The sequence below is a fragment of the Streptomyces sp. NPDC096339 genome (assembly GCF_044762985.1).
In the GTDB taxonomy this organism is placed as follows: domain Bacteria; phylum Actinomycetota; class Actinomycetes; order Streptomycetales; family Streptomycetaceae; genus Streptomyces.
This window is the reverse complement of record NZ_JBIWFI010000001.1, coordinates 338,277-450,598: the sequence shown is the minus strand read 5'-3', so window position 1 is coordinate 450,598 and position 112,322 is coordinate 338,277. Positions and strand designations below refer to the sequence as shown.

At 71.4% G+C, this 112,322-nt stretch carries 103 protein-coding genes and 3 pseudogenes (2 of these 106 cut by a window edge); 55 read left to right on the top strand and 51 right to left on the bottom strand.

Annotated features, from left to right (window positions below; translation table 11 throughout):
- From ACIQ5Y_RS02140 to ACIQ5Y_RS02125, 4 genes are all read left to right on the top strand, one after another.
- Positions 1-1,228 carry the 3' portion of an AAA family ATPase gene (locus ACIQ5Y_RS02140; protein ID WP_403874026.1) on the top strand. 782 nt of this gene lie to the left of the window's left edge, so the window shows 1,228 of its 2,010 coding nt (coding positions 783-2,010); the start codon falls outside the window, past its left edge; it ends in the stop codon at positions 1,226-1,228.
- 116 nt (positions 1,229-1,344) lie between these two features.
- Positions 1,345-2,877: an MFS transporter gene (locus ACIQ5Y_RS02135; protein ID WP_403874024.1), complete on the top strand. Its 1,533-nt coding sequence runs from the start codon at positions 1,345-1,347 to the stop codon at positions 2,875-2,877.
- 60 nt (positions 2,878-2,937) lie between these two features.
- The gene (locus tag ACIQ5Y_RS02130) at positions 2,938-3,378 is read left to right on the top strand and encodes an SRPBCC family protein (RefSeq protein ID WP_403874022.1); all 441 of its coding nucleotides are present in this window, start codon (positions 2,938-2,940) and stop codon (positions 3,376-3,378) included.
- 33 nt (positions 3,379-3,411) lie between these two features.
- Positions 3,412-4,776, top strand: a complete 1,365-nt coding sequence (locus ACIQ5Y_RS02125; protein ID WP_403874020.1) for a carotenoid oxygenase family protein — start codon at positions 3,412-3,414, stop codon at positions 4,774-4,776.
- Positions 4,777-4,879: 103 nt separating this feature from the next.
- Here the strand turns inward: ACIQ5Y_RS02125 and ACIQ5Y_RS02120 are convergent, their stop codons facing one another.
- Complete coding sequence (locus ACIQ5Y_RS02120) at positions 4,880-5,158, bottom strand: DUF6296 family protein (protein WP_403874019.1); 279 nt, start codon at positions 5,156-5,158, stop codon at positions 4,880-4,882.
- 339 nt (positions 5,159-5,497) lie between these two features.
- On the opposite strand from ACIQ5Y_RS02120, the gene ACIQ5Y_RS02115 reads away from it, so the two are divergent.
- Entirely contained in the window at positions 5,498-5,650 is a 153-nt protein-coding gene (locus ACIQ5Y_RS02115; RefSeq protein ID WP_403874017.1) for a hypothetical protein, read from the top strand.
- Positions 5,651-5,780: 130 nt separating this feature from the next.
- On the opposite strand, the gene ACIQ5Y_RS02110 is transcribed toward ACIQ5Y_RS02115, so the two are convergent.
- Positions 5,781-6,383, bottom strand: a complete 603-nt coding sequence (locus ACIQ5Y_RS02110) for a DUF6529 family protein (protein ID WP_403874015.1) — start codon at positions 6,381-6,383, stop codon at positions 5,781-5,783.
- A 328-nt stretch (positions 6,384-6,711) separates the two neighbouring features.
- Here ACIQ5Y_RS02110 and ACIQ5Y_RS02105 point away from each other — a divergent pair, with 328 nt between their 5' ends.
- On the top strand, positions 6,712-7,698 hold the full coding sequence (locus ACIQ5Y_RS02105; protein ID WP_403874013.1) for a DPP IV N-terminal domain-containing protein: 987 nt from the start codon (positions 6,712-6,714) through the stop codon (positions 7,696-7,698).
- Between the two features lie 20 nt (positions 7,699-7,718).
- On the opposite strand, the gene ACIQ5Y_RS02100 is transcribed toward ACIQ5Y_RS02105, so the two are convergent.
- Positions 7,719-8,366 (bottom strand): LysE family translocator, encoded by a 648-nt coding sequence (locus ACIQ5Y_RS02100; RefSeq protein WP_403874011.1) that lies wholly within the window; start codon positions 8,364-8,366, stop codon positions 7,719-7,721.
- A gap of 121 nt (positions 8,367-8,487) precedes the next feature.
- Between ACIQ5Y_RS02100 and ACIQ5Y_RS02095 the strand changes: the two genes are divergently transcribed.
- From ACIQ5Y_RS02095 to ACIQ5Y_RS02080, 4 genes are all read left to right on the top strand, one after another.
- A complete protein-coding gene (locus ACIQ5Y_RS02095) occupies positions 8,488-9,969 on the top strand; it encodes a PLP-dependent aminotransferase family protein (RefSeq protein WP_403874009.1) in 1,482 nt (493 codons plus the stop codon).
- Between the two features lie 37 nt (positions 9,970-10,006).
- The gene (locus ACIQ5Y_RS02090) at positions 10,007-10,498 is read left to right on the top strand and encodes a DUF2975 domain-containing protein (protein ID WP_403874007.1); all 492 of its coding nucleotides are present in this window, start codon (positions 10,007-10,009) and stop codon (positions 10,496-10,498) included.
- On the top strand, positions 10,498-10,770 hold the full coding sequence (locus tag ACIQ5Y_RS02085; protein ID WP_403874005.1) for a helix-turn-helix domain-containing protein: 273 nt from the start codon (positions 10,498-10,500) through the stop codon (positions 10,768-10,770). Before ACIQ5Y_RS02090 ends, ACIQ5Y_RS02085 begins: the two co-directional genes overlap by 1 nt.
- A 94-nt stretch (positions 10,771-10,864) precedes the next feature.
- Complete coding sequence (locus ACIQ5Y_RS02080) at positions 10,865-11,140, top strand: isoamylase early set domain-containing protein (protein WP_403874003.1); 276 nt, start codon at positions 10,865-10,867, stop codon at positions 11,138-11,140.
- 25 nt (positions 11,141-11,165) lie between these two features.
- Here the strand turns inward: ACIQ5Y_RS02080 and ACIQ5Y_RS02075 are convergent, their stop codons facing one another.
- On the bottom strand, positions 11,166-12,158 hold the full coding sequence (locus tag ACIQ5Y_RS02075; protein ID WP_403874001.1) for a sigma-70 family RNA polymerase sigma factor: 993 nt from the start codon (positions 12,156-12,158) through the stop codon (positions 11,166-11,168).
- Positions 12,159-12,228: 70 nt separating this feature from the next.
- Positions 12,229-12,489: a hypothetical protein gene (locus ACIQ5Y_RS02070; protein WP_403874000.1), complete on the bottom strand. Its 261-nt coding sequence runs from the start codon at positions 12,487-12,489 to the stop codon at positions 12,229-12,231.
- 153 nt (positions 12,490-12,642) lie between these two features.
- Between ACIQ5Y_RS02070 and ACIQ5Y_RS02065 the strand changes: the two genes are divergently transcribed.
- The 3 genes from ACIQ5Y_RS02065 (at position 12,643) to ACIQ5Y_RS02055 (ending at position 17,439) form a co-directional block, all read left to right on the top strand.
- Positions 12,643-14,694 (top strand): HEAT repeat domain-containing protein, encoded by a 2,052-nt coding sequence (locus ACIQ5Y_RS02065; protein ID WP_403873998.1) that lies wholly within the window; start codon positions 12,643-12,645, stop codon positions 14,692-14,694.
- 145 nt (positions 14,695-14,839) lie between these two features.
- Entirely contained in the window at positions 14,840-16,174 is a 1,335-nt protein-coding gene (locus tag ACIQ5Y_RS02060) for an MFS transporter (protein WP_403874480.1), read from the top strand.
- Positions 16,171-17,439, top strand: coding sequence for an anhydro-N-acetylmuramic acid kinase (locus ACIQ5Y_RS02055; protein ID WP_403873996.1), 1,269 nt, complete (start codon positions 16,171-16,173; stop codon positions 17,437-17,439). Before ACIQ5Y_RS02060 ends, ACIQ5Y_RS02055 begins: the two co-directional genes overlap by 4 nt.
- On the opposite strand, the gene ACIQ5Y_RS02050 is transcribed toward ACIQ5Y_RS02055, so the two are convergent.
- A complete protein-coding gene (locus ACIQ5Y_RS02050; protein WP_403873994.1) occupies positions 17,426-19,903 on the bottom strand; it encodes an MDR family MFS transporter in 2,478 nt (825 codons plus the stop codon). The genes ACIQ5Y_RS02055 and ACIQ5Y_RS02050 overlap by 14 nt on opposite strands.
- Before the next feature lie 136 nt (positions 19,904-20,039).
- Between ACIQ5Y_RS02050 and ACIQ5Y_RS02045 the strand changes: the two genes are divergently transcribed.
- Together ACIQ5Y_RS02045 and ACIQ5Y_RS02040 are read left to right on the top strand one after the other, a co-directional pair.
- Positions 20,040-20,480 (top strand): hypothetical protein, encoded by a 441-nt coding sequence (locus tag ACIQ5Y_RS02045; protein WP_403873992.1) that lies wholly within the window; start codon positions 20,040-20,042, stop codon positions 20,478-20,480.
- Between the two features lie 119 nt (positions 20,481-20,599).
- Positions 20,600-21,841: an FAD-dependent oxidoreductase gene (locus ACIQ5Y_RS02040; RefSeq protein ID WP_403873990.1), complete on the top strand. Its 1,242-nt coding sequence runs from the start codon at positions 20,600-20,602 to the stop codon at positions 21,839-21,841.
- A 127-nt stretch (positions 21,842-21,968) separates the two neighbouring features.
- Here the strand turns inward: ACIQ5Y_RS02040 and ACIQ5Y_RS02035 are convergent, their stop codons facing one another.
- Positions 21,969-24,818 carry a hypothetical protein gene (locus ACIQ5Y_RS02035; protein ID WP_403873988.1) on the bottom strand — a complete coding sequence of 950 codons (2,850 nt, stop codon included), beginning with the start codon at positions 24,816-24,818 and terminating at the stop codon, positions 21,969-21,971.
- A gap of 291 nt (positions 24,819-25,109) precedes the next feature.
- Between ACIQ5Y_RS02035 and ACIQ5Y_RS02030 the strand changes: the two genes are divergently transcribed.
- Positions 25,110-25,334: a hypothetical protein gene (locus ACIQ5Y_RS02030; protein ID WP_403873986.1), complete on the top strand. Its 225-nt coding sequence runs from the start codon at positions 25,110-25,112 to the stop codon at positions 25,332-25,334.
- 12 nt (positions 25,335-25,346) lie between these two features.
- On the opposite strand, the gene ACIQ5Y_RS02025 is transcribed toward ACIQ5Y_RS02030, so the two are convergent.
- From ACIQ5Y_RS02025 to ACIQ5Y_RS02005, 5 genes are all read right to left on the bottom strand, one after another.
- Positions 25,347-25,727 (bottom strand): STAS domain-containing protein, encoded by a 381-nt coding sequence (locus tag ACIQ5Y_RS02025; protein WP_403873984.1) that lies wholly within the window; start codon positions 25,725-25,727, stop codon positions 25,347-25,349.
- Positions 25,728-25,731: 4 nt separating this feature from the next.
- On the bottom strand, positions 25,732-26,106 hold the full coding sequence (locus tag ACIQ5Y_RS02020; protein WP_403873982.1) for an anti-sigma factor antagonist: 375 nt from the start codon (positions 26,104-26,106) through the stop codon (positions 25,732-25,734).
- A 110-nt stretch (positions 26,107-26,216) separates the two neighbouring features.
- Positions 26,217-27,758: an AMP-binding protein gene (locus ACIQ5Y_RS02015; RefSeq protein ID WP_403873980.1), complete on the bottom strand. Its 1,542-nt coding sequence runs from the start codon at positions 27,756-27,758 to the stop codon at positions 26,217-26,219.
- A 17-nt stretch (positions 27,759-27,775) separates the two neighbouring features.
- Positions 27,776-29,032: a DUF5938 domain-containing protein gene (locus ACIQ5Y_RS02010; RefSeq protein WP_403873978.1), complete on the bottom strand. Its 1,257-nt coding sequence runs from the start codon at positions 29,030-29,032 to the stop codon at positions 27,776-27,778.
- Between the two features lie 8 nt (positions 29,033-29,040).
- Positions 29,041-29,868 carry an SDR family NAD(P)-dependent oxidoreductase gene (locus ACIQ5Y_RS02005; protein ID WP_403873976.1) on the bottom strand — a complete coding sequence of 276 codons (828 nt, stop codon included), beginning with the start codon at positions 29,866-29,868 and terminating at the stop codon, positions 29,041-29,043.
- A gap of 173 nt (positions 29,869-30,041) precedes the next feature.
- Between ACIQ5Y_RS02005 and ACIQ5Y_RS02000 the strand changes: the two genes are divergently transcribed.
- Positions 30,042-30,677, top strand: coding sequence for a TetR/AcrR family transcriptional regulator (locus ACIQ5Y_RS02000; RefSeq protein WP_403873974.1), 636 nt, complete (start codon positions 30,042-30,044; stop codon positions 30,675-30,677).
- 31 nt (positions 30,678-30,708) lie between these two features.
- On the opposite strand, the gene ACIQ5Y_RS01995 is transcribed toward ACIQ5Y_RS02000, so the two are convergent.
- A complete protein-coding gene (locus tag ACIQ5Y_RS01995) occupies positions 30,709-30,945 on the bottom strand; it encodes a hypothetical protein (RefSeq protein ID WP_403873972.1) in 237 nt (78 codons plus the stop codon).
- Between the two features lie 74 nt (positions 30,946-31,019).
- On the opposite strand from ACIQ5Y_RS01995, the gene ACIQ5Y_RS01990 reads away from it, so the two are divergent.
- Together ACIQ5Y_RS01990 and ACIQ5Y_RS01985 are read left to right on the top strand one after the other, a co-directional pair.
- Positions 31,020-32,213: an amidase gene (locus tag ACIQ5Y_RS01990; RefSeq protein ID WP_403873970.1), complete on the top strand. Its 1,194-nt coding sequence runs from the start codon at positions 31,020-31,022 to the stop codon at positions 32,211-32,213.
- Positions 32,214-32,225: 12 nt separating this feature from the next.
- On the top strand, positions 32,226-32,624 hold the full coding sequence (locus tag ACIQ5Y_RS01985) for an Mth938-like domain-containing protein (RefSeq protein ID WP_403873968.1): 399 nt from the start codon (positions 32,226-32,228) through the stop codon (positions 32,622-32,624).
- 18 nt (positions 32,625-32,642) lie between these two features.
- Here ACIQ5Y_RS01985 and ACIQ5Y_RS01980 read toward each other — a convergent pair whose 3' ends face one another.
- The 5 genes from ACIQ5Y_RS01980 to ACIQ5Y_RS01960 form a co-directional block, all read right to left on the bottom strand.
- Positions 32,643-33,248 (bottom strand): hypothetical protein, encoded by a 606-nt coding sequence (locus ACIQ5Y_RS01980; RefSeq protein WP_403873966.1) that lies wholly within the window; start codon positions 33,246-33,248, stop codon positions 32,643-32,645.
- A gap of 419 nt (positions 33,249-33,667) precedes the next feature.
- Entirely contained in the window at positions 33,668-35,056 is a 1,389-nt protein-coding gene (locus ACIQ5Y_RS01975; RefSeq protein WP_403873964.1) for an oxygenase MpaB family protein, read from the bottom strand.
- 140 nt (positions 35,057-35,196) lie between these two features.
- Positions 35,197-37,128: an ABC1 kinase family protein gene (locus ACIQ5Y_RS01970; protein ID WP_403873962.1), complete on the bottom strand. Its 1,932-nt coding sequence runs from the start codon at positions 37,126-37,128 to the stop codon at positions 35,197-35,199.
- A gap of 121 nt (positions 37,129-37,249) precedes the next feature.
- Positions 37,250-38,320 (bottom strand): cell division protein ZapE, encoded by a 1,071-nt coding sequence (gene zapE / locus ACIQ5Y_RS01965; RefSeq protein WP_403873961.1) that lies wholly within the window; start codon positions 38,318-38,320, stop codon positions 37,250-37,252.
- Between the two features lie 53 nt (positions 38,321-38,373).
- Complete coding sequence (locus ACIQ5Y_RS01960) at positions 38,374-40,944, bottom strand: PEP/pyruvate-binding domain-containing protein (RefSeq protein WP_403873959.1); 2,571 nt, start codon at positions 40,942-40,944, stop codon at positions 38,374-38,376.
- Between the two features lie 640 nt (positions 40,945-41,584).
- Here ACIQ5Y_RS01960 and pip point away from each other — a divergent pair.
- Entirely contained in the window at positions 41,585-42,553 is a 969-nt protein-coding gene (gene pip / locus ACIQ5Y_RS01955) for a prolyl aminopeptidase (protein WP_403873957.1), read from the top strand.
- Here pip and ACIQ5Y_RS01950 read toward each other — a convergent pair.
- On the bottom strand, positions 42,550-43,803 hold the full coding sequence (locus ACIQ5Y_RS01950; RefSeq protein ID WP_403873955.1) for a hypothetical protein: 1,254 nt from the start codon (positions 43,801-43,803) through the stop codon (positions 42,550-42,552). The genes pip and ACIQ5Y_RS01950 overlap by 4 nt on opposite strands.
- Positions 43,804-43,985: 182 nt before the next feature.
- Here ACIQ5Y_RS01950 and ACIQ5Y_RS01945 point away from each other — a divergent pair, with 182 nt between their 5' ends.
- Together ACIQ5Y_RS01945 and ACIQ5Y_RS01940 are read left to right on the top strand one after the other, a co-directional pair.
- Positions 43,986-45,518, top strand: coding sequence for a hypothetical protein (locus ACIQ5Y_RS01945; RefSeq protein ID WP_403873953.1), 1,533 nt, complete (start codon positions 43,986-43,988; stop codon positions 45,516-45,518).
- A gap of 158 nt (positions 45,519-45,676) precedes the next feature.
- On the top strand, positions 45,677-46,699 hold the full coding sequence (locus tag ACIQ5Y_RS01940; RefSeq protein ID WP_403873951.1) for a beta-propeller fold lactonase family protein: 1,023 nt from the start codon (positions 45,677-45,679) through the stop codon (positions 46,697-46,699).
- A gap of 61 nt (positions 46,700-46,760) precedes the next feature.
- Here ACIQ5Y_RS01940 and ACIQ5Y_RS01935 read toward each other — a convergent pair whose 3' ends face one another.
- Positions 46,761-47,354, bottom strand: coding sequence for a DinB family protein (locus tag ACIQ5Y_RS01935; protein ID WP_403873949.1), 594 nt, complete (start codon positions 47,352-47,354; stop codon positions 46,761-46,763).
- A 142-nt stretch (positions 47,355-47,496) separates the two neighbouring features.
- Here ACIQ5Y_RS01935 and ACIQ5Y_RS01930 point away from each other — a divergent pair, with 142 nt between their 5' ends.
- Together ACIQ5Y_RS01930 and ACIQ5Y_RS01925 are read left to right on the top strand one after the other, a co-directional pair.
- A complete protein-coding gene (locus ACIQ5Y_RS01930; protein ID WP_403873947.1) occupies positions 47,497-47,703 on the top strand; it encodes a hypothetical protein in 207 nt (68 codons plus the stop codon).
- 232 nt (positions 47,704-47,935) lie between these two features.
- On the top strand, positions 47,936-48,769 hold the full coding sequence (locus tag ACIQ5Y_RS01925; protein ID WP_403873945.1) for a PIG-L family deacetylase: 834 nt from the start codon (positions 47,936-47,938) through the stop codon (positions 48,767-48,769).
- A 127-nt stretch (positions 48,770-48,896) separates the two neighbouring features.
- Here the strand turns inward: ACIQ5Y_RS01925 and ACIQ5Y_RS01920 are convergent, their stop codons facing one another.
- The 6 genes from ACIQ5Y_RS01920 to ACIQ5Y_RS01895 all read right to left on the bottom strand — a co-directional run bounded on the left by ACIQ5Y_RS01920 (position 48,897) and on the right by ACIQ5Y_RS01895 (position 53,913).
- Complete coding sequence (locus tag ACIQ5Y_RS01920) at positions 48,897-49,352, bottom strand: RpiB/LacA/LacB family sugar-phosphate isomerase (protein WP_403873943.1); 456 nt, start codon at positions 49,350-49,352, stop codon at positions 48,897-48,899.
- A 106-nt stretch (positions 49,353-49,458) separates the two neighbouring features.
- Positions 49,459-50,823, bottom strand: coding sequence for an MFS transporter (locus ACIQ5Y_RS01915; RefSeq protein ID WP_403873941.1), 1,365 nt, complete (start codon positions 50,821-50,823; stop codon positions 49,459-49,461).
- 92 nt (positions 50,824-50,915) lie between these two features.
- Positions 50,916-51,650 (bottom strand): adenylate/guanylate cyclase domain-containing protein, encoded by a 735-nt coding sequence (locus ACIQ5Y_RS01910; RefSeq protein WP_403873939.1) that lies wholly within the window; start codon positions 51,648-51,650, stop codon positions 50,916-50,918.
- A complete protein-coding gene (locus tag ACIQ5Y_RS01905; protein ID WP_403873937.1) occupies positions 51,647-52,339 on the bottom strand; it encodes an HAD family hydrolase in 693 nt (230 codons plus the stop codon). Before ACIQ5Y_RS01905 ends, ACIQ5Y_RS01910 begins: the two co-directional genes overlap by 4 nt.
- A 13-nt stretch (positions 52,340-52,352) precedes the next feature.
- A complete protein-coding gene (locus ACIQ5Y_RS01900) occupies positions 52,353-53,099 on the bottom strand; it encodes a formylglycine-generating enzyme family protein (protein ID WP_403873935.1) in 747 nt (248 codons plus the stop codon).
- A complete protein-coding gene (locus ACIQ5Y_RS01895) occupies positions 53,089-53,913 on the bottom strand; it encodes a sulfotransferase (RefSeq protein ID WP_403873933.1) in 825 nt (274 codons plus the stop codon). The genes ACIQ5Y_RS01900 and ACIQ5Y_RS01895 overlap by 11 nt, the downstream gene beginning before the upstream one ends.
- Positions 53,914-54,425: 512 nt before the next feature.
- Between ACIQ5Y_RS01895 and ACIQ5Y_RS01890 the strand changes: the two genes are divergently transcribed.
- The 3 genes from ACIQ5Y_RS01890 (at position 54,426) to ACIQ5Y_RS01880 (ending at position 56,410) form a co-directional block, all read left to right on the top strand.
- Positions 54,426-55,214 carry an SDR family NAD(P)-dependent oxidoreductase gene (locus tag ACIQ5Y_RS01890; protein ID WP_403873931.1) on the top strand — a complete coding sequence of 263 codons (789 nt, stop codon included), beginning with the start codon at positions 54,426-54,428 and terminating at the stop codon, positions 55,212-55,214.
- Between the two features lie 218 nt (positions 55,215-55,432).
- Complete coding sequence (locus tag ACIQ5Y_RS01885; RefSeq protein WP_403873929.1) at positions 55,433-56,095, top strand: hypothetical protein; 663 nt, start codon at positions 55,433-55,435, stop codon at positions 56,093-56,095.
- A 21-nt stretch (positions 56,096-56,116) separates the two neighbouring features.
- Positions 56,117-56,410, top strand: coding sequence for a hypothetical protein (locus tag ACIQ5Y_RS01880; RefSeq protein ID WP_403873927.1), 294 nt, complete (start codon positions 56,117-56,119; stop codon positions 56,408-56,410).
- A gap of 76 nt (positions 56,411-56,486) precedes the next feature.
- Here ACIQ5Y_RS01880 and ACIQ5Y_RS01875 read toward each other — a convergent pair whose 3' ends face one another.
- On the bottom strand, positions 56,487-57,023 hold the full coding sequence (locus tag ACIQ5Y_RS01875; RefSeq protein ID WP_403873925.1) for a hypothetical protein: 537 nt from the start codon (positions 57,021-57,023) through the stop codon (positions 56,487-56,489).
- A gap of 358 nt (positions 57,024-57,381) precedes the next feature.
- Here ACIQ5Y_RS01875 and ACIQ5Y_RS01870 point away from each other — a divergent pair, with 358 nt between their 5' ends.
- Together ACIQ5Y_RS01870 and ACIQ5Y_RS01865 are read left to right on the top strand one after the other, a co-directional pair.
- The gene (locus ACIQ5Y_RS01870) at positions 57,382-58,188 is read left to right on the top strand and encodes a DUF4328 domain-containing protein (protein ID WP_403873923.1); all 807 of its coding nucleotides are present in this window, start codon (positions 57,382-57,384) and stop codon (positions 58,186-58,188) included.
- A 117-nt stretch (positions 58,189-58,305) separates the two neighbouring features.
- Positions 58,306-58,497, top strand: a pseudogene (locus ACIQ5Y_RS01865) (hypothetical protein); the annotation flags it as partial.
- A gap of 312 nt (positions 58,498-58,809) precedes the next feature.
- Here ACIQ5Y_RS01865 and ACIQ5Y_RS01860 read toward each other — a convergent pair.
- Positions 58,810-59,547 (bottom strand): SDR family oxidoreductase, encoded by a 738-nt coding sequence (locus tag ACIQ5Y_RS01860; RefSeq protein ID WP_403873921.1) that lies wholly within the window; start codon positions 59,545-59,547, stop codon positions 58,810-58,812.
- 95 nt (positions 59,548-59,642) lie between these two features.
- Here ACIQ5Y_RS01860 and ACIQ5Y_RS01855 point away from each other — a divergent pair, with 95 nt between their 5' ends.
- Together ACIQ5Y_RS01855 and ACIQ5Y_RS01850 are read left to right on the top strand one after the other, a co-directional pair.
- A complete protein-coding gene (locus ACIQ5Y_RS01855; RefSeq protein WP_403873920.1) occupies positions 59,643-60,506 on the top strand; it encodes a LysR family transcriptional regulator in 864 nt (287 codons plus the stop codon).
- A gap of 281 nt (positions 60,507-60,787) precedes the next feature.
- Entirely contained in the window at positions 60,788-61,978 is a 1,191-nt protein-coding gene (locus ACIQ5Y_RS01850) for a cytochrome P450 (protein ID WP_403873918.1), read from the top strand.
- A 14-nt stretch (positions 61,979-61,992) separates the two neighbouring features.
- Here the strand turns inward: ACIQ5Y_RS01850 and ACIQ5Y_RS01845 are convergent, their stop codons facing one another.
- Both ACIQ5Y_RS01845 and ACIQ5Y_RS01840 read right to left on the bottom strand, forming a co-directional pair.
- On the bottom strand, positions 61,993-62,634 hold the full coding sequence (locus tag ACIQ5Y_RS01845) for a hypothetical protein (RefSeq protein ID WP_403873917.1): 642 nt from the start codon (positions 62,632-62,634) through the stop codon (positions 61,993-61,995).
- Between the two features lie 123 nt (positions 62,635-62,757).
- Positions 62,758-63,252, bottom strand: coding sequence for a helix-turn-helix domain-containing protein (locus tag ACIQ5Y_RS01840; RefSeq protein WP_403873915.1), 495 nt, complete (start codon positions 63,250-63,252; stop codon positions 62,758-62,760).
- Positions 63,253-63,781: 529 nt separating this feature from the next.
- Here ACIQ5Y_RS01840 and ACIQ5Y_RS01835 point away from each other — a divergent pair.
- Positions 63,782-65,710, top strand: a complete 1,929-nt coding sequence (locus tag ACIQ5Y_RS01835; RefSeq protein WP_403873914.1) for a helix-turn-helix domain-containing protein — start codon at positions 63,782-63,784, stop codon at positions 65,708-65,710.
- Positions 65,711-66,750: 1,040 nt separating this feature from the next.
- Here ACIQ5Y_RS01835 and ACIQ5Y_RS01830 read toward each other — a convergent pair.
- A complete protein-coding gene (locus ACIQ5Y_RS01830; RefSeq protein ID WP_403873912.1) occupies positions 66,751-71,124 on the bottom strand; it encodes a hypothetical protein in 4,374 nt (1,457 codons plus the stop codon).
- Between the two features lie 221 nt (positions 71,125-71,345).
- Between ACIQ5Y_RS01830 and ACIQ5Y_RS01825 the strand changes: the two genes are divergently transcribed.
- Positions 71,346-72,632 (top strand): erythromycin esterase family protein, encoded by a 1,287-nt coding sequence (locus ACIQ5Y_RS01825; protein WP_403873910.1) that lies wholly within the window; start codon positions 71,346-71,348, stop codon positions 72,630-72,632.
- On the opposite strand, the gene ACIQ5Y_RS01820 is transcribed toward ACIQ5Y_RS01825, so the two are convergent.
- Both ACIQ5Y_RS01820 and ACIQ5Y_RS01815 read right to left on the bottom strand, forming a co-directional pair.
- Positions 72,629-73,018: a hypothetical protein gene (locus ACIQ5Y_RS01820; RefSeq protein ID WP_403873908.1), complete on the bottom strand. Its 390-nt coding sequence runs from the start codon at positions 73,016-73,018 to the stop codon at positions 72,629-72,631. The genes ACIQ5Y_RS01825 and ACIQ5Y_RS01820 overlap by 4 nt on opposite strands.
- 247 nt (positions 73,019-73,265) lie before the next feature.
- Positions 73,266-73,634: a VOC family protein gene (locus ACIQ5Y_RS01815; protein WP_403873906.1), complete on the bottom strand. Its 369-nt coding sequence runs from the start codon at positions 73,632-73,634 to the stop codon at positions 73,266-73,268.
- A gap of 122 nt (positions 73,635-73,756) precedes the next feature.
- On the opposite strand from ACIQ5Y_RS01815, the gene ACIQ5Y_RS01810 reads away from it, so the two are divergent.
- Positions 73,757-74,785: a S66 peptidase family protein gene (locus tag ACIQ5Y_RS01810; protein ID WP_403873905.1), complete on the top strand. Its 1,029-nt coding sequence runs from the start codon at positions 73,757-73,759 to the stop codon at positions 74,783-74,785.
- A gap of 197 nt (positions 74,786-74,982) precedes the next feature.
- On the opposite strand, the gene ACIQ5Y_RS01805 is transcribed toward ACIQ5Y_RS01810, so the two are convergent.
- Positions 74,983-75,459, bottom strand: coding sequence for a hypothetical protein (locus tag ACIQ5Y_RS01805; RefSeq protein ID WP_403873903.1), 477 nt, complete (start codon positions 75,457-75,459; stop codon positions 74,983-74,985).
- Between the two features lie 454 nt (positions 75,460-75,913).
- On the opposite strand from ACIQ5Y_RS01805, the gene ACIQ5Y_RS01800 reads away from it, so the two are divergent.
- The 6 genes from ACIQ5Y_RS01800 (at position 75,914) to ACIQ5Y_RS01775 (ending at position 81,311) form a co-directional block, all read left to right on the top strand.
- Positions 75,914-77,113 carry a hypothetical protein gene (locus tag ACIQ5Y_RS01800; protein ID WP_403873901.1) on the top strand — a complete coding sequence of 400 codons (1,200 nt, stop codon included), beginning with the start codon at positions 75,914-75,916 and terminating at the stop codon, positions 77,111-77,113.
- Complete coding sequence (locus tag ACIQ5Y_RS01795) at positions 77,110-77,619, top strand: hypothetical protein (protein ID WP_403873899.1); 510 nt, start codon at positions 77,110-77,112, stop codon at positions 77,617-77,619. The genes ACIQ5Y_RS01800 and ACIQ5Y_RS01795 overlap by 4 nt, the downstream gene beginning before the upstream one ends.
- A 35-nt stretch (positions 77,620-77,654) precedes the next feature.
- The gene (locus ACIQ5Y_RS01790; RefSeq protein WP_403873897.1) at positions 77,655-78,320 is read left to right on the top strand and encodes a VWA domain-containing protein; all 666 of its coding nucleotides are present in this window, start codon (positions 77,655-77,657) and stop codon (positions 78,318-78,320) included.
- A 410-nt stretch (positions 78,321-78,730) separates the two neighbouring features.
- Positions 78,731-79,570: a PP2C family serine/threonine-protein phosphatase gene (locus ACIQ5Y_RS01785; RefSeq protein WP_403873895.1), complete on the top strand. Its 840-nt coding sequence runs from the start codon at positions 78,731-78,733 to the stop codon at positions 79,568-79,570.
- Entirely contained in the window at positions 79,567-80,514 is a 948-nt protein-coding gene (locus ACIQ5Y_RS01780; RefSeq protein WP_403873893.1) for a hypothetical protein, read from the top strand. Before ACIQ5Y_RS01785 ends, ACIQ5Y_RS01780 begins: the two co-directional genes overlap by 4 nt.
- Before the next feature lie 77 nt (positions 80,515-80,591).
- A complete protein-coding gene (locus ACIQ5Y_RS01775) occupies positions 80,592-81,311 on the top strand; it encodes a leucine-rich repeat domain-containing protein (RefSeq protein WP_403873891.1) in 720 nt (239 codons plus the stop codon).
- A 48-nt stretch (positions 81,312-81,359) separates the two neighbouring features.
- On the opposite strand, the gene ACIQ5Y_RS01770 is transcribed toward ACIQ5Y_RS01775, so the two are convergent.
- The gene (locus tag ACIQ5Y_RS01770) at positions 81,360-81,650 is read right to left on the bottom strand and encodes a hypothetical protein (RefSeq protein WP_403873890.1); all 291 of its coding nucleotides are present in this window, start codon (positions 81,648-81,650) and stop codon (positions 81,360-81,362) included.
- Positions 81,651-81,845: 195 nt separating this feature from the next.
- Between ACIQ5Y_RS01770 and ACIQ5Y_RS01765 the strand changes: the two genes are divergently transcribed.
- Positions 81,846-82,535: a hypothetical protein gene (locus ACIQ5Y_RS01765; RefSeq protein WP_403873888.1), complete on the top strand. Its 690-nt coding sequence runs from the start codon at positions 81,846-81,848 to the stop codon at positions 82,533-82,535.
- 54 nt (positions 82,536-82,589) lie between these two features.
- Here the strand turns inward: ACIQ5Y_RS01765 and ACIQ5Y_RS01760 are convergent, their stop codons facing one another.
- From ACIQ5Y_RS01760 to ACIQ5Y_RS01745, 4 genes are all read right to left on the bottom strand, one after another.
- The gene (locus ACIQ5Y_RS01760) at positions 82,590-83,903 is read right to left on the bottom strand and encodes an MFS transporter (RefSeq protein WP_403874479.1); all 1,314 of its coding nucleotides are present in this window, start codon (positions 83,901-83,903) and stop codon (positions 82,590-82,592) included.
- A 38-nt stretch (positions 83,904-83,941) separates the two neighbouring features.
- Entirely contained in the window at positions 83,942-84,622 is a 681-nt protein-coding gene (locus ACIQ5Y_RS01755) for an ArsR/SmtB family transcription factor (RefSeq protein WP_403873887.1), read from the bottom strand.
- 363 nt (positions 84,623-84,985) lie between these two features.
- The gene (locus ACIQ5Y_RS01750; protein WP_403873885.1) at positions 84,986-85,399 is read right to left on the bottom strand and encodes an SgcJ/EcaC family oxidoreductase; all 414 of its coding nucleotides are present in this window, start codon (positions 85,397-85,399) and stop codon (positions 84,986-84,988) included.
- A 48-nt stretch (positions 85,400-85,447) separates the two neighbouring features.
- Entirely contained in the window at positions 85,448-86,182 is a 735-nt protein-coding gene (locus tag ACIQ5Y_RS01745; RefSeq protein WP_403873883.1) for a translation initiation factor IF-2, read from the bottom strand.
- 436 nt (positions 86,183-86,618) lie between these two features.
- On the opposite strand from ACIQ5Y_RS01745, the gene ACIQ5Y_RS01740 reads away from it, so the two are divergent.
- The 4 genes from ACIQ5Y_RS01740 to ACIQ5Y_RS01725 all read left to right on the top strand — a co-directional run bounded on the left by ACIQ5Y_RS01740 (position 86,619) and on the right by ACIQ5Y_RS01725 (position 91,687).
- The gene (locus tag ACIQ5Y_RS01740) at positions 86,619-87,230 is read left to right on the top strand and encodes a hypothetical protein (protein ID WP_403873881.1); all 612 of its coding nucleotides are present in this window, start codon (positions 86,619-86,621) and stop codon (positions 87,228-87,230) included.
- A gap of 358 nt (positions 87,231-87,588) precedes the next feature.
- On the top strand, positions 87,589-88,794 hold the full coding sequence (locus tag ACIQ5Y_RS01735) for an MAB_1171c family putative transporter (RefSeq protein WP_403873879.1): 1,206 nt from the start codon (positions 87,589-87,591) through the stop codon (positions 88,792-88,794).
- Between the two features lie 312 nt (positions 88,795-89,106).
- Positions 89,107-90,318, top strand: a complete 1,212-nt coding sequence (locus ACIQ5Y_RS01730) for an FAD-dependent oxidoreductase (RefSeq protein ID WP_403873877.1) — start codon at positions 89,107-89,109, stop codon at positions 90,316-90,318.
- Between the two features lie 106 nt (positions 90,319-90,424).
- Positions 90,425-91,687, top strand: coding sequence for an NADH:flavin oxidoreductase/NADH oxidase family protein (locus ACIQ5Y_RS01725; RefSeq protein ID WP_403873875.1), 1,263 nt, complete (start codon positions 90,425-90,427; stop codon positions 91,685-91,687).
- 114 nt (positions 91,688-91,801) lie between these two features.
- On the opposite strand, the gene ACIQ5Y_RS01720 is transcribed toward ACIQ5Y_RS01725, so the two are convergent.
- The 3 genes from ACIQ5Y_RS01720 to dapE all read right to left on the bottom strand — a co-directional run bounded on the left by ACIQ5Y_RS01720 (position 91,802) and on the right by dapE (position 95,436).
- Positions 91,802-92,938 carry a hypothetical protein gene (locus tag ACIQ5Y_RS01720; RefSeq protein ID WP_403873872.1) on the bottom strand — a complete coding sequence of 379 codons (1,137 nt, stop codon included), beginning with the start codon at positions 92,936-92,938 and terminating at the stop codon, positions 91,802-91,804.
- 180 nt (positions 92,939-93,118) lie between these two features.
- Positions 93,119-94,066, bottom strand: coding sequence for an SMP-30/gluconolactonase/LRE family protein (locus ACIQ5Y_RS01715; RefSeq protein ID WP_403873869.1), 948 nt, complete (start codon positions 94,064-94,066; stop codon positions 93,119-93,121).
- A 269-nt stretch (positions 94,067-94,335) separates the two neighbouring features.
- Positions 94,336-95,436: a succinyl-diaminopimelate desuccinylase gene (gene dapE, locus ACIQ5Y_RS01710; protein ID WP_403873867.1), complete on the bottom strand. Its 1,101-nt coding sequence runs from the start codon at positions 95,434-95,436 to the stop codon at positions 94,336-94,338.
- A 119-nt stretch (positions 95,437-95,555) separates the two neighbouring features.
- On the opposite strand from dapE, the gene ACIQ5Y_RS01705 reads away from it, so the two are divergent.
- Entirely contained in the window at positions 95,556-96,920 is a 1,365-nt protein-coding gene (locus ACIQ5Y_RS01705) for a glycosyl hydrolase family 28-related protein (RefSeq protein ID WP_403873864.1), read from the top strand.
- A gap of 121 nt (positions 96,921-97,041) precedes the next feature.
- On the opposite strand, the gene ACIQ5Y_RS01700 is transcribed toward ACIQ5Y_RS01705, so the two are convergent.
- From ACIQ5Y_RS01700 to ACIQ5Y_RS01685, 4 genes are read right to left on the bottom strand one after another with little or no spacing between them, the layout of a single operon-like run.
- Positions 97,042-98,226: an MFS transporter gene (locus ACIQ5Y_RS01700; protein WP_403873861.1), complete on the bottom strand. Its 1,185-nt coding sequence runs from the start codon at positions 98,224-98,226 to the stop codon at positions 97,042-97,044.
- 7 nt (positions 98,227-98,233) lie between these two features.
- Positions 98,234-99,433, bottom strand: coding sequence for an argininosuccinate synthase (locus tag ACIQ5Y_RS01695; RefSeq protein ID WP_403873859.1), 1,200 nt, complete (start codon positions 99,431-99,433; stop codon positions 98,234-98,236).
- Between the two features lie 28 nt (positions 99,434-99,461).
- Complete coding sequence (gene argH, locus ACIQ5Y_RS01690; RefSeq protein WP_403873856.1) at positions 99,462-100,886, bottom strand: argininosuccinate lyase; 1,425 nt, start codon at positions 100,884-100,886, stop codon at positions 99,462-99,464.
- Positions 100,883-101,386, bottom strand: a complete 504-nt coding sequence (locus ACIQ5Y_RS01685; protein WP_403873853.1) for a GNAT family N-acetyltransferase — start codon at positions 101,384-101,386, stop codon at positions 100,883-100,885. The genes argH and ACIQ5Y_RS01685 overlap by 4 nt, the downstream gene beginning before the upstream one ends.
- A 412-nt stretch (positions 101,387-101,798) precedes the next feature.
- On the opposite strand from ACIQ5Y_RS01685, the gene ACIQ5Y_RS01680 reads away from it, so the two are divergent.
- Both ACIQ5Y_RS01680 and ACIQ5Y_RS01675 read left to right on the top strand, forming a co-directional pair.
- Positions 101,799-102,359, top strand: a complete 561-nt coding sequence (locus tag ACIQ5Y_RS01680; RefSeq protein ID WP_403873850.1) for a DUF6817 domain-containing protein — start codon at positions 101,799-101,801, stop codon at positions 102,357-102,359.
- 142 nt (positions 102,360-102,501) lie between these two features.
- Positions 102,502-103,317 carry a nucleotidyltransferase domain-containing protein gene (locus ACIQ5Y_RS01675; RefSeq protein ID WP_403873847.1) on the top strand — a complete coding sequence of 272 codons (816 nt, stop codon included), beginning with the start codon at positions 102,502-102,504 and terminating at the stop codon, positions 103,315-103,317.
- Between the two features lie 144 nt (positions 103,318-103,461).
- Here ACIQ5Y_RS01675 and ACIQ5Y_RS01670 read toward each other — a convergent pair whose 3' ends face one another.
- On the bottom strand, positions 103,462-103,896 hold the full coding sequence (locus ACIQ5Y_RS01670; protein ID WP_403873844.1) for a hypothetical protein: 435 nt from the start codon (positions 103,894-103,896) through the stop codon (positions 103,462-103,464).
- Positions 103,897-104,042: 146 nt separating this feature from the next.
- On the opposite strand from ACIQ5Y_RS01670, the pseudogene ACIQ5Y_RS01665 reads away from it, so the two are divergent.
- Positions 104,043-104,222, top strand: a pseudogene (locus tag ACIQ5Y_RS01665) (sugar O-acetyltransferase); the annotation flags it as partial.
- A gap of 245 nt (positions 104,223-104,467) precedes the next feature.
- On the opposite strand, the gene ACIQ5Y_RS01660 reads toward ACIQ5Y_RS01665, so the two are convergent.
- Complete coding sequence (locus tag ACIQ5Y_RS01660) at positions 104,468-105,343, bottom strand: glycosyltransferase family 2 protein (protein ID WP_403873841.1); 876 nt, start codon at positions 105,341-105,343, stop codon at positions 104,468-104,470.
- 309 nt (positions 105,344-105,652) lie between these two features.
- Between ACIQ5Y_RS01660 and ACIQ5Y_RS01655 the strand changes: the two genes are divergently transcribed.
- The 4 genes from ACIQ5Y_RS01655 (at position 105,653) to ACIQ5Y_RS01640 (ending at position 108,759) form a co-directional block, all read left to right on the top strand.
- The gene (locus ACIQ5Y_RS01655) at positions 105,653-106,162 is read left to right on the top strand and encodes a hypothetical protein (RefSeq protein WP_403873838.1); all 510 of its coding nucleotides are present in this window, start codon (positions 105,653-105,655) and stop codon (positions 106,160-106,162) included.
- Between the two features lie 462 nt (positions 106,163-106,624).
- Complete coding sequence (locus ACIQ5Y_RS01650) at positions 106,625-107,080, top strand: ester cyclase (RefSeq protein ID WP_403873835.1); 456 nt, start codon at positions 106,625-106,627, stop codon at positions 107,078-107,080.
- Between the two features lie 89 nt (positions 107,081-107,169).
- Positions 107,170-107,736, top strand: a complete 567-nt coding sequence (locus tag ACIQ5Y_RS01645; protein ID WP_403873832.1) for a DUF4291 domain-containing protein — start codon at positions 107,170-107,172, stop codon at positions 107,734-107,736.
- Between the two features lie 168 nt (positions 107,737-107,904).
- Positions 107,905-108,759 (top strand): C40 family peptidase, encoded by an 855-nt coding sequence (locus ACIQ5Y_RS01640; RefSeq protein ID WP_403873829.1) that lies wholly within the window; start codon positions 107,905-107,907, stop codon positions 108,757-108,759.
- 174 nt (positions 108,760-108,933) lie between these two features.
- Here the strand turns inward: ACIQ5Y_RS01640 and ACIQ5Y_RS01635 are convergent.
- Positions 108,934-109,386, bottom strand: a pseudogene (locus ACIQ5Y_RS01635) (LysR family transcriptional regulator substrate-binding protein); the annotation flags it as partial.
- A 227-nt stretch (positions 109,387-109,613) separates the two neighbouring features.
- Between ACIQ5Y_RS01635 and ACIQ5Y_RS01630 the strand changes: the two are divergent.
- Entirely contained in the window at positions 109,614-110,747 is a 1,134-nt protein-coding gene (locus ACIQ5Y_RS01630; RefSeq protein ID WP_403873826.1) for an FAD-dependent oxidoreductase, read from the top strand.
- A gap of 99 nt (positions 110,748-110,846) precedes the next feature.
- Here ACIQ5Y_RS01630 and ACIQ5Y_RS01625 read toward each other — a convergent pair whose 3' ends face one another.
- Positions 110,847-111,329, bottom strand: coding sequence for an RrF2 family transcriptional regulator (locus ACIQ5Y_RS01625; protein ID WP_403873824.1), 483 nt, complete (start codon positions 111,327-111,329; stop codon positions 110,847-110,849).
- 93 nt (positions 111,330-111,422) lie between these two features.
- On the opposite strand from ACIQ5Y_RS01625, the gene ACIQ5Y_RS01620 reads away from it, so the two are divergent.
- Positions 111,423-112,163, top strand: a complete 741-nt coding sequence (locus ACIQ5Y_RS01620; RefSeq protein ID WP_403873821.1) for an SDR family oxidoreductase — start codon at positions 111,423-111,425, stop codon at positions 112,161-112,163.
- 153 nt (positions 112,164-112,316) lie between these two features.
- Here ACIQ5Y_RS01620 and ACIQ5Y_RS01615 read toward each other — a convergent pair whose 3' ends face one another.
- Positions 112,317-112,322 carry the 3' portion of a hypothetical protein gene (locus ACIQ5Y_RS01615; protein WP_403873818.1) on the bottom strand. It continues 495 nt past the right edge of the window, so 6 of the gene's 501 nt are visible here — the last part of the coding sequence; the start codon falls outside the window, past its right edge; its stop codon occupies positions 112,317-112,319.

The following is a 112,322-nucleotide window of genomic DNA, read 5'->3' as shown; positions in this document are numbered from 1 at the left end:
CTCCTGGCTGCGGGACCTGCCCTTCATGGAGTCCGCGGTCCGCGGCCTGTACCCGCACGACGCGGCGCGCGAGACGCTCGCCGCCGATCTGCGCTGGCGGGCGCCCAACGCGTTCGAGACGATGCGCCGACGGCTGGCGGACGAGTACCTGCGCCTGCTGCGCGAGTCCCCCGAGGACCGGGTGTGGACGGTCACCGACGAGCTCTTCTACCTCTTCCGGGAGGGCGAGACCCTGGCCAGGCTGCGCACCTGGTCCCGCGAGGACGAGGTGCACGACCGACCTCTGCACGCGGACGACCTCGACGTCGTCCTGCGCATGGCCGAGGAGACGGAAGGGGCCGCTTCAGCCGAACTGGTCCGCTACTGGGCGCAGCGCCAGCCGGGGGCCTTCAGCGTCTACCGCCTGGTGAGCACGGGCCGGATCGTCGCGTTCACGGCCCGGCTGGCGCTGCCCGCCCCCGCCGACCCCCGGGACCTGGCCACCGATCCGGTCGTGGCCGCCGCATGGGCGTACGCCGACGCCACCGCGCCGGTGCGGTCCGGCGAGCACATCGGCGTCAGCCGCTTCTCGGTCTATCCGGAGCGCTACCAGGTCCCGTCGCGCGTCATCGACCTGAGCAGTTCCCGGGCCCATGCCGAGGCAGCCCGGGCGCGTGGCCGTGCGTACGGGTTCGCCGTCTTCCGGGACGCCGAGACCTGGGCCGAGCGGGTGCGGGGGACCCTGGTGGACACGGGGGCGCGTCCGCGCGTCGGGGCGTACGACTACGGGCTGTTCGCCGTGGACTGGCGTCAACTTCCCGTGGAGAGCTGGCTCCTGAGGTTCACGGAGGCCGCCGACGCGATGGCCGTGCCCGTTTCGGCGGGACCCTCGCCCCTCTCGCGCGCCGCGTTCGACCAGGCCGTACGCGAGGCGCTGGCGCACTGGCGGGACGCGGGGGCCTTCGCCGCCTGCGCCCTGCTGCGCACCCGTCTCGCGGCCGATCTCGGCGAACCCGTCGACGAGCTGCGGGCGCTGCTGCGCCGGGCCGTCGACGACCTGGCCGCCGACCCGCGCGGGGTGCGCGCCCGTGAGGCCCTGACGGCGGGCTACTTCTCGGGCGCGCCCACCCAGGAGGCCGCCGCACGCCGCCTGGGGCTCCCGTACGGAACCTACCGCCGCCACCTTCGGCAGGGCCTGGACCTGCTGTGCGATGCCCTGTGGCAGCAGGAGTTGCACGACCCCCGGTAGCGGCGCCGGGGGCGTGGACCCGGCGGGTCCGGGTGGACAGGTGCGGACAGGAGTGGACAGGGCCCGGCGCCCCAGGGCCTGGAGAGTGGACGGCGTCCGGCGCGAGCCTTTGCGCCATGAACGCAGTACGAACACAGACGGGCCGGGCGGCCCCCCGGGCTCCCCGGCCGGGAGCCGCGCTCGCGGCGCTCGCCGCGGCCCAGTTCACCGTCATGCTCGCCACCTCGATCGTCAACGTGGCCCTCCCGCAGATCCGTTCGGGGGCCGGGCTCTCGGACGGCGGAACCACCTGGGTGGTCAACGCCTACGGTCTGGCCTTCGGGGCGCTGCTCCTGGCGGGCGGGCGCCTCGCCGACCTCCTCGGCCGGCGCCGGGTGCTGATCGCCGGGCTCGCGCTGTTCGCGGCCGCCTCGACGGCGGCCGGACTGGCGGCGTCCTCCGGCGTACTGATCACGGCCCGGGCCGTGCAGGGCCTGGGCGCCGCCGCCATCGCCCCCGCCTCGCTCGCCCTGGCGATGGAGCTGTTCCCGTCCGGCCCGGGGCGCGGCAGGGCACTGGGTGTGTGGGGAGCAGTATCCGGCGCGGGAGGAGCGGCCGGGGTCCTGCTGGGAGGTGCGGTCACCCAGGCATGGGGCTGGCCGTGGATCTTCCACTCGGTCGCGCTCGGGTCGGTGCCGGTCCTCGCCGCCGCCGTGCTCCTCGTACCCGTTGGGCCGGGGATATGGTCCGCGGAGCGGCCGACGGGGCGGTCCGGCGGGCAGTCCGGTGGTCGATCCGGTGGGCTGTCAGGGCGGTTCGACCTGTTGGGCACCGCCACCGTGACCCTCGCCCTGACCTGCCTGGTCTGGGGGCTGACCACCGTCAGGGGCGCCGGCTGGACCGATGCCCGGGTGGCGGGCGCCCTCGGCGCCGCCGCCGTGCTGCTCGCGGCCTTCGCCGTGATCGAGGCCCGCTCGCCGGACGCGCTGGTGCCGCCGCGGCTGTTGCGCGCCGGCCGAGTAGCCCCGGGCAACCTGCTGATGGCCTTGCTGGGGTCCGTGTGGATCGCGCTGTTCTTCTTCCTGCCGCTCTACCAACAGCAGGTCCTCGGCTCGGGCCCGTTGGCCACCGGAGCGGGGCAACTGCCCTTCGCCGCCGCCAATATGCTCGGCGCCGGCCTCGCCCCGGCGCTCTCCCGGCGCGCCGGCGCCCGGGCGGCCGTGACCGCGGCCCTGCTGACGGAGGCCGCCGGACTGCTGTGGCTGTCCCGGCTGAGCGCGGACGGGAGTTACGCCGCCGATGTGCTCGGCCCAAGCGTGCTGGTCGGTCTGGGCCTCGGCGCGGCCTTCGTCCAGATCACCGCGTTCGCCGTGGAAGGCGTCCGTCCCCAGGACGCGGGCCTGGCCGGCGGGCTCGTGAACACCACCCGCCAGGTCGGCGGTGCGATCGGCCTGGCCGCCCTGACGACGCTGGCCGGTTCGGTGACAGCCCGCGCCTCGCACTCCGTGCCCGCCGCGGAGGCCCTGACCACGGGGTACCGCACCGCGTTCGCGGTCTCGGCCGCGGTCCTGGCCGCGACGGCGGTGCTCGCGCTGCTCCTCACCCGCCGCGCCGGGGCCCCTTCCGGCACCACGACTCCGACGACCGAGCATCTCTCCCACACCGGCTGATCCACGGATCGGCCCCGCACGACCGTCCCCGCACGCATCCCTCCGAAAGGAAGAACGACCATGGTCGCCATCGACGAGACCGCTCCCGCCACAGCCCGCCTGAGCACCCGCATCCACGCCCCGCTCGCCACGGTGTGGGAGGTGCACACCGACATCGCCGCCTGGCCCACCTGGAACCCGGACATCGACATGGCCCGGCCCGACGGCCCGACGGCGCCGGGCAGTTCCTTCGCCTGGCGCACGCACGGCATGGAGATCACCTCCACCGTGTACGAGCTGACCCCCGAACGGCGGATCGCCTGGGGCGGGCCCTCCGCGGGCATCACCGGCATCCACGTCTGGACGTTCGAACAGGACGGTGACCACGTCATCGTCCGCACCGAGGAGTCCTGGAGCGGCGCCCCGGTCGAGGCCGCGGCAGAGGAGCTCGGCAGGGCCCTCCACGCCTCCCTGGAGGCCTGGCTCTCCCACCTCAAGGCCCGCGCCGAGCAGCTCGCCTGATCAGCCGTCACATCGCAGAGAAGAGGTTCCGCCATGACCGTCTCCAAGCCGTACCTGACCGGCCACTACACCCCCCTCGTCGAGGAGGTCACCGCCACCGCGCTCACCGTGGAGGGTTCCCTGCCCCCCGAGCTCACCGGCCGGCTGCTCCGCAACGGGCACAACCCGAAGCCCGGCGTCACCCCCACCCACTGGTTCAAGGGCAGCGGCATGGTCCACGGCGTCCGGCTGCGCGACGGCCGCGCCGAGTGGTACCGCAACCGCTGGGTGCACACCCCCGCCCTCGACGGCGCCCCGTACATGACCGAGCGCGGCCCCGACCTGACCGCCAGCGCCGCGGGCACGCACATCATCGAACACGGTGGGCGGCTCCTGGCCCTGTGCGAGTCGAACTTCCCCTTCGAGCTCACCCGGGACCTCGACACGGTCGGCGCGTACGACTTCTCCGGGAAGCTGACCAGCGCGATGACCGCGCACCCCAAGACCGACCCGGTGACCGGGGAGCTCCACTTCTTCGGTTCGTCGCCGTTCCCGCCGTTCCTGACGTACTACGTCGCCGACGCCGAGGGCGAGGTCGTCCACAGCGGCGAGGTCGCCGGCGCCACCGCCGCGCTCAAGCACGACTTCGCCATCACCCGCCGACACGTGGTCTTCGTCGAGGGCAACGTCACCTTCGATCCCACCGAACACTCCGGCATCCCGTACGCGTGGAGCGACCGGCAGCCCGCCCGCATCGGGATCATGCCGCGCGGCGGCGACGGGGCCCGGGAGGTCCGCTGGTTCTCCATCGAGCCGGGCAGCATGCTGCACGTCGCCAACGCCTTCGAGGACGGCCGGGGCCGCATCGTCCTGGAGGGCCCGACCGTGGACCGCGAGGGTTTCGAGCTCTCCTGGAACTGGTGGATCGGCGCACCCGGGAGGGGCAGCGAGCCCGCGGCCCGCTCGTACACGCGCCGCTGGGTCCTCGACCCGGCCGACGGCACCGTCGCCGAGCAGATCGTCGACGACCTGCCGGTGGAGTTCCCGACCCTCAACGAGGACTACACGGGAGTCGAGAACCGCTACCACTACGCCATCTCCTTCCCCGACGAGAAGGGTTTCGGTGGATACGGAGTCGTCAAGTACGACCGCACCACCGGCGCCCGCCGCATCCACCAGGTCGGCGACGCCCGCCTGCCCGGCGAGGCGGTGTTCGTCCCGGCCGCGGACGCCTCCCGCGAGGACGACGGCTACCTGCTCACCGTCGTCTCCGACCTCAAGCAGGACGCCTCCCAACTGCTGGTCCTCGATGCCTCGGGCCTGGACCGGATCGCCACCGTCCACCTGCCCCACCGGGTGCCGGCAGGGGTCCACGGTTCCTGGGTCCCCGACAGCGCCCTGGAGGACACGGCGGGCTGAGGCGCCCCGCGCGGACGCGCCCGTCCGGCCGCCGGCCGTACGGGCGCGGGCGGGACGGGCGTCGGCGGGACGGGTGTGATGTCGGGTGCGCCGGGTCCGTGTGTCAGGCGACGGCCTGGGCCCGCAGCACGCGGGCGGGCTGCTGTCCGCCCCCGGTGGCCAGCACGCGCACTTCGCCCCTGTCGCTGATCTCCGCCCGGACGATGCCGGTGGCGTCCTCGTAGACGGGGTGGCCGCCAGGTCCCGTCGCGCTGGTGCGGGTCATGCGGACCACGTCCTCCCCGACTCCGTCCACGGCAGCGAAGACCACCTCGAAGACGTCCACCGGACCGGCGTCTCCGTCCGGAGACCTGGGGCCCTCGGGTTCGTGGGGCGTGCTCATGCCTGACCCTCCTGCCGTGATTCCGTCTGCCGTGCGCATGGCGCCGGCCCCCTACCTGCCACGCTAAGCCCCTCCCGGTGGCCATGCAGGCCGCACCGCGGCACGACGACGAAACACCCCCCACCTGGCCCGGTGAGGTGAACCTGTACGCCGGATGGCGGCGGGACGGGTGGAAGCGGTGGCAGTCCGCCGGGGCGCGCCCGAGGCTCGTTGCCGGAGACCAGCACGACGGAAGGGCAGGAGCCGATGTCGCGAGCCGAGGAAGACGGCCTCACCGTGAGTCCGGTCGCTGCGGTGGATCACCGTCGGAGCAGGGCCGGGAACCTGAAGACCGCGATCATGCGTACCAATCTGCTTCCCGCGTTCCTGGTCCTCACGGTCATGATGGTGGCCCTGTGGCTCATGGGCATGCCGTTCCTCCAGGCCCTGACGATCTCCACCGCGGTGAAGATCGCGATGGTGATGCTCGAACTCCGCCGGTCGCCGGGGTAGCACCTCTGGTGGCGCTCCCGCCCGGTCCGGCCCGGGCGGCCACGGCCCGGTCCGCACCCCGGTCGGGGCTCCCGCGCCCCACCGGCTCACCGCCGACGGGGTGCATCAGCCGGGAGGCAGTGGTGCCGCACTACCCGGAGTCCCGGACGTGGTGCGCGAGCGACAGCACCGGCACGCTGTCGCCGTTGAAGTGCCACAGCGCGCTCGAATACCAGAGGACCGCCACCACGACCACCAGCGCGCCCCCGGCCAGGGGCAGGGCCCAGCCCGGCAGGCGGCGGCTGTGCACCAGCAGGACCTTGGCGGCGAACGCCCCGTAGAAGAAGCAGCCCGCGATCGAGTGCACTGCCGCACGCGAGCCGGTCAGCTGCACGCCGTACGCCCGGACGCAGTGCACCGCGATCGGGACGGTGAGGGCGAACAGCAGCACACCGACGATCCGGTGGGTGATCGGCACCGGCCCCGGCGTCCGGTGCACCCCGGGCAGCCGCCCGTACATCCACAGCGCCAGCAGCAGTTGGAGAGCGGCGAGGACCAGGACACCGGTGGCGAGCTGTGCCTTGAGGCGCAGGGCATCGGCGTCCGCCCGGCCGAACAGCGTCGCGGTGTAGTCCGGTGTGTTCGACCGGCCGAACAGGAACACGGCGACGAAGACGGCGGCGGCAGCCGCGAACGCGAGTACGAGGGCGAGCCCGCCTTCCGGGCGGCGCCGAGCGGACCGGGCGTGCGACATGGTGCTCCTCGTCTCGGAACGCCGGGGGCCGGCGGTTTGCCATCCCTTGTACCCGCCCGGTGCCGCGAATGAAGGCCGACGCGGCCGCGGAGCCGGCCTGATCGGATTCGAACCCGTCCGGCCCCATGCAACGGTGCCGGCCACCGGCTGAGCCGGCGGCGAGAGACTGCATTTCCGACGCGGTCGGCACACGATGCCCTCGCCACTCCCGGTGAGGGCATCGGTGGTTCGCGCCGACGCACTCGCTTCCCCCCGGGGCCCATCGGTGGGATGTTTGCGGGTCGAAGCGGCACGCAGCAGGCCGCAGGGAGGGATCGGGGTGGACACCGTGACACGTCATCAGCACCGCGCCACCGTCGACGGCAGAGCCGCCGGCAAGCCGCGCAGGACCGGCGTGAACCGCACCGCGCGCCGCCGCCGGGTGGCCTGGAGCGCCATGGCGGTCGCCCTGACCGTCCCACTGACGCTCGGCGCCGCCGGAGGCGCGGGGGCGGCGGGGGAACGGGCGATCGTCTTCGCCCGCTACACGACGGCAGCGCCCACGGAAGACCTCTACGCGATCTCCCCAGGCGGTGGCACGCCCGTCGCGCTCACCCACACCCCCGCCGTGAGCGACGTGATGCCCAGCTGGTCCCCGGACGGCAAGCGCGTCGCGTTCGTCCGCTACGGATCCGGTGGTGCCGTCGACGGGATCTGGACGATGAGGGCCACGGGCGGCGACCTGAAGGCCGTCCCCGGTACCAAGGGCGCCTCCGACCCGGCGTGGTCCCCGGACGGCAAGCGGATCGCCTATGCCATGCCGGTCGGCGCCCAGCGCGAGATCCATGTCGCCGACATCGACGGCACTCCCGCGACCCGCCTCACCCACACCGCGGCGGACGACCTCCATCCGACGTGGTCCCCGGACGGCAAGTACCTGGCGTTCAACCGCGCGGACACGGCCGGGAACAGCAGGGTGATGAAGATCCGGCTGTCCACCCTGGCGCAGACCGCGGTCACGGGGCCCGGCTCCCACGACTGGACACCCGACTGGTCACACGGCGACCGGATCGCCTTCAGCCGCGTGGACTCCTCCGGCTTCGCCCACCTCTACCTCATCCGCCCCGACGGCACAGGACTCCACCGCATCACCTCGGACCGCTTCAACGACAAGAACCCCTCCTGGTCCCCGGACGGACGCCGCCTGGTCTTCACCAGGGGTGGGACCGACGACGCGGACCCCGAACACCTCTACCTGGTGAGGGCCGACGGCACCGCACCGACCCAGCTCACCAAGACCGACGCGCACGACCTGGAGGCCGACTGGCGCCCGTAGGGGTTCCCGCTCGACGGGTCTCAGACGGACACCAGGACCGCCAGGCCGAGGTACACGCCGCCGACCAGCCGAGACAGCAGCAGCTCGCGGCGCGGCGTGCCGTGCAGGCGGCCGGCGAGCGCCGCACCGAGGAAGGCGTAACCGAGGTCCAGGACGAGCGCGACGGCCAGGAAGACCACGCCGAGCAGCAGCATCCGGACGCGTACCTGCCCGGGCGGCAGGCCGGGCGGCAGGAACTGCGGGAGGAAGGCCAGGAAGAACAGGATCACCTTGGGGTTGAGCAGGTTGACCAGGACCGCGTCCCGGTAGACCCGGAGCAGCCGGTGCCGGGCGGCGGGACGCACGACCTCCTCGCCGTCGACGGTGGAGGCGGCGTCGACGATGGTGCCCGGGCGGGGGAACAGTGCCCGCACACCCAGGTAGGCCAGGTATCCGGCGCCGACGTGACGCAGCACGGTGAAGGCGAGGGGATGGTCGGTGAGCAGCGTGCCCGCCCCGCCGACCGCGGCGAGGACGTGGACCAGCGTCCCGGTCTCCACGCCCAGCGCCGAGACGAGACCGGCCCGCCGCCCGTGCTGCGCGCTGCGCGTGACGATGTGGACCAGATTGGGCCCGGGCACGGCGATCAGCAGGAGCGAGGCCGTCACGAAGCCGGCGAGCGTGGTCACCCGCGCTCCAGCGCGGTCCGCCCGCACACGGCGGCCGGTCGGAGGTCGCAGACAGGTGTGATCGTCATGCCATTAGCCTCGGGTGGCGCCGGCGTGCGATCCCGTGCCAATGGAGGCGGAAGTGGACTGGAATCGGGGGACTGCCGAGCCCGCCCTACTGATCGACCTGCTGGGGGAGTGGAGCGCGGCGGGCGGGCCGCTGTACCGGCGGCTCACCGGGGCGCTGGTCCGCGCCGTACGGACCGGGGACCTGCGGACCGGCGACCGGCTGCCGTCCGAGCGGAGGCTGGCCGACGCGTTGTCGGTCAGCCGGGCGACCGTGGTCGCCGCCTACGACGAGTTGCGCGCCGCGGGCCTGGCCGAGACCCGCCGGGGGAGCGGCACCCGGGTGACCGCGGCGGCCGCCGCCCGGAGGAACCCGGTGGACGGGCGGGTGCGCGCCGGCCGGGCCACCGCGCTGATCCAACGGCTGGTGGCGCAGCCGCCGGACCTCATCTCGCTCGGCCGGGCGGCCGAGGGCGGTGGCCCGGACCTGGCGGGGGCACTGTGCGACCTCGTCCGTGAGGACCTGCCCGACCTGGTGCGGGACGCCGGCTACCACCCGGCCGGCCTGCCCGCACTGCGCACGGCGATCGCCGACCACCACAGCGCCCATGGCCTGCCGACCCTGCCCGAACAGGTCGTGGTGACCACCGGGGCCACACAGGGGGTCGCCCTGATCGCCCGGCTGCACCTCGGGCGGGGATCGACCGCGATCGTGGAGTCCCCCGGCTGGCCCGGCTGTCTGGACGTGCTGCGGGCGGCCGGAGCCCGGCCGGTCGGCGTCGAGCTCGACGCCGACGGCGTGCGGATCGACCGCCTCGCCGCCGAACTCTCCACCCACACGCCCGCGTTGCTGTACGTCACGCCGACCTTCCAGAACCCCACCGGCATCCTGATGTCCGCGGGGCGCCGCCGCCGGGTGGCCCAGCTCGCCGCCGCACACGGCGTCCTCGTCGTAGAGGACAGCGCGCACGCGGCGGCCCTGGCCCCAGGGCAGGCCCCGCCGCCGATCGCCGCGCACCCCGCCGGGGGAACCGTCCTGACGGTGGGCTCGCTGACCAAGGCGGTCTGGGGCGGGCTGCGCATCGGCTGGATCCGCGGGCCCCGCGAGGCCGTCGAACCCCTGGCCCGGCTCAAGGCGCTCGAAGACCTCGGCAGTCCACTGCTGGACCAGGCCCTGGCCGCGCGCTTGCTGCCCGGGCTCGCCGCCCTCGCACCCGAACGCGAACGCCTGCGCCGGGAACGGCTCGCGACGATGACCCGGCTCCTGGGCGAGCACCTCCCTGACTGGCGCTGGCAGCCCCCGAAGGGCGGCTCCGCACTGTGGATCAGGCTCCCCCCGGGCGCCGACGCCCACGGCTATGCCCAGCTGGCCCTGCGTCACGGCGCCGAGGTCATCCCCGGCGACACCATGGACACCACCGGGGCGCACGACGACTTCCTCCGCCTGCCCTTCTCCTTCACCCCGGAGACGGCGAGGGAATTGGTCACCCGCCTGACCGCCGCCTGGGCGGCCCTGCCGTGCGACCGATCCCTTGCCCCATCTATCGAAATTCGATAGATTCACATCGTAACTCGATGGAAGGCTGGGTCAGGTCATGGGGAAGCTGACGGTGGGCGCGCTGCGCGCCGTGCTGGCGGTGGTGCTCACCGGCACCGTGTTCGTGCAGGTGTTGATGGTCTGGACGTTGGTCAGCGGGAGCGACCCGGAGGACGGGTCCATCCCGCTGACGCCGCTGCGCGTGGTGACGATCCTGGGCATGATGTCGGCCCAGGTCGCCGGTGTCTGCGTATGGCGGCTGGTGACGATGGTGCGACGCGGGACCGTGTTCTCCCACGCGGCCTTCCGCTACGTGGACGGCGTGATCGGCGCGATCGTGGCGGCCGCGCTCCTGTGGTTCGCGGTCACGGCCATCAACGCGCCCGGCCAGCGGGAAGACCCGGGCGTCACCGTCATCATGGGCGGGGTCGGCTTGGCCATCCTGGGGGTCGCGCTCATCGTGCTCGTCCTGCGGATGCTGCTCGCCCAGGCCGTCGCGCGCGATGTCGAAGCGACGCAGATGCAGGCCGAATTGGACGAGGTGATCTGATGCCGATCGCCGTCGACATCGACGTGATGCTGGCCCGGCGGAAGATGTCCGTGGGCGAGCTCGCGGACCGCGTGGGGATCACGCCCGCCAACCTGGCGGTACTCAAGAACGGCCGCGCCAAGGCGGTGCGCTTCGCGACGCTCGCGGCGCTGTGCGAGGTGTTGGAGTGCCAGCCGGGCGATCTGCTGCGCTGGGAGCCCGAGACCGAGGGCGCTCCCGAGAACGAGCCCGAGACCGAGGAGACGGCGGGCATCCGGCGGCCAGGCGGGTGACGGCAGGGCTGTCGGCGGTGTGTACGGGGATGGAGCGGTGATGCCTGTGCGAGGGTGCGGGTTCCTCTGTCCCGCTTCACCGCCGGGAGTTTCGATGCTCGAACGCAAACCGCTCAAGGGCCGTACCCAGGTCACCTTCGTCCTCCCCGAGGACACCCCGGTCGGCCCGGTCAGCGTGGTGGGGGACTTCAACCACTGGAACCCCGCCGCGCACCCCCTCACCTCCCGGGGCGACGGCACCCGGGCCGCCACGGTCGCGCTGCCCAACCACGGCGGGCATTCGTTCCGTTACCTGGCAGCCGGGGACTACTGGTTCGACGACGAGCACGCCGACGCCCACGACGGCGCCAACAGCCGCGTCCACACCTGACAGGAGGCCCGGAGCTCGCTCGTGGTCAGCCGGGAACGTCGAGCCCGAGGTCCTCGCCCAGCCGGTCCGGCAGGCCGAACAGCGGGAAGAGCCGGTCTGTGTCGCGGAAGGCCGTGATGCCGGAGATCCGGTCGCCGGAGAACTCGACGACTTGAAGCGCCCAGGGCACGTACCCGGTGCCGCCGTCCGGGTGAGGGCGGTACTGGCCGAAGGCGGGGGAGCCGTTCGCCGTGGTCGGCACCAGGCGTGAGCCGCGGCAACCGATCGCGGGGCCGGCGAGCCAGGCCCGGATGTCGGGGATGCCGCGCATCCACTTCGCGTACGGGGGCAGGCACAGGGTGGCGTCGACGTGGAGGAGCATGTTCAACTCCTCCATGTCGTGACGGGAGAACGCCGCGGCGTACCGTTCGGCGAGCACCCGGCGGACCCCGCCGTCGGAGGTCCGGCCGGCGGCCACGTCCGTCGCCCCGCGGCGGTCGGCCAGTGTGGCGCGGGCTCGCTGCAGTGCGCTGTTCGCTGAGGCGACGGTGGAGCCGTGCAGGTCGGCGACCTCCAGGGCCGAGAACCCCAGGACGTCCCGCAGGATCACAGTGGCCCGCTGCCGCGGCGGCAGGTGCTGCAGCGCCGCGACGAACGCCAGCCGCACGGACTCGCCCGTCGTCGCGGCCGTCTCCGGATCGCCACCGGGGCAGGGCTCCACCCACAGCACGGAGTCCTCCACGGGCGCGGGCGGCGTGCCGCCCTCACTCGGACCCGACAGATCCATCGGCAGCGCCCGCCGTTTTCCGGAGGCGAGAGCATCCATACAGACGTTGGTGGCGATCCGGTACACCCACGACCGCAGCGTCGACCGCCCCTCGAATCGGTCGATGCCGCGCCACGCGCGGACCAGCGTCTCCTGTACGGCGTCCTCGGCCTCGGCGTACGACCCCAACATCCGGTAGCAGTAGCCGGTCAGCTCCCGCCGGAACCCCTCAAGCCCCTCCGCCGCAACGCCGTCCGCTCCCGTATCCCCCATGCCGCACCCCTTCGAAGAGCCGTCCCAGGCACGTGACGTTACCGGCCGCCCCACGATCGCCCTCGGTCCGCTACCGGTGGAAGGTGCGGCCGGCGGCGCCCGAGGACACCGACCACACCTCGGTGATCAGGCCGTCCACGAGGCGCAGGGTGTCGGTCCCGCTGCGGGCCACGGTCGAGCCGCCCTGCGCGGTGAAGCTCGCCAGGTACGGTCGGGCGACCGCTCCGGACGGCGATGCGGCGCCCGCGCCCGGTTCGAGGTCGACGACTGCGAATCCTTCCGCCGCGAACCGCAGCGCGGTCCGTGTCCCGTGATCGGTGGGGCCGCCCATCGGGGCGGGAGCCGGGTCCGGAAGAATGCGCCGGTGTGACCGCACGCCCTTCCGGTGAACCGGCCGCAGCCCTCGCCCGCCTGCACCGCACGGAGGCGGAGGCGGCACACGGTGGTCGCGCGCGGGCTGACGCAGGTCGAGGAGGGGCACTTGATGAGCGACGCTCTCGCAGGGCTCGACGCCATCCACTGGGCGGCTCTGGAGCACGCCTACGGGGCGGCCGGGGACGTACCCGGAATGCTGCGGAACCTGTACCGGCCGGAGAAGGCGGCTGAAGCGGCCGAGGAACTGTTCAGCCACGTCCACCACCAGGGCGGCTGCATCGAATCCTCGGCCCCGGCGGCCCTCCCGTACGTACTCGAGGCCGCGGCGGATCCGGCCGTCGATCCGGTCGTCCGTCGTGAACTGCTGGAGCTCGTCGGGGCCTTGGCCTACTCGGCGAACACCGCGGCGCCCCGCTTCGTCACCCCGACCTGGCCGGCCGCCTGGGACCAGGCGGTCACGGACCTGCTGCCGCTGCTCGACGACCCCGCGGCCGCGACCCGCGAGGCCGTCGCGGACGCCCTCGCCGAGGCCCATCACCGCGCCGACGAAGTGATCGCGGCGCTGCGGGCACGGTGGACCGTGGAGCCGGAAGGCGAGGCGAGGCCCCGACTCATCGCTGCGGTCGGCTCGTTGGTCCCGAGCGCCGAAGCACAGCGCGACGGCTCCCTCGACTGGCTGCGACAGCTCGTGCGCGATGCCGAACCCGCCACCCGTCTCGCAGCCGTCAAGGCACTGCGCCGCGCCCTACCGGGGCAGGACGACGACGGGTGTGCGCAGGCGGTGACCGAGGTGCTGTTCGGCAGCGAACCGGCCACGTGGGCCCCCAGCCGGTCAACGGGGGGCGCCGCGGTCAAAAGCACGACGATCTGGGCCATCGGACTGCTGGGAGACGACCCGGCGGACGCCGTACGGGCGGAGGCGACCAGGAGACTGCTCGCGCACACGGACCCCTCCGTGCGCGCGGGCGCGCTCCAGGCCGCCGCCGGGCTGCTCAGCCGCCGGCGTTCCGCGGTACCGCTGCTGCTACCGGCCGTGGCCCGCCTCCTGTCCCACCCGGACCGCGACCCCGACCCCGACAACCGGCTCTTCGCCGCCCGCGTCCTCGGCATGTGCGGGCACGCCGCCCGCCCCTGGGCGGACTCGCTGGCGGCCATGCTGAGCGACGACGCCGAGCCGTCCGCGCCCGCTCGCAGCCACGCCGTCTGGGCGCTGTCCCGGCTCGGCGACGCGCGGTGCGTACCCGCGCTGGTGCGGCGCCTGTCGGGGGAGCGGCTCGGATTCGCGTACAACCCGGTCCATGCCGACGGCTGGTGGACGTACGACCTCAGCCTGACCGAGACCGCCGGAGGGCTCGGCGCCCACGCCGGGCTGCTGCTGCCCCCGCTGCGAGCCCGGCTCGCCGCCGCCTCCACCCTTGACGAGCGTCGGGCGCTTTGCCAACTACTGCGATCGTGGGGCGCGGCATCCGCCCCGGCGATCCCGGAACTGACCACGCTCCTGGACACCGACAGTGCGGTGTGGGCGCTGGACGCCCTCGCCGCGATCGGGCCGGCCGCGGCGCAGGCCCTGCCCCGCCGGAGGCTGCGCGCATTGCTGGACGCCCCGCCCGAGGGCCAGTCGTTCGCACCGAGTGCCCTCGCGCTCGCGTACGGGCGGCTGACCGGCGACCGGGAGCCCGCGCTCGCGCTGCTGCTTCCGCAACTCGGCGAGCCGTACGGGCAGGACAACACCGCCACCCTGCTGGGGGAACTGGGGCCGGCGGGCGCCCCGTACGTCGAGCGGCTGCGCGCACTCCTCCCGGTGCACGAGGAAGGGTGGCTGCCGCTCCGGGTTTCCGAGGCGCTGTGGAAGATCACCGGACGGGCCGACGAGATCGTCCCCGTCCTGGTCCGGGCCATCGCCCCGTTCGCCGAGCGTGGCGGCGCCTATCGGGCGGTCACCGAAACGGTGAAGCTCCTGGCCGAGATCGGCCCGCCCGCAGCCCCCGCCGAGCCCGTCCTGACGGCGTTCCTCGACGCCGACGAGCGGCCGGTCGGCCACGGCACATGGCGCTCGGTACCGGAGGACGACGAACTGTGCGACGCCGCGCGCACGGCACTGCGCGCGATCACCGGCTCCGGCCGGCGCCAGGGCCTGTCCGGCGGGCAGGGGAACCCGTGACCGGGTCGGGCGGGGCTCGGTGCGCGTGAGCCCCGGGGTGCGGCCGATCCGCTGAAATCCGGCGGCGCCGGGCATCGCGGGTACCCCGCCCGGGCAGCCAGCCACCGTGGCCCGTCCCGCTTTCCGCCCGAAGAGCAGGCCCGCGGTGTCCGCCGCGGCGCCCGTGCCCGTCCGACCGCCGACCGTCCGGCACGCCCTCGTCGCCGGATCCGTCGGCAACTTCGTGGAGTGGTACGAGTTCGGCGTCTACGGGTCCTTCGCCACCGTCATCGCCGCCCGCTTCTTCACCCCCGACGGCGGCGACCGGGGACAGGCGCTCATCGCGGCCTACGCCGCCTTCGCCATCGCCTTCTTCTTCCGCCCCCTGGGCGCCCTGCTCTTCGGTCGGCTCGCGGACCGGGCGGGCCGGCGGCCGGCGCTCGTCCTCGCCGTCTCCCTGATGACGGGTGCGACCGCCCTGATCGGGGTATTGCCCGCGTACTCGGCCGTCGGCGCCCTCGCGCCCTGGCTGCTCACCCTGCTGCGCTGCCTGCAAGGCCTCTCCGCCGGAGGCGAGTTCGGTGGCGCCGTGAGCCTGCTGACCGAGACCGCACCGCCCGGGCGGCGTGGCCGCCACGGTGCCTGGCAGTCGTTCACCGTCGCCCTCGGCCTCCTGACGGGCGCGGGTCTCGCCGCAGGACTGGCGACCCTGCTCTCCGAGAGCGCCCTGTACGCGTGGGGCTGGCGCGTTGCCTTCCTGCCGGCCCTGCCGCTGGGCGCCGTGGCCCTGTGGCTCCGCCTGCGCCTGCCGGAAACCGCCCCACCGCCACGCACCCCGGGACACCCCGCCCCGGCCGACTGCCCGGCTCCGGCTGCGGCTGCGGCCCCTGCCCCGGCCCGGGCTCCGGCGGAGATGCCGGTCGCCGTCGTGCTCGGGGTCGGGCGGATCATGGGCTGGTCCGCGGCCGGGTACACCTTCCTCGTCGTCATGCCCTCGTACCTCCAGGACACCCTCGGTACGACCTTCCGGCAGGCCCTGGCCGCCGCCTTCGTCGCCAACCTCGGATTCGCCGCCGCGATCCTCCCCGCCGGTGCGCTCAGCGACCGCGTGGGCCGACGGGCCGTCATGCTCACCGGCAGCCTCCTCGTCGTCCTGACCGCCCTGCCGCTCACACACCTGCTGCGCGACCCCGGCACCTCCGTCGCCACGAAAGCGGCACTGCTGGCGGCATCCGGCGCGATGATCGGACTGCTGGCCGGGCCCGGCCCCGCCCTGCTCGCGGAGATGTTCCCGACCCGTGTGCGCAGCACCGGACTCGGCCTGGCCTACGCACTCTCCAATGCCGTCTTCTCCGGCTGCGCGGGCCTGATCGTCACCGCGCTCGTTCGGGCCACCGGCAACCCGGACGTCCCCGCCCTCTACGCGGCAGGCGCCTGCGCACTCGCCGTACCCGCCCTGCTCACCCTGCGCCCCGACGACCACCTGAGGCCCCTGAGATGACCCCGCATACGGACCCGCCCCCACCACGGGCGGCGCACACCACCGTCATCGGCCTGATGTCCGGCACCTCCTGCGACGCCGTCGACGCCGCGGCCGCCCGCATCACCCACGACGGCACAGCACTGCGCCTGACCCCGCTCGGCATGGTCAGCGAACCGTACGACGACGAGCTGCGCCACGCGCTCGCGACGGCGCTGCCGCCGGGCCGCACCACCCTCGCCGACGTGTGCCGCCTCGACACCCGCATCGGGCAGGCCTTCGCCCGGCTCGCCGTCCGGGCCGATCGCGAGCTCTGCGCGGGGCGGGCCGAACTGGTCGCCTCCCACGGCCAGACCGTCTTCCACTGGGCGGACGGCGGCCGCGTGCACGGCACTTTGCAACTCGGCGAACCCGCGTGGATCGCGGAGGCGACCGGACTTCCCGTCGTCTCCGGCTTCCGGACCCGGGACGTCGCCGCCGGCGGGCAGGGGGCACCCCTCGTCGGACTGATCGACCGCATGCTGCTGAGCGGACGCCCGGGCGTCCCGGCCGCGCTGAACGTCGGCGGCATCGCCAACGCCACCGTCCTCACCCCCGACGGCACCCCGGCCGCCTTCGACTCGGGGCCCGGCAACGCCCTCCTCGACGCCGCGGCCCGCCACTTCACCGCCGGACGGCTCGACCACGACACCGACGGCCGCCTCGCGGCACGCGGTACCGTCCACCGGCCGCTGCTCGACCGGTTGCTCGCCGAGCCGTACTACGTGCTGCCCGCGCCCAAGACCACCGGCCGGGAGCTGTTCCACTCCGGCTACCTGCGGACGGCCCTGGACGCGGTCGGCCCGCTCCCCGCCCCCGACGTACTGGCCACCCTCACCCGGCTCACGGCCCGTACGATCGCCGACGCGCTGCGCCCGTTCGGCGTCACGGAGGTACTGGCCTCCGGGGGCGGTACCCGCAACCCGGCCCTGATGGCCGCACTCCGGCAGGAACTCGGCGCCTCGGTACGGCTGCGCGCCTCGGACGCGCTCGGGCTGCCCAGCGCCGCCAAGGAGGCGTACGCCTTCGCGGTACTGGGCTGGCTCACCCTGCACGGCCTGGCGGGCAACCTGCCGCGGTGCACGGGGGCCGCGGGCCCGCGCGTCCTCGGCAGCATCACCCCGGGCCGCAGGCCCCTCCTTCTGCCCGACCGGCCGGCGGAGGCGCCCGCCACCCTGACGGTCGAACGGGCCGAACGGGCCGAACGGGTCGAACCGGTTGAACCGGGGCCGCTCAGACCGCGTTGACGTCGTCCGCCCTCGGCGCCCGGGCCCTGATCAGCAGGCCGGCGACGAGCGCCGCCAGCAGCAGGGCGCCCGCCCCCCACCAGAGGCTGTCGGTGTAGCCGTGCAGAATCTCCTCGGACCGGTTGTCCTCGGACGAGGCGGCCAGACGGGCGCTGATGAGGCTGACGAGCAGCGCGGAACCGAGCGCCTCGCCCAGCTCCCGGGCCGTGGCGACGATCGCCGAGGCCACACCGGAGTGCTGCGGGGCGACGCCGGCGGTGGCGGTGGAGAAGAGCGGCCCGGCGGCCAGGCCGCTGCCGAACCCGGCGAGGATCATTCCGGGCACCAGATGGGCGCCGTACGCGCTGTCGGAGTCGACGAGAGCGAGGATCAGCAGCCCGACCGAGGCGGTCACCAGGCCCGACACGATCAGCACGCGGGGCGCGGTGCGGTGCTGCAGGCGCCCCGAGACCTGCGTGGCGGCGATGACGGCCGCGGCAGCCAGCGGCAGGAGCATCACGCCGATCCGGCCCGGGGCGTACCCGAAGAAGTACTGCATGAAGAGGACGAGCGAGGGGATCACTGCCAGGAACCCGATGCCGATCAGGAGCATCGCGAGGACGCTGCCGAGATGGTTGCGGTCACCGATGGCCGTGGCCCGCCGCCGCAGGAAGGCCGCGGTGAGGAGGACGCCCGCCGCGATGAAGCCCAGGGCCGGGGGCGTGGTCCAGCCGAGCTGCCCGGCCTCGTTCAGGCCGCAGATCAGGGCGGCGAGTCCGGCGGAACCGAGGAGCACGCCGAGCCGGTCGGAGCGGGTGCGGGCGCCGGACGGGCGGCCCGGCAGCAGGGTGGCCGCCCCGGTCGCCGCGATGGCGGCGAGAGGCAGGGCGAGGTACTGCGACACGCGCCAGGACGCCAACTCGGTGAGCCAGCCGCTCGCGAGCAGCGCGAGGGCCCCGCCGCCGGCCGCGACGGCCCCGTAGATCCCGAAGGCCCGGGCGCGTTCCCTCGGGTCGGTGAACCCGGTGGACACCAGGGACAGCGCGGACGGAGTCAGCAGGGCGGCGAAGGCACCCTGCAGGGCGCGCGCCGTGTTCAGCAGGACGGGGCCGCCGGCCGCACCGCAGAGCACGGACGCCAGCGCGAAGCCGCCCAGTCCGATGAGCAGGGCCCGCTTGGCCCCGAGGAGGTCGCAGATCCGCCCGCCGAGGAGCAGCAGCCCGCCGAAGGCGAGGGTGTAGGCGGTGAGCGGGCTGAAGCCGTCGCTCGCGAAGCCGAGATCGGACTGGACGTACGGCAGGGCCGTGCTGAAGCCCATCACGTCGAGCAGCACCATCAGCTGCGTCAGGACGACCACCCCCAGGCCCCACCAGCGCCTGGGGTGCGGGGCCACGGGGTCCGGGAGGGCGGCCGGGGGCGGCCCGAAGCCCTCCGCGGGGACCAGGGGCGCCGACACCGGGGTCGTGGGCGCGTACGGGGGAGGCGTCGACACCGGCCGGTGCTGGCGCGGGACGGAGGGGACGCGGGGGTCCGGCCGCGCGGAAGGCTCCGCGGAGGCCTCCGCGGCCGGTTCCGCGGCGGGCGTCTCGGGGGCCCAGTCCAGCAACCGGGCCGCGCGACGGCCGAGTTGTGCCAGCACGGTGCCGGGCAGCCACTCCCCGGCCTGTTCCACCGCGGTCCGGTCCGCGATCTCCCCGGGGGTGGGCCGGGCGGCCGGGTCCTTCTCCAGGCAGTCGCGTACGAGATCGGTCAGCGGCTGCGGCACGCCGGTGAGGTCCGGTTCCTCCTCGGCGACCCGGAAGAGGTGGGCGTTCAGCCCGGAGTCGGTGGCGCCGAACAGCAGCCGGCCGGTGGAGGCGTACACGAGGACCGCGCCGAGGCAGAAGACGTCGCTGGCGGGGGTGAGTTCGCGGCCGCGGACCTGTTCGGGAGACATGAAGCCGGGGGAGCCGATCAGCATGCCGGTACGGGTGTGCAGGCTGTCCCCGGTGAGGCTGTCCATCGCGCGCGCGATGCCGAAGTCGATGACGCGGGGGCCGTCGACGGTGACGAGCACGTTGGACGGCTTCAGGTCACGGTGGATCAGTCCCGCCCCGTGCACGGCCTGCAGTGCGACGGCGAGCCGGTTGGCGAGGGTGTGCACCGAGTACTCGGGCAGAGGCCCGAAGTCCTCGGCGACCACGGTGCGCAGGTCCGGTCCCGGGATGTACTGCGTCGCCACCCAGGGCACGGCGGCCTCCGGGTCCGCGTCGAGCACGGCGGCCGTCCAGTCCCCGCCCACCCGCCGGGCGGCGGCCACTTCACGGGCGAAGCGCCGGCGGAACTCGGGGTGCCCGGCGTGCTCGGCCTGTACGACCTTCACGGCGACGGTGCGCCCGCCCTCGGAACGGCCCAGATAGACCAGACCCATGCCGCCCTCGCCCAGCCGGGCGATCAAACGGTACGGGCCGATCCGGGTCGGGTCTGCTGCGATCAACTGGTCCACGGGAGCGAAGTATGCCAACTGTCCGGCGGGGGTGGACCCAGGCCCCGGACACCTGTACCCGGAAGGTAATCTCTGCCCTCCGCGCACGGCCGGACCACGGATCCGGCGCGTGCGGCAGCCGAGGCCGGGAGGGGTCGTGGGGACGGTCGGAGAACTCTGGCGGGCCGGAGAGATGCCACTGCGCGACGGGCTGTACCGCCCGGACGACACCGCCGTGGACCTGCACGTCGACGGTCCGGGGGCCTACCACCCCGATGCCGGGCAGCCGATTCCCTTCCGCACGGGAGCGCCGTTCGACGTGGCCCTGGCCATCGAGGAGCACGGCGTCGAACAGGTGGACACCAATTTCGAGAGTCCGCTGCCGGACGGCTCCGGGAGGATGTCCGGCGGGGGCGGCGGCATGGGCAACATCGGCTACCTCGCCCGCCTCGACGCCGACGGCTCCATGCGGTGGATCGCCGTGATGTTCCACTCCAACCCTTTCGTCGGGGTGCGCTACGAAGGCACGAGCGCCGTGTTCACCAACGACTGGGGGAACCTGCTCGCGCTCGACCTCGCCGGCCCCGCTCTCGCCTGACCGGCCGGGTCCCCGCGCCCGGGCACGCGGCGCGGCGCCCGGGCTACCGTCCCCGCCACCGCCGGTGCGGTATACGTCCTGTGAGGCCTACCCGATGCCGGCGAGAGGGAGTGGTTGCCGTGGAGCGTACGGGCTGCTGTGTGGTGGGGGGCGGGCCCGCGGGCATGGTGCTGGCCCTGCTGCTGGCCCGCGCCGGGGTCGAGGTGACCGTACTGGAGAAACACGGCGACTTCCTGCGCGACTTCCGCGGCGACACCGTGCACCCCTCCACCCTGTCCCTGCTGGACGACATCGGCCTCGCGGAGAGGTTCGCCTCGCTGCCGCAGCGGCGGGTGACCTCGGTACAGCTGCCCATCGGCCCGGACCGCTCCCTCATCACGGTGGGGAACATCGGGGCGCTCCACGGGAAGTACAACTACATCGCGATGGTGCCGCAGTGGGACCTGCTCGACCTGCTCGCCGACGAGGCGGGCCGCGAACCTTCCTTCAGGCTGCGGATGAACACCGAGGCGACGTCCTTCCTGATCGAGCGCGGGCGGGTCACAGGCGTGCGGTACCGCACGGCCGACGGTTCGGAGGGCGAGCTCCGCGCCTCCCTGACCGTGGCCTGCGACGGACGGGGTTCGCCGGCACGGGATCTGCCGGAACTCGGGCTGGAGGGCTTCCCCTGCCCCATGGACGCCTGGTGGTTCAGGCTGCCACGCCGTGAGGAGGACCCGAGCGGCCTCGTGGGAGGCCTGGGAGACCGGTTCTTCACCGCTCTCATCGACCGCGGCGACTACTGGCAGTGCGCGGCGCTCATTCCCAAGGGAACAGACGCCCAACGTCGCGCCGAGGGCCTGGAGCGCTTCAACACCCGGTTCGCGGAAGCGGCTCCCTGGCTCGCCGACCGGGCCCACGCCCTCGCCTCCTGGGACGAGGTCAAACTGCTCGACGTACGGCTCGACCGGCTGCGCCGATGGCACCGCCCGGGGCTGTTGTGCATCGGCGACGCCGCGCACGCCATGTCGCCGGTGTTCGGCATCGGCATCAACCTCGCCGTGCAGGACGCCGTGGCCGCGGCCCGCCACCTGGTCCGCCCGCTCCGTGAGGGCACCGTCGGACTCCGGGACGTACGCCGCGTACAGCACCGCCGCCTGCCCACGACGGTGGCGACCCAGGGCCTCCAACGCCTCGCCCACACCCAGGTCATCGAACCGCTGCTGGACGGCCGAGTCGCGTTCGGCGATCCCCGGCGGGCCGAGCGGCTCACCGGGCTCATCACCGAGTCGCGGTGGCTGAACCGACTGCCGGCCTACTTCCTCGCCTACGGGGCCCTGCGCGAACGCCCTCCGAAGGAGTCGCTCCGTGCGAGGGGGTGATCGTGGTCGGGGCCGCACGGCCGATTCCCGCGGCTGCCGGGGTCGGTGCCGACGGGGGCAGCGATGACTGCCCGTTCGAAGGCGACGCGCGCCGGTGTCCGAGTCGCGGGTCGGCCGGGAAGCGCTGTCACGTCCACGGACCGCCCGTGTCGGCGTGCACGCGGGCGGAATCCTCCTCCGAGTCCCTGCGCACCGGCAGGCCGGTGTGGCGGAGGCGGGCGGTCAAGCGGCCCCCCGCCGGGCGCGGCGCCGGCGCGGTGACCAGTGCCAGCAGTCCCTCCCAGGCCTCGACGCGGCCCGCGTCCACCGCGTCGAGGTAGGTCTTCCGCGCCTCGGCCGTCCGGCCGGCCGCGGCGAGCAGCGCTCCGAGCGCCGTCAGCGCGGCCGTGTCCCCGGCCTCGGCGCCCCGCCGGTACGCGCGCTCGGCGCCTTCCGTGTCGCCGCGGTCCTCACGCACCAGGCCCAACGCCGTCCAGGAGTCGACCGCGCCGAGCCGGGCGGCGTGGTGCACGGCCCGGCGGGATCCGGTACGGTCCCCGGCCCGCTCGCGGATGCGCGACAGCGCGGCCCAGGCCAGCGGTGAGCCGTGTTCGGCGGCGCGGTCGGCGGCCGACTCCGCGGAGCCCGGATCGCCGCCCAGCTCGCGGGTACGGGCCAGCCTGGTCCACGCCTCGACGCTGCCCGCGCGCGCCGCCTCCCGGGCGGCGTGGTCGGCGCCCGCCGCGTCGCCCCGTGACTGCCGCATCTCGGCGAGGGCCGTCCACGCGTCACCGTCTCCGTCGCAGGCGGCCCTCGCGGCCCACCTCTCCGCGGCGGGGCGGTCCTCCGCCCGCGCGGCCAGCAGGGCCAGTTCGCGCCATGCGGACGACATGCCCAGGTCAGCGGCCTCCAGGTACGCGGCTTCCGCGCCCGCGAGGTCCCCGTCACCGGCCCGCAGCCGGGCGAGCACCGCCCACCCTTCCGCGTCACCCGAACCGGCACCGCGGCGCGCCGCCCGCAGCGCCGAGGAGCGGTCGTCGCCCTCCCACCGCAACCGCACCAGAAGCGGCCAGGCGGCCGACACCCCGGCCGCGGCGGCCCGTTCGGCGTGGCGGACCGCCTCCCCGTTCGCGCCGGTCCGCTCCGCGAGCCGGGCCAGGCCCAGCCCGCCCCAGGCATCCCCGACCGCCAGTGCCCGTTCGAAGGCCATGCGCGCGCCCGAGCGGTCCCCGCGCCCCTCCCGAATCCGGCCGAGCACCCGCCAGACCGGCAGGTGACCGGCCGCGCCGGCCGCCTCGGCGACCTCGCTCCCGGAGCCGTCGCGGCCCTCCGCGAGCCTCGCCAGAGCGGCCCAGGACCAGGTGTCACCCAGCTCTGCGGCCCGCTCGTACGCGGATCTCGCGGCGGCCGGCCCCTCCCGGTCCTCCCGGGCCACGCCCAGCGCCGCCCAGGCGCGGGCGTCCCCGGCGGCGACCTCCTGCGCCGCCTCCGGTCCGTCGGTGAGTTCCCGCAGCACCGCCCAGGCCGCACGGGCCCGCCCCGCGCCGAGCTCCACCGCTCGCCGGTACAGGGGGAGGGCCACCGCGTAGCGGCGCCGGTCCGCGGCGGCGGCCGCCAGCGCATGGGCGTCGTCCCCGCTCCGCGCCCAGCGGGCTGCCTCCCAGAAGCCGGCGGGCGGCACGATGTGCGCCCGGACGCGGCGGACGTGCTGTTCCAGGTAGTCGTCAGGGCGGTACCCGTCCGGGGCTCCGACACCCGGCCGGTGCCGTTCGGCCACCAGCGCGGGCGGACCGGAGCCGTGCGCCGAGACCAGCGAGTCCAGCGCCGTCGCGAACCAGTCGGGCCGGGCCGTGGCCCGGGCCGCGGGATCCATGAACGCGGCCGCCGCCTCGTTCAGGAACCGTGTCGGAACCGCGCCGGCGTGGCCCAGTCGCCGTGCCTCCAGGGCCGCCGTCAGCACGGCGTGCTCGGCGGCACCGAACCAGTGGTCCGGGCCGCTCTCCCAGCGTCGTACCAACTCGGGACCGGCCGTGAGGTGTTGCAGCATCCGACCACTGGAACCCGCGGCCCGCAGCGCCGCGGCCACGCGCGGGTCCCGGGCGGCGGCACCGGCCAGCCCCGGCAGCCGCGCCGGCAGGGTGTCCGGTACCTGGATGACCGTATGACGCCCGGTCAGCAAGGCCCGTACGTAGTGCCCCGCCGTGCTGCCGGTCTCCGAGGACCGGTCGAAGCCCTCGGTCAACTGCCGAAGGTGCTCGGGCCAGATCGTGCCGACCACCGCCAGCGGCGTGACCTCGTCCTGGAGCCGCAGCAGCGCGCGGGCCGCCTCCTCGCCGGCCGCCCCGGACAGGAAGCGCTGGATCTCGTCGAGCCACAGGACGGTCCGGCCGTCGACACCGTCCTGCGCGGCCCACTCGGCCAGTTCGACGGCATCGGCGGGAACGAGCACCGGCCAGTCGGGGAGTTCCTCCCGTACGGCCTCGTAGACCGACCTCGTCTTGCCGGTCGTCGACCGCCCCACCAGCAGGACGAACACCGCGGCTCCGGACCGCGAGGCTTGAGCGAGCCGGCCGCGCAGGGTGATGTCGTGCGGGCGTTCCAGGTACGTGGGCAGGTCGACGTCGGCACTGCCGTCGGAATCCGGCGCCGGGTGCACCCCGAGCCGCAGCGGGTCCCACCGGCCGGCCGGGCGCAGTACCGCGCCCCGCTCCTGCCCGGCCCGCACCCACAGGGCCCGTACCTCGGCGTCGACGACCGAAGGGTCTTCGCCCGCTGCCGCGGCGAGCACGGCGGCGACCGAGACGGTGTCCTCCAGGGAGACGAGCTGGGCACCCCCGAGGAGCCGGTGCACGGTGTCCTTGGACGGCGCACCGGGCAGGGCGTCGTCGGCGGCCACGCGCTCCGCGATCCCGAGCACGGAGGGAGCCCCCGCGGCCATGTAGAGGGTGTGCAGCCGCAGCTTGAGGCTGCGCAGCGGCCCCGGCCGCAGTCTCGGCACCGCCAGCGGTCGAGGCCTGCGCACGGTCGGCTTGACGGCGTTCCGAGGCCCCGCCGGCTTCCCCCTCCCGTTTCCCCGCCCGGCCGCCTCCGGGTCTCCGTGCCCCACCGTTTCCCGCCCCGTCGTCACTCGTCGCCTCTCGTCGCCATCGGTCGCGGGCCTTCCCGGGGCGGGGTGCCGCGGGGTGCTCCTGTCGCCACCGGTCGCCTCTGGTCGTACGGTTCCGGCCCGGCCCGATGGTGGTCTCACGGGCCGTCACCGACGGACCCGACCACTCATCGGGAGGTCTCCGTGCTCACCACCCTGCTGCTGTCGCTGCGTTCCGGTGCCATCGCGTCGACCCTGCGGACGGTCTGCGTCACCGCTCTGCTGCTCTCGGTTCTGCTGATGGTCACGACGGCCAGCCTCCCCGCGCTGCTCGTCCTCCTCTTCTTCCCGTCGCGGGACGAGCACATGCTGAGGCTGCTGGGCGAACTGCGGTCATGGGTGGCCACCTTGCTGCGGGCGGCGCGCTGATCGGGCGTCCTCTCAGAGGGACCGGGGGCGGCCGACGCCCCAGGCTTCCCGGGCGAGGGCCTCCAGTGCTTGCGCAACCGTGTCGTGAATCGTGAAGACCCTGGTCAGTCCGGTGAGGGTGAAGTGCTTCATCATGTGGGGGTTCGTGATCACCAGTGCCACGCCGCCGCCCCTGTCCCAGGTCCGTTTCAGCGAGGTGACCACCACGCCCAGGTTGGTGCTGTCCAGGAAGTCGACTCCGTCGAGGTCCAGTACCAGCCGGCAGTGCCCGAGTTGTATGAGATCCACCACGGTGTTGCGGAAGGGGGCCGCTGCGTACACGTCCAGCTCGCCGCTCACGACCACGAGGGTCGCCTCCTCGGAGAGGTGCTCGACGTGCAGCGAGAAGTCCACGGGCTCACTGCTCCCGCTCGGCCTCGGACGCTTGCCGCTGAAGCGTCTCGACGGCCCGTTCCACGGTGGTGTGGATCGGCATGACCTTGTGCAGGCCGACCTGGGTGAACTCCCGGACCCTGCGGGGCTCCACGATGACCAGGACCAGGCCTCCGCCGAACTCTCGCGTCCGCTTCAGGGTGGTGACCAGCACTATCTTGCCCGTGCTGTCGGTGAAGTCGAGGTCCAGCAGGTCCACCACCAACCGGTGGTAACCGAGATCGATCACCTCGTTCAGTGCCCGCTGCAGAGCGGGTGCCGTGTACACATCGATTTCGCCACCCACGTCCACCACGGCGGTGCAGTCGTCCACGGGCTCGAAGCTCACCGACAGATCCACCGCTTCACGGTAGACGACCGCTGGCCTCCCCCGCACTACCCCGGTCGCATTCCCGTCGGCGGGACGCGATGGCCGCGATGCGGCGCGGCCATCGCGGCCATCGCGGCCGTTCAGGAAAGGCGCCGCTTGACCTCGCTCCTGAGCACCTTGCCCACCTTCGAGCGCGGCAGGTCAGGCCAGATCTCCACCTGCTTCGGCGCCTTGACCGAGCCGATGCGCTCCTTGGCGAAACCGACCGCCTCGGCAGCCTCCAGCGCGGCTCCCGGCCGCAGTTGGAGGACCGCCGTCACGCGCTCGCCCCACTTGTCGTCCGGCAGGCCCACCACCGCGCAGTCGGCGATCGAGGGATGCTCCATCAGGGCCTGCTCGACCTCTGCCGAGTACACGTTGAAACCACCCGTGATGATCATGTCCTTGGCCCGGTCGACGACGTGCAGGAACCCCTCCTCGTCCACGAAGCCGATGTCACCGGTGTGGTGCCAGCCGAATCGGGACGCCTCGGCGGTGGCCTCCGGGTTCTTGTAGTACCCGGCCATCACCAGCGAGCCGCGCACCACGATCTCGCCGCGCCCACCGGTGGGAACCGTACGGCCCTCGTCGTCCATCACGGCCACGGTGACCAGCGGGCCGGGCCGGCCCGCCGCCGAGAGCCTGCGCGCCAGGACCTTGCCGTCCGCGTCCACGTGGTCGCGCGGGTGCATCGACGCGATCATCATCGGCGCCTCGGTCTGCCCGAAGAGCTGCCCCATCACGGGTCCCATCAGCTCGATGGCCTCTTCGAGCCGGGTGGGGGACATGGGCGCCGCTCCGTACCAGAAGCACTGGAGCGACGAGTAGTCCGTCGTGGCGGCCCGCTCGTGGTCGAGCATGCCGTAGACGACGGTGGGCGGCAGGAACGTGTGGGTGACCCGCTCGGTCTCGATCAGCCGCAGGAACTCTCCCACGTCGGGCGTTCCCATGACGACGATCCGCCCGCCGAGGGCGAGGACCGGGAAGCACAGCACCCCGGCGGCGTGGGTGAGCGGCGTGAGCGCGAGGTACGTCGGGCGGCCATCGAAGGGGTATCCCATCAGGGTGAGCGCGGTCATGGCCTCCAGGTTCCCCGCGGTCAGCATCACCCCCTTGGGCGCTCCGGTGGTCCCGCCCGTGCCGACGAGCATCGCCAGGCCGTCGGGCAGGGGCTGCGCGGCGTCCGCGTCCACGTCTCCGCCCGGCCCGTCGACCGCCGTCCAACGCTCCAGCGACACGTACCCCTCGACGGTGTCGTCCAGACAGACGTACGTGGTCACCTCCGGCAGGTGCGGGGCCATCTCGGCGACCTGCGCGGCGTACGCGGGGTGGAAGACCAGGGCGCGGCAGTCGAAGAGTTCGAGCAACCGCCGCGTCTCGTCGGCGGTGTTGCGCGGGTTGACGGGACACCACACCGCGCCGCGCCGGGCGATGCCGAACACCGTCGCGAACGCGGAGACGTCGTTGTGGGACAGGATCGCGACCGACTCGCCCGGCTCGATGCCGGAGCGGGCCAGCGCCCTGGCGACGGCGTGCGCGTGCGACTGGACCTCGCCGTAGGTCATGGTGCGGTCCGGTCCGCTCAGGCACACCTCGTCGGGACCCAGCGACGCCCCCTTGTCCAGGTGGTCGACCGGCGACATCGGCGGCATCGGAGCCATCACGTGTGCGCCGTCACGATCGGGTCCATCACCAGGCCGAAGTTCTTCAGTACGCCGAGCAGTTCGCGGTGCCCGAAGGCCTGGCAGGCCGAGGCGAAACCGGCGCGCCGCGGCGGCTGCTGGAGCAGCGAGTAGGCGGCGTACGCCTGGAGCAGGCCCGTCTGCTTGTAGTTGGAGTTGCCGTGCAGTACGACGTGGACGCGGCCGAGCGGACCGGAGGCGTACACGGAGTCGACGGACGTGTTGACACGGGGATTCTCGCGCGGCGGCATGTCGGCCTGCACCCCCGACGCGATCTCGGAGAGGGCCGCCTCCTGGGCCGCGGGGTCCAGGGGCCGGATCCGCTCCTCGAACATCGCGGTGGTGGCGATCACGCCGTCCATCACCGCGCGGTCCATGACGCCGCCGGTGACGGTACAGGTCGCCACCCGAGGGTCGTCCTTGAACCAGACGGGGTGCAGGGTGCCGCCCCAGGGCACGGTCAGCGCGGTGCCGTGCTGCCCGGGGACCACGCACTCGCGGGTGGCCTGGTGGTCCCAGGCGACGTACTCGTTGTCGACCAGGTGGTACCAGTCCGCCTTGAGGATCGTGAAGATGGTCTGGGTGGAGGCGTAGGTGGGGAAGCCCTTCCACAGCACCAGCATGTCGAGGGTGTCCAGGCCGGGACCGGCTTCCAGGGCGATGTTCGCGGCGATCTCACCGGTGGTGTACATCTGCGCGATGCCGGGCGACAGCAGCAGTCCGGCTTCGGCGAAGCGGCGGCCGTACTCCTTCTGCGCCAGCAGCGTCCAGTCCTGCTCGCCGGTGGTGTCCAGGAAGTGGCAGCCGGCACGCAGCGCGGCCTCGGCGGTGTCGGGGCCGTACTTGATGAACGGGCCCACCGTCGAGCACACGACCTTCGCTCCGCTGAACAACTCGGTGAGCGCGTCGACGTCGTGGGCCACCTCGACGACCTCGTAGTCGGCCGTCTCGATGCCGGGGATCTTGTCCACGACGTCCTGGACCTTCTTGGCGTCGCGGCCGGCGGCTGTGAAGGGGACGCGGTACTCGCGCAGGTACTCGCAGATCAGGCGGCCGGTGTAGCCGGAGGCGCCGTAGACGACGACGGGTTTCCTGGGGGTGGTGGAGGGCTGCCGGTTCTCGGTCATGTCGGTGCTCCCGTCGACTCGGGTGTGCGTGGACGCGCGGCTGCCGTCGCCGTCGCGGATGTCACCGGCGGCGGGAGTGCCGCCGGTCGTGCGGGTGGTTCGCGTCACCGGCGTCGTCACATGCCCATGCCGCCGTCGACCGACAGGCCGGCGCCGTTCACGAACCGGGAGGCGTCCGAGGCCAGGAAGACCACGGCGTCGGCCATGTCCGCGACCTCCCCGAGACGCCCCGAGGGGGTGAGTGCCACGACCGCCTCGACGGCGGCCTCGGGGCCGTCGAACAGGCCGAGCCGGGAGGTCTCGACGGCGAGCTTGGTGCCCATCTCGGTGGCGACCAGGCCCGGGTACACGCAGTTGACGCGTACGCCGTAGCCGAGGCGGCCGGACTCGGCGGCCGCGACGCGGGTGAGCCGGTCGACGGCGGACTTGGTGGCGGAGTACCCGGCGATGCCGGGGAAGGCGATGGTCGCGGCGACGGAGGCCACGTTGACGATCGCCCCGCCGTCCCCGCCGTCCCCGCCGTCCCCGCCGGCCGTACCGCCACGGCGCATGGCGCGCAGCCCGTGCTTGATGCCGAGCATGGTGCCGATGATGTTCACGTCGAGCATCCGGCGGATATCGTCCGGGTCGGTGTCGACGAGGAGCTGGGTCACCTCGATGCCGGCGTTGTTGACGACCACGTCCAGGCCGCCGAACTCGGCGACGGTGTGGGCGACGGCCGCCGCCCAGTCGCCGTCGCTGGTCACGTCCATCGAGGTCGACGCCACTCGCGCCCCGGTGGCCGCGGCGATGTCCACGGCGGTCTGCTCGACGGCGTCCTTCAGTACGTCGCCCAGCATCACGGACGCCCCCGCCGTCGCCAACGCCCGCGCCATCCCGGCGCCCAGCCCTCGTGCCCCTCCGGTGACGAGTACTCGCTTGTCCGTCAGGTCCAACTGCCCCATGAATCCTGTCCCTTCACGTCGGAAGTGATGCGCGGCACAACGTAGGACCGGTTTTGGACAGTCGTCAAGATATTCTTTGACAGTCGCCCAAATTTTCTTGGACGGTTGTCAAGGAGTCGGGATTCGCTAAACTGCCACGCCAGAACGCTCGTTCCGAGGGGGGAAGCGGCCCGATGACCACGGTCGATCGGCAGGGCGAGCGCATCGCGCGCCGCCAGGTCGACAAGTACGAGGAACGCCGCCGCGAGCTCGCCGGTGCCGCGCTGCAGACGCTCTCCGAGCTGGGGTACGCCCGCACGAGCCTGCGAGAGATCGCCCAGAACTCGTCGTTCTCGCACGGCGTGCTGCACTACTACTTCCGCGACAAGGTCGACCTGATCACCTACTGCGTACGGCAGTACAAGGCCGACTGCGTACGCCGCTACGACCGGATCGTCACCGACAGCGACACGGCGGGGGAGCTGCGCGAGGGGTTCGCCGAGGGCCTCGCCGAGACGCTGGTCGAGGATGCGGCCATGCACCGGCTCTGGTACGACCTGCGCTCGCAGGCGCTGTTCGAGGAGTCGTTCCGCGCGGACGTCCTGGAGATCGACGCCACGCTCCAGGACATGATCTGGCGGATCGTCACCCGGTACGCGGAGCTGTCGGGCGCGCGGATCGCCCCGTCCCCGGCCGCGACGTACGCGATGCTGGACGGCCTCTTCCAGCAGCAGCTGCTGCACCACCTGGCCGGGGACGAAAACGCCCGGACCCGGCTCACGCAGGACGCGGGGAGCCTGCTCGGCCTGGCGGTGCCGGGGGGCGGGTGAGGGCCGGTCGCAGCCGGGTGGAACCCGCCGGTCAGAACCCTTCGTATGCCTCGGCGAGCACCGCGGTCAAGGCATGTGCGATGGCGGACCGCAGGGCCTCGTGCCGCGGCCCGAAGCGGTGTTCGGGGGCCGTGCGCTCCTTCCCGTACCGCCACACCGGACCGTGGAGGAGTTCGGGCGGCTCCCACTGGTAGCGGGGATGGACGTGTCCGTGCAGATTCTCGCCCCGCTCGGCGGCTCCCAGCCGGTCATCCGTCCGGCGAGTCATGTCCCATGGATACCGGCGGCGTTGACGCGCCGCAGCACATCACGCGCCACCACCCCGAGACCAGGAGGGTCCGCATGCTCGACGAGCACCGGTACGCACTTCTCTCCGCCACCGAGATCGCCGATCTGGTCAACCACGGCGAAGCCAAGGCGAGCGAGGTCGTCGACATCGCGTTGGCCGTGAGCACCGAGCGCGACCGCGCCCTGCGCGCCTTCACCGCGCTCTGGGCCGACTCGGCCCGGGCCCTGGCCGCCGAGGTCGACACCGCGGTGGCCCGCGGGACGTCGCTGCCCCTGGCCGGCGTGCCGATCGCGGTCAAGGTGAGCGAGGGCGCCGACTCCGTACAGAACCAGCGCCTGATCGCCGCGGGCTGCGTGCCGATCGGGGCGACCTCCGTACCGCGCGCCGGCACCACCTACCAGACGTACGGCTCCACCGACCGCGGCCCCACCCTCAACCCCCTCGATCCCACCTGGTCCCCGGGCGGATCGTCGGCCGGCTCCGCAGCCGCGGTCGCCGCCGGTCTCGTACCGCTCGCCAGCGGATCCGACGGAGCCGGATCCGTACGCATCCCCGCCGCCTGGTGCGGCATCGTCGGCTTCAAGCCCACCAACGGCGTCCTGCCCGCCCGGGACCGGGCCGGGCTGAACAGCCCGGGCGTGCTCACCCGCACCCCGGCGGACGCCGCGGCCTACCTCCGCGCCGTCGCCCCCGGCAGCATCTCGTCGTCACCGGCGACCGGGACGCCCAGGGTCGCCTGGACACCCACCCTGGGGTACGCCGACACCGACCCGGCCATCGCGGACACAGCCCGCCGCGCCCTTCACCGGATCGCATCCGCCGGCATGTGCCGCCTCGTGCGGCGCCAGGTTCGGCTGCGCGACCCGGCGCCGGCATGGACCGCCCTGCGCGCCGGCACCTCCGACCGGAGTACCGAGGCCCTGATCCAGGCCAACGCGCAGGCCCTGCGCGAGGCCTTCGAAGAGGCCGACCTCATCGCCACCCCCACCACGCCGCATCCCCCGCACGGCCACGACGGCCCGGGATCACGCATGAGCGTGGCACTGACCTGGGCCTTCAACCTCTCGGGCCACCCCGCGATCACCCTGCCCGCCGGACGAACACCGAACGGCGAGCCCGCCGGCCTCCACCTGATCGCCCGCCACCACGCGGATGCCGAACTCCTTGATGTCGCCGAAGGATGGCACGGCACGGCGAGGCCCGGAGAAGACGCGCCCGCATCCGAAGAAGCGGCGGCGGGTGGGTGAGATGCTGCGTGCATGACAGATCACGGCGTCTTCGTCCCTCCGGTGCCCGCTTCACCCCGGGTCACCGCCTTGGAATGGGGTCGGATGGAGGTCGAGGGCCTCGCCCCGGCCAAGGACTTCGTGCTGTACCCGGGCGGGGGGCGGCCGTGGGACTGGTCCGAGCACGGCACCCGGCATCAGCCCGGAATCCAGCCGGGGGACGTGCGCGAGCTGCTGGAGCGTGGCGCCGAGGTGATCGTTCTCAGCCGCGGCATGGACCTACGCCTGGGCACGGCCCCTCAGACACTGCTGCTGCTCCAGGAGGCCGGGGCCGAGGTGCACATCGAGGCCACACCGGCCGCCGTGGAGCGGTACAACGAACTGGCCGGCGAAGGCCGAAGGGTCGCAGGGCTGTTCCATTCGACCTGCTGACACCTCGCCGTTGCGCGATCAGGGGCGCAGGCCGGCCTGCCTCAGGGCCACCCGGGACAGGTCGCCGATGACGTGTTCGTCCCCCCGGCGCCAGGCATCGGCGAGGCCCCCCGGTGGAACGGGGACCGAGGCGAGGCCCTTCACGGGCCCGGTCAGGGCGCGCAGGGCGAGCAGGTCGGCACCGCCGGGAGCGTCGAGGAGGCCTTGGACCAGTGCGCTGCGCCGGATCCAGCGCACCCGTGGGGGGAGCCAGAGCGCCAGTACGAACAGCACCGAGGTGACGATCAGGGCGGATGCGGTGAGGTTGGCGACGCGGCCCACCGCGTCCTGCATGGACTGCCCGGCATCGGAGAGCCCGTTGCTCGCCTCGGCGGCGGACTGGAGCGGCTTCTTGAGGATGCCCCCGACCAGGGGAACGTTCGAGGCCGCCTCGCCCGCATCGCCGAGACCGGAGGCGAGACTGCCGCCCGCGTCCTCCACCTTCCGCCCCGGCTCGGCCAGCAGCATGATCCCGTCGTGGACGGCCAGCGCGAACCTCACCGCGACCACCAACACGACCACGGCGACGAGGTCGGCGAGGATCTGCCGGCAACGACGTGCTCGAGTCTGGGCGTAAAGGCGCATCAGGACGCTCCTGTTCCGGCGGCATCGAAGGACAAGACCGACAACCCGACCGTACGCGGCACCCACCTCATCCGGGACCCGTGGCACACCGGTGCGCCACACGGCCTCCCGCGCCGACCAAAGCGGGAGGGCCGTGGGAGGCCGATACGGCCACGGCAGGTCCGCGTTCGATCACGCCGCCCCCGGCAACCCGGCCATGCCCATCTGAGCCCGGGGCGACGCGACCACCATCTACACGTTCCGGCAGAGCCAATCCAAGGAACCGGCGGGGGCCGCCAGGACCGGGCTCGCCCTCGGGAACGCTTCCCACCAACGAACGCTTCCCACCAGCGCACCTGAAACCGCGTCGGACACCTACCCCGTGAAGAACGGCCTACGGGCGCGGACCCGGTCCCTGGCGCTTCAGGCCCTGTGGCGCTTCAGGCCCTGCCGAGCAGGCCCGCCGCGGCAGTGCTGTCGGTGCGGGCGGTGAAGAAATCGCAGAACGCGGCGACGAACTCCGTCTCATCGACCAGCCCGTCCCCGTCCGCGTCCAGCTGCCGGAACCCGTCGTTGAGTTCGGCCGGATGTACCCGGGGGCCCCCGAACAGCTTCCTGTACTCGTCGGCACCCAGGCTGCCGCTGCCGTCGGTATCGGCGGCACGGAAGAGCGCCCGCACCGCGGGTACGAGGCCCTTCTCCAGGTAGGCCGGGTCACGGTCGACCCCGGCCAGCATCGCGGACACGAACTCGTGGCAGTCCACGCCCCCGTCGCCGTCGGTGTCGGCCGCTTCCCGGAGCCGGCTCCACCAGTCCTCGAACGCGGCGTAGATCTCGTCCTCCCGCTCGGCGGGCAGTTCGAGCCGCCAGCACATGGTGTGGACCATGGCCTGGAGGTCCGCGGAGTCGACGCGGCCGTTGCCGGTCTGGTCCAGCACCTGGCGGAAGAACGCCTCCAGGCGGGCCGGACGGGAATCGCCGCCGCTCCGGGCCCTGGGCACCACCACCCGCGGGGGCGCACCGCTCACCGACCGGCGCCGGTAGCGCACCCGGTCGGGAGCCAGGTCCATGGCGTGGCGCAGCCCGTGGTGCAGGATCCACGACAGCGCGGCGCCCCCGGGGCCGCGCGAGGTCCCGAACCTCTCGTGCCAGGCCGGAGGCAGATCGCTGACCGTGAGGGCGGCCAGCGCACGGGCGATCACCACCCGCATCAACGGCCACGCGGGTGCCAGCCGCCCCAGCCGACGCGGGACGGGCGCCTCGCGGAGCATCCCGTGGAGCAGGTCGCGGACCTCGGGGCCGTACTCCAGGACCTCCCGCACGATCCGCTCGACGTAGGCCGGAACACCGGCGGCGCTCGCCGGGAGCACCTCGTCCGGAATCCCGAGGGCGGCACACACGTCCAGGAACTCCGCGTACAGCGCGTCGCGTTCGGCGGGTGACAGCGGATCCCCGGACAGCTCGCGCATGGCGGTCATGGACTCGTACAGCGTCACCATCACCCAGCCGCGGACCTCGGGATCCTCGGCGCTGAACGCCCGCCCGGCCGCGTCGGTCCCACGGATGCGCCGGTGCGTCCGCTGGAGGCGGGCCACTTCCAGACGCCGCTCCTCGGGCCCGGCGAAGAACAGCCGGCTGCCGCTCTCCATGGTGTGCTCGATCCGCCGCCACGGGTGGGCGCGGTAGGTGGAGTACCGGTCCATGCCGGCGGCGACGACGGGATGCGCGATCTGCAACACGAGCAACCGCCATGCCACGAGCCCCATGCGCCGCTCGCCGAGGGTCCGCCGCAGTAGGGTCTCGACAGCGGGTAAGGCCACAGAGGTCACAGGAGCTTCCTTTTCTCACAGGGACACCGACACCGGGTACAACGCCCCTGCTCCCGGCCAGTCCCACCCGGGCCCCGGCCTCCACCCTGACGTGCGTCCCCCCGAACGCCCGAACGCCCACCCGCCGCCGGGAGAGCCGATCACTCCATGGGCCGGCTGGTGACGAAGACGGTACGGAGGACGATGGAGGCGGAGAGGACCATGAGGTTGCAGCCCATCAGCCCGTACAGTCCGAGACTCTCGCTCACGCGCGGTCCGCCCTCCATCCCCAGGAGTTGAAGCCCCGCGAACCCGAGGAAGATCCCGACGAGGGCGTGCACCACCCGCCCCACGAGTTCGCCGACGACCCGCCGATCGCGGGGATCGGCGAACAGCCGTACGTTGACCCCGAGCCGTCCCTCCTCCAGCGCACCGCCGAGGCGGTCGAGGCGGCGGGGCAGCCGTCGCAGCACGGGCAGCAGAGTGATCAGCTCGTCCCGGGCGGTGTCACGGGCGCTCTGCGGTCCCAGCCGGTCGGTGAGCCGGCCCGATGCGTACGTACGCGACGCCTCCAGCATGTTGAACCCGGGGGAGAGGCGGACCAGCGTGCCCTCCAGGGTGGCCAGGGCCCGGAACACGGCCGCGATCTCCGGCGGAACCGCCAGCCGGAAGTCGGCCACGAGCCGGAACAGATCGCCGAACATCTCCACGTCGGGCGCGGATCCGTGCCCCAGATGACGGGCGCTGAACTGCCCGAGCGCGCGCAGCAGCCGCTGCTCGTCGACCTCGTCCGGACGGTCGGTGATCTCCAGGAGTGCCTCGCGCAGCGCGTGCGGATCGCCTCGGTCGACGGCCAGGAAGAGACCGCCCATCGCCTCGCGCAGCCCGGCGTCGATCCGGCCGACCGATCCGAAGTCGAGGAGGGCGACCGTGCCGTCGGGCTGGAGGAGGATGTTGCCGGGGTGCGGATCCGCGTGGAAGACGCCGTCGAGCATGATCTGGTTGAGCAACGCGGTGAGCAGGGTCTCGGCCAGCCGGGTGCCGTGCCGCTCGTCGTCGGGGACCGCCTTGCCGAGCGACGCGCCCTCGACCCGGCTCATGACGAGCACGCGCTCCGTACTGAACTGCCCGTGCAGAAGGGGGACGGCGACGCTGGAATCACCGCGACGCTCGGCGGCCCGACGCACCGCGGTCATGTTGCGGGCCTCGACCCGGAAGTCCAACTCCTCTCTCAGCGCGACGGCGAAGCCCTGCGCCAGCTCCTTCAGTCCGAGACCGCGACCCCAGCCGGCGCGGTCGCTCAGAGCAGCGGCCAGACGCCCGACGATGTCCAGATCGCGCTCCACGAGCTCCGGTATCCCGGGCCGCTGCACCTTCACGATGACCTCGGTGCCGTCGTGCAGGACGGCCGCGTGCACCTGCGCGATGGAGGCGGCGGCCAGCGGCACGTGCTCGAACTTGGCGAACACGTCCCCCACCGGTGCTCCCAGGCTTTCCCGCAGCTGCGTCTCGACCTCGCTCCACGGGGCCGGCGGCACTTGGTCCTGAAGCAGGCTGAGCTCCTCGACGTACACCTCCGGCAGCAGGTCCCGCCGGGTCGACATCAACTGCCCCAGCTTCACGAACGTGGTCCCGCCGGCCTGCAACGCCTGCCGCAACTCCCGCGCCAACAACTCGTGCCGCACTCCGGGCGCACCCCGCCGCCCCCGCAGATACGGCCCCAGCCCGTGCCGGGTGGCGATGCGCACCACGCCGGAATACCGCCGCGCCCGCGCGATTCGCGCCCGTACGGACTGCACCCACCCGAGCGGTCGCACCGCCCCCGCGGGCACCACGACCTCCAGTGCGACGAGGACCACCATCGAGGCGAGCATCCCCACCCCGATCATCAAGGACAGCAGCGGAGCCAGCTGCCCCGACTTCTCGAGCCGGGGCCCGAACAGCCCGCCGGACACCGCGAGGCCGCACATCCCCGCAGCCGCGATCCGCACCACCCCCGCCCGCACCCCGAGCAGCCGCCGCCCCACCAGCGCGGGCGCCACCACCACAAGCAAGAAGACGAGCGTCCCGACCATCGCACCGGTGATCCACATGACGCCATTCAACAGCACGCGCGTGCGATTCCCGGAGGGTGTCCTTCTTCCAAGTCGGAACTCTTACAGGGGACTTGACGGACCGAAGTCCCGGAGCCCGCGACCGCCCGCCCCGACGGGGTCAGACCCGCTCCGGCCGCTGGAGCATCGCCAGGCGGCTCGCCGTGCGGTCCAGGTCGCGCATGAGGGAATGGCCGGCGGGGAGGTCGGCCAGGGGGTCGGAGCCGATGAGGACCAGCCGCAGGTCCCGGTCGCAGGCGACGTCCACGAGGTTCGCGAACCGCTGCCGCCCGTCCGCGGAGGCCTCGGCCAGCGGAGGTACGCCGTCCAGGACGAGGGTGGTGAACCGTTCGGCGAGCGTCAGGTAATCGGGTACCCCCGTCGCCGTCTCACACAGCACGTCGAAGTCGAACCACACGAGTTCACCGCGCACCGCGCGGGCCGGCAGCTGCCGCAGGTGGGCCTGGACTCCGGTGGCCTCCCCGGAAGCGGGGACGGTCAGGCCGAGGGCCCGCTCCGCGCCGGCCCCCGGAGCCAGGCACAGGCCCGTCGAGAACCGGCGCCCGCCCCCGCTCGGCGATCGCGGCGCCGCGACCATGCGGAAATCCACCGGACCCGTGACGTCGAGGACGTCCATCCGCTCCTCTATGAGCCTGATGGTCGGCTCGAACAAGTGGTGGTAGAGCGGGTCCGGCATCAGTCCGGCGGGAGGGTAGTTGGAGGTCGTGACCAGGGTGATCCTGCGGTCCAGCAGCGTGCGGAAGAGGCGTGCGATCAGCATCGCGTCACCCGCGTCGTGCGCGTGGAACTCGTCGAAGACCAGGACCCGGCTGTCCCCGATCAGACCGTCGAGAGCGCTGTCGACGGCGCTCTGCCCGTCGTGGCGGGCAGCCGGCCCGCTCACTCCGTCGTGCAGCCGCCTGAAGAAGTCGTGGAAGTGCAGGCGGCGTTTGCGCCCGGTGGGCAGCCCCTCGTAGAAGGTGTCCACCAGCCAGCTCTTGCCCCGACCCACCGGACCCCAGACGTACAGGTCTCGGGGCCGCTTCGGGAAGGTCCAGGCCGGCCGGGCGAGTTCGGCCGCAAGACGGGCCAACCGCTCGACGGCGTGCTCTTGTTCGGGGGCGACCGAGAATCCGCGCCGCGCCGCGGCTTCCCGGAAATGGCGGCGCATGGCCTGGTCGTGCTGGTACACCGGAGGATTCACCCATTCGTGTGCTCGGTTCCGTCAGGACGTCGGCGGAGCGATCAGGCGGGTTCGGGGGTGGCGGTCGCCGCCTCCAGGACGTCCACCGTCCCGCGACCGCCGTCCACCCGGATCCTGTCCCCCGTCCGGATGCGCGTCGTGGCGTTGCCGCATCCGACCACCGCCGGAATGCCCAGCTCCCGCGCCACGATCGAGGCGTGCGAGAGGTTCGCCCCGACGTCCGTCACGATCGCCGAGATCCGCGTGAACAGCGGTGTCCACCCGATGTTGGTGACCGTGGTGACGAGGATCTCGCCCGGCCGGATGGCCTCGCCCTCCTCGACGGTGGCGATGACCCGGGCGATGCCCTCCACCACGCCCCCGGACGCGGGAGAGCCCGCGACCGTGTCCCTGGCGGGCGTCGTGTTCCGCGCGTCGAACAGGTCCGCCCGCCGGTTCGGGTCGGCCGCCCAGGCAGCCGGGTCGAACTCGCCCCGGATCAGGGTGGGGTAGGTGGGGAGCGCGCGGTAGCCCTCGTACGCGGCGCGACGGGCCGGCACCGCGGCGAGCGGCTCCCGGTCGCCGCCGAGCACGGTGATGATCTCCTGCTGGGACAGGAAGAACAGGTCCTCACCCGCCCCGCTGACCTCGCCCGCGCGCAGGACGAAGGTGCGCAGCAGCCAGAAGACGCGGGCGACCTCCGTACGAGCGGCCTCCCGCAGGCGCGCCGAGGCCGCCCAGGCGTCCACCGCGCCGCGCATGCCCGCCACCCGCCGCGGGTGTTCGACGGCCAGCCGGTCCCATGCCGCCGCGCGAGCGGTGGTCTGTCGTGCGAGCCGCAGCGCCGCGTCCTCCTCGACCGTGCCGAGTGCGGCGAGCTGCCGGTCGATCCACTGCGCGTCCTCGGCGGGCCGGGGGAGGGACACCTCGAACTCGTGCGGGCCGCGGTGGCCGTACGTACGGGTGTAGGTGTCCCGGTCGGTCTCGCCGCGGGCGAGCCGTTCCAGACCGAGCAGCGGTCCCATGCTGGCCAGTTGGCCCTCGTCGCCGAGACCGGTGGTCATCAGGTCGGCGTCCTGTTCGCCCACCAGGGACTCCAGGGTGCCGCGTACCTTGACGAGGGAGTCGCCGTCCTGGCGGGTGGCTGCCTGGAGCATGTGGCAGCAACGGCGGAAGTACGGTGCCACCTGCGAGTCCCACAGGGCCGACAGTTCCCCTGCGGTCGCCGCGGCGGCGACTCGGGCCCGCAGCTCCTCGCAGCGTCCGGGCGCCTCCTCCAGGAACGCCGGCAGTTGCCTGCCGTTCGTGCGGATCCGGCTCATCACGGCGAAGGCCTCACCGAGGGTGTCCCGCCAGACCTTCAGCCTGGACGCGGGGAGCAGCGGGATCTCCACGCCCTCCGGGAGACGCCCGAACACCAACTCGTTGGCCCGGGCGAACTTGCGGCCCTGCCCGAACGCGGCCGCGAGGGTGGCCGTGACACTGAGGTTCATGTAGAAACGGCCGCCGATGTTCCCGTACATCGGGCGTCCCTCCAGGCCGGCACCGACCATGACGTCGCCCATGAACGCCTTGACGAACGACCAGGTCGCGGGCGTCATCACATCCGGGACGGCCTCGCCCAGATTGGCGCTCGTCCACAGGCAGTCGGTGCCGGTGCTGTCGTTCCACACCTCGGCCCGGGGCGCCGCGGCCGTGGTGATCGGCCGCGCCTGCAGGATACGGAAACAGCCCGCCTCGCGCGCCCATTCGACGTCGCGGGGTTCCCCGTACAGCTCCTCGATCGCGAGTCCGAGCCGGGCCAGTTCGGCGGCCTGCGCGCCGGTGAGGACCGGGGCACCGCGAAGGTCGGCGGGGACCGGCCGTTCCGTGGTGCCGTCGGCGGTCGGTACGGTCATCACCTCCTTCTCCGCGATGCGTTCCTCCACGACGGCCAGGCTCGCCCGGTCGACGACCAGGGTGTCCGGGGTGACCAGCCCACTGACGACCGCTTCGCCCAGGCCCCAGGCCGCGTTGACGACGAGCCGATCGGCACGTCCACCGAGCGGGTCGACGGTGAACATCACCCCGGCGGCGTCGGCGTCCACCAGCTCCTGCACCACCACGGCGAGCGAGACGTCCTCGTGCGCGATGCCCGCCCTGGCCCGGTACGCGAGGGCGCGGTCGGTCCACAGAGAGGCCCAGCAGCGCCGGACGGCCGCCAGCAGGGCGTTCTCACCGGTGATGTTCAGGTACGTGTCCTGCTGGCCGGCGAAGGACAGGTCGGGCAGGTCCTCCGCCGTGGCCGACGACCGCACGGCGACCGTGCGCGCGCCGTCGCCGAGTTCCGCGTACGCCTTCGCGACCGCCCGTTCCAGGGCGGAAGGCATCGGGCCCTCCTCGAACAGCGCCCGGATGCGGGCGCCCGCCCCCGCGTCCGGCTCGCCGTCCGGTCCGGAGGCCGCGCTGAGCTCGGCGCGGATGCGGTCGGCCACACCGGTCGACGTGACGAACTCCTGGTATGCGGCGGTCGTCACATGGAACCCGTCCGGCACGGGCAGCCCCGCGCGCACGAGCTCGGACAGCGCCGCCCCCTTGCCCCCCGCTGTCTCCAGCGTCGCCTCGGCAGCGTCCAGTAACAGTACGAAGTCCATGTTCCGATCCCCCAACTCGGCGCCCCAGAAGGGATCATGATCGCACCGGGACGGTCGTGTGAACGGATCTTCCACCGGCGAAGGAGGGTGGGGGCGCTGCCGGTGGCAGGGCCGTTGATCGGTGGGCGAACGACGACGAGTCCCCGCTTCCGGGTGCGGGGCGGAGTCGTCCTCAAGGAGGAGTGCGGTGGTGCGCTTCGCCTGTTTCGATTCAGGGGGGAGAGACCGGGGCGAGGGGGAGGGCTGTGCTGGGTGTGCTGCTGGAGTACGGTGTCGGGGCTCTGCTGACGTGGGCTCATGAGCGCCGGAGAGCCAGGAGGCGGGCGCTTGGAAGTGGTTCGGGTCCGCCCAAGAGCGCGCACGGATGCCCGGCTGGTCCAGATGGGCCGGCAGGTGGCCGAGTGCCGTGATGGAGACTCCGTGGTGCTGATCGGGTGCGCCCCCGTTTCCATGCCGCACCTGACGGGCGTGCTGAAGGGACAGGGCCCCGGGCACAGGAGCGGCGAGCAGTAGCCAAGACCCGTGGATGCGTGGACTCCGCGCCGCCGGACCGCTCCTGGGCGCAGACCGCGTGACCATGGGCGACCTCGATCCATCGGTGATCTCGCAGTGTGCCGGACTTCAGGAAGGTGCGTTCCACATGCCCGAGCTCTATCCCGCCATCGATCCGTACGAGCACGGTCTGCTCGACGTCGGCGACGGCAACCGCGTGTACTGGGAGACCTCCGGGAGTCCCGAAGGCAAGCCCGCCCTCGTCCTGCACGGAGGGCCAGGATCCGGCGCGGGAGCGTTCTGGCGCCGGCTCTTCGACCCCGGGGCGTACCGCATCGTCCTCTTCGACCAGCGCGGGTGCGGACGGAGCACGCCCGATGCCGCCGACCCGCAGACCTCCCTGGCCGCCAACACCACCTCGCATCTGATCGCCGACATCGAACTGCTGCGGCAGCGCCTCGGCATCGAGGAATGGCTGGTCATCGGCGGCTCCTGGGGCACGACCCTCGCCCTGGCGTACGCCGAGCAGCATCCCGGACGCGTGTCCGAACTCGTGCTCTTCAGCGTCACCAACACCACCCTGCGAGAGGTGGAGTGGGTCACCCGGGACATGGGGCGGGTGTTCCCCGAGGAATGGGACCGCTTTCGCGACGCCGCACCGGAGCGGGAGCGTGACGGCAGCCTGGTGAAGGCGTACGCCCGGATGCTCGCGGATCCGGATCCGGTCGTACGGGAGCGGGCTGCTCGGGAGTGGTGCCGGTGGGAGGACGTGCACGTGTCCACCCACCAGGGGCACACGCCTGATCCCCGTTTCGAGGAGCCGAGGTTTCGGATGCGGTTCGCCCGCCTGGTCACGCACTACTGGGCGCACGCCGGCTTCCTGGAGGACGGGGTGCTGTTGCGCGACGCCGGGAAGCTCGCCGGTATCCCCGGTGTGATGGTTCACGGGCGAATGGACATCAGCGGGCCCCCGGACGTGGCGTGGCGGCTGGCGCAGGTCTGGCCGGACGCGGAGCTCGTCCTGATCGGTGACGAGGGACACGGGATGTCCGGGGACGCCACCACGAAGGCCGTGGTGGCGGCCACGGACCGGTTCCGACCGACTGGGTTGGCCTAGGGCGACGGTGTCGCCGGAGGATCGGCGTGGCCGGCCATGGCGGCCAATCGTGCTCCGGCCGCGGCTCGTACCTCGGGGATCTCCATCGGGTCGTCGCGCAGCACGGTGATGCGTTCCACGGTCTGAGTCCGCTGCGGTGCCGAGGCGATGCCCAGCAGCCGTGTCCGCTCCTCGCAGTCCCAGAGCGCCTCGGTGTACACGTCGTCCAGCCCGGTCGGGTCGATCGCGGCGAGGGCTTTCAGGTAGTCGGCCCGCTCGTACGAGTGCGGGGTGTGCAGCCAGTAGGCGCGCAGGACCGGTACGGCTTCGGAGGCCTCGGGTCCGAAGCGGGCCAGGCGCTTGGCGGTCTCGTCGGGGCCGCACCAGGTGCGTGTCTCCCACTGGTCGGTGAGTTCGGCCACGAGCCCCGGTAGTGCCTCGGGTCCGGCGTGGTCGGCCAGGACGTCCGTCCCCAGCCGGGCCAGCCACTCCCGGTCGTCCGCGGCCCACAAGCGCGCGGCCGGGACGGCGAGGGCTCCCAGGCGGTCGACCGTCCTCCGGAGGAAGGGCAGGGGCCGACGGCCGTTGCCGAGGGAAGGCACCAGCGGGATCAATCCCACGGCCGGCTCCCGGCCGGCCAGCGCCCGTAGCGCGTCGACCTTCGTGTCGAACTCCGTCCCGTCGGCGGCCAGCAGCCGGATCAGTTCCTCGGTGTCCAGCCCGCCCGACGAAGGCCGTGGAGGGACCGGGGGGACCGGCGGCACCTCGATCCCGAACCGGTTCCACGGCTCGAAAGACGACGGAAGGTCTTCCACCTCACCGATCCGGGCGCGCGCGACCTCGCCCAGGTCCTCCCACCATTCGGCCGGCCAGTCCTCGGTGATCGTCTCCAGCGCGCTGACCCAGTGCTCGCCTTCCCGCACGTACGCCCGGAGCCCTTCCAAGGCCTCGTCCGAACCGGCGAGGGCAAGCCGTTCCAGCACGTGGGCGGCACGCTCCCACTGCTCCTCGTCGCCCGTCAGCAGAGCGACGACCGGGCTCGGTGACAGCCCCAGGTCCTGGATCAGCCGTGCTTGGTAGAGGTAGCGGGTGTCGGTCTGGTAGTCCCATTTCCAGTCCCGGCGGATCCCGTCGTACACGAACGCGGCGGCTTCGTGCGGATCCCGGCGCGCCCGTGTCGCGCCCAGGCCGCGCCCCCGTTGCAGCAGGCCTTCGAGGCAGTCGTGGGAGGCGTAGGACAGGGCGCGGGACATTTCGTCGTGGTGGCTCATCACCCCGCACCCTGCCCGACCGGGGGCGGGGCCGCCATGCGATATCGGCCGACGGCCGTCCTGTGTCGATGCCCGGCTTCGATCCTGGTGACGCTGCCCCGACCCGTAACCCGGTGACACCGCGGGGTCCCGGGGTACAGAATCGAGCGAGCCGGGGTGGGGCCGAGGAGCGGGGGGCGCTGATGGGTCGGGCACTGCGTGTGGGGATCGTCGTCGTGCCGGTGGGGTTCGTGCTCTGGTACGCCTCGTACTACACGACGATCTTGGTCTGGGAGATGCGCAAGCTCTTCGCCTGGTTCGCCCTGCCCGTGCTCGCCGCGGCGGCCACCGCGGCGGTGTGGCTGGTGGTGCGCGGGCTGCTGCGGCGGCGTGCGGGGCGCGACGCGGGCTCGGGAGACGCGGCCGCCACCCTCGGGTGCCTGGGGGTGGTCGTCGGGCTGGGCCTCGCCGTCGGCTGGCTGGTGTACGGCTCCTACCTTCAGGACCGCGCGTACATGGCGACCGCGCGTGTGGTGACCGAAGCCGTACCCGGGCTCACGGCCCGTGCGCCCTACGTCGTCGGCAAGGCGCAGGCGGCCCCGCACTTGGGCGATGTCACGGGCGAGATCTCCGACATCACCTACCTGCCGGACTCGGACAGGTTCGCCACCCTGGTGGAGCGGCGCGGCTGGCTGTCCGGTTACGAGGTCGGGCTCGTTCAGGACATCCCGCTCGGCGGCGAGAGCCGTAGCCAGGAGCGCTGCCAGTTCGACGTGTCCGCTGCCGACGCCCGCATCGGTGGCTGGTTCACCCACAATCTCGGCCGGAAGATCTCGGCCGAGCGGCGCTGGGTCCGCTTCGAGGTTGACGACGCCTACGTGACCTGCTCGGGCGGCGAGCCGACCGTGGTCGTCCCGCTCAAGCGCCAGACCGGGATCCTCGTCGTGACCGAACGCCCCGCCGGCGTCGCGCTCTACAACGGGCGCACCGGCAAGCTCACCATCACCTCCGACACCTCCACCGTTCCCGGCCCGTCCTACCCGATCAGCATCGCGGCCCGGCAGCGGGAGGCGACGGCCGCCGTGGGCGGGTTCGGCGACTGGTGGTTCGAGCGCAGCGGCTGGGACGCCTCGGAGGACGGCGCCAACGAGGGGAACGAGTCCGAGTTCACCCTGCGCTACCGGGACGAGGCCGGGCGCAGCGCGTACGTCACCCCGCTCACTCCGCAGGGGGAGGCCAGTTCGGTCGTGGCCGTGTCGACGGTGCCCACCCGCTACGAGGGCCACGGGCTCGCGCCGATGACCATCTACCGCCTCGCTCCCGCGTGGTCGTCCCCGAAGGCGCTCGTAGCCCTCATCAAGGCCGAGTACCGGGACGTCTGCTGTTACAACGACGACGAGGTGTTCGAGGTCGTCCCCACCGGTGGCAGTACGTGGACGGCCACGGTCGGCAGTGAGCAGAACATCCGGTACCGAGTGGAGGGGAAGGGCCAGGTGGGAGGCCGCGAGGCGACCTGCCTGAAGGCCGCCGACGGAGCACTCATCCGGTGCGCGTACGCGGCGCCCGGTTCTGCCGAAGAACAGGAACTCAAACGCCGGGAGCAGCAGAAGCAGCAGGACCAGGGCGCGAAGAACCCGGGGGACCCGGGCGACCTCACGGGATACACCAACGAGCAACTGGCCGAACTCCAGCGCCGTATGAGCGAGGAGATAGGCCGCCGCCTGAAAGCCGGATAACCGGACGGCCGCCGCCGGCCGGCGGGGCTTGCCGGCGCGTACGTCGACGGCGCGCGTCCCCGATCCCGATCGGCTTGATCGCCACGGAGAGTGCCGTGCGGTCGACCCGAGCCGCGAGCCTCACGTCCGCTTCCGATCCGGGGTCCTAGCTTGGCCCCATGACGAGGAATCAGACCGGGGGGCGGCGAGCAGTCGTGGTGCTCTGCGTGACGGCGGCGCTCATGGGGCCGGGACACCCGGCCGGCGCATCTGCCGGGACGGCGGCAGCAGAGCCGTCCCCACGGCCCGATGCCGTCGTCTACGTCGCCAACCTCCACTCCGACACGGTGTCGGTCGTCGATGCCGGCACCGGCACGGTCGTGGACAGCGTGCCTGTGGGGGACGGACCGGACAGCGTGGCCGTCAGCCCGGACGGCTCCCGCGTCTATGTCACCAATTCCGCGGCGGACACCGTGTCCGTGATCGACGCCCGCACCAGGAAGGTCATCGACACCGTCGCGGTCGGGGACGAACCGAGCAGGGTGACGGTCTCCCCGGACAACCGGAACGTCTACGTCGCCAACGTCGCATCGGACGACGTGTCGGTGATCAGCACCCGCACCCGTGCCGTGACGGACACCATCGCGGTGGGCGACGCACCGCTGGGCCTGGCGGTGACATCCGACGGATGCAGCCTGTACGTCGCCAACGCCGCCTCCGGCACCGTCTCGGTGATCAGCACCCACACCAACGCGGTCACCGGCACCATCCCCGTCGGCAGCGGGCCGACCGCCCTGGTGCTCGGCCCCGACGGCCGCCACCTGTACGTGTCCAACCTGACCTCGGACGATGTGTCGGTGGTCGACGTCCACGACGGCGCGGAATCGGACCGCATTCCGGTCGGAGACCAGCCTGCGGGAATCGGCGTACGACCGGACGGCCGCCAGGTGTACGTCGCCAACATCGGATCCGACAACGTGTCCGTGATCAGCACGCACCGCCGTGCCGTCACCGAAACCATCGCCGTCGGGGACGGCCCCAACGGCCTGGCCGTCAGCCCGGACGGCTCCCGGGTCTACGTCGGCAACTTCGACTCGGACAGCCTGTCGGTCATCGACCCCTCGCGGGCCCGCGTAGCGGACACGGTGGCCGTGGGTGACGGGCCGACAGGGGTCGCAGCGGCACGAGGAAGCAACGACTGACCTCCACACCGTGGCGTCGTCGGCCCGCAGACCCCCGCTCGCACGGCATGCGATGGTGACCTCAGCGCTGCTTGGCCTGAGCTTCCTTGGCTGACGCCTCCAGACGGTTCCAGTAGTCGCGGTACCACGCCTGGTCGCCGCCATCCATGTTGCTGTTGCCCTCCCGCATACCGACCTTGCCGTCGATCAGCTCGCGGACGATGTCGGCGTGACCGGCGTGCCGGTGCGTCTCGGCCGTCATGTGCAGCATGATCCGCTGAAGCGTCACGTCTCCCTTGTCACCCCACCACGCGACGTGGCCCATCGCGTCGAGCGGCAGCGCCTCGATCGTCGCGTCCGTGTGCGCCCAGGCGCGGTGGTAGAGGCCGAGAACCTCCTCGCGTGACTCGTCGGTGGAAGCCCACATGTCCGAGTTGGGCTCGGCGCCTTCCTCGTGCCAGGGGAGGGATTCGCCGTGCGGGCGGCCGAAGGTCGGGCCGAAGTAGCCGAGTTCGACGCTGGCGAGGTGCTTGACCAGGCCGAGGAGGTTGGTGCCGGTCGGCGTCAGGGGCCGGCGGACGTCGTACTCGGACAAGCCGTCCAGCTTCCAGACGACCGCTTCGCGGGCTGCTTTGAGGTAGCGGTGCAGGTCGTCTTTGGGATCGTTGAGTGTCATGGAGCCGAGTCTCGCATCACCCGCCGACAGCGGTCGCGTGAGTTCGCGGGCCGCCCAGGACGAGCGACTGCACCCTTCGGACTACCGGGTCTTCGACCCTGTGGAGGACGATCTGGCGGCACCGCCGCGAGAGACTCGATCCGTGCGAACAACCATCGGATACACCGTCGAAAGCATCGGCTACGTCGTGGGAGCCCAGGGGCTCGTCAGCTTCGTCTCGCAAACCTTCTTCGGCACGGAGTGGGGCTGGATGCACAAGGTCGTCGACCTTCCGTCCACCGCGTACCTCGGCATCGTCGTCGTGGGGCTGGCGCTCATCGCCGGCGGGGTGAAGACGCGGAGGGCATGAGGGCGCCTGTCAGTGGTGATCGCCATCATGGGGATGTGACGACCCTCGAAGGTCAAGCGGCCGCGCCGGGAACAGCTGATCCGGTCGGCGGGTTGCATCGACCGAGGGACGGCGCCGCACGGTCGGGGAACACGGAGACCACCTGGTCGTCCGCGCCACCAGGCTCCGGGCCCCGGATCGTGGTACGCCCGCCGTGCACCTCGACCAAGACGTATATCCGTAGGAGGACCGCATGACCGACCGGCCTTTGACGCTCATGGCAGTGCACGCCCATCCCGACGACGAGGCCACCGGGACCGGAGGGGTCCTCGCGCGGTACGCGGCGGAAGGCATCCGCACCGTGCTCGTGACGTGTACCGACGGCCGTTGTGGTGACGGACCGGGGGGCGTCAAGCCCGGCGATCCCGGGCACGATCCGGCGACCGTCGCCCTGATGCGCCGTCAAGAACTCGAGGCGAGCTGTGACGTCCTGAAGGTCGGCGACCTGGAGATGCTGGACTACGCCGACTCCGGGATGATGGGCTGGCCGAGCAACGACGCCCCCGGATCCTTCTGGCAGACCCCCGTGCAGGAAGGCGCCGCCCGACTCGCGGAACTCATGCGGCACTACCGACCCGACGTGGTTGTCACCTACGACGAGAACGGTTTCTACGGCCACCCCGACCACATCCAGGCCCACCGCATCACGATGGCCGCGCTGGAGATGACCGCGCTGACACCGAAGGTGTACTGGACGACGATGCCCCGCTCGGGGATGCGGCGGTTCGGGGAGATCATGCGCGAGTTCAGTGAGGACATGCCGGAGCCGGATCCCGCCGAGACCGCCGCGCTGGCCGAGATCGGCCTGCCCGATGACGAGATCACCACGTGGGTGGACACCACCGCGTTCAGCGGCCAGAAGTTCGATGCACTGGCCGCGCACGCCAGCCAGGGCGAGAACATCTTCTTCCTCAAGATGGGCAAGGAGAGGTTCGGCGAGCTGATGGGCATGGAGACCTTCGTGCGTGTCAAGGACTCCACCGGCGCGGCCGTACCCGAGAACGATCTCTTCGCCGGACTGCGCTGACCCGTCCGTCCGGCCGGCTCGGGGCAACGGCGCCGGGAACGGCACTGCCGTGGCGGGGGACGGGAGCGGACTGGAGGCGGTGCCGGAAGCGAACACCCCGCCCGCCTGCGGGACCGGCCGCCTTGATTCAGGGTGTGGTCGGGGGGTTGTCGAGCCGTTCGAGGCACGCCACGTTCTGCCGGTCCTCGGGGTCCGTGCTCGCCTCGGCGGCGAACCAGGCGTCGAGGATTTCCGTGAGCAGCGGTTCCGATGTCAGGCGCAGGCTGAGTGCGAGCACATTGGCGTCGTTCCAGCGGCGCGCACCGTCTGCCGTGTAGGCGTCCGTGCACAGGGCCGCCCGTACGCCGGGCACCTTGTTCGCGGCGATCGAAGCGCCCGTCCCGGTCCAGCAGCACACGACGGCCTGGTCGGCGTTTCCGGCGGCGACCTCACGGGCCGCGGCCTGCGAGCAGGCGGCCCACTGTGGATCGTCGCCGGGGTTCAGCGCGCCGAACGCCACCACGTCGTGCCCGCGGTCGCGCAGTTGCCCGAGGAGGGCGCGCGCCACGGGTTCGTCCATGTCCGAGGAAACGCAGATCCGCATGGTCCGAGCCTACTGAGGTTCCGAGGTTCCGAGGTCGGTGTCGGCCGGCGACGGTTCGTGGTCCCGTGGCCCGCGCGAGGCTGCGGTGCGCGGGCCCCGGAGCTTCTCAAGCGGGGTCCTTCCCGACGGCCGTGTACCGCCGGCGGCCGGCCACGGACAGGCCGGCCAAGGTGAGGGCCATCAGGGCGGCCGGCACCGTGAAAGCGGCGGTGATCGAGTCGGGAGAGTCATCGGTGAGCAGGATCGAGGTGACCTCCGCACCCACCGCCGTGCCGAGGTTCCGGAGCAGGACGTTGACGCCCGCGCTCGCGGCGCTGTCCGACGCGGGTACGGACTGCACGGCCAGCGCGCCCATGGCCGCGTAGGCGAGGCCCAGGCCGGCGCCCCGTACGACGTTCATGGAGGCCAGCGCGACGAGGCTGCCGTGGGCGAGGACCGCGGCGAGGTACCCGACGCCCACCAGCGCACAGCCGAGGGCCAGGGCCCGGCTGGTCCCGTACCGCTTGACGGTCCGTCCGGCCAGTGCCCCGGCAGCCATCAGCGCGAGCCCGGTGGGGAGCTGGACCAGCCCTGCCGCCGTCGCTGATCCGCCGAGGCCGAAGCCGGTGTCCGGCGGGGCCTGGACCAGCTGGGGAATCACGATGCCGGCCGCCATGAACGCGTAGCCGCAGGTGAGGGCCGACCCGCCCGCCGCCAGCAGTGCCGGGGCGCGCTGGGCTCGCAGATCGATGACGGGCTGCGGGACACGCAATTCGTACGCCGCCCAGCCGACCGCGCCCAGCAGGCCGATGGCGGTGAGTGCCAGGGTGCCCGGCGAGCCCCAGCCCCAGTGCCCGCCCTGGGAGGAGGCGAGCAGGAGCGCGGAGAGCCACAGGGCGAGCCCGACGGATCCTGCGATGTCCAGCCGGCGCCATGCCCGCGCCTCCCGGTCGGGCGTCCGGTCGGCGGGGATGACGCGGAGCGTGCCGGCGAGCGCCGCGGCGCACAGCGCCAGCGGAAGCAGGGAGAGCGAACGTGTTCCGGCCAACGCCGTCATCGGGCCGCCGAGGACCCAGCCGCCCGAGGCGCCGAGGCCGATGGCAGTCGACAGGACACCGATCCGCGAAGCCACCTTGTCGGTGGTGCTGACCCTGCGGACCAGGGCGAACGCGAGCGGTAGAGCGGCGGCGCCACCGCCGGCCAGGACCCGGCCCGTCACGAAGAGGGCCAGTCCGTCGGCCGCGGAGGCGAGGGCCAGGCCGATGGCACAGGTGACGAGTGCGATGGTCAGAACGCGCCGGTGGCCCCAGAGGTCGCCCAGCCGCCCCGCCACTGGGGTGGTGACGGCGGCGGACAGGGTGAAGCCGGTCAGGGCCCAGGTGACGGCGGTGCCGGAAGCCCGCAGGTCGGTGGCCAGCTGGGGCAGGGCAGGCATGACCAGGGATATCGACAGGGCGTAGGTGGTGACAGCGGTCAGCAGAACGGCGGTCACGGCCCGCCCTGCGGTGCTCGGCTGAGCCGGGCCGGAATGCCCGGCGGGGCCGGCCGGGCCGGCGGGAGTGGTGGGGCTGTTGCGGGCGCCGGTCACAGGACCTCCCGGTGCGGAGCGCCGACGGACCAGAGCTGCTGCGGGCCGGAGATGTTCTTGAGCGTTCGGGGCGGGCCCGCGGGGTGGAAGTCGAACGCCCCGTCCCCCGCCGCCCGTACACGCTCGGACACCAGCACCTGCCCGGGTTCGGCGCCGGCGCAGCAGCGGGACGCCAGGTTGACCGCGTGCCCCAGCAGTGCGAGCGAGGACATCGGCCCGAGATCGAGCCGCCCGTGGTGCACGTCACCCATCGCGATGCCGCAGCGGAGCCCGACCCGCCAGATCTCGGGGTCGGGTGCGCCGCTGGAGGCCACCCAGCGGTCGGCGAGGCCGGGGAAGTCCGTGAGCAGCTCGGCCGCGGCGGTGAGTGCGGGCCGTGCGAGCTCGGAGTCCGGCCGGCTGCCCGCTGTGGTCGGGTCGCCCAGCGAGCTGCCGAAAACGGCGATCAGGCCGTCTCCGAGGAACTTGTGGACGACGCCGTGGTTGCGGTGTACGGCCCGGGCCGCGCCGGCGAGGAACTCCTGGATGTTGCGCAGGAATTCGGTGCCGCCGTACTGCAGGGCGTCCGCGATCCGGGAGTAGCCGGAGATGTCCCAGAAGACGACGGCCGCCTCGGTCGTGCGCAGGTCCAGGGCCGAGTGGTCGCGGGCCAGAGCAGCGGCGAGGGCCGGGTCGAGGAAGCCGCCCGGGCCGTCTTCGTACCGGTCGGGGCCTCGGGTGCCGGCGCTCACGGGGCGGCCTTGAGGAGACGGGGCAGGCCGGCCAGGCTCGCGATGGTCTCGACGCCCGGATCGCTCCACTGGCCGGCGCGGTCGAGCAGCACCGCACGGATGCCCGCGGCGCGGGCACCGGCGATGTCGGTGCCGGGTGAGTCGCCCACCATGACGCTCTGTCGGGCGGTCCTCCCGAGGAGGGAGAGAACGGTGGCGAACGCCGCCGGGCTGGGCTTGGCCGCGCCCAGTTCCTCGGAGATGAAGACGTGGTCGAGGTGGGGGGCCAGGCCCAGGGCGCGGATCTTGGCGCGCTGACCGTCGGACGGCCCGTTGGTGAAGAGGGAGAGCTCCACCCCGGCGGCGCGCAGGGAGGCGAGGGTGGGCAGTGCGTCGTCGAACAACTCGATGTCGGTGTTGGCGCACGCCACGTACACGGCGTTGGCCCGCACCGCGGCCGCGGAGGCCGTGGCACGGTCCGCCCCCACGTCGGTGGCCGGGATCTCGAACCGCAGTCGGCGGTACTCGTCCCGGGCCAGCTCACCGGCGGTGAACCGGGCGAACAGGATGGGGTCCAGTTCGTCGAACCGGGACCAGTAGGCCGCGCCGGACGGCACTCCGTGCTCGCCCAGCAGCAGGTCGATCTTCCGCTTCGCGCGCTGACGGGCGGCCCCGTAGTCGCACAGCGTGTCGTCCAGATCGAAGATCACCGAAAGCATCCGTTCAGCCCTCCCACACCACTCGGAAACCGATCGACGCCGACCCGGCGATGTACCACCTGCCGCGTCGGGCGGAACAGGCGAGCAGGGCGGCGGACTTGTTCCAGGCCCCGCCCTTGACGACCTTTTCGTACGTCTCGGGAGCCGACGGGGTGTCGCGGTCCCGGCGGTGCGGGGTGAAGCGGTCTGAGGTCCATTCCTCCGCGTTGCCCGCCATGTCCGTGAAACCGAGGGCGTTGGCAGGGTATGCGCCGACAGGTGTGGTGCTGCCGACGTTCTCGCCGAAGTTGGCGGCGGTTTCACTCGGTTCGGTCTCGCCCCACGGATACGTCCGGCCGGCGAACCCCGCGGTGGCGCAGTGCTCCCACTCGTCCTCGGAGAACAGCCGTCCGCCGAGGGCCTCCGCCGCGAGCCGGGCACCCAGCCATGGCACGCCGACGACGGGGTGGTCCTCCCACCCGGGCCGAACCCGGTACCGCCCGGCCGCGGGGTCGTAGCGGAGCGGGAACGCGGGGTTCTTCGCGTTGATGTAGAGGGACATGCCGTCCCCCTCCTCCGGCACCTCCAGTGCGTTGAGCAGGGTCGCGTAGTGGTGATTGGTCATCAGGGTGCGCATGACGAGCAGGGGAGCCCGGTGCGGCCCTTCCGGCGCGGTCGCGGGACCGGGGGACGGAAGCAGGACGGAGGAGGAAGCGGGCACGGTCACGGGCACGGCCGTCGCGCGCAGGGCACGCCGGAGCTCAGCGGGCATAGTCGTACTCCTCGAAGAAGGACCGGAGACCGGTGGCCAGGCGGGTCTGCTGTGCCTCGGTGAGCCGGCTGCGCCAGGAGTTGAGCACCGAGTCGCGCGAGCGGTAGCTGGAGTACCGGCCGCCCCGGCTTTCCCTTTGGGAGTCGAGGATGAAGTCCCTTTGTTCGTCGGTCGGTTCGAGGTCCAGGAAGCCCATCAGCCGGCCGAGTGCGTCCTCGGGCTGCTCGACCAGGTCCTCCAGACGGACGGTGATGTGCTCGAAGGCGGCCAGCGACCGCCGCGCGAGCTCCCAGCGGATGCCGATGCTGTGCAGGCAGAGCTCGAAGGGGTCGAGCGCGTCGCCGGGCGGGTGGCCCAGCTGCTCCTCCAGGTAGCGTGTGACGGTCACGCTGTACTTCCACAGCTCGTCGGCCTCCGGCACGTCGAGCACCGACGCGGTGACGGCTCGCGGGTCGCGCACCAGGTGGATGACCCGCAGACCGGGCAGGTACTCACCGAGCCAGGGGAGTTTCTCGTAGAGCAGCGTCTCCTTGAAGCCGCGTCGACAGCCCTCGGGGGAGGAACCGAGCCACTTCCGCAGCTCTTGGAGGAACAGCACGATCTTCGGGGACGAGTACAACTCCGGGTGCAGGACGGCCTGGTCGTACGCGGCTGCGGACCAGGGCCTGAGGTCGTTGTCCCGGAAGAAGTCCGTGTGCATGGAGAACGGCTCGTTGGCGCAGGCGACGGCCGTGTTGCGCTGGATCAGTTCTCCGAGGAAGTTCGTGCCGGATCGGTGGTGGCCGATGATCAGAAATGGCGCACTGCGGTGCATCGGTTGGTCGGTCCCTGGATTCGCGAGGGCGGCTCGGCCGCCGACGACTGCTGTCAGTGTCCCGAGCCGCTGCGAGGGGAAGTCGTGATCGGCGGCCCGGGCCGGTGCGGAAGTGCCGGGCCGGTGGCCCTCGGCGGGGTGGGCCCCCCGGCCGCCCGGCCGGGGCGGGCCCGGCGCGAACCGCGTGCGGGCTACCCGGGCCAGGCGATTCCCGCCCCCCGTCGGACGCGGCCCCCAAGGTGCGGGCCGGCGTCCGGTAAAGATCATCTCGCGGGAGTGTGAACGGAGCGTCTCGGCAGTACCAACGGGCTGCGAAGCCACGCGTCCGGGGGCAGGACGGCGCCCGGGCCGCTCCGGAGCCGATCGGCTGCGGGCGGCGCGCCGGCGTCCCGCTGGGCCACCCGCCTGACGCCGTGGCCCCGTCAGGCCGACCGGCGGCTCCTGCTCCCGCACACTCGGTGCTCGTGGGCCGGGCGGCCGGGTCGGGTCCTCACCTCGGCGAGGAGTGGCGAGTGGATCTGCATCTCACGGACAAGGTGGCGGTGGTCACCGGAGCCGGCAGGGGCATCGGTCTGGCGATCACACGGGCGCTGGCCGACGAGGGGGCCCGGGTGGTCGCCGCCACCCGTACGGTGGGCCCCCCGCTGACCGAACTCGTGTCCGGCGGCCGCGTCCGGCCCGTCGCGGTCGACCTGACGACCCCGGACGGACCGGCGCGCCCGGTAAGGGAAGCGGTCGAGGCGTTCGGCGGGCTCGACATCCTCGTCAACAACGTCGGCGCCGTCAGCCCGCGGCTTGAGGGCTTCCTGTCGGTCACCGACGAGGACTGGACCTGGGCCCTGACCATCAACTTCCTCACAGCCGTCCGTACCACCCGGGCCGCCCTCCCGCACCTCATCGAGCGCGGAGCGGCGTCGATCGTCAACGTCAGCTCGGTCAACGCCTTCCTGCCCGACCCAGGGGTGATCGACTACTGCGCGGCCAAGGCGGCGCTCACCAACTTCTCGAAGGCGCTGTCCAGGGAATTCGGCCCGCGCGGCGTACGCGTGAACACCGTCAGCCCCGGCCCGGTCGAGACGGACCTCTGGCTCGGGGACCGGGGCGTGGCCGCCACCCTCGCGGCCGAGTCGGGCAACACCCCACACGACATCGTCACCCACACCGCCGCCCAGCTCGTCACCGGACGCTTCACACGCCCCGAGGAGGTCGCCGACCTCGTCCTACTGCTCGCCTCCGACCGGGCCGGCAATGTCACGGGTTCCGACCACACCATCGACGGCGGCCTGATCAGAACGCTCTGATCCGATGCCCCGGAACCCCGCTCTCGGTGGGATCGAAACCCAGACCGCACAGCCGAAGCGCTTCGTGCCGACCGCCCTCGCCGAAGCGGGCACCGGACCCGATCCCAGGCGTGGGGCTGCGGAGAGCTCCACGCCGAGGTATTCTGAACGCGTTCAATATTGTTGAGGTGGTGTCGGGTTGCGGGCATGGCGGGCAACCCGAGGTGGGGGAGGCTGTGATGAGTACGGGCAGATGGCTGTGGGTCTCCCTGTGGCGCTACGTCCCGACGGTCCTGCTCGCCTGGGTGGTCGCTTCCTTGGTGCAGCCGGTTCTGGGTGCCGATCCTTTCGCCGAGGAGTTCGCCCGGGAGATGAGCGTCGGGCTCGTCGGGGTGCCCCTCCTGACGATCGCGACCATGTTCGTGATCGTCCTCCTGTCAGGTCGGCGGTATGAACCGCCGGACGGCGGTCCCCAGCGGATCCGGGGCGGCTGGATGGTCATCCTGCCGCTGGTGCCGTTGCTGCCGGTGGCACTGCTCGTGCCGGTTCAGTATCTGATCGTGCTGGGCGCGCAGCTGACCTACGTGTTCTGGGTGCTGCCCTGCCAGGACTCCCGGGACGTGGCCGACGTCCTGCGTTCGCTGCCGGACCCGGCCGTCCCCGCGGAGCAGCGGGCTCGGATGGCACGCGCGGTCGCGGGGCTCCGTACCGGGCCGGTCGTCCAAGCCCTGCTTCTCGCAGCCGCCGACGAAGAGCCGGAGGTCGCCGAGGCGTGCACGGAGAGCCTTTGCGCCATCTGGAGGCACAACGGCGTCCTCGGCGAAGACCAGTTGCTGAAGCTTCCCCCGCAGGCCCAGGACCGGGTTCGGGCGCTGGGCATCAAGATCCGCAGCCCCTGGTGACGGGGATGAACGCTTACGATCATGACCCGTTCGACGGAGTGGAGTTGGCCGGCTGTGATGCCCCCGTACTGTGCGATCTGCCGTGCGTCCTTCAGGGACCGCGACTACGAGACCTTCACGCTCGTGTACTTCCGTGCGATCGCGCCACCGCTCGATCACGCGGGGCATCCCGAGAACGCCGTCTGGTTCTGCGAGGATCACGCCCGGTACGCCGAGGGAAAGACCCACATGAGCGCCATCCTGGCCATGGTCCACATACGCGCGGCCATCCGACGCAACGCCCAGAACCCCTGGCCGCTCACCAGCATGCCCTGACCCCACGATCTCGCCCCGATCCGCGGGTCGCCCGTGCCCGCCGACGGCTCGGCGTCCTACGGGTACTGATGCGTGATCAGCGATTTTCCCACCGGGTGAGGAGCGGCTCATAGGGGTGGCCCTCTGGCGTGAAGACCAGGACGAAGTCCTCCCCCATCTTGGTCGCCACCTCGCGCAAGCGCGCCAACACCTGCGCCGGGGCAGGAAGGTCGAGGCCAAGGGCTGCGGCAGCGCGGTCCCTCAGGGTCAGGAGGTCCGGCGTGTCCTCCAGATGCTCGGCCTCGAGCTCACGACTCTCCTCGTCCGTGAACGCCTGGCAGTCGCGCCACCACGGTACGACCAGCAGGAGCCGCAACAGTTCGGGCAGGCCGACGGCGATCAGGGCCGCACCTCCTTCGGAGTCGGCATAGAGGATGGGACGTTCCTCGCCGCCATCACCGCAGAAGAAGTACGTGCCGCCGGCGCCGTCGCCGGCGAACCCCTCGAGCGCGGCGCCCGAGGCAAGGTGCACCTCCTCGACATGGTCGCCCCGGTCCAGGTCGAATTCACCCGGCCAAGCGAGGAAATCGGCAGCATCTTCCTGCTCACGGACGGCAGCGATCAAAGATTCCATGGGCGGCAGCCTATGTCGCGTTGATCGACGACGAACGCGGGGCACCAGTCGCAACTGCGAGGTGTGCCTGCACCCGAGGGCACTGCGGCAGAGTCCGCCAGGCCGTTCCTCTGCCGATCACGTGGCGTGGCCGAACCGGCCATCGTCGACGGGGCGGTGGTGCGGGGCGGGTGAAGGCGCCCCCGGTCCCGCGCGGAGCGGGGCCGGGCGGCCGGGCGGGTCGCGTGCATCCGTACCTTCTGACCAGCAGAAACTCTCTGGACTCCGGGCACGGGACCGACATATCGTCTCCGGGGCTCCCGCCCGCCGGGCGAGGGCGTCCACATGTCATCCGAACCCGTGGGGGTCTTCCACCGTCATGTCCTTCGGCGCACCCGGCTCACCGCCGCCTCCGCAGCCCCATCCGCAGCCGTTCCCGCAGCCGGGCCCGGCCACGTACCAGGTCCCCCGGCAGGGCCACCCCTACCCCGGTGGCCCGTTCCACGCGGCGCCGCCGGTGCCCCACGGCGTGCTGCGCTCCCCGAAGGGCCTCGCGACGGCCCTGACCTGGCTGCTCGGCGCCGCGGCCGTGGCGCACCTCTTCTCCGCGGGCGCCGGCGCCTACGAGCGTTCGTGGTTGCAGGGGTTCGCTGGGAACACCCACTTCGACGACCTCGAATTCGGCGTATCACCCGCGCTCACCATCCTCGCCGGACTGCTCCAGTTGCTCACGGTGCTGCCCACGGTCGTCGTCTTCATCATCTGGTTCCACCGAGTGCGCAGCAACGGCGGCATCTTCCGTCCCGACGCCTTCACCCTGGGCAGCGGCTGGGCCATCGGCGCCTGGTTCGTCCCCGTGGCGAACCTGTTCCTGCCCTGCCGGATCGCCCTGCAGACGTGGCGGGCCAGCACCCAGCGCGGCCCCGACGGCTCCGACCGCACGGAGCCCGCCACGCTGCCGGCCTCATGGTGGGTGGTCTGGGTCCTCGCGGCCATCGCGGGCCGCGTCTTCAGCCGGATCTACATGGAGGCCGACACCGTGGACGAGCTTCTCGCGGCGGGACTGCTGGGGGTCGCCGCGGACCTGGTCACCGTGATCGCCGGCGTGCTCGCCATCCTCTTCGTCCGCAGGCTGACGGCGATGCAGCACACGATGGCGACCGAGGGCCCGTACGCGCGCGCCTGACGGGGGTCGGCGCCCCTCACACCGGGTCGGCCGCGGCGGTGCCGACCGCGAAATCCCGCACCACACTTGCCGCCGCGCCGGGGGGACGCTGTCGGCGTACACGGTCAACGTGCCCGGTCGCGTACGGCCGTACACGCGCAGATGGCCGCGGTCTTCGGCGCCGAGGCCGCGGAAGCGGTGCTCGACGTTGCGGGCGGAGACGTGAACGACGAGCTGCTGACGGTGCGGGACACGGTCGCACGGATCACCGGAACGCCCGCCCGCCCGTTTCGGCAGTGGGCCGAGGAGAACGTCAACGCCTTCCGCTGAACCGCCTGGAACCGGTGGAGGCCGTCGGGGTGGTGCCGGTCGGCCGGGGCGTCCGGATGCCGAGGATCCTGAACGTCACGCTCTCGCGGTGCACCGCCCTGTCCCGGCTGATGTGGATGCCGCTTCCGCCCCGCCACTCGTCCACCCCCAGAGTGCTGGGGGTGGACGACTTCGCGCTCCGCCACCGCCGCCGGTCTCAGCCAGGCAGCCTGAACAGCGCGGCCCGGCCGGCGAGCTCCGGAGGGGATGTGGGCGGACCCGACACGTCAGGCCGTTCGTCGTGCCCGGCGGCCGGGCGCCGGCGCCCGCTGGTCACCAGGGGATGGCGCCGTCGTCTTCGAAGAACGAACCGGACGGGCCGTCGTCGGGAAGCGTGGCGAGCCGGATCGGGGTGGCTGCGCCCTGCTCGGGGGTGCGGGATCCGTGGAAGCCGGTGAAGTCGGTCGCGACCAGCCCCGGGCAGGCAGCGTTGATCAGGATGTTCGTACCGGCGAACTGCCGGGCGTACTGCACGGTGACGGCGTTGAGGAACGACTTCGACGGCGCGTAGGCCGCCATGATGGGGCCGATCTCGATGTTCGGGTCCGCCTGCCGGGTCAGGGAGGCGACGCCGCTGGAGACGTTTACGATGCGCGGCGACGCGGAGCGCCGCAGCAGCGGCAGCATCGCGTTGGTCACGCGGATGACGCCGAGGACGTTGGTCTCCACGACCGTGCGGACCACGTCGAGGTCGAGTTCGGTCGGGTCCTGCACCCACCCCGGGCCCGACTCTCCCGAGATCCCGGCGTTGTTGACCAGGACGTCCAGGCGCCCGGCCTGCCTTTCGATCAGTTCCGCGGCATCGGTGACACTGTGGTCGTCGGTCACCTCCAGCGGCACCCCGAACGCGTCCACCCCGGCGGCGCGCAGTTTCTCCACGGCGGTTTCGAGCCGTGCGTTGTCCCGGGCTCCCACGCCCACGCGGTATCCGAGGGCACCCAGACCGGTTGCGATCTCGTACCCGATTCCCTTGTTCGCGCCGGTCACCAGCGCAATCTTCGTTTCGCTCACGACATTGATGCTCACTCACCCGACGGCGATGCGACCAACACCGATAGGGCATCCAGTGATACTCGTGGGGTATCACCGGGGAGTACGCTCCTGGCATGGACACCCTGGAGACCCGCGAGCTGAGGTACTTCGTGGCCGTTGCCGAGGAACTGCACTTCGGCCGCGCCGCAGAGCGGCTCGGCATCGCCCAGCCGCCGCTGTCCCGGGCGATCCAGCAGCTCGAACGGCGCCTCGGCGTCTCGCTACTGGACCGCAACCGTCGCGGCGTCTCGCTGACCGGCGCCGGAGAGGTTCTGCTGCACGAGGGTCGCGCCGCCCTGCACGCCACCACGGCCGCCGCACGCCGCACCCGTCGCGCGGGTGGCGCCGATCGTCCGGGCGGCGCCCGCGATCGCCTGGTGCTGGCGGTCAAGGCCGCCGCGTCTCAAGAACTGCTGCGGAAGCTGCTCGACGCCTACGCGGCCCAGCCCGACGCCGCCGAGATCGAAGTGCTGCCATGCGGTATCGGCGAACAGGAAACACTGCTGCGCGACGGCCGCGCCGACGTGGCGCTCATGCAGACGCCCTTCAACTCCCTCGCCGGGTTCGACAGCGAGGAACTGCTGACCGAGGGACGGATCGCCGTCCTGCCCGCCGGGCACCCTCTCGCCAGGCACAAGACCCTGTCCCTGGCCGACGTCACCGATGTCCCCGGTCTTCCGCTCGCCCGCTGGCCCCGCGACGGCGCCTACCCTCCCGGCCCCGGCCCCGAGATCCGCGACCAGACCCAACTGGCCCAGCTGATCGCCCTCGGACGCACCGCGGCCATCTGCCCCGACTCTTCCCAGACCTGGCTATGGGCCGAACACGCCGCCGTCCCCGTCACCGACGCACCCCCCGTCATCACCCACATCGCCTGGCCCCCACACAGCCGCTCCCGCGCCCTCGCCCAACTGGTCCGCACGGCCACCCGGCTATGACCCCCGGAAGCAGACCCCCGAACCCGGAAGATCGGCCTCCGCGCCCGGTCCGCGGCCACCACTCGGTCTCGGGAAGACATCGCCGCGCGCTCGGCCGCGCTGCGCGGAACGCAGAATTCATTGCCCTCAGGGTCGGTGGATTTCAGCCAGACCGCACCGGCGCTTTCGCGACAGGTTCTACGGCGGCCACCCGCATCCACACCGCCGTTCCGGGGCCGACGAAGACCGCGGCACTGACGTCGAGGTCCCGCAAGGTTCGCGCTTCGCCCTAGGGTGGGCTCATGGATCTTCAGGGCGAATTGATCGAGCACCCGTATTCCGTCTACGAGCGGCTTCGGGAGACTGCGCCCGTGTGCCGCATCACGGGAACCGACGGCACCCCCGCGTGGCTGGTCACGCGGTATGACGATGTCCGTGAGGCGCTGGCCGACCCCAGGCTCTCCCTGGACAAGAAGAACGCGGCTGAGGGGACTTACCGTGGCTTCGCTCTCCCACCGGCGTTGGACGCCAACCTGCTCAACATGGACGCTCCGGATCACACCCGTATCCGCCGCCTGGTGGGTCGAGCCTTCACTTCACGGCGGGTTGAGCAGTTGCGGACACCGATCCGTGCCACGGCCGACCGCCTTCTCGACGAGCTCGGTCCGGCCGGGAGCGCGGACCTGGTGGCCGATTACGCGGTCGCGCTGCCGGTCATCGTGATCTGCGACCTGTTGGGGATACCCGAGGACCGCCGCGTGGACTTCCGCAGCTGGACGGACGCCCTGGTGGCACCGGACCCGGCCCGGCCGGGGGCCGTGAAGGAGGCGCTGGTGGCGATGCTCGGGTTCCTCACCGCGCTCGTGGCGCACAAGCGCGGCGAACCGGCGGACGACCTGCTGTCCGACCTGATCGGCGTCCGGGACACCGACGGGGACCGCCTCAGCGAGGACGAGCTGCTGTCGGTGGTCTTCCTCGTCCTCTTCGCCGGCTACGAGAACACGGCCCAGCTCATCGGCAACGCCATCCACACCCTCCTGCGGCAGCCCGACCACCTGGCCCTGCTCCGGAAGGATCCCTCTCGGCTTCCGGCCGCCGTGGTCGAACTCGCCCGGCTGGAGGGGCCTGCCCTCCTCGCGATCCGCAGGTTCCCGACCGAGGACGTCACCATCGCCGGGGTCACCGTGCCGGCGGGGGAGACGGTGCTCCTGTCCCTCTCGGCTGCCAACCGCGACCCGGCACGCTTCTCGCACCCCGAGGTCCTGGACTTCGACCGTGACACCTCCGGCCACCTGGCGCTCGGCCACGGCATCCACTACTGCATCGGTGGACCCCTGGCGCGCGCCGAGGTGGAAATCGCCCTGGCAGCCCTCCTGGACCGCTACCCCACGCTGGAACTCCTGGATTCAGCCCCCCGTTGGCGCCGGTCGCTGCGCTCCCGAGGCCTGGAGGAGCTGCCGGTCCGATATGAAGCGGCACGCGGTTCGGCCTGAGGCGCTGGGGAGGGCTAACCCGTAGCCAGAGCCTTCTTCTGACGGAGTCGCTCGCGGAGGGTGCCCACCATGGGGAGTGTCAGGCCTGCGAAGAGGAAGAGCACGGCCAGGCCGCTCAGGGTGGGGCTGATGAACTCCTCGGCCTTCAGCGACCACGGGTTGTCGAGGGTGAAGAAGATGATGTAACTCCCCTTGGTGAGGGCGTACGCCAGTCCGAGGGCGGCGGCCATGGCGGACAAGGAGAACCCGGCGCCGCTCCAGGGCCGGATCCCCCAGTTGCGTCGCGCCGTCCTGCCGCACATGAAGGCCAACTCGCCGCAGGTGACCATGACGTAGGAGAGGTAGAGCAGCAGGTAGGCCGCGACCTTCGGGTCGTCGACGTAGGCGGTCGTGAACTCGATGTCGGGTGCGTTCGTCGCCAGGAAGAGCGGCACCATGATCGCCAGCTCGACCGTGGCGGCGAACCCGCGCTGGAAGATCGCCGACCTCACGTACTCGGGGCGGTAGGCCAGGTCCACCATGGTGATCTGGAGGGCGGCACACCACAGGATCGCGCAGACGTGGGCCACGAGTTTGCCGAAGTTGGCGACGCCGGTGACGCCCTGTGCCGCGTGGGCGACCACGGGAACGGCGCACAGGACGCCCAGTGTGCACACTCCGAAAGCAATGGCGATGGCCCATGTGGAGACCCGGGGGTTTCCCAGGGCCCTCCGCGTGCAGAGCACGGTGACCAGCAAGCCGGCCACCGTGCACGTCCCGAAGACTATGCCGTCCACTACCTACAGCCCTTCCAGTGAATCAGCCGCATACCGCGCGGCCTCGTCCGTACTCCGCCGTCGTCGGCGCTTGCCCGGCGGCGCCTCGGCCGCACCGCGCGGAACCTGTTCCAGGCCGAGGTGGGCCCTTCGCCGTTCCAAGTCTGTGATGACGCCCCGCAGCTCACTTTGCGGGAGACCGTTCAGTAGTGCCAGGACGTGTCGAGCGAGAGGGTCCTCGAATGCTTCGAGCGCCTCAAGATCGTCATAGGTCTCGTGCGGGAGCAGGTGAGCGGGTGGGACGCCCAGAGCTTCGCACAGGGCCAGGAGCGTGCCGACCGTCGGGTTGTCCTGGGAGCCGTTGGCGATCTTGGCGACGGTGGCGAAGGACACGGACGGGTGGTCGCCGGGCAGGGCGTCGACGGACTCCGAGAGTGACCGGGAGGTGTGGTTGCGGCCTCGTCGGCCGGCCATGAGGGCCTTCAGCTTGTCCGCGATCGACGGACGGCCGCTGCTCACCTCAGACGGAAGGCGCCGCTCACGGCCCCAAGGACGTCCTGCTGATGAATGCACACAACCACGTACCGGTCTCTCGCTCTGCCTGGCCCTACGCTTGTGTACTTTAGTTGACACGATTGGGTGTGCAAGGCAGGATCCCGATGGGGAACGCAAGCTTACGCACCCGCGTGTGTACAGGCTGTCAGGCCTGCGAGCAGGGGATGTCGAGCTGCCATGGCGGCCCTTGATCCGTGGTGACCCAGCAGGTCGGACACGGGCGGAGAGGCCGGCCGGAAGTGGCCGCACACCGAGCAGTTCGCGCCTACCCACTCGGCGCTGCACCACATAGGGGGAGAGTTGAGTCCGCGATTGGCCTTCAGGGACAGTGGTCGAACGATGCGTTCCGCAGGTTCGGTGCCGCTTTCGGACGGGCGCCGCGCGCTCGCAGGACATCAGGCGTGACGTCGTGACCGGGGTGCCCGTGCCGCCAGCGAAGACGGCACGGGCACCCCGTACACGACAACTTCCGGACCGGTTCGAGGAGCGCTCGATGCCAACCCTGGGCACACTGCCCACCCTGGGCTCACTGCCCGCCCGAAACCCCGAACTCGAACTGACATTCGTCGGCCAGTGCTCCGCCACCGCCCAGGCGGCAGAGGTGACGGGCGTCTTCTCCGTTACCCCGGAGAAGCTCCTGGAGGAAGGCGCGCCGGCCGCCCTGGCCGACGGCGTCCTGGTCCTGATCGCCGACGCGGTCCCCTTCCGGCTGCGCGGCCGCATCACCACAGTGCTCGAAGTACTGCTGCGCCGCATGAGCCGTGACCGCAGCGCCGGACTGATCGTCAGCGCGCCGCCCAGCCCCCGTCAGCCGTACCCCCAGTCCATCGTCGACCTGGCCGAGCGGCTGGGCATCCCCCTCCTGGCCACCACCGCGCCGGTGGAACGGTGGCAGGGGGTACACGAAGACATCCAGCGGTTCCGGCTCGACTTCGCCGAGCGCCGGGCCGCCCAACTCGCTTCACTCGTACAAGAACTGCCGGCGCAACTCGCCGACCAGAGGGCGATGCAGCGCATCGCCGACTGGCTTGCCCGGGCTCTCGACGTCCAGGTGATGGTCAGCGATCCCGACCGCGTCCTCGTCGCGTCGCCGGCCACGGCCGCCGAGGAACTCGCGCAGGCCATCATCCGTCAATCCGTGGACGGCAACGCCCCTGACACCTCTTCGGGTCCGCACACCCAGCTCATCTCCCTGGGACCGTCCTCCGCCGCGGACACCGTCCTCGCCGTGGCCCGACGCACGCCCTTCGACGACGCCGATCTGCGGCTGTTGCGGCATGCCGCCAAGCTCCTGGGGCTGGTGGACCAGGCCCGCCGCGAATACCGGGCGGCGTCAGACGCCTCCCGGGCCGCACGCAACGCCGCGGTGGAGCTCCTGCTGGACGGCGAGGTCTCCAAGGCCCGCCGGGTCATGAGGAATCTCGCGCCGGGGCTGCTCGACCCCGAGACCGCCCGCGTCTTCGTCGTCGAGACCTCGCCCACCCGGCGCGACGCCGCCATGCGCCGCTGCGAGACCGTAACGGGCAACTGCGCACTGGTCGTCGCGGACTGGCGCCGCCACGACCGGATCCTGGTGATCCACCCGGTCCGGCCCGGGGAGGCGGACGACAGGGTGGCCCTCGAGCTCACCCGGCTGGTGTCCGCGGTCGGTGCCGGGGCCTCGCTGGGCGGCAGTGGGATCTACTCCATGTCCCTGCTCGCCCACGCCCTCCACGAGGCGACCACCGCCCAGCGGTTCGCCCTCTACCAGCCGGACTCGGTGGCTCTCTCGGTACAGGACACCGACCTGGTCAGCCTGCTTCCGGCGCACGACGCACAGGTGTGGGCCCGCCGGCTCCTGCAACCCCTCATGCAGACCGAAACCCAGTGGGAGCCGCTCCGCGAGACCCTTCCCACCGCCCTCGCCTACCCCTACACCGTGGCCGCCCGGCGTCTGGACCTGCATCGCAACACCGTCACACGGCGGGTTGCACGCGCCGCCGAATTGCTGCACATGGACTTCGCGGCCCTGACCGACCGGATCACCGTCGGCCTGGCGCTGGAACTCGTCACCCACCGGGAGCTGCCCGAGCCCCCCGCCGGGAGCCTTGAATCCGATGCGCCCACACTCCGCGGGCTCCTGGGCGGACCGCAGATCCGCGCCTGGGCCGAGACTCTGCTCAGATCCGCGCGTGCGGACAGGCGCGGCCTGCTCACCACGGCGACGGCCTGGCTCAGGTCCGACGCGCACCTGGAGTCGACCGCGCGCGAACTGGGCCTGTCGGAGGCAACGGTGCGTTCGCACATCAGGGCGCTGGAGGGACACCTGTCCCGCGACCTTTCCTCGCTGACCGGCATGCGCGACCTGATGTTCGCGCTGCACCTGATGACGGGTGCGCCCCAACTCCCGGACGCATCCCGCGAACTGTGCGCGGCTGCCTGAACCGAGAGCCGTACCGGCCCTGAGGGGCGGTGTGGGTCAATGATCCGGAAGCGGCAGGAGATCTCTCCTTTCCGCCTGAACGGTGCATTCGGGCCCGGTGGAAGCAAAATCAACGGAAACACCGGACCGTGGCGGTAGAGCACTCGTGGGCTCCCGCCGGTTGGTCATTTCTGCCAGCCGTTCGAAATTCGGTTCGCTTTCACCCTGAGCGCTGTCGGCCGCCGAAGGCTCTGTGGCGGAAAACACTGTTTGGGCCTGCGGGTCGATCCCACGCGGCGGATGTCCGAACGCCCCGGTCATTCCCGCCGCCGGCCGTAAAGACATGACGAACGGTTCGACAAGGTTCAGCCACGGAGCGAGCCCGACGGGCCAGGACGCGGCCGCAACGCCGGTCGCTCGGAGCCGGACGGACGAGAGACCTCCGAATGGCCGAAAACGATTCAAAAATGACCGTAAATGCAGCGCCTGTCGATTTCCTTCACCTATCGTGTTTCAGCCAGTCGCGAATTGAACTATCTGGCTGAAAAGTGGAACCGGTGCCCAGGGTGGTTCGACGTGAAAGGGGAATGACTTTCCCTGGTGGGTGGCCCGATTGTGCAGTTCCGCAACGTTGAAGCCGGGTGATGTGCACCTCGGGGGCATGCGTTCCGAGAGTGGTGCAGAACCCGCAGTACATACCGCTCGGTTTGTGCATCGGCGTAGTGGTGGGGCTTTCCGTGCGTGCATAACGTTGCCGGTGCAAGCACGGCCAGACCCCGCATTCCAAGGTCTGGGCAGCCGCAGCGTGAGAAATCGCGCAGTGCCGGACCACGGGGGTGTACGGCACGGGAGCGGGCTCGGACGGGGGCGAAGGCCATGCTTGCGGCGACCTGGTCGTCGCGAACGCCGGTGGGCGGGTGTCGGGGGAAGTGGTTGGAGCCGCTTCCGCCGGATCACCCGCCACCAGCGTGAACCAGGCCCTTGCGACCGGCCTGTTCACATGACTCTCGGCAGAGTCACCACCAGCGGGCGCCGGGGTCTCGCCGGTCCTGCCTTGCGGTCTACTCCGTGACCTCGTACTCGACCCACAGCAGCACGTCCCGCGCCGCCGCGAGCTTGTCGGCGTCGGTTCCCTTCGAGATTTCGAGTTCGACCACGCGGGCAGGAGAGCCGCCGGCAGCACCGTTCAGCGGTTGCGCGTTGGCGGCGACGCCGTCGCTGAGCACACCGAGGTTGGACATCGCGATGCCGTCGGCGATCTGGAACGTCGTGAAGGCCGCACTGCCGAAGCGGAGTTTGGCGGTGAACGTCCCGCCGGTGACGCCGGGCAGGACCACGGCCAGGTTGGTGACCTTGCCGGTCGGCGGCAGGGGGAGCTTGTTGAGCGCGAACGACAGCTTCGCGGTCGGTGGAGGTGTGCGCAGGGTTCCCAGTCCCGTGGTGTTGACCGACAGGGCCGAGACGAACAGCGAGCGCGACACCGTGGTGGCGGACGGCGCGGCGGCGAGGCTGTCGGAGTCGGCCGGGCTGGCGTCGTAGGACGCCTGGAGGTCGAAGGTGAGCAGCACGTCGGTGACACGGTCGAGCGCGACGGAGTTGACGGCTCGCGGAAGTTCCAGGGTCCAGGTGGTCGTGAACGCGGTGCCCTCGAACGGGAGCAGCTGTTCGCCGGGGAGTCCGAACAGTTCCAGGTCACGCCGGCTGCGGAAGTCGCTGACCGGATAGGCGTCCGCGAAGCGCAGCAGCGGGACGCGGGGGGCCGAAGGGGAGCGGCGGAGCAGGGAGAATCCCATGTTGGTGAGGATGCCGCGGGGTCGCTCCGTGGTGCCCGGGGCGTCCACGAGAACGTCGACGGTGCGAATGCGGTGGGCGTAGGTGCCGGGGTGGCCGGCCAGGAGGTCGTCGTCGGTGAGGGTGAAGGTGCACGTGCCGGTCTTCTTGAGCTGGCCGAACGCGAGCGGCAGGTCACGGGCCAGGGAGTGGGTGCGGGTGAGTGGAAGGCTGAGGCTGGCCGAGCCGAGGCGTACCGCCTCGAGCTCGGCGAGGTCCAGGGCCAGCCGGTCGGCGCCGCCCAGGTCGCGCATGCGCGGGTCGAAGTAGCCCAGGCGGATCACGCGCAGTGGTGTCGCCAGTTGGTACGAGAGGGCCCGCTCGGCGAACCACGCGGACTGGCCGGCGAGGTCGAGGTAGCGGTGCAGGGAGCGCCGGGCGACACCCGACAGCGCGTCCCAGAAGTCGCGGTTGAGGAACCGCTCGTTCTGGTAGGTGATCAGGTCGCGGGTGTAGGCGAGTTCGCTCGCGGCGATCTGGCCCTGGAGCTGGGCGATGGTCTGCTGCCGCTGCTGCACCTGGACCGCGGCCCTGGCGGCGGGCAGCGTCTCGTTGGTGAGGGCCTTCAGCTCGTCCTCGCGCTTGGTGGCGGCGTCGGCCATGCCCTGGAGGGTCGTCGTGCTGATCACCGCGAACGCGGCGTACGCACCGACGATGCCCAGGCCGCCGGCGGTGCCGCTGCCGGCCCATGCCTGGCTGCCGACGGTCTTGACCACCCCCTTGAGTTCGTCGTCGGTGGTCACCTGCAGGTCCTTGGACGCCGACGCACCGTCCTTGGCTACGTCGGCGATGGACATGACGCCGGACTTCATGCCGCTGAAGTAGTCCTTGAACTGGTTGAAGATGGACTTCGAGTCCTCGATCTCCTCCTGCTTCTTCGCGATCAGCTTCTCGACGTCGGTGACCAGCTTCTGCGCGACGACCACGCCCGCCTTCGCGATCTCGACCTGCTCGGTGGCGATCGCGACGGCACCCTGGGCCCTGCGTTCCTGTGCCTTCGCGGCGAGCAGGTCGAGGTCGAGCTGCTCGACCCGGCCCAGGTACGCGAGGTAGTCGTTCTGCGCCGACTTGGCTCCGGCCACCCAGCGCTGGGCCGCGCCGACGAGGGTCTGGTAGCGCAGCGTCGGTACGGTGTCGTCGTTGTAGCCGTAGAAGTTCAGGCCCGCGTCCAGTTGCCGGAGGGCGAGCCGCGCTCGGTCGAGCTGGTTGAGCCGGCGCGGGTTCTCGACCGGAGCGTACGGCGGGGGCGGCAGGACGTCCTTCGGCCGGTAGGCCATGGTTCCCGGGTCCTTGCCGTGCAGGAGGAGCACCGCCTTGTAGAGCTCCCGGGCCCGCTCCAGACTCGCCGGGTCGTCGCTGCGGTACAGCATCTCGCCCCAGGTGAGGAGGACATCGGCCTGGGCGAGCCGGGCGTACCGCTCCTCGAGGGGGTGCAGGATCGGCGGTTCGGGCGTCGTCGCGTCGACGGAGAACCGGGTCTGCGGAGTGAGGGTGAACGGCCCGGTGAGGCGCCGGTCGGTGTCGAACATCAGCCGGGCCGTGTACGGGCGGTCGCCCAGGGGGTCGTTCCACCGCTGTCGGCCCGCCACGACGCGCTTGGCATCGACGGCGAGGTAGTGCTTCACCATGCCGGGTGGGGTGCCGAGCATCCCGATGCCGATGTAGAAGCCGGTCACCCCGGAGAGGATGTCGATCGCGCCGGGGATGTCGCCCAATCCGGAGCGGATCGTCGCGCGCAGCATCGGGAGCAGGAACTTCTGCTGGTAGACGCGCAGCCGGGTCACCTGGTCGCGGGCGATCCGGAAGTGCACGACGTCCGTCCAGACCTCGATCGGCCGGGCCAGGTCGTAGAACCGTTCGAATCCGTCCGGCAGGTACGTGGTGCTGGTTCCGGTCAGTTCGACGATGTTGGTGACCGTCGCCGCGCGGCGGAGGGCGAAACTGACCGGGCGCGGGAAGTTGCCGGCGGTGTGGTCCGGCTCCCAGTTCTCGCTCCCGATCGGGTCGGGGGCCGCGGCCAGGAGCAGTGCCTCGGCCTCGTCGGCCAGCCGGGCCGCGGTGGTGAACCGGCTCTGGTCGATCGCCTGCACGAGCTCGGTGAGCTTGGCGTCGGCCTCGCCGTACTTCCGCAGGAAAGCCGCCGACCGGTGCACTTCGCCGATCGAGTCGAAGTACGGCTTGTAGTCGTTGATGCTGTGGCTGGAGTCGATCTCCTCGTGGAACTTGAGGAACTTCTTGCGGTCCTCGTTCAGCCACACGCTCCTGGCGATGCCGTGGACCTGGGTGCGCAGGGCGAAGAGGTTCTCGGGGAAGAACGTCTGCTGCCGACCGAGCCACTCGTCGAAGCGCAGGAAGAACGGCGCCGAGCCGACCACCTCGGGCCACAGGATCGGCTTGCCCGAGGCGCCGGGAAGCTGGGGATCGATCACGTTCTCGGCCGGCTCGACGGGGCCCTGCGCGGTGTCGCCGAGGATGTGCGAGAGGGTGTGGGCGCTGAGCAGCACCGGCGAGGAGACCGCGGTGTCGGGCTCGTGCAGCGGGAGCCGGTAGCGGTTGGCGAACTCGTCCGAGGTCACCGTCGTCGCCAGCGCGAGCAGGGCGTCGAGGTGGGCACGGTTGGTCAGGGTGCCCTGCGCCGGGATGCTCGCGGCCGGTACCCCGAACCCGAACCCGCTTCCGGTCGGTGCCGTCAGGATCGCCGTGACGAGGGGGATCAGCAGCTTGTTGAGCGGGGTCTCCGTGCGGTCGGTGGTGAGGAAGTCCTGGAAGAAGCGGCGCTTGAGCTGTTGCTCGACGACGGTCGGGAACTGTGTGGCGTCAGCCGAGGCGCCGAGCTTTTGCTGGTGCGCGAACAGCACGAACACGCCGCGGAGGTAGTCGCGGTAGGACTGGTCGTCGGGCAGCCCCCAGGGGAAGAGGCTCCAGATCGGCTTGGGCCACGTGGGCTCGTCCAGGTCGATCGTGTCGAAGTCGAAGTGGGTGTCGAGGTCGGGCGGCTGGAGGTAGGAGATGGTGCCGTTGCGCAGGGCGTCGGGGTCCACGAGGAGCGTGGCGGCCTCCCCGTCCCCGTCCCCGTCCCTGTGCCCGTGCCTGTACCCATCCCCATCCCCATCACCGTGCCCGTCCCCGTATCCATTCCGGTGTCCGTCGGCACGGCTGAGGTCGTCGAGCAGGTGGGCCCGTTCGCCGGGCGTCAGGAGGCGGATCATGCTGTCGGGGGGCGGGCAGGTCAGGTCGTCGGCCAGGTTCTCCGCGAGGACCCGGCGCGTGGCGACCAGGTGGTCGGCCAGTATGGCCAGTCGGCCCGGGTCCACGTAGTCCTCGCCGCACACGACGAGTTTGACGGGTTCCTCCTCGAAGAGTGCCTCCCTGGTGACCGGGACCTCCTGGCTGCGCCGGTCGCCGTGGTCGATCCGCACGGTGAGCGGCTCCCGCCACAGGTCCTCGCCGATCTCCAGACCGGCGAGGCCCCCGCCGTCGGTCCGGGCCTCGGCGACGACCCGGTCGCCGGCCACCGCCTCGACGGCGACCTCCGACAGGAGTCGGTCCGTTGTCTCGTGCTGGATCAGGACGCGGATGGTGAGGGACTCGGGTGCCTGGGTCATGACTATGCCTCCGGAATATCGAGGTCCGTCGTTGTCACCCGAGAGCATCCTCGGGAGGACCCCGTGCGCCCGGGTTGCCATCCTTGGCGTTCCTTCGAAAGCGTGAGGCGGACCGCGCAGCCAGCGGGCCCGCGGGCGTGGGGGAGAGCCCGAAAGCCGCTGCCGTCGCTCAAGGCTCAGTGGGGGCGCGTCACGGCAGGGCTTTCGAAGCACACGTCGACATGGTTGGCTTCGGCAAGGTGACGGCGACGGAGGGGGAAGCCGTGTCCGATGAGGTGACGTCCTGGTTGGCTCGGACGGCCTTGCCGTTGAGCCGCCTCACAGCAGGCGCGTCCACCGCAGATCTCCAACCGCTGAAGAAGGTCCTCGACGGTGTGAGGATCGTAGGCCTGGGGGAGGCCACCCACGGGACGCGCGAGTTCTTCCAACTCAAGCATCGCCTGCTGGAGTTCCTGGTGACCGAGCTGGGATTCTCGGCCCTCGCGATGGAGGCCAGTGAGTCGGCCGGCCCGGCGGTCGACGCCTATGTCCGCCACGGTGTGGGTGATGCCGCGCAGGCGCTTGCCGGGCTGGGGTTCTGGACCTGGCGGACCCATGAGGTGCTCGCCATGATCGAGTGGATGCGCGACTACAACCGAGGGCGGCGAGAGGATCGGAAGGTCCGTTTCATCGGCATCGACCCGCAGCAGTGCGGCGGCTCTCTGGCCGTGATCGATTCCTTCCTCCGCGGAACGGCACCCGACCGCGCGACCGGACTCCTCTCCACGCTCCGCGTGCTCGCCACGGCGTATCCGGGGTCGCGACCCGACCCTCGGCGGAGCCTGGTACACGATGCCGAGGAGCTGCTGGAGTACCTCCGCGGACGCGGCCCCGACGCGGCCGACGCGCTACGGCACGCCCAGGTACTGCTGCGGGCCGCCGACCTGGTGACGCGTCCCAGGCAACACACGGACCCGGAACGGACCGTCTTCGCCGCCCGCGACCGCTACATGGCCGAGGCCGTGGGGACAATCCTCGAAGATCCGTCCGCGAAGGTCGCGCTCTGGGCGCACAACGGGCACATCACCAAGAGCCGACACGGTGGCGCCGTACCGGCGCTGGGACAGCACCTGCACACACAATACGGCGACGCCTACTACGCACTCGGCCTGCTGTTCGGCAGAGGTGCTTTCCGTGCCCGGCGGACATGGCCCGGTCCATGGTCCCGTCCCCGACCAAGCGCCGTCGTCACCAACCGGATCGGCCCTGCCCGCCCCGGCACCATTGAGAACCGGCTGGCTACAGCCAACCCCGGCAACCACATCGTGGACCTGCGCGGCGCAGTCGACGCACCCAGGGCCGTACAGGCGTGGCTGGGCGGCCGGCACGGCACACGAAACTTCGGCGCCATGGTGCCGCGCTGGACCCACCGCTTCAACCTGAGCCCTTCCTCCTTGGCGGAGGAGTACGACGGACTGGCCTACATCGCGGTCTCGTCCGACTCCCGACCCTTCCCGCCACACCGTTAGCGCAACGGGGGCCCGCTCCGGGAGGTCTCGTCGAGTTCGGCCCGGATCAGGGTCACGAGGTACTCGCGACGGGCTGTGCTGCCGGTCGCCCCCAGTTCGTACCACCTGGTGTGGACCGTGCTGCCGTCGTGCAGCACCTGGCCGTCCTGCTCGCGGATGAGGGCCCATGTGGCATCGCCCCGGTGGAAGGTCCACATCGCGCCCCGGTGTTCGAACCGGATCTCGCAGCCGCACCCGAACCCGCTGTCGTCCTCGGTGTATTCGCCGGGGCCGTGGCGCTCGGTCAGCTTGGCGGCGGGACCGAGGAGGGCGCCGACGGCGACGAGGGTCTCGTGTGCGTCGGCGGGGAGCGGGACGAGGTCGGGGAGCGCGTCGAGCGCGCTCACCACACCGGGGGCGAAGCCCTTGGTGACGGTGACGGCCGCGGCCGTGTGCTCCAGTCGCCTGGCTGCCTCGGTGGTGGACGAGGTCTCGCGGCGGGTTTCGGCGTGCTGGATCAGGCAGCGGTGCGACTCGAGAGTGCCGGCCGTCGTGTGGAGCTGGGCGAACAGGGCGGAGGCGACGACGGCCGCTTGCTGCGGGGTGTAGACGCGCCGGGATGCCCAGGGAGGGCGGACCCGCCGGGGTCAACGGTCAGGGGCCGACGTACTCGAAGACCCCGCCGTGCGGGTGCCGCAGCACGGCTCGGCGACCGTTCGGGGTGGCCTGAATCGGCATCACGATTTCGGCGCCCTCCGCCCCTGCCTCTTCGACCGCGACGTCCAGATCGGCGACGGTGAGAGTGGCCGTCACCCCCGCGACGCGCTGCACCGCCTCGTCGGGTCCGGCGAACAGCAGGAAGGGACCCACGCTCGCCAGGGTGACCCCGGCAAAGGCAAACCGTGCTGCGGTACTTCCGGTCAACTTCTCGTAGAAGGGCACAGCCGCATCCAGATCCTCGACGCGCTGCCGTACGACCACTGAATCGATAGCCATGGTCAACATCATCACATATTCGTACACGCCTGCGAAGGTGCCGGTTCCGAACTCGCCCCAGAGAAGGGCCCTTTGGGGGAATGCCTTCCGGTTCAACGGATGCGGAATTCGTTGTGGCGCAGCCGTGGCGGCGTGTCAGAATCCAGCGCATGGCAGTTCGATATCCATCCCCGCTGCGTCCCGGCGACCGCGTCGGCATAACTTCTCCTTCGAGCGGAGTCACGAAGGACCTGCGTGCGCGCCTCGACGTGGCCATTCGCGACGTGGAGGCCCGGGGATACGAGGTAGTCGTCGGCCACTGCATGGACGGTGCCGGTCATGTCAGTGCGCCTGCGGCCGACCGCGCCGGCGAGTTGATGTCGATGCTGACCGATCCCGACATCAGGGCGGTGGTGCCGCCCTGGGGCGGGGAGATGGCGATCGACCTGCTGCCCCTGCTCGACTGGGACCGGCTGCGTGATGCCGAGCCGACCTGGCTCGTCGGGTTCTCCGACACGTCGACCATCATGACGCCGCTCACCCTCCTCACGGGAACGGCGACCGTGCACGGCAACAACCTGATGGACACGCCCTACCGGGTGCCCGAGGGATTGCTGTCGTGGCTCGACCTCGCCGCTGCGCCGCCGGGCCACCGATTCACGCAGACCCCGCCCAACCGCCACCGAGCCACGGGCCGGGACGACTACCGCGCCCAGCCTGAGGTCCGCGCGTACACGCTCGACACACCCGGCAGGTGGACCAGGCTCGACGGCGACGGCGACGTGGAGGTCGAAGGACGCCTGATCGGGGGTTGCATCGAGACACTCTGCAACCTCACGGGCACGCCCTACCTCGATGTTTCCGCCTTCGCCCGAGCCGAGTCACCGGAAGGGCTCGTCGTCTACGTCGAAGCGGGCGGCGACGACGCCTTGGCCATTTGCAGAAACCTGCACGGGATGCGGCTGGCCGGCTTCTTCGACGCGGCGAACGCGATCCTCGTCGGCCGCACCTCGGCACCTGACGCCGGCTCCCTCACACAGCACCAAGCCGTCCTCGACGCACTTGGCCCCCTGAAGGTCCCGATCATCGCCGATGTCGAGTGCGGGCACGTTCCGCCGTACATGCCCATCGTCAACGGAGCCCACGGCCGCGTGGTACACACCTCAACGCGCAGCGAACTGATCCAGACACTGGACTGACGGCCCGAGCCGGATGCCTTGGGTGCGATGGCCCGTCCTGTTCCGTCCTGACCGGGGCGAAACCCGCCCTTGAGCCCGCCCCGCGCTTCCTGCGGGGCGGGCTTGCGGTCGTGGAGGAAACCCGATGTTCACGCCTTTCGCGGAAGAGCCGGGCCGCGTTGCCTCCCGTTCGACATCGCTACCGGACGGAGGGCTTGCTACGACGGCCAGATGACGACGCCATCACGCACGAGCAGCGGCTCCGCCTGGCGTGACTCATAGAACCGGGTCCACCCCAGGTCCACACTGCCGTCGGCGCGCCGGTGGCTGTCGGCGGCCTTGGTCGCGAGCCAGCCGAGCAGTTCACCGGTCAGATCGAACTCGTCGGGGTGAAGCTCCTGCCGACTGGACAGCGCCCACACGCTCCGCGAGGTGTGTTCTCGGCGCACGAGAGCCGAGACGAGCGCGCCTTCCAGCTTCCAGGCCTCGCCGTGCTCGCCCAGCAGGGGCTGAGGGTTGTTCGTGACGACGGGTTCGCCGTCCTCGTCCTCCTCCACGAACGGAAACTCGGTCACGATGCGGAGGATCTCCGGCTCGGGGCCGAGCCCGAGATGCCATCGGAGCTCGGCGAGTTCCTCCTCGGAGACCTCGTCGCGCAGGTCCAGTGTGAGCATGAGCTCGAATATGTCAGCCATGGGCGCCACGGTAACCCTTGCCTCCGACAGCCCCGTTGCGGCGCCACTCGCGGTTCCGGACGGGATTCCAGACGTCCGGCCGAGGCAGCAGCTTCGCCGCAGTGCACCGGACCCCTGACCATTCAGCGGGATCACTCCGGGCGGTCGGTTGGCCGAATTCCACCGCTCCGCATATCAAATGATGGGCATTCAGGAGATGGGTAGTCACGCTCACCTATGATCCGATCTCGCCGCAGCGGGAGCCGCGGTGAACAGGGGGTTCGTCCCTCGGGCGGCAGCATGTCGTACCGGGCCACCCCGGACTTCCATGGGGGTGGGAATGCCCGTCGGTTCCTTTGCCACGGCACAGGTTGTCGCCACACAGCTCAAAGATCTCGCCGATCATCCGGCTCTGAGTTCCAGGAAAGAGGAGCTGCACGCTCTGGCCGATGCTCTCCAGGGAGCCGGCGCCGACGTGGAACCGTGGACGGAGCTCGACCTCCTCAAGTCCTTCAGCCGGAAGGAAAGCCTCGACACCAGCGCGACCCGGCGGCCGGAGCACCGGGGCTGGGCGTACCTGGAAGCCGGGATAGGCGCCCTGGTGTTCCTGCCCCTCCTGCTGACCTGGTTCGGCCTCAGCCGCGCGACGAGTGCCTACGAAGCCCTCATCGGAGAAGACCCGAAAGCCGCCGGACGGCCCTTCCTCCAGCTGTGGCAATCAGGCTTCGACGGCCACATGGAGGGCTGGTCCACCTTCGGCCACGTCGCCGGCCTCGCCACCGCGGCGATCCTGCTGCTGCTCGTGCTGGCGGTCACGCACGGGGTGCGCCGTACGCGGGCCGATCAGCGGGCGGAGGCGGCCCAGCAGGCCGCCGACGACCTGATGGCCCGTATGGTTCCCGTACTGACCAAGGCACAGCTGCTGCTCAACGAGCAGCGGCTGACCTCTCCCCAGAGGTTCACGGCCGAGCTCACCGGAGCCGCGGCCACCCTGGGCAAGCTCCTGAACAAGGCGGTACGCGCACAGGGCCAGCTGGAGACGGCGGCGACCGCCGTCGCCGACGCCGTACAGCACGCGGGCAAGCAGCTCTCCGAGATCGATGCGGCGGTCCGCCCGCTGGAGAAGGCGGTCGGCCGGGTCGAGACCGCCCTGCGCGCCGGCTCCGACGAGGTGGGCAAGGCTGTTTCCTCGCTCGCCGACCCGCTCGAGGCGAACAGCGCCCGTCTGGAGTCCGCGGTGTCCGGCAGCGGCGTCATGGTGCGTCAGGCCCTGGAGGACGTCCGTACCGTCAACGGCGAGGTACGTGATGCCCTGACCGGCGCCGGCGACCGGGTCGAGGACTCCGTGAACGTACTCGCCGCGGCCCAGCGCTCCTTCACCACCGGGACGGAGCTGGCCGCCGACGTGTCCGGGCAGGTGCTCAACCGGCTCGGCGACGTCACCGAGCGGACGGCTGACGCCGTCGCGGCATCGCAGAGGGCGGTCCTCGGACTCGAGGAGCAGACCGGCGCGCTGCGTCAGGCGGCCGAGCGGTTCGCGGAGCTGGCGGAGCTGCTGAGCCGAGGCGTGCCCGTTCCGCCGACCGGCCCCGCGCCGGTGCCGGGGCCCGCCGGAGCCGTGACCCTGACGAAGGCCAGTGACGTCAACCGGTCCACCCCGGTGGACGCCCGATGACGAAGGCGCGCCGCCCCCGGTTCACGCCCCTTCACCTCGCCGGCTGGCTGTTCGCCGACATGCTCCTCGTCCTCGCCCTGGTCGCGATGGGAGATCAAGGGGATCCGGTGAAGGCCGCCGAGGCCGACAAGAACAGTCGCGCGTCGGCCTCGCCGAGTGCTTCGCCCTCCCCGGGGCCGACGGCGAGCCCGACCCCGACAGGGCCGCGCGCGGTCGAGCGCACGGCGGTGGAACTCTCCGTCGACGGAGACGCTTCCGACACGGACCGCATCCTGCGGCAGCTGCGCGACCGGACGGGGCAGTACCAGGGCCGTACCGCTGCCTTCGTGCTCACCTTCGGCCGGAATCCCGAGGTGGGCGGCGGCGTCGAATACGCCCGCAGGATCAACGGACTGCTGGCCAAGGCCCGCCCGGAGATGTTCAGCGGGGCCACGACCCGGGACTTCTTCGTCCAGGGATCGTCCGGCGGCCGGGCCGACATCGAAATCTACTTCTACACCTACTGAAACAGCCCCAGCCGATCGTTCGCGGAGCGTGAGACGTGCAGATCCTTCCCTTCTACTTGGTGTGCGACGAGTCGGGATCGATGGCAGGTGACCCCCTCAACAGCATCAACGGCGCGTTGCCCGAGCTCCACAGGGAGATCAGCACGAACCCGACGGTGGCCGACAAGACCAGGTTCTGCCTGATCGGCTTCTCCGATGACGCCACCGTCCTCCAGCCGTTGACCGACCTCAGCGACATCGACACCCTGCCCGCGCTGTCCGCCGGCGGCTTCACCGCGTACGGCGAGGCCTTCCGTACACTGCTCCGTTGCATCGAGCAGGACGTGGATGAGCTGAAGAGGCAGGGCCACGAGGTCTACCGGCCGGTGGCCTTCTTCCTCTCCGACGGCAACCCCACGGACAACGGCTGGATGCAGGCCCACAAGGAACTCGTCGAAGCGCGCTACAGGCCGAACATCATCGCCTTCGGCATCGGCGAGGCCGATCCGGCCACCATCGGCCACGTGGCCAACTTCCGCGCGTTCATGCAGGACGACAAGAACGTCTCCCCGGCGGCCGCGTTGCGTGAGTTCGCGGCCAGCCTGACCCGTTCCATCGTCCGCTCCGCCAACAGCATCGCGGCGGACGGGAGCGGCGGCTTCAACCTGGCCGTGGACGACACGGTGCCCGGCTTCTCCACGGTCACTCTCGACAAGCTGTGAGAGAGGACATCATGCGACCGGAGACCACCGGCCCGTTCCGCGACGAGCCGTACGACCAGGAACGCGACCCCGTGTACGGTCCGGCGGCGCGGGCGGCGCAGGCCGCACAGGGCGCGCAGGCGCCACGGACGGAGCAGGCGCCGGCGCCTGCGCCCGGGCCTGCGACCGATGCCGTATCGGCCCCCGCTCAATGCGTATCGGCCCCCGCTCAAGCAGTATCGGCCCCGGCTCAAGGCGTATCGGCCCCGACCCAAGCCGTGCCGACGCCCGTGCCTTCGGCCGAGCCCGATGCCTCTCCGCCGGCGTCCGCGGAACCCGCTCCCGAATCCGTCCGGGACGTCCCGCTACTCGGACCGCCGAGGTTCAGCGGTGCCAAGGCCCCGCTCTATGCCCCGAACCCGGCGGCCGCCGTGGCCGCCGGCCCGGACACCGAGGCGGCCCTCGTCCCGGACACCGTCCTCGACGGTGCCACCGCGGGACGGCTGACCGTACGCGCCGGCTCCGTCCGCGGTGACGCCCACCGCTACCACGCGGAGCCGCGGCAGGATTCCCTCGCCGTCGCCCGGCTGGGCGGGCCGGACCACGAGTTGCTCCTCCTCGCGGTGGCCGACGGCGTCGGCTCGGCCCGCCGCTCGCACGCGGGGTCCCGGATCGTCTGCCACGAGATCGTCCGGCAGCTGGAGCCGCTGGCCGGGCACCTGGCCGACTTCCTGCGCCGCGGGGAGGACAAGGAACTCACGGGGCTCGTGAACTCCGCCGTCGGCAGCGCCGCCGAGTCGCTGGCGCAGAGCGCCGCCGGCCTCGGTCACCGGCCCGACGACTACGCGACCACCCTGCGCGTGCTCCTCGTACCGGTCGACCCGGCCGTGCGCACCCGCGCGTTCTTCGCCGTCGGCGACGGCGGAACCCTGCGGTTGCGCGAAGGCGGCTGGGTCCCGCTCTTCCCGGAAGAGGAACAGTCCGGTTCCGGCGCGGGGATCATCGACACCCGTACCGCGGCCCTGCCGTCCACGCGGTACGCACAGGTCCGGCTGATCCACGACGCCCTGCCGGGGGACGTGATCGTCCTGTGCACGGACGGTGTGTCGAATCCGCTGGCCGGCGACGGCGAGATGCGGGAGTTCCTTCGGGACTCCTGGGCCGGCGGGCCGCCGGGACTGGCCGACTTCCTGTGGCAGCTCCAGTACCGCGTGAAGTCGTACGACGATGACCGCACCGCGGTGTGCCTGTGGGAGGAGGAATCCGCATGAGTGACGCCCACGGCAGGGATGTCGAGCTGTCCTCGCTGAGGTTGCTGGACAAGATCGGCGACGGCGGCCAGGGCGAGGTGCACAGCCTGGCGGGTCGCCCCGGCCTGCTCTACAAGAGCTACCGCGAGCCGCATCGGGTCGACGGTGAGGCGCTCGCCGGCCTCGTCTCCGTCCGGCTCGGACTGGCCGGGGCCGAGCGGGCCCGCTGGGACGAGGCGGCCGCGTGGCCGCTGTGCAGGGTGCTGGACGGCGGTCGGGTCACCGGCTTCCTCATGCACGAGGCGCCCGCCACGATGAGGTGGACCACCGGGGACGGCTCGTCGAAGCTGACCGAACTCGCCTTCCTGCTCCGTCCCGCGAAGCCCGCTTGGCAGGGTGTCCTCCAGCCGACGCCGGACGAGCGGCTCGCCGTCGTCGTCGCCCTCGCCGAGCTCATGGACCGGCTGCACGGGAGGGGGCTGGTGTTCGGCGACCTGTCCCAGGCCAACGTGCTGTGGACGGTCCGGCCCACCCCGGCCGTGCATCTGCTGGACTGCGACGGCGCCCGCCTGGCCGGCAGCGGACCGGTGCTGGCCCAGGCGGACACCCCGGACTGGAACGATCCGCTGGCACCGCCCGGTCTGGTCAGCGTGGACAGCGATCGCTACAAGGCGGCGCTCGCCATGGGCCGGATCCTGGCCCAGGACGCGTACGTGGTTCCCGGCAGCCCGTTCGTTCCGCTGCCCGGCGTGCTCGACGAACGCAGGGAGAACGCCGTGCGGGCCCTCCACGGGCAGGCCGGCGGCCCGTACGGGACCCGGCCGGACCTCGGCCAATGGCGGGTCGCCCTGGCGGGACGCGAACAGATCAAGCTGGCCGCCGCGCAGCCCGAGGACCGGCCGGTCCTGGACCCTTCGAAGTTCGAGGGACCGAGGAACCGGGGGAGCATCCGGCTGCGCGGCTGACCCCGGCGGAGTCCACATTGCTCGCCGGTACCCCGACGACATTCGGGGCGCCGGAGGGCTGACGAAGGGAGACGGTCGTGAAGCACACGTTGGACTTGTGGCGCCAAGGGCTCGGAGAAGCCCCCGGTTCGATCTGGCAGCGGACCGAACTCCAGGTGCTGATCCTCGCCGACAACGGACTTACGGCCCTCCCGCCGGAAATCGGGCAGCTCCACCAACTCAGCACCCTGGACCTTGGCCACAACGCGCTGACGTCATTGCCCGAGGAACTCGGCCAGCTGACCTGTCTCCGCGGCTGTCTTTACCTGCACGACAACCAGCTGACGCGACTCCCGGAGTCTCTGGGGAACCTTTCCCGGTTGCGATATCTCAACGTCGGTGAGAACGCCCTCACCGTATTGCCGGAAACCATCGGCGGGATGACCGGCCTCATTGAGTTCAGGGCACAGCACAACAGGCTCACCACCTTGCCCGATGCCATCGGCCGGCTCACCAACCTGCGTGAGCTGTGGCTCCGGGGGAACGCGATCGAGCACCTGCCGATGTCAACGGCGGACCTGAACGAACTACGCCACCTGGACCTGCGCGAGAACTCTCTGGACGCAGTCCCGGAGTCACTGGCCGGCCTCCCACGCTTGCGTCAGATCGACCTGCGAAGCAACCGCCTCGACCGGCTGCCCGACTGGCTGGCCCTGATGCCGTCGCTGGAAAAGCTGGACCTGCGGTGGAACGAGGTCGATCCCGCACTACCGCTAGTCGGCGAGTTGGAGCGGCAGGGCTGCGTCGTCCTGTTGTGACGGAGGAGACCACCGATGCGCGGGCGCGACCCCGCCGCACGCCTGCGCCTAAAGCGGCAGGTCAGATCGGCTGCGACCTCGGCGTGAGAGAAGAGGGGCGAGTACTTCCGTGGGGCGGCAGAGCCATCCGAGAACAGGGTTGGTGACCACGAAGTAGTGGGCGCTGACCCAGTCCCGCTCCTTGTCCAGAACGCTCGGGCCGTCATCCCGGTAGACGTGGCGGAGGTAGCGGCGGCGGATCGGCGACCCTGCCACGAGCAGCACGGGTGAGGAGACGACGATGGCCACCAGGACCAGGGCTTTCACGCCCGCAAGCTTGGCCCTCTCCTCATATCGCATGTCCTCAGTGTGCCGTTCCCGGTCGTCACCTGTCAGCTTCCTTTCCCAGGGGTTTGGAGCCGACACGGGTGATCAAATTCGCACCGTTCGGTGCCGCCATGCTCATCAGGTGGAACGACGGGAGTCAACTCGTCCGCTTGCGGCATGAGTATGCGTACTCATGCCCTCGTCAAGGCGCGACCTTAAGTTGCCCGCATGTCTCGAATCGCATACGCCGCAGTCACCCTCGCGCTGGGCGCGGTCACTCTCACGGCCTGCTCCGGCAACCCTGTCGCGAAAACGATCGCCGCGGAGAACGTCACCTCGAACCCCGCACGTATCGACACGGACAAGTCGGCGCTGGAATTCATGGAATTGGCCCTCAAGATCACTGAGGGATGCCCCCCGCTGGATGAGACGAAGGCCGGCGATCATCCCGGGCCCGAAGACGTCCCGCACGGTCTACAAGAGTCCTCCGGTACCCCGACCGGCAGCCCCGGTGACCGTATGCCCAGGCCCTCCGGTCCCGACCCGGCCCCCGTGGACGACGGCGCCCGCCCCAAGCCCGATGCTGAACTCCTCGAGCCGGTCACCCTCACCACGCCCGAGATCTGCATGGCCGACAAGTTCGCCGCTCACGTCACCTCTGCCCTCAAAGGCGTCGGTGGGAACGCCGCTGAGTTGCGGGCCGCGCTCAACGGTGCGGGCTACCCGGATGAGCGGATCGTGGACATGAATTCCGAGGGTGGCTCCGCCCGCGCGCGGATCGACCTGCGCCTGCAGGACGACCGCGTCGCGCTCGAGGTCGTGCACACCGGCAGCGGTGCCGGTGTCGTGGAAGGGTTCGGCGTACAGCACTCGGCGCCTCTCAAAGACGTTCGCCACGTCCCCGGAACCGGCCGGTGAAGTCGACCCATGACGTGGTGCCGGCCGGCCCGCGGGGGTTGCACCGACCGTCCCTCACGTGCCGTCCGCGCCATGGCCCACCACGATGACGTGCGCTTCAGGCGCCGTGCGGCCGCCGGCATCGACGGCGGTGGGCTCACTGCGGTGGTGGGTCCACAAGAGGGCTCCGGCCATCAGCACAGCGGCTCCCAGCAGCCAGGGCAGCGGACCGGGCGCCAGGTTGCCGACGGCCAGGCCAGTGAGCGCCCCGGTCAGTTGCAGGGCGAGGGACTGAACGGACAGCGCCGTGGCGCGTCCCGTGCTGGGGACTCTGCGGTGCAGGAGTTCGTTCTCGCTCGGTCCCGCGGCGCCCAGACCGAGGTACACCAGGCCGTATCCGGCCGCCGCGAAGGTCAAGGAGACAGGGCCCGCGGTCATGGCGGTGGCGCTGAGCAGGAGCAGACCGCTCACGCCGATGCCCAGGCCCACCAGGACCGCGCGTTCGCCGCTGCCCGCGAGCCGTGCGGTCAGCGGCGCGAGATGGCTCCCGACCCCTGAGCAGACGAAACCGGCGCAGGCGAGCCCCGCGAAGAGCAGCGCCCCCGATTCGGGCGCTCCTGTGAACGTCGCGGCACGGCCCGGCGTCAGCAGCTCGACCGTGGCCAGGGCGCTGCCGGCAGCCGCCGCGCTGAGGAGCACGCGGCGGACCAGTACGTCGCGTCCGCCGAGCCGCAGCCCGTCGGTGACGGTCGCCGGGATGCCCCGGAATACGGAGCGCAGTGTGCCGGGCGGGCGGGGCGGCTCCGGGAGGGCGGTGAGGACGTACAGCACGAAGGCGATCTCGAGTGCTGCGGCCAGCAGCGGTGGAACGGAGAGCGGGATCAGCAGCCCTGACGTCGCGTCACTCAGCCGGGCGCCGGCGTCGGGTCCCAGCGCGAGGAGCCAGGGCAGGGCGCCGCCGAGAAGGGTGCCCGCGGCGAGGGCGGCGGATGTGGCGGAGCTGCCGCGGGCCAGCCCGGTGCGCAGTTCGGAGTCGGGGCCGGAGTGGGTCTGGACGGTGTCGACGTACCAGGCCTCCGCAGGCCCGCTGGACAGGGCGCGCCCCGCGCCCATCAGGGCCATGCCGAGCGTGAGGATCCAGGTTGCGGTGCCCAGGCTTTGGAGGGTGAAGGCGGTCAGGTTCAGCAGCCCGGCTGCGGCCAGGACCGGCCGGCGGCCGAGTACGTCGGAGAGTCCGCCGGTGGGCAGTTCCAGGGCAGCGGCGGTGAGCGAGTAGGCGACGAACAGGCCCGCGATGGATGCGAGGGACATGCCGCGTTCGGTGAAGAGCAGGATGAGAGGGGTGACGGCCAGCCCCAGGGGGAGCCAGAAGAGGACGCAGACCGTCATGTAGCGGCGTCGTGCCGTGCGTAGGTCCGGCGCGTGGGTCACGATGCCGCCTCGGGGTCCGTGGCCGGCAGGGTGGATGTGTCCGGCGGGGTGGAGGTGTCCGGGGTGGGGATGTCAGGCCGCTCCGCGTCGGGGGTGTGGGGAGCGAGGGGCAATCCTGCGGTGACGAGCACGACTTGCGCGGCGCGGGGATCGGCTTCGTCGCGCCGGGTCAGTTCTTCCAGCTTCCGGTCGAGTGTCTCCCAGAGTTCGGTGAGCGACTCGGGGGTGAGGCGCGGCATCAAGTCGTCGATCCCGGCCGGCTCCAGCCACTCCGGGCCCAGCCGCCCGGCGGCGATGTCCGCCTCGTGCCGCACCAGCGATGCCTCCAGGTGTTCGACCTGGCCCCTGCGGGTGAAGTTGAGGAAGGCCCGGCTGTCCGGTGAGGCTTCCATGGCCCGGTTGCTCCAGGAGGTCACGGAGTGCACCGCCCGCCAGCGGCGCTCGCGCCCGTCGCGATGCTCGGCCTCGGCGACGAACGCGTACTTCGCCAGGACCCGCAGGTGGTAGCTGGCGGAGGCGGACGACTCGCCCGTTCTGGCGGCGAGCTCACTCGCGGTTGCCGGGCCGTCCTGCCGCAACAACCCGAGAAGCCGGATGCGCAAGGGGTGCGTGAGGGCCTTGAGGGCTGCGGCGTCCCGCTCGGGATCGAGGACGCGTCTGTGCTCTTCGCTGACCATGCAACGGAGGCTAAGGCTCCCGGAAGCTTCCCAAAAGTATTTTTGCAGAATTTCCTTTGGAGAGTTGGTCGGTGCGCCGGGCCGCTCCCTGCCCCCGCGGCCTCCGCGCCGGAGGGCCCGTACCTCCGGCTCGGAAGCCGCCGACCAAAGCGATGGCCAGGATCCCCCAGATCAGCAGGAGCAAGTCCGGGGACGCGTCATGTTGAACCGCAGGCAACGACATGCTCGGAATCCTTCATCGGAGACGCGAACGCGTCAACGAACATCGCAGTCGAGCAACCTCGACCAACCACCGGTCGTTTCATGGGCTCTCCCTCCACCCCGGCCGGCGTTCCGAGCACGTCAAGCAGCTCGCGCCGCTGATCAGTCGGCAGCGACCCCCGTGTTCTGGCAGGCGGCCAGCAACCAGCGGCCGTCGTCCTGCTTCGTCATCACGTACAGCGGCGCGCCCTCGCTCTCGGCTCCCGGGGTCAGGTAGAGCTGACGGACCTTGACCGCCGCGACATCGGGGCGGATGAAGGACACATGGATCACCTCGTAGGTGACCTTGCCGTCCCAGTCGTCCGCGGGCAGGACCTCGCGGGTGAACTCGGAGATGGCGTCGAGGCCGATGAGCACCTTCCCGCCGCCCGTCGTCCAGATCGCCTCGGGGTGGAAGAGGGCGAGGAACTCCTCGGGGTCCTTGTGCTGCTGGGAGTGCTCGACGGTGGCCACGAGCCGGTGGATCGCTTCGAGGTCGGCCGCGTGGGCCGTGGATTCCGTGTTCATGCGGATCATGGTGCTACCTCAAGTGGAGTTGAGGTCAAGGGGCGGCCGGGCGCCCGTTCAGTGCGGTGGCGGCAGTGGGTCCAGGGCGTTGGCGACGGTACAGCCGCCCTCTCCGGGCATCCGCTGGATCCGGGGCGGCGCCCACACCTCGGTGGCACCGGGGGCCACGCGGGCGAGAAGGCAGTCCTGCGCGTCGAAGCCGTTCCCCTTCACCGACAGGACCACGCCGACCCGGCCCCCGTCCGCCTTCACCTCGGTACGGATCGCCGGATCCATGTCCAGGGCGGCGAGCGTGCGGCGCACCTCGGCCTCGTCCACCAGGCCACCCTCCGGCACCCGCGGGAGTTTCGAGCGGAGCTCCTCGTACGGCAGCCTGGGTGGTTCGGGCGGCGGGGCGAAGGTCAGCGCAGGGCCATCCGGGCAGTCCGCGTCATGGGGACTCCCACTCCACTCCGACTTGGGCGACACCCGCATCACGAAACAGCGCCGCACGGTGAGTTCCTCGGCCTCGATCCATCCGCTGTACGCAGAGCCGGAGGTGCGGACGACCAGGCGGACACCGTCCCCGTCGTGCGTCGAGGTACCGGACACCCGCAGCACTTCCACGCCGTCGATGCCCGAAGCGGAGCGCCCGACCTCCTCCGCCGTACGCGGACGCTGGCCGTAGAGCCGCTCGCCCGCCTTCCGGGCCACCTCCCGCGCGGCGTCCGTCGCCTCGTCCTCGGGGGAATGCGGAATCCCGCAGGCTGCGGTGAACAGCAACAGCGGGGCGAGCAACAGCGGTCGGCGCATGCGTCCACCCTTCCGGTGCCGCGCGCGGCCGGCATCCGTTCGCGTACTCAGAGGCTCGTGTGATCGTACTCAGGCGTGTGCGGCGAACTCGCGGGGGAGCTTGCCCGTCAGGTTCGGCGGCGTGCACCTCGGCACCGAGGGCTCTCACGGTCCAGCGACTTCATGCTCCCGCAGGAGGCCGGCTTCGCCCGCAAGTCGCAGTCGGCGGCCTGCCGTTCGGCGAGGCGACGCAGTCCACCCCCGAGGTCCTGGCCGCCCTGGCGGGCGCTCTCGACGTGCCCGCCGTGTTCTTCGAGACCGGCGACGCCGACATCGGCGCCCGTCTCATGAAACGATCGTTCCATTGTGAGTCTGACCGTTTCCGTGATCTAGTGGCGGCGTGGGTCGCGGGCTTGCCCCAACCACATGTCCCCCTTCCATCCTGCCCGGAGGGTCCATGAGCGACGGGTACGAGCAGCTCGCCGAAACCGTCAGAGAAGTCGAGGAGCTCCGGTCGGAATCGGGGCTCGACAGAGCATCGGTTTTCAACATGCAGGAGCTCTCCTTCCATACTTCCCTTCCCGAGGCGGACATCCGGCGACTGCTCGACGGCGAACGCGTCGAATCGCCGAGAACCGGCCCGGCCGACCTCGCCCGCCGCATCGCGTTCCTCAGGGAAACCCGTCTGACGGTGGACAAGGACACGGGCGGCCGGCGTCAGTACACGACCGCCGAGATCGCCGCCGGCAGCGGGATGACCACGCAGTGGCACGGCAAGTTGCTGAATCGGAGCACGCCGAACATCTGGCACGGCGCGGGCCTCGCCAAGTTCTTCGACGTCCCCATCGAGTACTTCACCCACACGCCGCCCGAGGCCGTGAAACGAGTCCTGGACAGCAAGGTCATCCCGTACCTCACCTCGTTCCTCAAGAACCCGTCCGAGGCCGTGAAGAACCGTCACGCCATGCAGATCCAGCTCCGCCTCGGCAACAAGGAACTGCCGCCGAACCTGGAGAAGGCCCTGATGGCCTTCGTGGACGCGATCACAAGGGAAAGCTCCGGCTTCTGAATTCGGGCGGGACGCAGGGGACTGGCCTGACCTCCGGTCACAGGAAGCGGCATGACGGGCCGCGGCTTCACCAGCCGTCAAAGGGAACACACCGTGGGGGCGTTCGAATGAAAGGGCGGAAGATGTCCGATTTCCGCGAGGGGGTGGCAGCGGCCCTCGGCGGGCTGAGACCTCCCGATGGCCTGCGCTCGGCGCCGAGAACCCACCCGGCACGGCGATCCACCGAGCGGAAGACCGCGAAGGGCGGGCTGCAGGGGGGAGTACGGCTGCGTGAGCACCTGGAGGGCGAAGGTGCCGTGCCGGTCAGGGGTCCCGCAGGCCGGATCCAGACCCCCGGTACGGGCAGAGGTCGCCGAGCATGACCGGATCGGACTACTACATACCTGCCGGCGTCCTGGCGATCGCATTGATGGTGAAGTCGCCGTCGTTCTGGCGCACCTGGAACTCGCCGATGACGAAGTCGATCTTCACGATCCTCGCGTGCTCGGCCGCGGGCTTCGTGTTCGGTGCTCCACCGACGATCGAGCGGGTCAACCGGATCACGGGTGTTTCCAACATCTCGGCGCTCATCGTCTACTGCCTCCTGTCGTGCCTGTCGTGCGGCTCGCTGGTGCTCGTCATCCACTGGCGTGGCGGGCCCGAGGAGACCATACGGCGGCACACCAGGGTGTGGATCGCGGCGACCGCCGCGGTGATGGTGACGTTCTGCGTCCTCTTCTCGCTCAGCGACGTTCCCATCGAGCAGCAGCGCGACTTCGACACCTTCTACGCGACCACCCCGTACGTGCGGGAGATGATCGTCCTCTACCTGTCCGCGCACACCGCCACGAGCCTCGTGGTGGCGACGAAGTGCTGGCGGTGGGCCCGTGAACTCCGAGACCTCCAGGCGGCGTGGACCCACTGGGGCCTGCTCATCCTCGTGGCCGCGTTCGGCCTCACCATGTCGTTCGCGCTGCTCAAGTTCCTGGCCGTCGGCGCCCGCTGGGTCGGTACCGGCAGTTGGGACTGGCTCAGCACCGACGTCGCCCCTCCTATCGCGGGGGTGGGCGCGGGCCTGACCACGATCGGTTTCCTGCTTCCTGTCATCGGGCCGGGGATCGGGTCGATGTGGGCGTCCTGGCGGGCCTACCGGGCGATGGGTCCCCTGTGGCGTGCGCTCGAACCGTTCGCGGGTCCCGGCAAGCCCATGCGGATGAGCGCCACCTCGTCGCCGGAGATCCGTGCGATGGCCAGGTCCACCGAGATCTCCGACCGGCTGCTCAACCTGGCGCCCTACCTGGAGAGCAGCCACCGCGAGGCCGCCGAGCGGTACGCCTCCTCACAAGGTTGCGAGCCGGAGGACGCCCTCATCTTCGCGGAAGCGGCCACGATTCACGCGGCTCTGGCGGCCGCGGCGGGAGCCGGCGCAGAGGCGTCCCGGCAGACACCCGACTCCGTCGAAGCGAGCGCCGTGGCACCTGCCCGCGTCTCCGGAGCGGACGGGCTTGCCCGTCTGAGCATCCAGTTCTCCAAGATCCACCACTCCGGTTTCCCCGTCGGCGCGGCCCGCTCGGAGAGCAACTGATCATGCGTACTCCCCACCACGTGACCAACGGAAGCCCTCGGTGAACGCGGGACCGGTGCACCAGTGCCCGGCAGCCGGCTTGCTCTCCGCCACCGCCGTCGAGCTCCGGGCCTCGCGGAAGAAACCGCGGGGCCCGCTCCCGAGGCCCGTCACCGCGGGGCTCTTCGTCGCCGCGCCGCTGTTCGTCACCGCCGCTCCGGCGAGTCCGGCGGGAGCGGGCCCGGGAGCCGCCTTTCCGCCCGCCGCACAGAGGCCCCTCGCCGAGGCCCCTCACAGCCGCCCTTCACAGATGTCCTTCACAGAGAGACGACCATGACCACCACACACCCGGAGCACGTCGAAGCCCTCATCATCGGCGGAGGGTACGCGGGCCTGCTGGCCGCCTCTGTGGTCGCGTCCGCGGGCTATGACGTCCTCGTGCTGGCAGGCGGTGCCTCCATCACCCGCCCACGGGACGGGGGCTCCGATCCCGCTCGGCGCGGCGGGGTCCTCCACGTCGGCGGGCTTTGGGACGTGAACGCTCTGGCGTACGGCTCGGGCCCGATGCTGCGGCACCGTGGTGCTCGAACGTTTCCTCTCCCGGCCGGCGGCCACCTGTCCCGTACTCCCCCGCAGGCGGGGGAGAAGCACGAGTTGCTGACCTGCAGCCGCGACCTGCTGACCGGTGTGCTGCGCGAGGTCATCGCCGCCAACCCCGCGAACGAGCGGAGCACCACCGTCCTGGACGGCGCCCGGGCCGTCGGACTCATCGGAGACGAGTCCGCGGTCCTCGGCGCGCGCGTACGGTTCGACGACGGTCCGGAGCAGGAGGTCACCGCCCAACTCGTCGTCGACGCGAGCGGCGCCGACGCGTGCACCGCGACCTGGCTGAGGGAACTCGGTGTGGTCGCCGTGCCGGTCACTCGGCGAGGCGCAGCCGGGTTCTGCGCCAGCCGTCTCTACCGGGCGCCGGACGGTCGGGCGGACACTCCCCCCACCGCTGTCGCGGACGGCGCCCGCAGCGCGGTGCTCGTCCCGGTCGAGAACGGAACGTGGGCCGTCACCCAGACGGCCCCCGATCGCGAGCGGATCGCCCGCGCGGACACCTTCGCCGAAGCCGCGCTGGCCCTGTCGGACCCCGGCGTCGGCCGGCTCATCGCCGAGGCGGAGCCCGCGGGCGACCCGGTCGTCACACCTGATCCGGCCCTGCGCTGGCACCGGTACGAGCACATCCGCGGGCCCCGCGGCATCGTCGTCATCGGGGACGCCCTGGCGACCTTCAGCCCTCTGGACGCGCGAGGGGCACTGGCCGCCGAAGCCTCCACGCGGGCGTTGAGAGCGGCACTCGGACACGGCATCAGCCACCCGGCGGCGTCCCGCAGGGCCCAGCACGCGATCGCCGAAGAGGTCGCCCACCTGTGGTCCGCTCCCCGGGCGGGCCGGCTGAGCGGGTGGCGGCTGGGGCCCGTCACCCCGAGCCTCTCCGCACGTCTCTCCCGGGCCCGGGCCTCGGCGGGCCGGGTTCTGAGACTGAGAGGCCGCTGACCCCACCCCCGCCGACGCCGGACCTTGCACCGCACGGCACCGCACGGCACCGCACCCGCGGACCCCGACCAGACCTCACGTCACGACATCCAGGAGAGAACCGTCCATGCATCTGTCCACACCTCTCGTACTGCGGAACGGCAGCCGCATTGAGAACCGGATCGCGAAGGCCGCCATGGAGGAGAGCCTCGCCCGCCAGCCCGGACAGCTGCCCGGTCCCGAGATCGAGGAGCTCTACCGCAGTTGGGCACGCGGCGGAAGCGGACTGATCATCACGGGGAACGTGATGGTGGACCGGCGGGCCCTCACCTCTCCGGGAACGATCGTGCTGGACGCCGGAACCGACCTGGCCCCCTTCCGCCGCTGGGCCGCGGCGGCCGGCTCGGAAGGGGGCCAGGTGTGGATGCAGATCAACCACCCAGGTCGGCAGGTCCGGTCGGATCTGCCCGGTGTCGCATGGGCACCTTCCGACATCGGCGTCAGCCTCGGAAAGCACACGCGCGCGTTCGCCCGCCCGACGGCGATGACCGAGGCTGACATCCGCTCCACGATCGACCGGTTCGCCACCACGGCACGACTCGCGGAGGAGAGCGGCTTCCACGGCGTCCAGATCCACGCGGCCCACGGGTACCTCCTCAGCCAGTTCCTCTCCCCACTGGTCAACCGCCGCACGGACCAGTGGGGCGGCAGCCTGGAGAACAGGGCCAGGCTGCTCCTGGAAGTGGTGCGCGCCGTCCGCGCGGCGGTCTCCCCGGGCTTTGCCGTGGGCATCAAGATCAACACTGCTGACTTCCAGCGCGGCGGCTTCGACGTGGACGAGGTGGAACAGGTACTCGCGTTCCTCAAGGACCTCGACGTGGACCTGGTGGAGCTCTCCGGCGGAAGCATGGAGAGCGCCGCGACCATGGGCCGCACGGCCGACGACAGGAAACTCGGCCGGGAGGCCTACTTCCTCGCCATCGCCGAGCGGCTCGTCGCCTCCGCGCCCATGCCGCTCATGCTGACGGGAGGTATCGGTCGTCGTACCTCCGCCGAGCGCGTCCTGGCGAGCGGGTTCGCGATGGTCGGCCTGGCCACCGCCCTCGCGCTCCACCCCGACCTGCCCGCACGCTGGCAGGCGGGGGAGGACATCGAGGTTGCCGCACCGCGCCTCAACTGGCGGGACACGGACATCGCGAGCGCCGGCGTCCTGGCCCTCGTCCGGGTACACATGAGCCGCATCTCCCGAGGCCGCGCGCCTCGTGCGCGGACCTCCGCGCGCGTCGCCCTCGTCCTGGACACCTTGCGGAACCGGGGGATGATCCGGGCGTACGGGCGGTGGCTCGCCCAGAACCCGGCACCGGAGGCGACCACCCCCCTCAACGGCTGACGGCCGGGCCCGACGGACGCCACCCCGGGCCCGACCCGGTTCAGGTCGGGCCCGGGGAAGGCATCGGTACCTGCCTGACGGTCCCGGTTCTTCCACCCGCGGCCCGCCGGGAGTTCAGTCGAGCGGTGGCGGCCAGGGACCGGCGAGCAGCCGCTCGGCCTCCGCGACGATCGCTCCGGCCCGCTGCTCGCGCGTGCCGCCCCGGATCGCGGTCCACTCGTTGTACTCGTAGACCTCGTCGACCAGGGGCTTGAGCGCCTGCGGCCGGGCCAGCGGGCCCCAGCCCTCGTGGACGATGACGTCGCCACCGGCCCCGGGTGCCATGCTCGTGTTCACGATCAGCCGCAGCCACCAGCGCACGAGTTCCCAGCGCTCCGCCTCCCGGGGAATCCCGGTGCCACCCACGGGATGGCCTTCGGACAGGCCCAGTTCGGTCAGTACCCGCTCGAAGAGCGCATCGGCGTTCTCGTGCTCGGTGCGCGTCAGGCCGGCGAGCAGCGGAAGAGACTCCGTCTCGACATCGAGGGCCAGTGCCGCGAGCCCTGCCTCGATCAGGTGGTGCGGGTCGTGCCGTCGGCCGATCAGGCGCTCCAGTGCCAACATCCGCAGGTACTCGACAGCCTCCTGCGCGCTGACGGCGTACGGGGTGTGCGGGGTCGGCGCGGTGACGTCGATGCCCGGACCCGCCTCGACGAAGTACGACCAGAAGTCGACGGTCGCGCGGGCCGGGAGACTGCTCGACCGGCCGGTGAACTCGCGTCGTAGGTAGTCGGCGAGGTCGTTCCCGTAGAAGATGATGTCGGTCTGGTGGACGGACAGTACGGGGTGCCCCCACTCGCCCGCCGTGCCGGGCAGGTAGCGGTGGCTGTAGACGGGGACCAACTGCGGCACGGTCGCCAACTCGCACCGCGCGATTCGCAGCGCGCCGGACGTACTCGTAGGTCTCGAAGGCCAGGCAGGGTGCCAGAAACCGCTGTGCTCAACGTCGAAGAGCACGCCCTCGACGGGCCGGGAGAGCCGCCCGGCCAGGTTCTCGGGGTCGCCGTCGCGCCAGTCGGGCCAGCTTCGTGACCCGCGGGGGAGCCCGGCGGCGAGGAAGATCCTGTGGTCCGCCGAGAAGGTGAACCCGAACCGTTCCTCGACCGCGTCGAGTTCCCGCTCGCCCAGACCCGGCCCGATGTCGCACCGGAGCATGCTTTGAAGGTCCCTGGCGGCCTCCAGGGTCAGCGGTGCGGGCGACTGCTCGGTCATCCCGGGAGCATAGCCGCCGGCCCGCAGCCGTCAGGAGGCCTCCGGGCCCAGCCACCCGCGAGCCACTGGGCGTTCACCGACCACGGCCGCTCCTCGCGCACCTCCGGAGCAAGCACCGGTCTCGTGACGGCGACGGCGCGAGCGGCGCTTGTCGGCACCGCGCACCCAGGGGTGCCGGGGCTAATGGTCTGCGCCGGTGCGCGGCGGGAAGGCGAGGCCGGTGGGGGTGTTGAGGCCGGTCGAGTTCAGTGCGGCTTGGGTGCCGTTCGTACGGAGGCGGACCACGCGGTTGTTGAAGGCGTCGGCCACGTAGAGGGTCCCCCGGTCGTCGAGGGCGAGGCCGAGCGGGCTGCTCAGGCCGGTGAAGCCGACGGTGGTCTGCGCGCCGGTCCCGGCCGCGATCTTCACCACGCGGTTGTTGCCGCTGTCCGAGACGTACAGGTCTCCGTTGGCGCTCAGGGCGAGCCCGGTGGGCTGGGACAGCCCCTCGGTGGGGACGGTGGTCTGGACGCCGGCGGCGGACACCCTGACGACGCGGTCGTTGACGAAGTCGGAGACGTAGAGGTCCCCGCCGGGCGCCAGGGCCAGCCCCCAGGGGTGCAGCAGCCCGGTCGTGGGGACCGTGGTCTGCCCGCTGCCGTCGGCGGGTACCTTCACGACGCGGTCGTTGAAGCTGTCGGCGATGTAGAGACTGCCGGACGCGTCGACGGCCAGGCCCAGCGGGCGCGAGAGGCCTTCGGTGGGAACGGTGGCCTGCCCGCCCCCGTCCGGCAGCAGCCGCAGGACACGGTTGTTGCCGGTGTCGGCGATGTAGAGACTGCCCGCCCGGTCCCAGGCGAGACCCGTCGGACGCACCAGGCCGTCGAGGACGAGTACGCTCTCGCCCCCGCCACGGGTGGGCAGGGAGACCACGCGGTTGTTGCCGTAGTCGGACACGTACAGCGTCCGGCCGGTGTGCGGGTGGTGCACGTCGTGCGGTACGGCGGCGTCCACGGCTTCCGCCGGCAGCACGCACAGGAGCAGCGATCCCGCGAGGGCGGCGAGGCGCCGCCGGCTCAGCCCGGGCCGGATCCGGCTCGCGGGGACCGGGGGCTCGTCTTCATGCGGCCTGGCAGTGGTGCGTTCCACGATTCACCCACCTGTTCCGTGACCGGCCGGCAGCCGTATGTCGTGCCGGCCTGCTCCCGCCGACCCTAGGCAGCGGGAGCGGGTGTCACGAGAGCCACGCCATCGGCGGTGCCGCAGGCCACTCCGATGCGCGGATTCCGGCCGTGCCGGTACGCCCCGCCCGGTACGCACACCGGGCCCGCCCCCAGGCTCAGTGGGGGCGGGCCCGGTGCCGTGCGCAAGGCTACTCGTCGGCCGGCCCACGCTCCTCGCCCCGCACGTCCGCCAAGTCAGCTTCGGCGGGCCCGTCGTGTCAGCCAATCGCGGAGCCGCTGCTCGCAGCGGAGGATCGCCTCGGTGTCCACTCGTTCGTCACGTTTGTGGGCGAGCAGCGCGTCACCGGGTCCGTAGTTCACGGCTGGTACCCCCAGGGTGCTGAACCGGGCGACGTCGGTCCAGCCGAATTTGGGCATGGCCCGTCCGCCGACCGCCTCCATGAAGGCCGCCGCCGCAGGATGGGAGAGTCCGGGGAGCGCGCCGGTGCGGGCGCTGAGGAGGGTGAACTCGTCCACGCCGCAGTCCGCGAACACCTCGTGGACGTGCGCTTGCGCTTCCTCGATGGTCCGGTCGGGGGCGTAACGGAAGTTGACGGTGACCGTGCACGTGTCGGGGATGACGTTTCCGGCGCCGCCGCCGTCGATCCGTACGGCGTTGAGGCCCTCGTGGTACTCCAGGCCGTCGATCACGGGCTTGCGTGGTTCGTACGCGGCGAGCCTCGCCAGGATCGGGCCGGCGGCGTGGATGGCGTTGGACCCCGGCAGGCCCCGGGCCGAACGGACCCGCTCGCCCTTGGTCTTCAGCCGCACTTGGAGAGTGCCCTGGCAGCCGCCCTCGATCCGGGCGTTCGAGGGCTCCAGCAGGATCGCGAAGTCACCGGCCAGCCAGTCGGGGTGGGCCTGGGCGACGTGGCCGAGGCCGTTGAGGTGGGGCGCGGTCTCTTCGTTGTCGTAGAAGACGAAGGTGAGGTCGCGGTCGGGCTCCGGGACGGTGGCGGCGATGCGCAGTTGGACCGCGACACCGGCTTTCATGTCCGTGGCACCGCAGCCCCACAGCACGCCGTTCTCGTCCAGTCGGGACGGGACGTTGTCGGCGATCGGCACGGTGTCGAGGTGCCCGGCGAGTACGACACGTTCGGCGCGGCCGAGCGTCGTACGGGCCACCACGTTGTTGCCGTACCGGTCCACGGTCAGGTGCGGCAGGGCGCGCAGCGCCTGCTCGACAGCGTCGGCGAGGGGCTCCTCGGTGCCGCTCACGGACGGGATGTCGACGAGCCGGGCGGTCAGTTCGGCTGCGTCGAGACGGAGGTCGATCACGAAGGGAACGGGTCGCATGCCTTGATGAGTTCCCCGATCGGGCTCTGCCGCGCCGAGAGACTCGCAACCCTTCAACCGGCGCCGACGGGACGGGTGGCAAGATCATCTCTGTTGTCCGTCATCGCGAGGGGGAGACCATGACCGAACAGCCGAAGACAGCCCGCCGTGCACTGCTCACGGGAGCAGTGGCGGGGCTCACCGGTACCGCGCTGATATCCGGCGGCGGTACGGCCGCCGCAGCGACCACGGCCGCGGGAACACCCGACTGGTTCGACGTCAAGGGCCACGGCGCCGTCGGCGATGGCTCCGCCGACGACACCGCCGCCGTACAGCGCGCACTCGACGCGGCGGCCGCGGCGGGCGGCGGAACCGTGTACTTCCCCGCCGGGAAATACCTGGTCAAGCCCGCCGGTGGCACACCCGCGTTGGCCGTGAAGGCCGACGGCATCCGCCTGGCCGGCGCCGGGGCCAAGGCCTCCATGCTGATCAAGGGCGGTGACGGCATCCTGCTCCGGATGTCCGGCACGGGAGCGGCCTACTCCACCGGGGCCACCCACCGCCGCTACTGCTCCGTCGAGAACCTCGGCTTCAACGGCAACGGCAAGACCGGCCTGCTGCTGGAGCTCTACTACAACAACAACTCCTACTTCCGCGACGTCTTCATGACCTCGAACAAGGACATGTGCATCGACGCCGTGGAGTTCTGGGACTCCCGCTTCTACAACCTGGTCATCGAGGACTGCACCGGCACCACCGCCAGCACGACCCAGCCCAACATCTGGTTGCGCAACGCCTCCTCCGCCACCGAAGGCGCCTGGGGCCACAGCAAGGACAACATCAACCAGATCCACTTCATCGGCTGTCGTCTGGAGGCGTTCGGGACCGGCGCGCTGTGGATCGGCCAAGGAGCCGTCACCACCAACAACCCCAACGGCATCTACATCACCGACTGCAAGTTCGAGACCTCCCGCATGCAGGGCGGCCCGCACCTGAAGACCGACGCGGGCTGCAGGCACATCTACGCCACCAACATCTACTGCTACGCCGGTGACTTCGCCGCCGGCACCTCGGCCACCGCGCGCAACATCATCAGCTGGGCGGCGAGCGCCAGTGCGCTGGAGAACGTGGTCATCGCCAACCGGGACAAGGCCACCGTCAACGCGGGCGTCGCGCTCTACTCGGGCCCGGGCTCCACCGCCGTGCTGCGCAACGTCGTCGGGCTCTACGCCACCGCGCCCACCGGCACCCACATCTACTACGAGCAGTCCTCGACCGGCGACTTCCGGGTGGAGAACAGCTACGGCACCCTCGGCGCCCAGGCGACCGGAACGATCCCCGTCAAGAACGCGCCGAACCCGCCCCTGCGACTGGTCCCCGGCCCGGTCACCGACGCCTCCTTCACCCGTCAGCCCCTGGACGGCACCATGGCAGTGGACTCCGCGAACAAGCGGCTCTACGTCCGGGTCGGCGGCCAGTGGCTCTGGTCGGCGCTCAACGCGTAACCTCCGATGGCCCGTGCGCGGACGACGTTCGTGCACGGACCATCGGCTGCGGCCCGCGGTGGGCCGTCGCCCGCGCCGATCTCCTACCGTGCCGGGGGCATGAAGCGTGCCGGCCGCCCCGTCATCGGGCGGCCGGACCTCGGCGAGCCGCCGCGAAGCCGACCGCCGTCACGGCGAGGGCCACCAGCCACAGCACCGCCAAGGAGTACGGCATCCCGTTCTCGCCCAGCCAGTCGGTCGCCGCACCGGCGTACGGAGGACCGAGCACCCCGCCGATGCCCCACACGATGGCGAACGCCGTGTTGCCCATGAGCAGGCTCGTCCCGCGCAGCCCCTCCCCCAGCAGGGTGAGCACGATCGGGTAGCCGGCGAACGCGATGCCGCCCCACAGCGCCACCATCGGCCAAAGCCACAGGCCGCTGCCCACGAACGCCGGCAGCACCAGTGCCCCGGCCGTGCCGGTGACGAGGGTGAACATCAGCGCCGTCCGCGCTCCCACCCGGTCGGCCAGCCAGCCCACCGGGTACTGGAAGAGCATCTGCCCGATCAGCAGCACGGTCAGCGTGAACGCCGCGTGCCCCGGGGTCAGGCCGGCCCGCTCGCCGTAGAGGGGGATGAACTGCAGGGTGACGGCGTCGAACACGGACACCGCCAGCACCGCGACCAGCAGCACCGACAGCAGCCGGACCAGGGCCCGTACCGGTACCGAGCCCGCCGCCGCCATCGTCGGGATGCGCCGCCGCCCCGACCACAGGGGCCACAGGGCGACCAGCGGGCTGAGGACGGCCACGGCCAGGGCCGCGCCCTCGGAGTTGCCGGTGGCGGTCAGCACGGCAGGCCCCACGCAGAAGCCCAGCGCGAGGACCGACGTGTACGCCGTCAGCAGCCGACCCCGGCCGGCCTGGTCGGCGATCTCGCTGATCCAGGTCTCGCTGAGGATGAACATGGCCACGGCGCACGCGCCGAGCACGAAGCGCAGGACGAACCACAGCCACAGCGCGTCCGTGACCGCCAGCGCCGCCAGCAGCGCCGCGGCCCCGACCGAGGCCGCGGCCATGGCCGCCCCCGGCCCGAAACGGCGTACCGCCGCCGGGACCAGGGGCGCCGACAGCACCATGCCCAGCGGGGTCATCGCCCCGTTCAGGCCCACCAGGGAGGACGAGGCACCCTGCCGCTCCAGCATCAGCGAGAACAGCGGGTAGGTGATGCCCAGGGTCACCCCGAACACCCCGATGATCACGATCGGTCCGACGGCCTCGGCGCGGCCGCGCCGACCGGTACGCACCGACTGGAGCTGCTCAGTCATCGGACCGTCAGCCGTTCACCGAGTTCCACACCCGGCTGGGCAGGCCGAATATGTCGATGAAACCCTCCGCGCTGGACTGGTCGAAGGTGCACTCCGGCCCGTAGGTGACCAAGTCGTGCCGGTACAGCGAGCGTTCGGCCCGACGGGCGGCGACACTCGCCCGGCCCTTGTACAGCTTCAGGCGGATCTCGCCCGTCACATGGCGCTGGGTGGACTCGACGAAGGCGTCCAGCGCTGCCCGCAGCGGACCGTGCCACAGCCCGTCGTAGACCGTTTTGGCGTATGCGGCCTCCAGCGGCAGCTTGTGCGCGAGCACGTCCGCCGGCAGGGTCAGCTGCTCCAGCTCCCGGTGCGCCTGGATGAGCAGGAGCACGCCCGGAGCCTCGTACAGCTCCCGGGACTTCACCCCCACCACGCGGTTCTCCAGCATGTCGATCCGGCCGATGCCGTGCCGGCCGCCGATCGTGTTCAGCTTCTCCACCAGCTGTGTGGGGCCCAGCGGTGCGCCGTCCAGCGCGACGGGGACGCCCGCCTCGAAGCCGATCGTGACGTACTCGGGGGTGTCCGGTGCCCGCTCGGCGGGGAGGGTCAGCGACCACACCTCCTCGGTCGGCTCCCAGGCCAGGTCCTCGATGAGGCCAGCCTCCACGTTGCGGCCCAGGACGTTCAGGTCGATGGCCCAGGGCTTCTCCTTGGAGACGTGCCCGGCGATGCCGAACTTCTCCGAGTAGGCGATGGTCTCGGCGCGGCTGAAGGACCACTCCCGGGCCGGCGCGAGGATCTTCAACCCGGAGTCGAGCAGGGCGACCGTCAGGTCCAGGCGCACCTGGTCGTTGCCCTTGCCGGTGCAGCCGTGCGCGACGGATCCGCACTCGTAGGCGTGGGCGGTCTCGACCAGCAGGTCGCCGATGAGCGGGCGTCCGAGCGCGGAGGAGAGCGGGTACTGGCCGTCGTAGAGCGCGTTGGCCTTGACGGCGGGGAAGCCGTACTCGCGCACGAAGCGCTCCTTGGCGTCCACCACCAGGGAGACGTCGGCGCCGGCGTCCAGCGCCTTCTGGCGGATCGGTTCCAGCTCGTCGCCCTGGCCGAGGTCGGCGGCCATCGCGACGATGAACTCGCAGCCCATCTCGTGGCGGAGGTAGGGGATGCAGGCAGTGGTGTCGACGCCGCCCGAGTAGGCGAGCACGACACGCTTGGCCGAAGCCATGGTCAGACTCCTTGCGTGTGACGGGACATCAACGGGTGACGGGGCGGGCCGCCGCGGGCGCCGACTCGGCGTTGCGGCGCCGCAGCTCACGCGCGGCGGCCCGGACCAACTCGGGGGCGGTGCCACCGGGGGAGCGGCGACGGCTCACGGCGTGGTCGACGGTGAGCACCTCGGGGGGCATCCCGGTCAGCCGTACGTCGAACGTGGCGAGTTCCGCCACCGTGGCGTCCCGCAGTTCCTTGCCCTGGACGCCGAGCCACTTCACCAGACCGCCGACCACACTGTGCGCCTCGCGGAACGGCAGCCCCTGCTCCGTGACGAGCCAGTCCGCGAGGTCCGTGGCGACCGTGTTGCCCAGCTCGGCGGCGGCTCGTGTGCGTTCCGGCACGAAGGTGATGCCGCGCAGCATGGCGGCGCTGCTCCGGACGATCAGCTCCAGCTGGTCGGCCGAGTCGAACAGCGCCTCCTTGTCCTCCTGCATGTCCCGGCTGTAGGCGAGCGGCAGGCCCTTCATCACCGTCAGCACGGCCATCAGATTGCCGAAGACACGGCCCGACTTGGCGCGCATCAGCTCCGGTAGGTCGGGGTTGCGCTTCTGCGGCATGATCGAGGACCCGGCGCAGAGATCTTCGGGCAGGACCACGAAGCCGAACTGCGGGGTGCTCCAGAGGACGAGTTCCTCGCCCAGGCGGGAGGCGTGCACGGCGAGGGTGGCCCCGGCGGCCAGGAAGTCGAGGACGAAGTCGCGGTCGGAGACCGCGTCCAGCGAGTTGCGGGTGATGGAGTCGAAGCCGAGCCGCCGGGCGGTGGCGGCCGGATCGATGGGATAACCGGTGCCTGCCAGGGCGGCAGCGCCCAGCGGAGACTCACCGAGCCGGCGGCGGGCGTCGCGCAGCCGGTCCCGGTCGCGCAGGAACATCTCCCCGTACGCCAGGAGATGGTGCCCGATGGTCACGGGCTGGGCGCACTGGAGGTGGGTGAAACCGGGCATCACATCGGCGTGGTGGGCTTCGGCGCGCTCGGCGAGGATGTCGACGGTGCCGGCGAGCAGCGCGTCGAGCCGGTCGATGGCATCACGTACCCACAGCTTGGCGTCCACGGCCACCTGGTCGTTGCGGGAACGGCCGGTGTGCAGGTGACCGGCGACCGGGCCGACGATGTCGCGGAGCCGCGACTCGATGTTCATGTGGACGTCTTCAAGGGCCGGGTCGAAGACGAAGGCTCCGGCGCTGATCTCGGCACGGACCCTTTCCAGCCCGTCGACGATGATTTTCGCATCGTCGGCGGATATCACTCCGGTTTCGCCGAGCATTTCTGCGTGCGCGATGGATCCGTCGATGTCCTGTAATGCGAGGCGCTGGTCGAACCGGACGGATGCATTGACTTCTTCGAGCAGAGAATCTCCGCCGGTGAGCCAGCCGCCCCAGAGCGAAGATTCTGATTCCGATATCACGATTCCCTGTGCCCATTCGGTTCGAGAAGAGCTACTTTAAATGCGAACGAGCAGTTCAGTTCGCGTTTCTTTCGGCGCATTTCGCGGATGCGGTACAGACTCCACAACCACTGGGTCCGGTAGACGAGGGAGAGGTAGAGGCGCCGGCCGGGCCGGTCCGCGACGAAGGACTCCTCGTCCGCGAACACCTCGAAACGGGACTCCCGGACCAGGGTCTCCATGGGGCCCGGCTCCGAGAAGAAGAGCAACAGCCGCTTCCCGGAGGGCGCGAGAGTGCGCAGTGCGCCGCCCAGCAGCTGGCGCGCATAGCCCTGGCCACGATGGGCCTCGGGGATGAAGACGACCGCGATCTCGCACCAGTTGCCGAGCAGGTGGTGGACGAGCAGGGCTCCGAGAAGCTCCCCGGAGGCGCGGTCGACGAGGGCGAAGGTGTCGCGGCGGCCCGTCCACTCGGCAGTGCTGTAGCCGGTTATCTTGGGCGACCGGCGAATTTCCGTCACCACTGTGGCCGCTTCGTCGCGGGTGAGTGGGCGGCGCTGTAACTCGGTTCTGGTGAGCAGCGTCGTCTGTGCAGACAACGGTATTCCCCTGTTCTTCGTGCGCGTGGGCGAAACCCAAAGTGCGGTGAAGTGGCGTCAAAATGCGGGGTGTTGCATCCGGCACGGGGAACATTACGCGGCGGTCACACATTCCTGTCAATGCCGTCTCTGATCGTGGACGGGTGCAGCCGAATGGCTCGTTGCGGAGTCATGAATTCCCTATCCGTTTCGGATGCGGCCCCGATGTCAGGGCGGGGTGCCCGGGAATCGGGCGTGCCGCCGCGCGCGGCGACCTGCTCCTCAAGGGGTGCCCTCGGTGTCCGTATTCCGGTCCCGGCGGACGCCGGCGCGGGTACCTCGTCATGATGTGCGCATGATGCACAGCGACGACAAGCACACGGACACTCCGGCGATTGCCCTGCTCAAGGAGCTGGGAGCCGACACCACCAAGCACTCCGGCGGTACCCTTCTGACCCACCTGCTGCGCGTCGAGGCGCTGGTCGCCGAGTGGGGCGGACGCCCCGTTCTGCAGACCGCGGCCCTGTGCCACGCCTTCTACGGCACGGACGGGCTGCCTTTGAGCCTCCTGGAACTTTCCGAGCGCACCCGCCTCGCCGAGGCGATCGGCGAGGAGGCGGAAGAGCTCGTGTACTTCTACGCCAGCTGCGACCGCAAGGCCTCCTACCCCAGCCTCGCCGCCCCGGACGAGGCGTCGGTGACCTTCCGGGACCGCTTCACCGGCGAGGAGTTCACTCCGTCCCTGCAGCAGCGCCGCGACTTCGCCGAGCTCACGGTGGCCAACGAACTGGACCTGGCCAAGGTGAACGCGTCCTTCCGCGAGCGCAACGGGGCGGACCTGCTCGAACTCTTCACACGCTGGACTCCGCTCCTGTCGGAGGCGACCCGCCGAGAAGTGACGGCGGTCCTCGGCTGAACCGTGCGGGCCCGTGAACGGCTCGCGTGTGCGGTTCCCGGCCCGCGCCCCCGGCCCAAGGCCACGGACCAGCCGGGCCGAGGGCCGAGGGCATGGAGAAAACCGGTCGCAGAGAGTGACCTCGTTCGGCAGACTCTGGCGCATGGAGCGCTTGATGGAGATTGCGAAAAGGTTGGCCGACGTCGACGGAGTGGTCGGTGTGTGTCTGGGCGGCAGCCGAGCGAGGGGAACCCATCAGCCTGACTCCGATTTCGATCTCGGTTTGTACTACCGGACACCCCTGGACACTGCTGCCCTGCGCCGACTCGCGTCCGAGCTGACCGGTGAGTCTGTCGAGGTGACGGAACCGGGCGGCTGGGGCCCGTGGGTGGATGGTGGGGCCTGGCTGATCGTCGACGGCTTCCGTGTCGACTGGATCTACCGCGACCTGGACCGCGTTCACCGGATCTGGGACCAGTGCCAGGAGGGGCGCTTCGAACTGGGTATTCAGGCCGGTCACCCGCTTGGGGTGTACTCCCACGCCTATGTCGGCGAGGTGGCCGTTGGACGCGTTCTCGCTGATCCCGGTGGCGAACTGCGGGCCCTGCAGCAGGAGACCCGCCATTATCCGGAGCAGTTGCGTGACGCGCTGATCGCCAACGCGCGGTGGGAGGTTCCCTTCACGCTGGCCAACGCCCGCAAGGGCGCGGCCCGCGGCGACTCCTTCTATGTCGCCGGCTGCCTCTTCCGGGCGGTGGGGCTTCTGGTGCAGGGACTGCATGCCCACGCGGGTTGCTGGGTGCTGAACGAAAAGGGAGCCGTTCAGGCTGCGGGACAACTCCCGGCTGCCCCTGCCGACTTCTCCGCGCGGGCCCAGGCGTTGTTCGCCATGCTCGGCACGGTCCCAGACGTACTGTCCGCCGCGCTCGATGCCGCTGACGCGCTCGCTGCCGAGGTGTGCGAGCGGCTCACGTCCTGAGGGGAGCAACGGTGACGTAGTCGGCCGTCGTCGAGGGCGGCCGGCTGGGGCAGCTCCCGCGAAGCCTGGGCGTTTCGCGGGGCCGCAAGCGGTGACGCACGACTTGCCGAGGCTTGACGGTGCCCACCAGACCACGAGACCTGATCAGCCGGTCCGTGCCCCGAAAGGCCGCGGTTCGGCAGGCCAGAACTGCAGGAGGAAACACGCACCCACGAGGTCGCTCGCAGCGGCCTCCCAGGGGAGTTCCGCGGGCTTTTCGCGTCGGCTGATCCGCAGCTGCCATGGGCCGGGCGTCGACAGGCGTGGTCCATCGGCCCAGCCGGCGTCGCTTTGGTCGACCATGAACCGTGCCGTGGGCAGATCCAGCGACAGGCACACCCGGTCGCGCCAGTACGTTTCATCGATCTCAGCGCGTGCGTCCCACACTTCGACCCGCAGCCTCGCCTTGAGGACCAGGCGGTCGGTCGTCTGCAAGAACACCGAGCCGGGACTTGCGTGCACCCAGTCACTTCCTGGGAGGGGGCCGGGCAGCCCGTCGCCCACGCACGCCTCATCAACCAGACCGAACATGCCATCCACGACGTGAACGTCCTGCTGTACGGGGGCAGGTATGTGTGCCATCCGGATTTCCTCCTGTCGACATGAAAGCGCTCCATGCGCCGTGTTCGCACATCCGGGCGACTCGATCAAGTCGCTCCGGCCGGGCGGGGGTTTGAGGACGAAGCGGCCACCCGGTTGATCCCGAGGAGCGGCGGCTGTACCTCACCGGCGCACCCATTGACGTGGCGGAGAACGTGTGGATCGGCGCCGGTTCCACGATCCTGCCCGGCGTCAGCACCGGCCGTGACGCCGTGGTTGCCGCCAGCGCGGTCGTGGCCGATGCGGTCGGCGCTCGGGGACTCGTTCGGCACGTGGGTGCCCTCCGCTTCGGCCGCCTGGGCCTTGTCTGCCACCCGAACCTCGGCCGGCTGGCCAGTGGCCATCGCCGTCTACATCTCCTCTTCCGCTGACTCCGCGTCCCAGGCCAGCCAGGTCGCAGAACGGATCTCCGCAGCCACTCGGAAGTGAGTCCCGGCCCTTCCGGGACGACCGTGCACCTGCCCCCGTAGCCAGCAGACCCTGAGACGACCGGGCACTGGGCGAGGACCATTCAGAGGATCGGTGGGCGCCCCAGCCGGGTCATACGCCAAACCGTGCGCCACTTCATCGGCTTGCGCGGGCCACATGGCGTTCGCGCACCCTCGAGGAAACCGCCCCACCATGCCTTCGCGCCCGCCAGGGATCGCATCCGCACCATGGCGAGGAGGATCCATACGCCGAGATAGACCGGAATCAGGGGGATCGGGAGTCGGCGGCGGGCCAGCCAGACACGGTTTCGGGCGGTGAACCGGTAGTAGACCGCGTGTCGAGCGGGGGAGGTCCTCGGATGTTGGAGGACGAGCTCGGGTTCGTAAAGGATCTTCCACCCCGCATCAAGCGCACGCCATGCGAGATCGGACTCTTCATGCCCAAAGAAGAACTCCGCCGGCCACAGATCGATCTGCTGGAGCATGGGCATCGAGAATGCGTGGCCACCGCCGAGGAACGCGGTCACCAAGCCGCGGCGCATCGGATCGTCCGCACGCAACCGGGGCACCCAGCGTCGCTCCGTCTGTCCGTGCTCGTCAGCGACCCTGAATCCGATGATCCCCAACTTCTGGTCCTCCGCGAACAGCTGCTGGACCTTACGGAACACGTCGTTGGCGATGAGCAGGCCGTCGTCGTCCAGTTCGATGACGACGTCGACCTCGCCCGAGTCGCGCAGCATCTTCAAACCGACGTTGCGGCCGCCGGGGCAGCCCAGATTCTCCTCGAGCGGAATCTTGGTCGCCTCCGTCGAGATCTCGGTGAGGGGCGTTGCGTTGCCCACCAGAGCTACCCGCGCCGCAGGCACATCTTGCTTCTCCACCGAAGCGAGCAGAGCATCCAGCTCCTGCGGGCGAGTGCCCATGGTCACGATGACCACTCCGATACGCGGCAACGACATAGTGGCGAACTCCAGTGGTCGGCAGACTGCCGATGCTAGCCGCGCGGGACGTGGCCACCTCAGCACCTCGCACACATGTCCGCCACGTGCCATCCCACGTCAATCGGCACGCTGAGGGCTCCGAGGTCGGAAAACACGAGGAGCGGGGCGATGCCGGCCCCGCGAACCGATGCGGTGGCGGACCGTCGCGCGGATGGCCGCGCTGGGCAGGCCGCCCGTCGTGTAGGACTGCGTGGCGCTGACCCTCGCCGCCGGGACGTCGGGTGTTGCTCCAAGTACCCGTTGAGACCGAGCCTTACGGTGGGTGCCGTGACGGAGCACGTGGCGGACGCATCGGGTACGGCGATGGCCGCGGCCCACCTCAAGGAGAGGCTCTACGCGACGATCACGATGATCTCCGTAGTCATCGGGCTCGCCGGCGGCAGCCATCTCGACGTCGCCGGAGCCGCGGCGACGGTCGCGACCGCCGCGGTGGGCCTGTGGATGGCGGCGCTGGTCGCCGATCAGCAGGCTCATCGAGTGACGCACGGTGCCCTTGCGCGGGGGCGGGAACTGCGCGCGATGCTGTTCGTCAGCAGTCCGCTCCTACTGTCCGCCGTGGGGCCGCTCATTCTGATCGGGGTCGCGGCACTGGGAGTGATCGGCTTGGAGACGGCGCTCTACACGGCTGCCGGGGTCAACGTCGCCACCCTGTTCGCGTGGGGGTGCTACGGCGGGATCCGGATGGGAGGGGGGACGGCGTTCGCGCTGCTCGCCGGGGCGATCGATGCGGCGATCGGGACAGCGGTCGCGGTGGTCAAGGCCGTGAACGGCCACTGACACGCGTACAACGTCCTGACCTCGTCGGGGTCGTCGACCTTGGTCGATCAAGGAACTTGACCTCAATCGCGGTTGAGGTTGGAGGCCGGCGCCATGACTGCCATCGTCGCCGGCCTCCGGCCGGACCCACTGCCCGACCCTGCCCGTCCGGACGCGGGCCTCATCCTGGCGTCCCTATGGCGCACCAGGGGGATCGAACAACAGCAAAAGGTCATGTCCGGTGTCATGGAGGCCTGGGAGAAGGCCCGGCTGCCAGCCGCGTACCTCGCGCGGCACTGTCTGGCCGGGTCCGACGGCCGTTCCATCCTCAACTTCGCCCCGCTCCCACACCGCATCCGTCAGCTCCCACGGGCGTGGCCACGCGCGCACCGGCCTGCCCGAGTCCGCGGCCGTGTGAACCAACGGCCCCAGCCGGACGTAGTGGGGATGGTGGACCGACACGACGGCCTGGAGGCGGGGCGGATGACGGACAGGGCAAGGCGCGAGGCTCTGGTGCGCGAGCACATGGAGAGCGAGAACCGGCACGAGTTCGACGCGACGCTGAAGACCTTCGCCGCCCACCCCAGGTACGAGATCGTCGCCACCGGGCTGGTCCTCGACGGACCCTCCGAGGTGGCTGCCTACTACCAGGCCACCCGGGTGGCCTTTCCCGACCAGCGCAACGAACTGGTCTCACTGCGCCATGCGGACGACGCCGTGATCGTCGAGTTCGACCTGCACGGCACGCATCGCGGCGAGCTGTACGGCTTCCCGCCCACCGGGCGGTCCTTCAAGGTACGGATGCTCGCCATGTTCCTCTTCGAGCGCGATGAACTGGCGTGCGAGCGCGTGTACTTCGACTCCCTGTCCATGCTCGCGCAGTTGGGCCTCGCACCGGCTCCGCCCCCGGAGGCGCCGAGTGGGCGGCAGGAGTCCTGATACCTCACGGGCGCGCCTGACCCGCAGCCGGTGCGCCGGCGGGGAAAACGGTTCGCGATGCGAGTGAAGCGGATGGCAGGGTGCGGCGCATGGCACCTCAGTACGAGATCCGCGCCGACTACGATGCCCACACGATCGTCGTCTACCAGGCGTACCCACCTGCCATCGCCGCCGCCGCCCTGCAAGCGGGCCGCTTCGTCGCGCCGTTCTCGTTCCACAGGATGACGTGGATCAAACCCTCGTTCCTGTGGCTGATGCACCGCAGCAACTGGGCTCGCAAACCCGGCCAGGAGCATGTTCTCGCAGTGCGGATGACCCGGCAGGGCTGGGAGGACGCCCTGTCGCAGGCGGTGCTCACAACCGGCGACCCCGCTGCCGTGGCCCGAGCCGCCGTGCATGTCCAGTGGGACCCGGAACGCTCGCTCCGCGGAGCGGCACTGAACCACTACAGCATCCAGGTCGGCATCGGCCGCCGCCTGATCCGCACATTCGCCGAAGACTGGATCGTAAGCCTCACCGACCTGACCCCCAGGGTCCGCAAGGCGGCCGCGCTGATCAAGGCCGGGCATGCCGCCAAGGCCCAGCAGCTGTTGCCCGCGGAGCGGGTCTACCCGATGCCGCGGACATTGGAGCGCGGCCTCTCCGACGCCTGGTGAGAAGGGGTTTCCCGGGGGTTTCCCGTTTCCCGTTGTGTTGGGCGACTCGCGCCTCCTCGACGCGGAGGGGTGACGGGGCACAGTCTCGGAGTGCCCGGCGGTCGGCCGGTGCGAACACGACGAGCACCACGACCCGCGGGACACCGCGACGGAAACGGGGGAACGGACATGGCGATGCGGAGAACGGTGGGGGCGGCAGTGGCGGCGGTGACCCTTCTGGCCGTGGGGGCAGGTCCGAGCCTCACCCCGGCGGCCGCGGCACCCGCACCGAAGGCGGCGGGGTCGTGCGACGTGCTCGCCACCGGCGCTTCCGCGGTGGCCGAGGCGGCGGTGCGGGCCGCATGCGAACAGATCGGCGTCTGGTACACCTGGGGCGGCGGCCACGGGCCGCAGCCGGGGCCGACGTACGGTCAGGTCGACCCGAGCGACCCGGACAGCGCGCACGACCCGGAGCGGCTTGGCTTCGACTGCTCGGGGCTGGTCCGGTACGCCTATGCCCGCGCGGCCGGCGGCGACCCGCTGGCCGGCAACGCCTACCACCAGTTCAACTCGCCGCAGGTGCAGCGGCGATTCACGGCCGCCGAGGGAACCGCGCCGCTGCTGCCGGGGGATCTCCTGGCCTGGGGGTCAGGGGGCTCCATCCACCACATCGCGATCTACCTGGGCGCAGGGAAGATGGTCGAGGCCCGGGAATCGGGCACCCGGATCACCGTCAGCGACGTGCGGCTGGGCGGGGACTACGCGGGAGCGGTCCGCATCGCCGCGGCGGCGGCCCCCGGCACGTTCAGCACCTGGGGCACGGATGTGTGGACGCACAAGGAGCCGTCCACCGGGAGTCCGCGGGTTCACCGGTTCCCCGGCCCGACCACGGTGCGCATCGATTGCCAGAAGCACGCCGAGTCCGTGACGGCGGAGGGCTACACCAACGACGCCTGGTCCTACCTGCCCGAGTACGGGGCGTGGATCACCAACATCTACATCAAGGGTCCCGCCTGGCTGGACGGCGTACGCACCTGCCCCTGAGCACCACCACCCACCACCCGCCAGGGCTCCGCCTGTCGTACGCGGCCGAACCCCTCGGCGGGTGGTGGCAACGGGAGCCGGCTCAGCTGATCGGTCCGAAGACCTCGGTGCGGTCGAACTCGGCGTTCATGCCGTCCAGCACCGGACCGAGTTGCTTCTCCTCGTACTTGAACGCAGGTCGTGTCCGAGCGGGGCGAGGCAGGCGGTGCCGTTCCACAGCACCGCCTGCAGACATTCTTGGACGGCGCGCACCACTGGGCCCTCGCGCGGCCTGCCGCCGTTCCAGTACGACTGCCGGACGGGGTCGGTGCCCTGCGGGAACCGGAACCAGCGGCGGTCGCTCAGCTCGGCCGGCCGCAGGCTGTCGCGGCGGGCCGGCGGATCGTCGGCGCGCAGGACGACGCCAACCGGATCGGTCCGCAACGCGCGCACCTCCAGGGCGGTTTCGTCGAACGGCGCCCGCGTCAGGGCGACGTCGACCAGTCCCGCGCGCAGCCCGCACGTCGGGTCGCTCAGGTCGGCTTCGCGGATGCGGATGTCGATGCCGGGGTGGCTTCGGCGGTAGGCGGCGGCCGGCTTGGACACGCCCGGGTCGGTGCCGTCGCCCGGGATGCCGATGGTGATGGTCCCTGAGCGGCCGAGACCGCCGGATCGCGCTCAACGCCGTACCCACCGCAGCCGCGGCCGGCTGCCGGCCGAATCTCCTTCCGGGCGGGTGTCGGGACCGATACGCGGTGTCGGTCATCCATCGGCGGCTGCCGGTTCGGTGTCGGCGTCCTGTCGGCGAGGTCCGCCAATGTTCAGGCAACGGCCGGCCAGAACCCGCTGGGCGGCCCCGATTCCCAGGAGCCACCATGCACATGCCCGTCACCATCATCGGAGCCGGACTCGGCGGACTCACTCTGGCCCGTGTCCTGCACCTCCACGGGATCCCGGCCGCGGTCTACGAGGCGGAGTCCTCCCCGACAGAGCGCACGCAGGGCGGGTTGCTCGACATCCATGACTACAACGGACAGCGCGCCCTCCAGGCGGCCGGCCTGATGGACGAGTTCCACGCCATCGTCCTGGAGGGCCGCCAGGCGATGCGGGTCCTCGACCAGGACGGGACCGTCCTGCTCGACAAGGCCGACGACGGCACGGGCGGCCGCCCCGAGGTGTACCGCGGCGAGTTACGGCGGATCCTGCTGGACTCGCTTCCGGCCGGCACCGTCCGGTGGGGGCACAAGGTCAGCAGCACCCGCACCATCAGCCCGGGCCGCCACGAGGTGACGTTCGCCGACGGCGGCGCCGTCGTCACCGGCCTGCTGGTCGGCGCGGACGGCGCCTGGTCACGGGTGCGGCCGCTGCTCTCCGCCGCCACACCCGAGTACGTCGGCACGTCGTACGTCGAGACGTACCTGTACCACGCCGACTCCCGCCACCCGGCCGCCGCGAAGGCTGTCGGTGGCGGGATGCTGATGGTGCCCGCGCCGGGCAGGGAGATCTTCGCTCACCGGGAAAGCGGCGACACCCTGCACACCTACGTGGCGTTGAGCAGGCCGCAGGACTGGTTCGCGGGCATCGACTTCACCGATGCCGCCGCGGCCACCGCGCGGATCGCGGCCGAGTTCGACGGCTGGGCACCGGAACTCACCGCGCTGATCACCGACGGCGACACGGCGCCGGTCCTGCGCCCCCAGTACGCCCTGCCGGCCGGGCACCGGTGGGACCGGGTGCCAGGTGTCACCCTGCTCGGCGACGCCGCCCACCTCGCGCCCCCGAACGGCGAAGGCGCCAACCTGGCCATGTACGACGGCTCCGAACTCGCCAAGGCCCTCGCCGCGCACCCCGACGATGTCGAGACCGCGCTCACCGAGTACGAGGTGGCCATGTTCCCCCGCAGCGCCGAGCCCGCCACCTTCGAGGGTGGAGAGATCCCGGGGATCGACTCCGAGCACAACACCGCCCGGGCCCTGATCAACATGATCACCGAGCAGGGCGTCCAATGAGCCGATGAGGCGCCGGTGCGACACCCCTCCGTCCGCCTCGGCGCCGCGACCGCCGCAGCCCGCACCGTCCGACTCCGAACCCGATCGGCCGGACGAGTCCTAGCCGCGGGGCGGCGTGAGCCAGGTGCCGATGGCGGGCAGTACCTCGGGGCCACTGTCGCGGTCCACCGAGCCGACCAGGTCGGCGATGGTGACGCCTTGCAGGGACGAGCGCCATGCGGTCTCGGCCTTCGCCATCACCTGGGCGATCCCGCAGGGCTTCGTGCACTTCTCGGGCGGGGCTCCCAGCGGGCCCCGCCGGCGGATTTCGGTGCACACGAACGCCGGGTCCGCCCCGTCGACCGCCAGTACGACGTCGAGGACGGTGATCTCGGAGGCCGGCCTCGTGAGCGCGTACCCGCCGGTCTTGCCCTGCACGGAGGTGACCAGACCTGCCCGGGAGAGGGCCTGCATCTGCTTGGCAAGGTAGCTGGCGGAGACGTCGTGCAGCAGTGCCAGCCGGGCGGACGGGACCGGCTCGGACGCCGCGGTCAGCACCACGCAGCAGTGGAGCGCCCACTCGACGCCGCCGGACAGTTTCATGCGTCCTCCCGTTGACTCGGACACATCCTATCCGCGTATGATCTCAGACAAGACTTGTCCGAGTTAACGATTCCATTCACGGAGGACACGGCCATGAAGATCACGGTCATCGGCGGCACCGGGCTGATCGGCTCCAGGCTCGTCACCGCGCTCCGCGGCGCCGGGCACGAGGTCGTCACCGCGTCCCGGTCCGGCGGCGTGGACCTGGTCACCGGCGCAGGGTTGGACGAGGCGCTCGCCGGCGCGCACACGGTCGTCGACGTCACGAACTCGCCCACCTTCGACTCCGCGTCGAGCGACTTCTTCCGCACGACCACGGGGAACCTGCTGGAGGCGGGGGAGCGGGCCGGCGTCCGCCACCAGGTCGCCCTGTCGATCGTCGGCGTCGATCAGGTGCCGCAACTCGACTACTACCGGGCCAAGACGCTCCAGGAGGACCTGCTCAAGCAGGGGGCGATCCCGTACTCGATCGTCCGTGCCACCCAGTTCTTCGAGTTCGTCGACGCGGTCCTTTCCTGGACCTCCGACGACACCACCGTCCGACTGCCTTCCACGCCACTGCGCCCGATCGCGGCGGCCGAAGTGGTCGAAGCCCTGGTCGAGACCGCCACCGGACGCCCGCTGGACGGGACGATCGACATCGCCGGCCCCGAAGTCCTGCCCCTGGACGGGCTCGGCCGCCTCACCCTGTCGGCCCACCGGGACCCCCGCGCGGTCGTCACCGACGAGGGGGCGGGCCCGTTCGCGCTCGTCGAGGGGGACGCGCTGACCGGCGGGCCGGGCGTACGGACCGCCCGCACGCGGTACGAGACCTGGCTCGGAACCCGCTCCTGAAAGCGCGGCCACCGGCAGCACGGTCGGCCGGCCCAGGAACACACCGGAGATGGTCCTGGCCGACAAGGCCTACTCTTCCCGCGCGATCCGCACCTCGCCGGCTCCATGTCGCGGGCATCTTCATCTGGTCGGCCGGATGAGCCGGCGGTGCGGCTACCC

Bases quoted from the DNA above. Each gene is read 5' to 3' on its own strand.
- ACIQ5Y_RS02135 (WP_403874024.1), top strand. From the start codon at position 1,345: ATGAACGCAGTACGAACACAGACGGGCCGGGCGGCCCCCCGGGCTCCC.
- ACIQ5Y_RS02130 (WP_403874022.1), top strand. From the start codon at position 2,938: ATGGTCGCCATCGACGAGACCGCTCCCGCCACAGCCCGCCTGAGCACC.
- ACIQ5Y_RS02125 (WP_403874020.1), top strand. From the start codon at position 3,412: ATGACCGTCTCCAAGCCGTACCTGACCGGCCACTACACCCCCCTCGTC.
- ACIQ5Y_RS02120 (WP_403874019.1), bottom strand. From the start codon at position 5,158: ATGAGCACGCCCCACGAACCCGAGGGCCCCAGGTCTCCGGACGGAGAC.
- ACIQ5Y_RS02115 (WP_403874017.1), top strand. From the start codon at position 5,498: ATGCGTACCAATCTGCTTCCCGCGTTCCTGGTCCTCACGGTCATGATG.
- ACIQ5Y_RS02110 (WP_403874015.1), bottom strand. From the start codon at position 6,383: ATGTCGCACGCCCGGTCCGCTCGGCGCCGCCCGGAAGGCGGGCTCGCC.
- ACIQ5Y_RS02090 (WP_403874007.1), top strand. From the start codon at position 10,007: ATGGGGAAGCTGACGGTGGGCGCGCTGCGCGCCGTGCTGGCGGTGGTG.
- ACIQ5Y_RS02085 (WP_403874005.1), top strand. From the start codon at position 10,498: ATGCCGATCGCCGTCGACATCGACGTGATGCTGGCCCGGCGGAAGATG.
- ACIQ5Y_RS02080 (WP_403874003.1), top strand. From the start codon at position 10,865: ATGCTCGAACGCAAACCGCTCAAGGGCCGTACCCAGGTCACCTTCGTC.
- ACIQ5Y_RS02075 (WP_403874001.1), bottom strand. From the start codon at position 12,158: ATGGGGGATACGGGAGCGGACGGCGTTGCGGCGGAGGGGCTTGAGGGG.
- ACIQ5Y_RS02070 (WP_403874000.1), bottom strand. From the start codon at position 12,489: ATGGGCGGCCCCACCGATCACGGGACACGGACCGCGCTGCGGTTCGCG.
- ACIQ5Y_RS02065 (WP_403873998.1), top strand. From the start codon at position 12,643: ATGAGCGACGCTCTCGCAGGGCTCGACGCCATCCACTGGGCGGCTCTG.
- ACIQ5Y_RS02055 (WP_403873996.1), top strand. From the start codon at position 16,171: ATGACCCCGCATACGGACCCGCCCCCACCACGGGCGGCGCACACCACC.
- ACIQ5Y_RS02015 (WP_403873980.1), bottom strand. From the start codon at position 27,758: ATGTCGCCGGTCGACCACCTGGACAAGGGGGCGTCGCTGGGTCCCGAC.
- ACIQ5Y_RS02005 (WP_403873976.1), bottom strand. From the start codon at position 29,868: ATGGGGCAGTTGGACCTGACGGACAAGCGAGTACTCGTCACCGGAGGG.
- ACIQ5Y_RS02000 (WP_403873974.1), top strand. From the start codon at position 30,042: ATGACCACGGTCGATCGGCAGGGCGAGCGCATCGCGCGCCGCCAGGTC.
- ACIQ5Y_RS01995 (WP_403873972.1), bottom strand. From the start codon at position 30,945: ATGACTCGCCGGACGGATGACCGGCTGGGAGCCGCCGAGCGGGGCGAG.
- ACIQ5Y_RS01990 (WP_403873970.1), top strand. From the start codon at position 31,020: ATGCTCGACGAGCACCGGTACGCACTTCTCTCCGCCACCGAGATCGCC.
- ACIQ5Y_RS01985 (WP_403873968.1), top strand. From the start codon at position 32,226: ATGACAGATCACGGCGTCTTCGTCCCTCCGGTGCCCGCTTCACCCCGG.
- ACIQ5Y_RS01980 (WP_403873966.1), bottom strand. From the start codon at position 33,248: ATGCGCCTTTACGCCCAGACTCGAGCACGTCGTTGCCGGCAGATCCTC.
- ACIQ5Y_RS01970 (WP_403873962.1), bottom strand. From the start codon at position 37,128: ATGTGGATCACCGGTGCGATGGTCGGGACGCTCGTCTTCTTGCTTGTG.
- ACIQ5Y_RS01960 (WP_403873959.1), bottom strand. From the start codon at position 40,944: ATGGACTTCGTACTGTTACTGGACGCTGCCGAGGCGACGCTGGAGACA.
- pip (WP_403873957.1), top strand. From the start codon at position 41,585: ATGCCCGAGCTCTATCCCGCCATCGATCCGTACGAGCACGGTCTGCTC.
- ACIQ5Y_RS01950 (WP_403873955.1), bottom strand. From the start codon at position 43,803: ATGAGCCACCACGACGAAATGTCCCGCGCCCTGTCCTACGCCTCCCAC.
- ACIQ5Y_RS01945 (WP_403873953.1), top strand. From the start codon at position 43,986: ATGGGTCGGGCACTGCGTGTGGGGATCGTCGTCGTGCCGGTGGGGTTC.
- ACIQ5Y_RS01940 (WP_403873951.1), top strand. From the start codon at position 45,677: ATGACGAGGAATCAGACCGGGGGGCGGCGAGCAGTCGTGGTGCTCTGC.
- ACIQ5Y_RS01935 (WP_403873949.1), bottom strand. From the start codon at position 47,354: ATGACACTCAACGATCCCAAAGACGACCTGCACCGCTACCTCAAAGCA.
- ACIQ5Y_RS01925 (WP_403873945.1), top strand. From the start codon at position 47,936: ATGACCGACCGGCCTTTGACGCTCATGGCAGTGCACGCCCATCCCGAC.
- ACIQ5Y_RS01920 (WP_403873943.1), bottom strand. From the start codon at position 49,352: ATGCGGATCTGCGTTTCCTCGGACATGGACGAACCCGTGGCGCGCGCC.
- ACIQ5Y_RS01900 (WP_403873935.1), bottom strand. From the start codon at position 53,099: ATGCCCGCTGAGCTCCGGCGTGCCCTGCGCGCGACGGCCGTGCCCGTG.
- ACIQ5Y_RS01895 (WP_403873933.1), bottom strand. From the start codon at position 53,913: ATGCACCGCAGTGCGCCATTTCTGATCATCGGCCACCACCGATCCGGC.
- ACIQ5Y_RS01885 (WP_403873929.1), top strand. From the start codon at position 55,433: ATGAGTACGGGCAGATGGCTGTGGGTCTCCCTGTGGCGCTACGTCCCG.
- ACIQ5Y_RS01880 (WP_403873927.1), top strand. From the start codon at position 56,117: ATGACCCGTTCGACGGAGTGGAGTTGGCCGGCTGTGATGCCCCCGTAC.
- ACIQ5Y_RS01875 (WP_403873925.1), bottom strand. From the start codon at position 57,023: ATGGAATCTTTGATCGCTGCCGTCCGTGAGCAGGAAGATGCTGCCGAT.
- ACIQ5Y_RS01870 (WP_403873923.1), top strand. From the start codon at position 57,382: ATGTCCTTCGGCGCACCCGGCTCACCGCCGCCTCCGCAGCCCCATCCG.
- ACIQ5Y_RS01855 (WP_403873920.1), top strand. From the start codon at position 59,643: ATGGACACCCTGGAGACCCGCGAGCTGAGGTACTTCGTGGCCGTTGCC.
- ACIQ5Y_RS01850 (WP_403873918.1), top strand. From the start codon at position 60,788: ATGGATCTTCAGGGCGAATTGATCGAGCACCCGTATTCCGTCTACGAG.
- ACIQ5Y_RS01835 (WP_403873914.1), top strand. From the start codon at position 63,782: ATGCCAACCCTGGGCACACTGCCCACCCTGGGCTCACTGCCCGCCCGA.
- ACIQ5Y_RS01830 (WP_403873912.1), bottom strand. From the start codon at position 71,124: ATGACCCAGGCACCCGAGTCCCTCACCATCCGCGTCCTGATCCAGCAC.
- ACIQ5Y_RS01825 (WP_403873910.1), top strand. From the start codon at position 71,346: ATGGTTGGCTTCGGCAAGGTGACGGCGACGGAGGGGGAAGCCGTGTCC.
- ACIQ5Y_RS01810 (WP_403873905.1), top strand. From the start codon at position 73,757: ATGGCAGTTCGATATCCATCCCCGCTGCGTCCCGGCGACCGCGTCGGC.
- ACIQ5Y_RS01805 (WP_403873903.1), bottom strand. From the start codon at position 75,459: ATGGCTGACATATTCGAGCTCATGCTCACACTGGACCTGCGCGACGAG.
- ACIQ5Y_RS01795 (WP_403873899.1), top strand. From the start codon at position 77,110: ATGACGAAGGCGCGCCGCCCCCGGTTCACGCCCCTTCACCTCGCCGGC.
- ACIQ5Y_RS01780 (WP_403873893.1), top strand. From the start codon at position 79,567: ATGAGTGACGCCCACGGCAGGGATGTCGAGCTGTCCTCGCTGAGGTTG.
- ACIQ5Y_RS01770 (WP_403873890.1), bottom strand. From the start codon at position 81,650: ATGCGATATGAGGAGAGGGCCAAGCTTGCGGGCGTGAAAGCCCTGGTC.
- ACIQ5Y_RS01765 (WP_403873888.1), top strand. From the start codon at position 81,846: ATGTCTCGAATCGCATACGCCGCAGTCACCCTCGCGCTGGGCGCGGTC.
- ACIQ5Y_RS01760 (WP_403874479.1), bottom strand. From the start codon at position 83,903: ATGACGGTCTGCGTCCTCTTCTGGCTCCCCCTGGGGCTGGCCGTCACC.
- ACIQ5Y_RS01755 (WP_403873887.1), bottom strand. From the start codon at position 84,622: ATGGTCAGCGAAGAGCACAGACGCGTCCTCGATCCCGAGCGGGACGCC.
- ACIQ5Y_RS01750 (WP_403873885.1), bottom strand. From the start codon at position 85,399: ATGATCCGCATGAACACGGAATCCACGGCCCACGCGGCCGACCTCGAA.
- ACIQ5Y_RS01745 (WP_403873883.1), bottom strand. From the start codon at position 86,182: ATGCGCCGACCGCTGTTGCTCGCCCCGCTGTTGCTGTTCACCGCAGCC.
- ACIQ5Y_RS01740 (WP_403873881.1), top strand. From the start codon at position 86,619: ATGAGCGACGGGTACGAGCAGCTCGCCGAAACCGTCAGAGAAGTCGAG.
- ACIQ5Y_RS01735 (WP_403873879.1), top strand. From the start codon at position 87,589: ATGACCGGATCGGACTACTACATACCTGCCGGCGTCCTGGCGATCGCA.
- ACIQ5Y_RS01730 (WP_403873877.1), top strand. From the start codon at position 89,107: ATGACCACCACACACCCGGAGCACGTCGAAGCCCTCATCATCGGCGGA.
- ACIQ5Y_RS01725 (WP_403873875.1), top strand. From the start codon at position 90,425: ATGCATCTGTCCACACCTCTCGTACTGCGGAACGGCAGCCGCATTGAG.
- ACIQ5Y_RS01720 (WP_403873872.1), bottom strand. From the start codon at position 92,938: ATGACCGAGCAGTCGCCCGCACCGCTGACCCTGGAGGCCGCCAGGGAC.
- dapE (WP_403873867.1), bottom strand. From the start codon at position 95,436: ATGCGACCCGTTCCCTTCGTGATCGACCTCCGTCTCGACGCAGCCGAA.
- ACIQ5Y_RS01705 (WP_403873864.1), top strand. From the start codon at position 95,556: ATGACCGAACAGCCGAAGACAGCCCGCCGTGCACTGCTCACGGGAGCA.
- ACIQ5Y_RS01700 (WP_403873861.1), bottom strand. From the start codon at position 98,226: ATGACTGAGCAGCTCCAGTCGGTGCGTACCGGTCGGCGCGGCCGCGCC.
- ACIQ5Y_RS01695 (WP_403873859.1), bottom strand. From the start codon at position 99,433: ATGGCTTCGGCCAAGCGTGTCGTGCTCGCCTACTCGGGCGGCGTCGAC.
- ACIQ5Y_RS01680 (WP_403873850.1), top strand. From the start codon at position 101,799: ATGATGCACAGCGACGACAAGCACACGGACACTCCGGCGATTGCCCTG.
- ACIQ5Y_RS01675 (WP_403873847.1), top strand. From the start codon at position 102,502: ATGGAGCGCTTGATGGAGATTGCGAAAAGGTTGGCCGACGTCGACGGA.
- ACIQ5Y_RS01660 (WP_403873841.1), bottom strand. From the start codon at position 105,343: ATGTCGTTGCCGCGTATCGGAGTGGTCATCGTGACCATGGGCACTCGC.
- ACIQ5Y_RS01650 (WP_403873835.1), top strand. From the start codon at position 106,625: ATGACGGACAGGGCAAGGCGCGAGGCTCTGGTGCGCGAGCACATGGAG.
- ACIQ5Y_RS01645 (WP_403873832.1), top strand. From the start codon at position 107,170: ATGGCACCTCAGTACGAGATCCGCGCCGACTACGATGCCCACACGATC.
- ACIQ5Y_RS01640 (WP_403873829.1), top strand. From the start codon at position 107,905: ATGGCGATGCGGAGAACGGTGGGGGCGGCAGTGGCGGCGGTGACCCTT.
- ACIQ5Y_RS01630 (WP_403873826.1), top strand. From the start codon at position 109,614: ATGCACATGCCCGTCACCATCATCGGAGCCGGACTCGGCGGACTCACT.
- ACIQ5Y_RS01625 (WP_403873824.1), bottom strand. From the start codon at position 111,329: ATGAAACTGTCCGGCGGCGTCGAGTGGGCGCTCCACTGCTGCGTGGTG.
- ACIQ5Y_RS01620 (WP_403873821.1), top strand. From the start codon at position 111,423: ATGAAGATCACGGTCATCGGCGGCACCGGGCTGATCGGCTCCAGGCTC.